Raw genomic sequence first — 115,343 nt, 5'->3', positions numbered from 1 at the left:
TTTCTATAAAGCAAAAAAGGTGTAATTTTATGGAATTTGTAATCATTACGGGAATGTCGGGTGCAGGCAAAACAGGCGCTCTTCATGTGCTTGAAGACATCGGTTATTATTGTGTTGACAATCTTCCGTCAAGTCTGTTGTCAACACTCTATCGGCTTTGCCTCAAATCTGAAGATGATTCAATGAAGAGGGTTGCGGTTGTTGTCGATGTAAGAGGTAACGAAAAATTTGAGGAAATGTGTTCTCAGATTGAACACTTCAAAATGCATTACGAAAATGTAAAGGTATTGTTCTTTGACGCAATGACGGACAGGCTCGTTGTTCGTTATAAGGAAACAAGAAGAAGACATCCTCTTTCGGAAAAACTCAAGGACGGTTCGGTACTGTCTGCCGTTGAGCTTGAAAGGGAGCTTCTTTTGCCTATTAAAAGAACAGCCGATTATAACATTGACACTACATATATGTCAAACAAACAGCTCCGAGAGCGAATTATGTCAATGTTCATGGAGGACACTTCACAAAGCATTACGCTGACATTTATGTCGTTCGGTTTCAAATACGGAATTCCGCTTGAGGCAGATCTCATTATGGATGTGCGTTGTCTGCCTAATCCTTTTTACATTCCCGAACTCAAACATCTTACAGGACTTGACAAAGATGTGCGTGACTATGTTCTTGAAAGTGAAGAAACAACCGAATTTTTAAAGCGACTTTTGAGTATGCTCGATTTTTCCGTACCGCTCTATCTCAAAGAGGGCAAAAGCGAGCTTGTTGTCGGCATAGGTTGTACGGGCGGCAAGCACAGAAGTGTTACAATCGCAATGCAGCTAAACGACCACTTTCGTGAAAAAGGCTATAGGTGTGTTATTCAGCACAGAGATATTGACAGGTAAGGTGCAGAGATGTCATTTTCCTCGGATGTAAAAAAAGAAATTTGTTCGGTTGAACAGTTTGACCGTGAGGCTCTCAAAGCGGAGCTTTACGGAATGCTTTTATTCAGCAGAAATTTTTCTCCGAACAAAATAACCTTCACAACAGAAAGCAATTATGCGGGAAATCGTCTTATATTTCTTTTGCAGAATTTATATATGCCGATAATTGAAAAACAATCGGCTTTGCGAACAAAATCAAGCGACAGCCATCTTTACAAAATAATTGTGGTTGACGGAAACGATTGCAAGCGTATTTTTGAAGATTTCGGTCATACGGACGGTCAGATTACTTTGCGTGTCAACAGGGCAAATCTTTCAAGCGAAGAACTTTCGCAATCGTTTTTGCGCGGAGTTTTTCTTAGCTGCGGTTCGGTATCCGATCCCATGAAAAGCTATCACCTTGAATTCTGTGTTCCGCACAAAAATCTTTCTCAGGATTTGTGCAAGATTCTTTCCGAAATAACCGAATGTACCCTTATTCCAAAAACGGTTGTCCGCAGCGGCAGTTACATTGTCTATTTTAAGGAGAGCGAGCAGATTTGTGACTTGCTTACCTACATAGGCTCACCGATAAGATCAATGGAAATTATGGGTACAAAGGCAATAAAGCAGGTTCGCAACAATGTGAACCGCAGAATTAACGGCGAGGTTGCGAATATCGGAAAAATCGCAACGGCGTCTGCAAAACAGCTCAGTGCAATCGAACATATAAAAAAGACAGTCGGAATCGATTCTTTGCCCGAGGACTTGCGTGAAATCGCATATTTAAGGCTTGAAAATCCCGATATGTCACTTCGTGATTTGGGACAGAATCTTTCAACCCCAATCAGCCGAAGCGGTGCAAATCACCGTATGCAAAGACTGCTTGAATATGCAGGTACAGAGGTAAAAACCAATGGAAAATAAAAATTTGACTTTTGAGCAGGCAAACGAACTGCTTGAAAAAACGGTTTCAAAAATGGAGAGCGGTGAACTTACTCTCGAACAGACAATGGAGGAGTACGCAAAAGCGTGTGAACTCCTTGCTTATTGTATGAAACAGCTTGAACAATGCAAGGGTAAAATTATTGATATAAACGAGAGAATTTCAAAGCTTTCAAAGGGTGATGATAATGACTAAAGATTATGCAAAAAATATTGAAAACGCTTTAAAGAGCTGTCTGCCGAGTACGGATTGCCGTGAAAAAAAGCTGATTGACGCAATGGCTTACAGCCTTGAGGCAGGCGGAAAGCGTGTCCGCCCGTATCTTGTGTTCTCGTTTAACAGCCTTTGCGGCGGAAGTGAAGAGTCTGCAACGGCATTTGCCTGTGCAGTTGAAATGATTCACACATATTCTCTCATTCACGATGATTTGCCGTGTATGGACAACGATGACCTCAGAAGAGGCAAGCCGTCAAACCACAAGGTATTCGGCGAAGATATCGCCTTGCTTGCAGGCGACGCCCTTCTGACGCTTGCCTTTGAAATCCTTACAAACGAAAAGACAGTAAAAATCTGCGGAACTTCTGCTTGTTGCAGAGGTGTTTCCGTACTTTCAAAATACGCAGGTGCGACAGGAATGATAGGCGGTCAGGTGATTGACCTTATGAGCGAAAACACAAACGCTCCGATTGAAGTCCTTCGTGAAATGGACTACAAAAAAACAGCCTGTCTTATCAAAGCAGCTTGTGAACTTGGCTGTATAAGCGCAGGTGCAAACGATAAGCAAATTAAAGCCGCCTCTGAATTTGGCGAATGCATCGGCATTGCGTTCCAAATTCAGGACGATATTCTCGATGTAACCTCCTCCGATGAGGAACTCGGCAAGCCCGTTGGCAGTGACGCAGAAAACAGTAAATCAACATATGTTTCACTTCTCGGAATTGAAAAGTGCCGTGAGCTTGTTGATGAACTTACCGAAAAAGCTGTTAACGCACTTCTTGGCTTTGACGGTGATACAAAAGAGCTTGAAGAATTTGCTTACAAGCTTGCAAAGAGAAATAAATAATTCTTTGCAAATATTAATTATACGGATAGGAAATAAATTATGGGTGAGTATGAACTGCTTTCTAAAATTAAATCACCGCATGATGTCAAAAAGCTTAATGACGAACAGCTTGAAAAGCTGTGTACCGAAATAAGGGAAAAGCTCGTTGAAACCGTGTCTGTAAACGGAGGACATCTTTCACCGAACCTCGGTGTTGTTGAACTTACCGTTGCTCTTGAGCGTAGCTTTAATCTGCCTAAAGACAGCATTGTATGGGATGTCGGACATCAGGCATATACCCACAAGCTGTTGACGGGACGCTACGAGCAGTTTGACACAATCCGCAAAAAAGGCGGAATTTCAGGTTTTCCGAAGCGTGCCGAGAGCAAATACGACGATTTTAACACAGGTCACAGCAGTACATCAATATCAGCCGCATACGGAATTGCAAGAGCAAAACACCTTATGGGCGACCAAAGCTACACCGTTGCCGTGATTGGTGACGGTTCATTTACGGGTGGACTTGCTTTTGAGGGAATGAACAACTCAGGCAGATTCAACAAGAACTTTATTGTTGTTCTCAATGATAACAAAATGTCCATTTCACCGAATGTAGGCGCATTGTCACGCTACCTTACAACGGTAAGAATTCAGCCGTGGTATATGCGAGTCAAGAAAATTACGGAAAAAATTCTTTTACACATTCCGCTTATCGGAAAACCTCTGAAAAGATTTCTTCAGGGAGGAAAGTCTAAACTTAAAAATCTTGTGTACAAAAACACTCTTTTTGACTGCTTCGGTTTTACCTATCTCGGACCTATTGACGGACACAACATTGATGAGCTTGAAAATGCGTTTGAGTGTGCAAAAAAGGTGAATTCTCCCGTTCTTGTTCATGTTGTTACCAAAAAAGGCAAAGGCTATCAGCCTGCCGAGGACAATCCGGGCGGATTTCACGGAATAGGCAGGTTCGATATTGATTCGGGCGAACCGCTTTCAAGTCACAAGGGATTTTCGGCTGAGTTCGGAAAGACTATGTGCGAATTAGCCGAGGACGATAAAAAGATTTGCGCAATTACAGCCGCAATGTCGGGAGGAACGGGACTTACCGAATTTTCAAGGCTTTTTAAGGAAAGATTTTTTGATGTCGGTATTGCTGAAGAACACGCAGTAACTTTTGGATGCGGACTTGCCGCAAAGGGCATGCGACCTGTTTTTGCCGTGTATTCAACATTTCTCCAGAGAGCCTATGACCAGCTTTTGCATGATGCGGCGCTCGGAAAGTTTCACCTCGTAATCGGGGTTGACCGTGCGGGAATTGTTGGTGATGACGGTGAAACTCATCAGGGTGTGTTTGATGTTTCGATACTCAACACCATTCCGAACACAACAATTTTTTCTCCGGCATATTTTGACGGTATGAGAAAATCTCTTTCAACCTCAATTTACATTTGCGACAGCCTCGCTGTTGTGCGTTATCCCCGTGGCGGAGAGCTTTACAGACCCGATGATTTCGGTGAAGAAAATCTTTCATACGATGTTTACGGAAATCCGAATTGTAAAAATCTTCTCATAACCTACGGCAGACTTTTCTCTTATGCCTGCAAAGCCAAGGAAACCCTTGCAAAACAGGGCGTTGAGATTTGCATATTAAAACTTTGCAGAATTAAACCGATTGACGAAAATGCCGTTGATTTTGCGGCAGATTTCGATAATGTATGGTTTTTTGAAGAGGGCATCAAAAACGGCGGTATTGCGAGAAATTTCTCCGATTTACTCTGTTGCACACAGTTCTGCGGAGATTATCATATAAAGGCTATTAATGACAAATTTGTCAAGCAGATGTCTGTCAGTGAGGCTCTTCATGAGCTTAAACTCGATGATGACGGAATGGTGAACACAATTACCAAAAATTTAAAGGAAAAGAATTAGGATGAAAAAAAGACTTGATATTCTTGTATATGAAAAGGGCTTTACCGACAGCCGTGAAAAGGCTAAGGCGATTATAATGTCGGGACAGGTTTATGTTGACAATCAGAAAGCCGACAAGTGCGGAACTTCTTATGATGAAAATGTTAAAATTGAAGTAAGGGGCAACACACAGAAATATGTCAGCCGTGGCGGTTTAAAGCTTGAAAAGGCCATAGACAATTTTGACTTTGATTTAAAAGATAAGATAACAATGGATATCGGTGCGTCAACGGGCGGCTTTACCGACTGTATGCTCCAAAACGGTGCAAAAAAGGTGTATTCAATTGATGTCGGTTACGGTCAGCTTGCTTGGAAGCTTCGCAACGACCCCCGTGTTGTCAACCTTGAACGCACCAATATGAGAAAGGTTACAAGGGAGCAGGTCCCCGATGAAATTGATTTTTTCTCGGTTGATGTTTCGTTCATTTCATTAAAGCTGATTTTGCCTGTTGCAAGACAGCTTATGAGCGAAAACGCGCAGGCGGTCTGCCTAATCAAACCGCAGTTTGAGGCAGGCAGGGAAAAGGTGGGCAAAAAGGGCGTAGTTCGTGATCCTGCCGTTCATGTTGAGGTTGTCAGAAAAATATTTGATTTTTGCCTTGAAAACGGCTTTGATGTACTTAATCTCGACTATTCGCCAATCAAAGGTCCCGAGGGCAATATAGAATACCTTATCCATCTTCGCAAAAGTGATGATCCTAAGTCATACACAGATGTAACACCCGAGCAGCTTGTTGAAAATTCACATGCCGCTCTTGACAAAAAATGAGCAGGTGCTTTTATGAAATTTGCATTAGTGGTCAATCTTTCAAAAGAACGGGCAATTAAATATGCAAAAAAGATTTCTCTTTTTCTTCTTGATAAAAATGCAGAAATTGCTATGATTGAGGAATGCAGTCAGTATTTTAAGGGAATCCACATTCATTATTCAAAAAATATTACGGAGCTTTTTGAATACTGCGATATGGCAATTACAGTGGGCGGTGACGGAACGATTATCCATGCCGCAAAATATGCCGCAAAAGCAGATAAACAGCTTATCGGTGTGAATGTCGGCAGACTCGGTTTTGCCGCAGATGTTGAACCGCACGAATATGAACAGCTTGAACGGCTTATTACGGGTGATTACGCAACAGAGGAGAGAATTTTGCTTGATGTTGAGGTCATAAAAGAGGACGGCTCAAAGCACTATCTTGCAGTGAACGATGCCGTTGTCGCAAGAGGTCAGCTCTCAAAAACAATTGATTTGCACCTGACGCTTGACGGTGACGAAATTTCAAAATACAGAGCGGACGGTCTGCTTTTTGCAACTCCGACAGGCTCAACCGCTTATTCATTGTCGGCAGGCGGACCAATCCTCGCACCTAAAATGGAATGCATTCTTATGACTCCAGTTTGTCCCCATTCATTATTTTCCCGTTCCGTACTTTTCAGCGGAGAATCGGAGCTTTCGGTTCATGTGAAAATCCCCGAAGAATGCTGTTGCGTGCTGACAATTGACGGTGAAAAAAATGTTCCTGTTCTTGCAACCGACAGGGTTGTAATCCGCAAATCCGATTTAAAGCTTAAACTTGCGTTACTTCATAACCGCAATTTTTATAAACTGCTCAATGAAAAACTGAAAGAGAGGGATTTTTGATGAAAACAGGGCGACACGCACGAATTCTTGATATTATAGCCGAACATCCCATTGAAACACAGGATGAGTTGCTTACCCGACTTCGTGAAGAGGGCTTTAAGGCAACACAGGCTACAATTTCAAGAGATATCAAGGATTTACGCCTTGTTAAAACTCTCGGAAGTGACGGAAAATATCGCTATGTTTCTGCATCTCGCAGTTCAACCGATATCCGTACCAATTTTTCAAATCTTTTCAGCACTTCGGTAAATTCAATAGATGTAGCACAGAATCTTGTTGTAATAAAAACCCTCAGCGGTATGGCACAGGCAGTTTGTGCCGCACTCGATTCTGCCGACTATCCGTCTGTTGTCGGAACAATTGCAGGCGATGATACAATCTTCATTGCCTGCCGAACAGCCGACCTTGCGGTGTCACTTACCGAAGAACTCAAAAAGCTTATTTGACAGGACTGATTGAAATGCTCAGAACTTTATATATAGAAAACATTGCCGTGATTGAAAAAACTTCAATAGATTTTGAAAACGGTCTTAATGTCCTCACAGGTGAAACAGGTGCAGGTAAAAGTATAATAATTGACGCAATCAATGCAATTATGGGACAGCGGACATCAAAGGAAATTATTCGCACCGAGGCTGATTCAGCCTTTGTAAGTGCCCAATTTGACGATATTAACCAAAGTATTGTTGAAAAGCTTGATGAACTCGGCTTTTCCGATGACGAGGGAACACTCATTTTGCAGAGAACTCTCAACAGAAACGGCAAGAGCAGTTGTAAAATCAACGGCAAGCCTGCAACGGTTTCAATGCTCAAAGAACTTTCAAAGCACCTCATAAACATTCACGGTCAGCACGAAAGCTACGAACTTTTCTCTCCCGAAACTCATATTGATTATATTGACCGTTTCGGCGGTTGCGAAAAGCTTTTGTCTGATTATAAAAAATGTTATGATGAATATAAAATTCTCAAAAAGAAATTAAATTCAGCCGATTCGGACGAAAGTGAAAGATTGAAAGAAATTGATTTACTTTCATATCAGGTAAATGAACTCACAGAATCCGATGTTAAGCAGGGCGAAGAACAGGAGCTTGAGAGCGAAAGAACAGCGCTTATGAGCTTTGAGAAAATCTTTTCTCTGCTCAATGATGCTAAAATGGCTCTTGACGGTGACGAAAACTATGGCGGCGGTCTTGAATCGGTCGATTCTGCATCAACTGCCCTTCAAAAAGCGTCATCATATAATGCTGAATATGAAGAAATTGCAAATACGCTTACAGATGCATATTACAATTTAAAGGATTGTTGCGACAGCATTTCCGACGCTATTGATTCGCTTGAATCCGATCCGCAAAGGCTTGAAGAAGTTGAAGAAAGGCTTGACCTTATCAATCGTCTTACAAGGAAATATAATTGTCCGTCAGACGAGCTTTCGGATCTTGCCGAAAAATATCAGGCAAGACTTGACGAACTTATGAACTATGACCGCAACCGTGACGAGCTTGCGGAAAAATGCAGAGAAAGCGAAGAAAAAATGCTTGCGGCTGCCGAAAAACTCGGTACTCTCCGCAGAAAAACCGCAAAAACCTTTGCAACAAAAGTAAAATCCGAAATGGCATTTTTGAATATGCCGAATGTTGAGCTTGTTCCGTACTTTGAAAAGTGCGAACCAAATTCAAAGGGTACGGATAAAATGGAACTGCTCATCTCCGCAAACCCGGGTGAAACACCTCGCCCTGTTGCAAAAATCGCATCGGGCGGTGAGCTTTCAAGAATGATGCTTGCAATCAAAACAGTTCTTGCAAGCACGGATACGGTTGATACCCTCATTTTTGATGAGGTTGACACAGGTATTTCGGGTTCGGCGGCAGAAAAGGTCGGCTTAAAACTGCGTGAAGTCAGCAAAAGCAGTCAGGTTCTCTGCGTGACACACCAAGCACAAATCGCTGCTCTTGCGGATTATCACTATCTTATCCGCAAACAGGTTGAAAAAGGAAGAACATTTACAAATGTAACCCTCCTTGACCATAACGGCAGAGCATGCGAACTTGCACGAATAATCGGCGGTGTTGATATAACCGATGTCGCACTTAAACACGCAGAATCAATGCTTGAAAAGTATAATAACTAATATAAATCAACTATATAAACGAAAGGGAGCGGCATTTTGAAGCTGTGGTCGGTTGCAAAACTTGATAAAACTAAGGCGGGGGAGATTCAGTCCCGCTATGAGCTGCCTGCAATTGTTGCAATGCTGCTTCAGATACGGAATATTACAACGAAAGATGAAATTGAAGGCTTTCTTTACAACGATTCTTTCATTGCCGATCCGTTTGAAATAAAAGATATGGATAAGGCTGTTGAACGCATTAACAAGGCGCTTGATTGCGGTGAACCGATTTGTGTTTACGGTGATTATGATGCCGACGGTGTCACCTCAACAGCACTTTTATATTCTTACCTTGAAACAATTGACGCAAACGCAATGTACTATATTCCGTCCCGTGAAACCGAGGGCTACGGAATGAACAAAAACGCTGTTGACAAACTCAATGAGCGTGGAATAAAACTCATAATTACTGTTGATAACGGAATTGCGGCAGCACAGGAGGTTGCATACGCAAGCTCACTCGGAATTGATACCGTGGTCACAGACCACCATATGCCGTCAGGCGAGTTGCCAAAGGCTTGTGCCGTAGTTGACTTGCACAGAGAGGACTGTAAAAGCAGATTCAAAAATCTTTCGGGGGTGGGCGTTGCATTCAAGCTGATTATGGCGCTTGAGGGAGAATACTGCGACACAACCACCTTGCTTGACAACTATTCCGACCTTTTGAGCATCGGCACAATCGGTGATGTTGTTGAGTTGAAGGATGAAAACCGAGTATTTGTCAAACACGGACTTGAAAGTATTACAAATACCGACCGTCCCGGACTGCAGGCGCTTATCAAAAATTCCGGTCTTACGGGAAAAACCGTATCTTCAACAAATGTGTCATTTACAATTGTTCCGAGAATAAATGCAGTAGGACGACTCGGTTTGTCCGAAAAATCGGTGTCGCTTCTTCTTACGGAAGATTATGATGAGGCGGCTGAAATTTCATCGCAGCTCTGCGTTGACAACTCCGAAAGGCAGGAGATTGAGCGTGATATTCTTGAAAAAATTGATGGAATAATCCGCAGAAAACCGTCGCTTGTCAATGATAAAATCATAGTAATTGACGGTGAAAACTGGCATCAGGGTGTAATCGGACTTATTGCCGCCAAAGTCAAAGAGACTTACGGCAAGCCGGCAATCGTCATTTCAAAGCTCGGTGATATTGCAAAGGGCTCGGGCAGAAGTGTTGAGGGATTTCCTCTTTGCGACGCTGTTTTTGCCTGTTCGGATCTTCTCACACACAGAGGCGGTCATCCTATGGCGGTCGGGCTTTCTCTTGATCCTGAGAATATCCCTGCTTTTCGCAGGAAAATAAACGAATTTGCCGACAATTTCGGCAAGATGCCGTATGATAAAATCAACATTGAGTGTAAGCTCAATCCGGCATACATAAACCTTGATTTGATTGATTCTCTGTCGCTTATGCAGCCCTACGGTGCCGGCAATCCGACACCTGTTTTCGGTTTGTACAATATGACATTGAAGAACATTACTCCGCTTTCGGCGAACAGGCATTTAAGACTCACTCTGTCCCGCAATAACATACAGATTACTGCGATGAAATTCTTTACATCAACCGAAGAATTTCCGTATAAAATCGGTGAAACACTTGATCTTGCAGTAAATCTTGACCGCAATGAGTTCAACGGAAATGTGTCTGTTTCCGTAATTGTCAAAGATATAAAATCATCGGACTGCGATACCGAAAAGCTCCTTGACAGCCGTACAAACTACGAGGATTTTTGCAGAGGAAAACAGCTTGACCGTTCACAGCTTTCGGATTTAATGCCAGACAGAAACGATTTTGCACTGCTTTACAGATATCTGAAAAGCAACGGTGGTTACGCTTTTGAAACCGCAACTTTGGTTCACATGCTTGACAACAGGCTGTCTTTTGGTAAAATTAAAGTGATACTTGAGGCCATGAGAGAGCTCAGGCTTATCGAAATTTCAGAGGGAATGAAAACCTCAATAATTTCAGTCCTGCCCGTAAACGGCAGGGTTGACCTCGAATCAGCCCCGATTATCAAGAAATTAAGGGAGGTATTCTGATGGGTAAATTTTCAAATGTTGCACACTATCAGGATTTTACGGAACTGAAAAAGATTCTTTCCGCATCTGCTGCCAACACTTATGATATGGATAAAATCGAAAAGGCATATAAATTTGCCGAAAAAGCTCACGGTGACCAGCGCAGAGTATCGGGAATTCCGTACATTCTTCATCCCGTTTCAGTAGCCTGTATTGTTGCAGAGCTCGGTATGGATACCGATTCCGTCTGCGGTGCATTGCTTCATGACACAGTAGAGGACACAGGAGTCACACTTGAAGAGGTTACAAAGCTTTTCGGTGCGGATGTTGCCAAGCTGATTGACGGTGTTACAAAAATTTCAAAAATTCCGTACTCAACCCGTGAACAGCAACAGGCTGAAAATATAAGAAAAATGCTTATCGCAATGGCTGATGATATCCGTGTAATTATCATCAAGCTTGCCGACAGGCTTCATAATATGCGTACAATGAACTGTATGCCGGAACAAAAAAGGAGAGATAAATCACTTGAAAATATGCAGGTGTTTGCTCCGATTGCTCATCGGCTCGGTATTAAAACCATAAAAGACGAGCTTGAGGATCGTTCTCTTCAGTACCTCGATCCAATCGGCTATAAGGAAATCGAAGACGATCTTCTTATGACCGAAGAGGGTCGTGACAAGTTTATTGAATCCATTAAGAATCAGATTCTCGCAAAAACCGAGGGCACAATCCCCGGTGTGTATATCAGCGGTCGGGTAAAGAGTATTAACAGTATTTACCGCAAAACATATATGCAGGGCAAAACAATGGATCAGATTTTTGACATTTTTGCCGTGCGTGTAATCGTTGATACAGTATCCGATTGCTACAATGTTCTCGGTGTAGTGCATGATATATTTAAGCCTATTCCTAACCGTTTCAAGGACTATATATCAATGCCTAAGCCGAATATGTACCAGTCGCTCCATACAACCGTACTCGACAAAAACGCAATTCCTTTTGAAATTCAGATAAGAACATGGGAAATGCATTACACCGCCGAATACGGAATCGCCGCCCATTGGAAGTATAAGCTTGGAATGGGCGCAGGCGGTAAAAATAATGACAAAATGGAGGAGAACATCAAAAAGGTCAAGGATATGATTCTTGATCAGCTTGAGGCAGAAGATGTTACCGACATCGCAAAGAATATCAGAAACGATTTTACGGAAAACGATGTTTATGTGTTCAGCCCGAGAGGCGATGTGTTCAATCTTCCGCAGGGTTCAACTCCGATTGATATGGCTTATCTTATTCATACACAGGTAGGTCACAGAATGGTCGGCGCAAAAATCAACGGAAAGATCGTTCCGATTGACTATAAGCTTAAAACAGGCGATATCTGCGAAATTATCACCCAGAAAGAGGAACACCCAAACAGGGGATGGGTTGATATCTGTAAAACCGCATCGGCAAAATCAAAAATCCGCTCATGGTATAAGCATGAAAAGCGTGATGAAAATATTGCCGAAGGCAGGCAGATGCTTGACAAGGAGTTCAAGCGCCACGGCATCAATCTTTCCGAAGAAGAATATCCCGAGTTTCTCCAGAAGCTGATGATTAAAAAGCAGTATAATTCCATGGATGATTTCTATGCCGCAGTAGGCTACGGCGGTATTCAGCTTTGGAAGATAATGCCAAGGCTCAAAGAAGAATATCAGAAAGCATATGCGTCAGATATTGAAGAAATTGATGTTCCGCAAGCACCCGTAAAGCGACCGAAGGCATCCGCAGGCGTTGTAATTGAGGGTGCAGACGATGTTCTTGTAAAATTCTCAAAGTGCTGCAATCCTCTGCCGGGTGACGATATTATAGGCTATATTACAAGGGGCTACGGCGTTTCAATTCATAAAAGGCATTGCACGAATGTGCCGAAAGATATCAGTAAAAGTGAAGAACCCGAAAGATGGGTAAGCTGTTACTGGGAGGACGAGGTAGGAGAGGCGTTCAGAAGTACGCTCCAGATCACCGCAACCGACAGAACAGGACTTCTTGCAGATGTTACAATCAAGCTTTCGGATATGCACATTTTTATACATTCGCTTAATTCAAGAGAGGCTGGCAACGGCACTGCCGTTGTTACCGCAACAATTGATGTAATGGGCAGAAATCACCTCCGTGGTGTAATTTCAAAGCTTTCCGACATCAACGGAACAATCGAAGTAAAAAGACTGTAATTGAGGTTATAATTTATGAAAGCAATTTTACAAAGAGTTACCAAGGCCAAGGTTGAAGTGGATTCAAAAACCGTGGGCGAAATCGGTACGGGTTTTCTTATTCTTCTCGGAGTTGAAAACGGTGACACCGAAAAAGAGGCGGACGCACTTGCCGCAAAAATTGCAGGTCTGAGAATCTTTACGGATGAAAATGATAAAATGAATCTTGCTCTTGCCGATGTAAACGGTTCGGTGCTTGTAATTTCAAACTTTACCCTCTGCGCCGACTGCTCACACGGCAGACGCCCTAATTTTATGGCTGCCGCAAGACCTGACACAGCCGATCCGCTCTACGAATATTTCTGCAAAAAAATGCACGATAACGGAATTGAGCGTGTTGAAAAGGGAATTTTCGGTGCCGATATGAAGGTTTCGCTTGTTAATGACGGTCCCGTTACTATTGAAATCAACACAAAGGATTTGAAAATATGATAGATGTAAAAATTTTTAATGTTACGGTTCTTATGACAAACTGTTGTTTGCTTACAGACAGAAAAACAGGCAAAATGGCTGTAACCGATCCGGGCGCACCGAATGAAGAACTCAATTCTGAAATTGAGAAAAACGGCGGAAAGCTTGAATATGTAATTCTTACACACGGTCACTACGATCACATAAGCTATGCAAAACAGCTTGCGGAAAAGTTTGACGCAAAAATTGTTACGGGCGAGAAGAATAACGAATTTCTCAGCAATCCTGCACTCAATCTTACCGAAAAGCACAGACTTTCACTCAAACCGTTCTCAGCCGATATTCTGCTTAAAGACGGTGACAATTTCATGCTCGGCAACACTGAAATCAAATATATCACCACACCGGGACATACAAGCGGTTGCGGTTCATATATTTTTGATGACACAATTATTTCGGGAGATACTCTTTTCTGCGAATCATACGGCAGAACAGACCTTCCCACAGGTGACGATGCCGAAATGGCAAAGTCAATCAGAAAGCTTAAAAATCTTGAGGGTGATTACCGTGTAATTCCGGGACACGGACCGACAACAACCCTTGACCACGAGAGAAAATACAATCCGCTGATGAGGATTCTTTAATATGAATTTATATGTAAAAAATCACAATTTTCATTTTGAACTTGAAAATCTTACAAGGCTTTTCTTTCCAAATGAAAAAATAACGGTAATAAGAGATTTTTCTGAACCACAGCCTCCGTATATCTATACGGAGGTTTCGGATAAAATCACAATTTCGGTGAATATCGGCTCTTTTAATAAGTCCGAAACAGCTGTAAAAAAGCTTACGGATGATGACAACGAGCTTGTTTCGGCACAGCTTTTGTACAAACTTCTATGTGATTTTACGGGACTTACACAGCCGTGGGGAATACTTACGGGAGTTCGCCCCGTAAAGCTTTTAAGACGACTTGCCGAAGAATTAAGTGAAGAACAGGCTGTAAAAAAGTTTGAGAAAGATTTTTTTGTCAGCAACGAAAAAATAGCATTGTCAAGGAAAACCGAGCATAACGAACGAAAAATTCTTGAACTTTCAAAACCCGAATCGTTCAGTCTTTATGTCGGAATCCCTTTTTGTCCGTCAAGGTGCAGTTATTGCTCATTTGTAATGGCGTCAATCGAAAGGTCTGAAAAGCTGATTGAACCGTACACAAAGCTATTATGCGAAGAAATTAAACAGACAGCCGAAATTGCAAACAAGCTTGGTTTAAGGCTTGAAACCGTATATTTCGGCGGCGGCACTCCCACTACTCTGAGTGCCGAACAGCTTGATACGGTGCTTAGAACAGTAAACAAAAGCTTTGATATGTCAACCTGTCGTGAATTTACGGTCGAGGCAGGTCGCCCCGATACAATTGACATTGCAAAACTTTTTGCTTTAAAAGAAAATAAAGTTGATCGAATCAGCATAAATCCGCAGACTGTAAACGATGAGGTGCTGAAAACTATCGGAAGAAAGCATACTGCTCAGCAGTTTTTTGACGCTTTTGAACTTGCAAGAAAATGCGGCTTTGATAATATCAACACAGACCTCATTGCGGGCTTGCCGACAGATACCCCCGAAAGCTTTAAAAATTCACTTGATTCAATCGTCAGGCTGAATGCGGAATGTATCACGGTTCACACGCTTTGCATGAAAAGAGCGTCCCGCCTTACAACCGAGGGAGTAACGCTTGATTTGCAACAGGCGAGAGATGCAAGAGAAATGCTTGCATACACGCAGAATATTCTCGGACAAAACGAGTACATTCCGTACTATATGTATCGTCAGAGCAGAATGGTCGGTAATCTTGAAAATGTCGGCTGGTCAAAAAAAGGCTTTGAAAGCCTATACAATGTTTATGTTATGGACGAAACCCACACAATCCTTGCCTGCGGTTCGGGCGGTGTTACAAAACTGAAACGCAACAATCCCGATTATCTTGAAAGAATATTCAATTTTAAATATCCGTACGAATACATTGACCGTTTTGATGAACTTATTCAAAGAAAGTCCGGGATAATGCAGTTTTATGGTCAATAACACAGTTGATTAATGCTGTCAACGGTGTTATAATACGACATATGTGATTGCATACGGAAGTGAAATTGTCATATATTGAACAAAACATAATTTTTGTTCATAATTTGTTTTTCTGATGAGATAATTTTAAGAAAGGTCGGATTAATATGGGAAAATTTGATGAAATTTTTGACGATGTAGTGGTCAATGCAAAAGCCTGTGCGTCTGCTGTTTCGCAGAAAGCGTCAACAGTTTATGATGTTTCAAAGCACAAGATTACTGCCGCTGAAATCAGAGGCGATATCAACAAAAAGCTTCGTGAACTCGGTGCTCTTACATACAAATCTGAGGTTCACGGAACGGACAATTCACAGCAGATTAAGCTTATCGTTTCGGAAATTTCCGATTTGAAAGATAATCTTGATGTTGTAAACGAACATATTGCCGTGGCAAAAGATCAGAGAAGATGTCCCGGATGCAATGCTGTTATTCCTAAAAATTCTGTATTCTGCAACATCTGCGGTATCAAGATCGACGATACTGATGAGGATTTTGAACTTTGATTTTTTATTAATGGGTGATTATTTTTGTCTAAATTAAAAACTAAAAAATACAATGCCGTTGCAAACGCTGAGAAGGACGCTTCTCAAACCTTTGTCAAAGGTGCGGCAATTCTTACTTTAAGTATGGTAATTGTCAAGGTTTTCGGACTTCTTGACAAGGTTATTCTTACAGGTATTTTCTCCGGTGTTTCTTTTGAACAGGCTGTTGCAGGCGGAACGGAAACCGTCAATTTTGCATCTTTCGGTTTGGGCCTTTACAGTAATGCCTATGAAATTTTTGTCGTAATTTTCACGGTTGCAACGGGCGGTCTGCCGATAGCAATTTCAAGACTTGTATCTGAAAGTACGGCACAAAAACGATTTAACGATGTAAAACAAATTCATAGGGTTTCAATTCCTTTCTTCGTTATTGTCGGCATTCTTTCATTTGCAATTCTTGTCGGTGCAAGCTTTATCTATGTTCAGATTATTGAGTCACCGTATTCATTGCTCGGTATGCTCTGCCTTTCTCCGACGGTATTATTCGGTTGCCTCGTTTCAATTTACAGAGGATACTACGAAGGTCAGCGCAACATGTTCCCGACTGCCGTTTCGGAAATTATCGAGGCAACAATCAAGCTCTTTATCGGTGCATTCCTCGCTTACATCATTGCACACCTCGGTATGAATTCTTATGCTGAGTCAGGCACGGTTTTCGGACTTTACATTGCAAATCAAACCGAGGCTTATCAGACAATTGTTTCATTCTCGGTTGCCGGTGCAATTATTGGTATCACCCTCGGAAGCGCCGCATCATTTGTGTTCTATATTCTCAAATTTAAAATTCAGGGTGACGGAATTCCGGAAGAATACTACCGTAATTCCGTAGAGGCTCGTTCAAAAAGAGAAACTTTTAACAAGATTCTCAAAACAGCCATTCCTGTTGCAATGGGTTCACTCATTATGAGCGTAGGTTCGCTTATTGACCAGGTAATTGTTCAGCGTGTACTCCTCAATATGATTGAAACTAATCCGCAGGCTCTTCAGGCACAGTACAGTAAGTATTTTACAGCCGATATGTTCTATGCCGACACAAAGACAATCCACACCAGCCTTTGGGGCTGCTACTCAGCCGCTCTCACTTTTCTTCAGCTTGTAACAGCCGTAACACAGGTGTTCGGTTCAAGTGCTATGCCGAATGTAACAAGTGCATGGACAAAGGGCAACAAGGACGAACTCAAAAAGTCAATCGAAACTGTTATCCGCCTTACAATGCTTTTTACATTCCCGATGGCTCTCGGTATGATGGCACTTTCGTTCCCGATTATGGGACTTGTGTATAACGATCCGCTTATTACGGATGTCGGCGGAAGAATTCTCCTCATCATGGGTGTTACAACAATATTCGGTGCGGCGTCAACTCCTGTATGCAGTATGCTCCAGGGTATCGGCAGGGTTGACCTCCCGATGAAACTATACACAGTTTGTATGGCTGTCAAGATCGGCATTACATGGATGTTTGTAAGCGTTCCGGAAATCAATGTTCAGGGTGCAACTGTCGGTTCAATGATTACCTATGCAATTATGACAATCGTAGGTATGTATCTGCTTATCAAGTATTCAAAAATCAAGCCTGATTTATTCGGTACAACAGTAAAACCGCTTATCGGTGCGATTGCAAGTGCCGCTTCGGCATTCGGCGCATATCACCTTATGGAAAGCATTATCGGCTCTGCAAGAATGTCAATCGCAGTTTCGCTTGCAGTTGCAATCTTTGTTGCGGTTATCGTTTATATTGCTGTGTTGTTGATATTGCGTGCTTTTACGGCAACAGAACTGAAATTTTTGCCGAAAGGTGAGAAAATTGCAAAAACACTTGAAAAATTAGGATTAATTAGGTAAAATATATATCTGTTGCGGTTGTTTCCGCTTCTCAGATAAAATTTGCATTGTCTAATAAGATTATCGGAGATGTCACGAATGAACTTTACAGAAAAAGAAAATTATAATTTTAATGACCTTGTTGAGATAGTAAAAATCCTTCGTGCACCCGACGGTTGTCCGTGGGACAGAGAACAGACTCACAAGTCAATCCGCTCAAATTTTATTGAGGAAACCTATGAGGCTGTTGAGGCAATTGATACCGACGACCTCGATTTGCTTAAAGAAGAACTCGGTGATGTTCTTCTGCAGGTTGCTCTGCATGCGGAAATCGAAAGTGAACAGGGAACATTTGATATAAATGATGTTTGTGACGGAATCTGCAAAAAGCTCATTATCCGTCATCCCCATGTTTTCGGCGATGTCAACGCTGACACTACCGAAAAGGTTCTCAAAAACTGGGATGCCATTAAGATGAAAACAAAATCCCAGAAAACTCAGACACAGGCAATTCTCAGCGTGTCAAAGGCACTTCCGTCGCTCATGCGCAGTACAAAAATCCAGCAGAAGGCCGCAAAGGTCGGTTTTGACTGGGAAAATGTAAACGGTGCGCTTGATAAGCTTTTTGAAGAATGTGAAGAGCTTAAAGCCGCTGTTAAAAACAATGATGCTGAAAATCAGCGTGAAGAACTCGGTGATGTGCTTTTCTCAGCAGTTAATGTTGCAAGATTTTTGAACATTGACAGCGAACACGCACTCTACGATGCCTGTGACAAATTCACCGACCGTTTTTCGTCTGTTGAAAAGCTCGCAAACGAGCGTGGAATAGATATGAAAACGGCACCGTTATCTGTACTCGATTCCCTTTGGGATGAAGTTAAATTATCTAAGAATTATTAATTGGAGGTTTATTATTATGAACAAAACAGAACTTATTGCTGCAGTTGCCGAGCAGAGCGGACTTTCAAAGAAGGATGCAGAAAAGGCAGTTTCTTCAACAATTGACACAATCATCAATACAGTAGCTGAAGGCGAAAAGATTCAGATCGCAGGTTTCGGCACATTTGAACAGCGTCAGAGAAATGCAAGAACAGGTTGTGACCCAAGAACAGGTAAATCAATCGAAATTTCTGCTTCAAAGGTTCCTGCATTCAAGGCAGGCAAGGGCTTTAAGGATGTAGTAAACAAGTAATCTTGTTTTATATTTCGGGTAATGGTACGCTGTATCATTACCCTTTTTTGTTAAAAATTTTTTATTAAAAATCGGAAGGGTTTATAATATGCGACTTGATAAATATTTAAAAGTATCCCGACTCATCAAACGCAGAACAGTTGCAAATGAGGCGTGTGACGCAGGCAAAATCACAGTTAATGACAAGGTTGCCCGTGCGTCCTATGATGTAAAAGTCGGTGATGTAATCGAAATCACACTCGGTTCAAAAAGTGTAAAGGTTAAGGTTACAGAGGTAAAAGAAGTTGTTCGCAAGGAAGATGCGGCAACAATGTATGAGGCGGCAGTCTGATTTTTTACCAAAATTAAAACACAAAATATTACTTTGGATGAAATTAGGTGAGTAGATTATGAATAAGACAATTAATTTAATATTGGCAATATTATCTGTAATTACTTACATTGGGATTATTGTAATGAAGTTTTACACACAGATAAATATACCCAATGGCTCTTTCGTAATAATGACTTTATTGTTCATTATTTCGGTATGCCAATTTTTAAATTCGTTAAAATAATCTACACACGAGGAGAATATGTGTATACCACGACATTCATCAGGTTTACTAGTAGGAATAATTATCAACTTAATAAATATAAATAAATCGTAAGTTGAGGTATTAAACTATGAAATATTGTTGTGTTAAACAATGTGATATAACTGATTGTGGTGCTTGGTTTTACGGCAAAGGGTGTAAAAGGCAATCAGGAGGCGTTCTTCTCTGAATTCCCTCTTCTTGCTATTGCTCATGTTATTGTTGATGGCAATCTGATGCACTATGTTGTTATACATAAAATCTCAAAAAAAGAAGAATAATTTTATTTTTTTCTCCGTATAAATTACTGACAAATAATTTATACGGAGGTTTTTTTATGCAGGAAATGCCAAAGGCTAAGAATCATACGGTTATGCTTGATAACAGGGGGAAGCTTGTTATGACAGGCACGGAGGATGTGTCGGGCTTCAACGAGGAAACGGTGTCGGTAAAAACCTCCTGCGGGTGCCTTGTAATCAAAGGGGAAAATCTGCACATTGATAAGTTAAACCTTGAAACGGGAGATGTTTCAATTGACGGAAAAATTAACGCAATGCAATACCTCGGCAACGGTGCGTCAAAATCCAAACTTTCAAAACTCTTTAAGTAGGTGTAATCTTGGAGCTGACTTTTGCACAGCAGTCAACCGCATTTCTCTGTTCACTTGTATTCGGAGCGGCGGCAGGATTGCTGTATGATATATTTAAAATAATCAGAATGACGCTTTGCAAAGGAAAAGCGTCGGTTTTTGTTACAGACTTTCTTTATGTTTTTATTGTATCACTTAATCTGTTCATTTTTTCCGTTGCATATATGCTGGGATTTTTCAGAGTGTTTGTAACGGTCGGTTCATTTCTCGGTTTTGTTATTTGTCGATTAACCCTCGGCAGACTTTTATCGCTTGTATATTGTCCGATGATTCGTTTTACGGAGAGTGTCTGTGTGAAAATTTCGCAAAAAATTAAAAAAAATCTGAAAAAGCTATTGAAAAACAGCAACAACATATTGTATAATGAGGGTAAGAATAAAGGTATATTTAGAAACGATAATAATAATTCAGCAGAGAAAGCAGATAGTTTTGAAGATGAAAAAAAGCACAAAGAAAGTAAAAGAAAGCACTGCGGCTTCTCGGCAGACAGAAGACGGCGCAATAAAGGAGATAACTCCGAAAAAGCGTAAAAAAGGAAGATATATTCTGATTTATCTCGCAATTATCGGTTTTGTTTTTTATGCCGTAATTACAATTATCAATCAGAATGTTCAGATTGCCGAGAAAAAGGCAGAGCTTACGGATTTGCAACAGCAAATCAGCGTGGTTGAGATTCAGTCGCAGTATCTGAAAAAGGTTCAGAATTACAAGGGTGACGATCTTAAAAAATATATTGAAAAAATAGCTAAGGATGAATTAGGCTATGTCGGTGACGGTGAAAGAATTTTCATTAATGTTGCCGGAGAATAAAAGGGTAGAAATAATTTTAAGGGGTAATAAATTTTTATGGCTATTGAAGTCGGAATGATTCTGGAAGGCAAAGTATCAGGTATTACAAAATTCGGCGCATTTGTTGATTTGCCGGATTCAAAAACCGGTATGGTACATATCTCGGAGGTTGCACCTACCTTCATCAATGAAATCAGTGATTATGTAAAAGTCGGACAAGAAGTAAAGGTTAAGGTGCTTGCTCTTAATGACGGAAAAATCAGTCTGTCAATGAAACAGGCTCTCCCGAAGGAACAGCAACAGCAGAGAAAACGCTCTGACAGACCTCAAAGACAGAATCACAGAAGCAGAGAGCCATACAAGCCTGCTCCGCCCGTAACTTCACCGGGTGATTACGAGTGGCAGAGTTCACGCAGAAATGCTCCCTCTTCGTTTGAGGATATGATGTCAAAGTTCAAGCAGACAAGCGAGGATAAGATGTCCGATCTTAAGCGTGGCGGAGAAAGCCGTGGCTACAGTCGCAGAGGCAACGGCAACGGCAGAAAATAAAAAATTATATAAGGGAGGCAGATTTTATGAAAATCACCTACACAGCAAGAAAAGTCAACCTCAGAGATAACTTTAAGGAAAGATGCGAGAAAAAGCTTTCAAAGTTTAATCGTATTTTCTCGGAGGATGCTTCTGTCAATGTAGTTGTCACCCTCGAAAAGAACCGTCAGACTGTTGAAATTACAATCCGTGACAACGGTATGATTTATCGTGCCGAAAGCACAATGCCCGAAATGAATGACGCTCTTGACAAGGTTTGCGACATTCTTATGCGTCAGATTCGTAAGAATAAAACGAGGCTTGAAAAGAAAATTAAATCCGCCGGTATTGAAGATTTAATCACGGACGCTGTTCAGACTGATGAACCGGAGGACGATGAATACAGCGTAGTTCGTAAAAAACATGTTCTTGTAAAACCGATTTCGGTTGATGAAGCTATTCTTGAAATGAATATGGTAAACCATAACTTCTTTATGTTTATCAATTCCGAGACAGATGAAATCAATGTTGTTTACAAGCGTGCAGACGGCAACTATGGTGTGCTCGAGCCGACAACCGATTAATTTTTTAAAAGCAAGGGGTATCGGTTATTCCGATACCCTGTTTTTTTGTCTTTCAGTCTTAATAGAATTTGTGTATCAATAAAACAGGAGATAAATATGAATATGAAATTTTCCGCTCCATGCATTTTCGGTCTTGAAGGTCTTTGTGCAAATGAGCTGAGATATCTCGGTGTTGAAAATGTCAATGCCGAAAACGGCAGAGTTACCTTTACAGGCGATTGGTCAACACTTGCACTTGCAAATATAAATTCCCGTTATGCGGAGCGAATACTCATTCTTCTTGCGGAATTTGAGGTTCACACCTTTGACAATTTGTTCGAGGGCGTAAAGGCAATCCCGTGGGAGGATTATATCGGAATTTCCGAGGCTTTTCCCGTAAAGGGAAGATGTCTTGATTCCGACCTTATGAGCATTCCCGATTGTCAGAAAATCGTTAAAAAGGCAGTTGCAGACCGCCTTTCACAAAAATATATGCTCCCGTGGTTTGATGAAACAGGTGCTCCGCATCAGATTCAGTTTCTCATTCTTCGCAACAAGGTAAGTATTATGCTTGACACTTCGGGCGCAGGACTTCACAAGCGTGGATATCGTGCCGATTCAAATGATGCTCCTATAAAAGAAACACTTGCCGCCGCTATGGTTGACCTTTCAAGAGTAAGGGCAAACCACTTTGTAACCGATCCTATGTGCGGCAGCGGCACAATTCTCATTGAGGCGGCTATGAAAGCACTTAACATTGCTCCGGGACTTAACCGTTATTTTGCCTGTGAACATTGGAATTGTGTTCCGAAAGATGTTTTTGAAACAGCAAGAGAAAATGCAAGACAGAAAATAAGACACGACGCAACGTTCAGGGCAACAGGTTACGATATAGATGATTCAGCCCTTGCAATCGCAAAGAAAAACGCAGAAATTGCAGGAGTTGCCGACAGAATAACATTTGCAAACCGTGATATTAAAGATTTTGAACTTGAGGACGGTTTTCAGACAATCATCACAAATCCGCCATACGGTGAACGATTACTTGATGTAAAATCAGCTGAAAAGCTGTATGCAGTTATGGGTGAACATTTTAAAAGAATGAAGGGTAAAAGCTACACCGTTATAAGCCCCGATGACGATTTTGAAAAAATCTTCGGCAGAAAGGCTGACAAACGCCGCAAACTTTATAACGGAACGCTTAAATGCGAACTTTATATGTATTTTAAATAATTTTCATTACATTTTAACGGCATAAAAAACAGTTGATTTTCTTTCATATTTATAGTATGATAGAAAGCGATGACAAAATTTAAGGAGGTATCACAGTTGGACGAGAATAAAGAAATTCTTACTTCTGAAAATGAGGCAGAGAATACCAACACAGATACAACAGCAGAAATAACAGAAAATACAACATTCGTTGCAGATGAGCCCACAGAAAGCGAAGAAATGTCTTTTGCTGAAACAGAACCTGCAAACGAAAACGGCGTGATTGCTCAGCAGCCAAAGAAAAAGAGTATTATTCAGCTTCCTATCATTATAGGTATCGTAATTGTTGCGGTTGCGGCAGCTACTCTTTTCGTAATCAAAGGATTTTTTGATACAAGCATTGTAGGAACATGGATTGAATCTGTTGATGTAACAGGCAATTCAGCATCATCCGACGAGGCGTCAAAAGTTGATGTTTACTACACATTTAACGGTGACAATACTCTCAGTTACAGAATCGGTTCAATGGTTTGGAACGGTACATACACGGTTTCAACAGATGATTCGGGTAAACAGACACTTGCCATGACGCTTAACGGCAATGAAACAAGCTGTAACTACGCTGTTTCGGGTAATATGTTCTCCGGCAGAACTCTTGAGCTTTCAACTTCAACTGCTGCCAACAAGGTGAAACTCAAGTCAGGTTCAGAGGTTAAGCCTGAATTGAAGGTTGATAAGGACTTCAAGGCTGACAAGAAAATCACAGGTTCATGGACTTATGATAACGGTTACGCTAAGATGACATACAAGTTCAATGATGACGGTACTGTTGAAATCAACCAGTCAGACGCACTCAACGTTGACGGTACTTACTTAATCAAAAACGGCACAATCATCATCAAGTACTATTACACAGATGAAGTTGAAATGGATGTTGCTTATTCCGTAGAAAGCAACGGACTCAAGCTCAATGACATTCTCTATACAAAGGATGACGGTTCTGCAAAGGCTACTACAGCAGCAGTAACCGAGGCGGCTACGGAAACAGCTACAACTTCAGCAAAGTAAATCTTTTGAACTTTTAATGCAGGGCAACGGCAGATTATCTGCTGTTGCCTTTTTAAAAATACAATAATATGAGGAGGATTAATATGACACCGCAGGAAGAATTTATTGAAATCTACAACAAATATATCACAAGACAGGGTGCTGACGAGCTTCTTGAATGGCTCAAAAGAACCGATTTTTTTACCGCCCCTGCAAGTTCAAAATATCATTGTGCCTGTGAAAACGGTCTTGTAATGCACTCCGTCAGCGTGTTCAATACAATGATGGAAAAGCACTATGATGAAGAAACCGACAATATTGAAAGTTTTGCAATCTGCGGACTTCTTCACGATTTGTGCAAGGCTCAGTTCTATAAGGTTTCAAGCAGAAATGTTAAGAATGAAAAAACAGGTCAGTGGGAAAAAGTGCCGTATTATGCAATTGAAGATCAGTTTCCCTACGGTCACGGTGAAAAGTCTGTTTTTCTCATTGAACGCAAAATGCACCTTAAAATTGATGAGGCTATGGCAATTCGTTGGCATATGGGTGAATTTGGTGACAAAAACAGCAACACAATCAGTCAGGCTTATGACAAGTATCCGCTTGCCGTAAAGCTTCACCTTGCAGACCTTGAATCAACCTTCCTCCGTGAAAAAGGAACTTCACAGGTTAATAACAGGTAATATTTTAAACACAGGTGCAGATACTTATTTTACCGATAAATTTATGATATGGGGAAACCAAAATGGATTTTATAACAGCTCAGAATCGTGCCCAAGAGCTTACAAAACAGCTTGAATACCACAACAACCTTTACTACAATCAGGATGATCCGGAAATCTCCGACTACGATTACGATATGCTCATGCGTGAACTTGAGAATATTGAAAAGGAGTTTCCGTCACTCAAATCTCCTATGTCACCGACAAACCGTGTCGGCGGTAATGCAGGAGAAAAGTTTTCTCCTGTTACTCATGAGGTTGTAATGGAAAGCCTTCACGATAGTTTTTCACACGAAGAGCTTCGTGAATTTGACGCAAGAGTGCGAGAAACCGTGCCGAATGTACGCTATGTTGTTGAACCTAAATTTGACGGTCTTTCCGTATCGTGCGAATATGAAAACGGTGTTTTTGTAAGAGGTTCAACCCGTGGCGACGGCACTGTAGGTGAAGATGTAACCGAAAATCTTATGACAATTAAAAGTCTGCCAAAGCGTATTCCGAATGCACCCGAATATTTTGAGGTTCGTGGTGAGGTGTATATGTCGTTCAATTCATTTGACGCACTTACTCGCAGACAGGAAGAAAACGAGGAAAAAACCTTTAAAAATCCACGAAATGCCGCCGCAGGCTCACTTCGTCAGAAAAATGCAAAAATAACCGCTCAGAGAAGTCTTGATATATTCGTGTTCAATATCCAGCAAATCAGAGGGATGACGATTGAAAGCCATATTCAGGGGCTTGACTATCTTACGGAACTCGGCTTTCCGACTGCATTTTACAGCGTTTACGATAATGTTGACGAGGTGATTGAGGAAATTGAGCGCATAGGAAATATGCGTGGAGAGCTTGATTATGCAATTGACGGCGCTGTTGTCAAGGTTGATAGCTTTGCAAGCCGCCGACTTCTCGGCAGTACCGCAAAATATCCCAAATGGGCGGAGGCATATAAGTATCCGCCCGAGGAGAAGCCTACTAAACTTCTCAATATCGAAATCAATGTCGGCAGAACAGGTGTGCTTACTCCTGTAGGCAACTTTGAACCCGTACTTCTTGCCGGAACAACAGTAAGCCGTGCCACACTCCACAATAAAGATTTTATAGATGAAAAAGGCATTTGCGTAGGCGATACGGTTATAATCAGAAAAGCAGGCGAGATTATTCCCGAAGTTCTGTCAGTTAAGGAACACGCTGAAAATGCCGTGCCGTTTGAATTTCCGTCCGTATGCCCGTCTTGCGGTAACCCTGTTACACACGATGAGAGCGAGGCGGCAATCCGTTGCACAAACACAGATTGTCCGGCACAGCTGACAAGACATCTTATTCACTTTGTAAGCCGTGACGCAATGGATATTGACGGACTCGGTCCTGCAATTCTTGAACAGCTTTCAGACGAAGGACTTGTAAAATCTCCTGCCGACCTCTACAGACTTAAAGCAGAAGATATTTCAAGCCTTGAACGCAAGGCTGAAAAATCTGCTCAGAATCTTATTTCTTCAATAGAAAAATCAAAAGAAAACGAACTTTTCAGGCTTGTTTTTGCTCTCGGAATCCGTAACATAGGTCTTAAAGCCGCAAAGATAATCTGCGAAAACTTTGCAACAATTGACGATATTATGAGCGCAAAGGCTGAGGACTTTGAAAAAATAGACGGTTTCGGTGCTGTTATGGCGGAAAGCCTTGAAAATTATTTTTCACTTGACGGTACAAAGGAGCTTATTGCAGACCTTAAATCACTCGGTCTGAAAATGAAACCCTCTCAGCCGAAAAACACTGGAGGTCTTTTTGAAGGCAAAACCTTTGTCCTCACAGGCACACTTCCCACAATGACAAGAAGTGAAGCCTCAAAACTCATTGAACAGAACGGCGGCAAAACAAGTTCATCCGTTTCAAAAAAGACTTCATATGTCTTGGCAGGCGAAGATGCCGGCAGTAAACTAACCAAAGCCCAAACCTTAGGCGTTACAATAATTTCCGAAGAAGAATTAAAAGAAATGCTGTCAATGAAATAGTTACAATAAATACTTGACACTGTTTATGTTGTTATATAATTATAACGAAAGGGGTACTTAAATTGAAAAAATATTTGATTTTAGCTGTCGTAGCTTTACTTGCTGTTGCATTATCTGCTTGCAGCGGAAATGTAAAAAGTAATGATACTTCTGCTGAAAATACAACTGTTCAGGTTTCAACCTCGGTTAATGAAACAGCTCAGACATCAAATGCTGAATTGCCGAAAATTTATAATCCGACCAATGTAGAAATCCGTGATAATGAAGATGAAAATAAAGTTATTATTGAGTCCTCTCAAATCGAGTATGTGTGTTTGCTTGATGATATTAACGGTATGGTGTTAAATATGAAGCTTACAGCTGACGGAACTGATAAGTTTGCAGCCTACACTAAAAATAATATCGGTTCTGCTGTTCGGTTTGTTATTAACGGAAAGACGGTTTCAAACCCGTATATAAATGTTGAAATTACTGACGGCAATATGAATTTTACAGGTGATTACACCGATGAAGAATATAAGGCTATCTTTAGTGAAATTAAAAACAAATAAAACAATTTTCAATCCTCCGATTTATGTCGGGGGATTTTTTTGCCCTTTTGACATATGACTGTGCTTGTCTGCATAGTATTTATTGTACAAACTCTTTTGGGAGGAATTTAAAATATGCTTGCTGAACAAAACGAAAAGAGATTTACGGCGGCCCTCAACTGCCTTTGCAAGAATATTTCACGCAGACTTTTACCGCTTGCACCTAAATTAGCCGATTCGGTTCAGGAAATCAGATTGCGGCTTTCACGACCGCTTGCACTTGTTTGTCCCGACAATACATACTACTTAACGCAAAACGGTGGACTTAGCAATACAATCCTTGACGGTGCAATGCTTGTTGTGTCAAAGGCCGATATTGTCGATACTTTCAACAACATTTGCAACTACTCCGTGTATAACAGACAGAACGAAATTGTAAACGGCTTTGTCACAATGTACGGCGGTCACAGGGCAGGAATCTGCGGAACAGCGGTCGTAAACAACGGAAAAATTGTGAATATCCGTGACATAACCTCAATCAATGTCCGCATAGCAAGGGAGCATAAGGGTTGTGCGGATTCTCTTTATAATAAGATAATTGCCGTTTCGGGAGGTGTTCTCATATGCGGAGCACCTTGCAGCGGAAAAACAACCGTACTTCGTGACCTTGCAAGACTTCTGTCAACCAAGGGCAAGAAGAATGTTGCCCTGATTGATGAAAGAGGAGAGCTTGCAGGCACGGCATCGGGTAAATTTCAGAATGATATCGGAATGTGCGATGTCTATGATTCATACAACAAGAGCGAGGCAATGCTTCACGCAATCCGCAGTATGGCACCCGAAATTGTTATCTGCGATGAAATAGGCTCAAAAGAAGATATCTATGCCGTAGAAAAGTCGGTCAACTGCGGAGTTCGGATAATTTCATCAACGCATTGTGCAAATGAATACGAACTGAAACAGAAAGCAAACATGGTTTCTCTCATGAAAACAGGAGCATTTCAAACGCTTGTGTTTCTGTCAAATCGAACCCACGCAGGTGAAATTGTGAAAATATCGCAGGTAGGTGACAACTTTGCCGTTTAAACTCATAGGATGTTTGCTTGTTGTCTGTACGGGTACAATGATAGGTTTTGTTTTGTCGGGTAGGTTATACAAACGCAGAGATTTTCTGAAATCATTCACGGAATTTATATCATTGCTTGCAACAAATCTTCGCTACAGCGGTGATGATATCTTCACTCTGGTTAATTCCTGTGCAGAAAATTCAAACCTTGATTTATTGCTTTTTTCAGAATGTGACAGACCTTTTGACGAATTGTGGCTTGAAAGGGTAAAACAATTATCTTCTGAAATACCGCTTTCAAAATCTGATATTTCAATGCTGAACGATTTCGGAGGTCAGCTCGGAAAAACCGATACAGAGGGGCAGTTAAAACATCTTGAACTCTACGAGGTGTCATTTTCAAAGCAGCTTTCATCAGCCCTTGATGCCATAACAAAAAAATCAAAGCTATATAAAACAATGGGATTTTTTGCAGGAAGTGCAATCGCCCTTATGATGATTTAGAGGTAGTAATGGATGTTGAGCTTATTTTCAAAATTGCCGCTGTCGGCATAATTGTTGCGGTTCTTACCCAACTTCTCATACGAAGCGGTAGAGAGGAGCAGGCAATGCTGACCTCGCTTGCCGGACTTATAGTTGTGTTGACGCTGATAATAACGCAAATCAGCACTCTGTTCAACACAATAAAACAGCTTTTCGGTTTTTGATATGAATATTCTGTCAATTTCCGTGCTTGCCGTTGTGACCGTAATAATCTGCGTAATGCTCAAACCCAAAAATGCGGAAATCTCCGTAATGCTCGGTATAAGCTGTTCCGTTATTATTTTAATCGGCGTGCTTACTCAGGTTTCGGCTATCGTTACAACAATCAATCAAATCATAGCGTCATCGGGAATAAGCATTGACTACATAGTAATTCTGCTGAAATCAATCGGAATATGCCTTGTCACCGAGTTCGCCGTGAATACCTGCAAGGATTCGGGCAGTCAGTCGCTTGCGTCAAATGTTTCGCTTGCGGGAAAAATTATGGTCACTGTAACGGCACTTCCGCTTTATTCGGATATTTTAAAAACCGTGTTGTCACTTGCAGGCAATTGAGGTGAAGAAGTGAAAAAAAGTGTTGTAATAATTACTGTCGTGTTTGTGCTTATCGCCCTTTCATGTGTCTGTGCAAACGCTGAAGAAGGTGAAATGATTTATGATATGTCAAATGTTTTTGATTCGCTGTCCGACGATATAAAGCAAAGTCTTCAGAATATGGGCGTTGATTTGGGGGATTTTTCAAAGCTTGCCAACCTGTCTTTTGAAAATGTAATGGGCGAAATTCTCTCGCTTGCACTCGGCAACATTTCTTCACCGCTCAAAGGTCTTGTCAATATAACCGCCTTGCTTTTGCTCTGTTCCGTAATCAGCGCCTACAACGGTTCGCTCTCCTGTGATATTTCAAACTCGCTGAATATAACCGCAACGCTCTGTGTAACCTGTGCCGCAGTAGTCCCCGCTGTCGGAGTAATCGCATCAACGGGTTCGGTAATCTGCACCGCATCAAATATAATGCTTGCCTATGTTCCTGTTATGGCTGTAATTATGGCAAGCTCGGGTTCTGTGGCAGGTTCGGCATCATACTATGCCGTAATGATAGGGGCAGGGGAGGGTGTGTCACAGCTTTCATCAAAAATAATCGTTCCTCTGCTCAATATGTTTCTCGGTCTGTCAATAACATCATCAGTATCGCCGTCCGTAAATCTCAGCGGTTTTATGTCAATGATTTCAAAGAGCGTAAAGTGGCTTTTGGGTTTTGCTATGACAATCTTCACAGCCGTGCTGACATTCAGACAGCTTATAAGCGTTTCGGTTGACAATGTTTCAACCCGTGCTGTAAGGTTTACTCTCAATTCATTTATTCCGATAGTCGGTTCGGCACTTTCGGATGCCTACAAGGTAGTTCAGGGAAGTATCGGACTTTTGAAATCGGGAATAGGAATAATAGTGATTCTGTCCGTTACAATTGTGTTTATGCCAGTGATTTTGCAGGGAGTAATGTGGATGTTCACCCTTTGGATCGGCAAATCAACGGCAGAGGTTCTCAATCTAAACGGTCCGGCAAAACTGCTTGAAAACATATCGTCTGTGTTTTCAACTCTCATAGCCGTTTTGCTGTGCATTATGTCAATTTACATTCTTTCAACGGCGGCGGTAATTATGCTTGGCGGAGGTTCATCATGAGCGGACTTTTTACGGTTGTTGTTGTAATGTGTGCGTCTGCGTTAATATGCTCGCTTGTTCAGACCTTTGTTACAGACGGCAGTACAAAGAAAATCATCAGCCTTGTTTTAGGCGCTTTTATTATCTGCTGTATGGTTGTTCCCATAAAAAATGCCGTGTCATCATTTAATACTAATGTTGAAGAAAATCAAAATTCTGCAAAAGAAATATCAACTGATGATGAGGCATACAGCAATGCCGTTATAAAGCAGACGGAGATAAATCTTGAAACTGCATTAAAAAATCTTCTTTTACAGAATAATATAACAATCAAATCGTGTGACATAATTTTGAGCAGAGTTGAAAACAACGGCATAATCATAGCGTCAATCAGCATATATATAGACAAAGAATTTGTTCGGTACACAAATCTTGTATCGTCAATTGTTTATGACAATTTCGGAATTACACCAAACATTATGACGGAGTGAATTATGGAAGACAAAACAAGTTCAAAGCTGAAATCAATGCTCGACAGTAAAAAAATAAGAAATATCATAATCGTTGTCGGTCTTATCGGCATAGGTTTAATATTTCTTTCAAATTGGGTTGATTTCGGTTCTTGGACATCAGGAAAAGGAGATGAAGCATTTTCCGTAAAAACATACAGCACAAAAATAGAAAATGATTTGCAGACGGTGATTTCAAAAATTGAGGGAGCAGGCAAGACGGAAGTTTTGCTTACAATGGAAAATTCCGTTGAATATGTTTATCTTGACAACAGCACCACCAAAACAAAGGAAATTGAACCTTTGATAAGAGGAGTGCTTGTAGTGTGTGAAGGCGGTGATGATCCTGTTGTGGTTGAGCGTGTCACCGATGCAGTCACAAAAGCGCTTGATATTTCAACAGCAAAAGTATGTATTACAAAATTATCAGAATAAAGGTCGGGAGTAATATGAAATCTAAGAAAAAATATATCGTTTTTGCATCACTTGTGCTTGCACTTTCGGCAGCAGTGTACATAAACTGGCAGCTTTCGGGAGCTAAAACTCCTCAAAGTTCCAAAGAACTCGGTGCGGCGTCATATGTCAGTGCAACCGCTTCGGCGTCGGATGATGAGGTACAGCAGACGGCGGCACTTTCAAACGAGAGCAAAAGCTATTTTTCAGCCGAAAGGACAAAGCGGCAGGCAACTCAGGATAAAATAATTGACGATGCAAAAGAAATTTTCAATCTTGAAAGCTCGTCTGATGCCGACAAAAGCGAGGCTGAAAAGAATGTTGAAGAGCTTCTCAAAACCTTTACAATTCAGGACAGCATTGAAAGTATTGTCAAAGCAAAAGGATTTTCAGAATGCCTTTGCTATATAAGCGATCAAGGTGTGTCGGTAATTGTTCCGAAATCTCAGCTTGACGATACATCTGTTCTGATTATTGACGATGCCGTGGTTACTCATTATGAGGTTGATTATGACGATATATCTGTAATAGGGGCATAAAATTAGCAGAGGGCATAGTGTCCTCTGCTTTTTTGTGCATAAAATCAACCTCATTCGGTTGCGAGAAAAGTTAAAAAAGCAAATGATTTTTAACGGACATCTTTGTTAATTGTTGTTTACATTCATTTTCAGTTATGGTATAATCTTGTAAGTAAATTAGGGAGTTACTCTGATTTAAATCTTAATGATATGATTTTAGTGATATTGTAATTTAACGAAAAGTTGGGTTTATTATGAATAACGAAATTAACAATGAATTAAATGAAATTGAAGTAAATGACGCTGAAACAAGTGACATCTTTGAAGAAGAGGTTAATCTCACAAGAAGTGAGTCAAGAGAGCAGGCTTTTATGCTTTTGTTTTCAAAGTCTTTTGACGATGAGCCTCTTGAAGAAACAATAGATGATAATTCGGAAATGTTTGTAGGCGGTGTTTGCGCATATGCTCAGGCTGTAGTTTCCGGCATTGAGGACAAGCGTGAGGAGATTGATGAAATCATTGCAAGCCACCTGAAAAAGGGCTGGACTCTTTCAAGAATATCAAAGCCGTCGCTTGCTATTCTTCGCCTTGCAATCTATGAGATGAAGTATCTCGACAATGTTCCGCAGAGCGTTTCAATCAACGAGGCTGTTGAACTTTCAAAGAAATATACAATCGACGAGAGCAAATTTGTAAACGGTATTCTCGGCACATGTTCCCGTGAATTTTCGGGAAAGTCGGAGAAGTGATATGAGCCTTTTTCTCGGAATTGACACTTCAAATTACACAACATCAACCGCCCTTTACGACAGCAAAACGGGCGAAATGGTTCAGCAGAAAAAACTTCTTCCCGTAAAAGAAGGTCAGCTCGGACTTCGTCAGAGTGACGCTGTGTTTCACCACACAGCACAGTTGCACACGCTTATTGAAGAACTTTTGAAAGATGTTGATACAAGCAAAATAGCCGCAATTGCGGCGTCAAGCCGTCCAAGACCTGTTGACGGATCATATATGCCGTGTTTCACCGTTGGAGAGAACACGGCAAAAATTTTATCTTCCGCAATGAAAATCCCTCTTTACACATTTTCGCATCAGGAGGGACATATCTCGGCGGCATTGTTCGGCTCGCAGAGAACAGATTTGTTTGATAAGCAGTTTATCGCTTTCCATGTCAGCGGAGGTACAACCGAGGCAGTATTTGCAAAAGGATTCGGCACGGGCTTTTCCGTTGAACTTGTGGCACACACACTCGATCTCAATGCAGGACAGGCGATTGACCGCACAGGGCTTATGCTCGGTTTAAAATTTCCGTGCGGTCCTCAGCTTGAACAGCTTGCCCTTAAAAATACAGAAAAAATCAAGGTAAAACCAACTCTCAAAGGCTGTGATTGTTGCCTGAGCGGAGTTGAAAATCTTTCTAAAAAGCTGATTGACGAAGGTAAATCTCCCGAATATGTTTCGGCATTCTGTCTTAAATATATTGAACAGACCTTGTCCGAAATGACCAAGCGACTGCTTGAAAAATACGGAGAAATTCCATTGCTCTTTGCAGGCGGAGTAATGTCAAATCAAATAATAAAAAATTCTTTTGAAGAAAAATATAATGCAATATTCGCACCGCCGCAGTTTTCGGCAGATAACTCGGCAGGAATTGCATATTTAGGATACAGGAAGTATAACGATGTACACACCCGAGTTTAGCAAACCACGAGTTTTAAGTGTTTCACAACTGAATTTCTATATAAAGTCAATTATTGAAAATGACGCAAGGCTGAATTTTGTCTTTGTTACGGGTGAAATTTCAAACCTGACCGACCACTACAGAAGCGGACACATCTACCTTTCAATCAAGGACGAAAAATCCGTTATAAGAGCCGTAATGTTTGCCGGCAATGCCCGTAATTTAAAGTTCAGACCGACCGACGGAATGAAAGTAATCTGCCGTGGCAGAGTTGCAGTCTATGAACCCACAGGTCAGTATCAGCTTTATATTGAAGATATGCAGCCCGACGGCATAGGTGCGCTATCGCTTGCTTATGAACAACTTAAAAAGTCACTTGCCGAAAAAGGACTTTTTGCTCCCGAACATAAGAAGAAAATTCCGCCGTTTCCGAATTCAATCGGTGTAATTACTTCTCCCACAGGTGCGGCAGTACAGGATATCCGCAACATTCTTTCAAGAAGATTTCCGTCTGCCGACATAATTATGTGTCCCGTACTTGTTCAGGGCGAGAATGCTCCCGCTCAACTTATTGACGCCGTACAGAAACTTGATAAATACAACGCCTGTGATGTTATCATAATCGGCAGGGGCGGCGGTTCAATTGAAGATTTGTGGGCGTTCAATGATGAAAATCTTGCCTATGCAATCTACAACTGTAAAATTCCCGTAATTTCCGCTGTCGGTCATGAAACTGATTTTACAATCTGTGACTTTGTATCCGATCTCAGAGCGCCGACTCCGTCTGCGGCGGCAGAGCTTGCAGTTCCCGATACTGCGGAGCTTATTGATTACTATAAATCGCAAAAGCAGTATGTTTCATCAATGGCAACATTGAAATTAAGGCAGGAATATAATGCTCTTACAGAATTAAAAACAAGACTGTCAGTTGTATCACCACAACAGAGAATTTTTGAATATGAAAAATCTCTTGAACTTTGCAAAACGAAAATACAGCATTTTGTTCAGGAAACAATAAATAAAAAGGCTGCCGACATAACAAAGACAGCCGCAAAACTTGAAGGACTCAACCCCGTTAAAATTCTTTCAAGAGGTTATTCGATTGCCGAAAAAGACGGTAAGACGGTAAATTCCGCCAAAATGCTGAAAAGTGGAGATGAATTTACACTCCGTTTTTCAGACGGTGAAATAAAGGCAAAAGCAACAGGTGAGTAAAATGGCATTTACACATTTACATCTTCATACAGAATACAGTCTGCTTGACGGTGCCTGCCGTCTGAGCAGACTTGCAAAAGCCGCAAAAGAAAAAGGAATGACTGCACTCGCAATCACCGACCACGGTGTAATGTACGGTGCAGTCGATTTTTATAAGGAATGCAAAAAGCAGGGTATAAAGCCGATAATCGGCTGTGAAGTGTATGTTGCACCGCAAAGCCGTTTTGACAAGACCTCATCCTACGGAAAATACTATCATATGGTTCTGCTCTGCAAAAATCATACAGGCTATCAGAATCTTATCAAGCTTGTGTCAAAGGGTTTTACGGAGGGATTCTATACAAAGCCGAGGATTGATGATGAACTCCTTGCCGAGTATCATGAGGGCTTAGTCTGCCTCTCTGCCTGTCTGGCGGGTGAAATTCCTCAAAAGATCCTTGACGGCGATTATGCCGGTGCAAAGTCAAAGGCAGAATTTTACCGTGATATATTCGGAAGTGAGAACTTTTTTATAGAGCTTCAAGACCACGGAATTGAGGAACAGAAAAGGATAATTCCAAGCCTTATAAAGCTTGCCCGTGAAATCGGTGTTGACATTGTTGCAACAAACGATTGTCACTATATCGAAAAACAGGACAGCACGGTTCACAATATTCTTCTCTGTATTCAGACCAACCGAACAGTCAATGACAGCGACAGAATGGAGTTCAAAACTTCGGAATTTTATCTTAAAACAGAAAATGAAATGCGTGAGGTGTTTGCAAGTTACCCCGAAGCAATCGACAATACACAGAAAATTGCCGATATGTGCAATGTGGATTTTGAATTCGGTGTACGCAAGCTTCCGAGATTTGATGTTCCTAATAACGAAGATCATCTGCATTATTTCAGAAGAAAATGCTATGAGGGGCTTTATAAACACTATGGCGAGAATCCCGACAAAGCTCTGATTGACCGACTTGAATATGAAATCAACACGGTGTCGCAAATGGGTTTTGTAGATTACTACCTCATTGTAAATGATTTTGTAAGCTACGCAAAATCATGCCAAATTCCTGTCGGACCCGGCAGAGGCTCGGGTGCAGGCTCACTTTGTGCCTACTGCATAGGCATAACCGCAATTGATCCGATAAAGTACAATCTTCTTTTTGAAAGATTTCTCAATCCCGAAAGAGTCAGTATGCCCGATTTTGATGTCGATTTTTGTAAGGAACGCAGGGGAGAGGTTATCGACTATGTTGTGCGTAAATACGGCGAAGATCATGTTGCACAGATAATTTCGTTCGGTACAATGGCGGCAAGAGGTGCAATCCGAGATGTCGGAAGGGTGCTTGAAATTCCGTATGCGACAGTAGATTCTGTTGCAAAGCTTGTTCCTATGGAACATGATATGACAATCGAGGAAGCGCTGAAACTGAGTCCCGATCTGAGAAGTCGCTGCAATAACGATCCGCAGATAAAAAAACTGCTTGATGTTGCAATGAGCATTGAGGGAATGCCCCGTCACGCTACAATGCACGCCGCAGGTGTTGTAATCACCGACAAGCCGGTTAGCGACTATGTTCCGCTGTCAAAAAATGACGATAATGTTGTAACACAGTTCACCATGACGGCACTTGAAGAACTCGGCCTTTTAAAAATGGACTTCCTCGGACTCAGAAACTTAACCGTAATCAATGATGCAGAAAAGCAGATAAAACATAAAAATCCCGACTATAATCCCGATATGGTTGATGAAAACGATAAAAAAGTTTTTGAAATGTTTTCAAAAGGATACACGGAGGGTGTGTTTCAGTTTGAAAGCCAAGGAATGAAAAATGTTCTCACTCAGCTAAAACCGGAGCGAATTGAGGATCTTATAGCCGTTACGGCACTCTATCGTCCCGGACCTATGGACAGCATTCCCGTTTATATTGACTGTCGTCACAATCCGTCGCATATTCGTTACAAACATCCGCTTTTAAAGGAAATTCTCGGAGTTACAAGCGGTTGTATAATTTATCAGGAACAGGTTATGCAGATTTTCAGAACGCTTGCAGGCTACAGTCTCGGCAGAGCAGACATAGTGCGCCGTGCAATGAGCAAGAAAAAACTTGCCGTAATGGAGTCGGAGCGTGAAATATTCATTCACGGTCTTACTGATGATGACGGAAATATCATAGTTGAAGGATGCATTCGCCGTGGGGTTGATGAAAAAACGGCAATTTCCGTTTATGATGAAATGGAAAGCTTTGCACACTACGCTTTCAACAAATCCCATGCTGCGGCATATGCCAACATTTCCTACAAAACTGCATGGCTCAAATGCCACTATCCCCGCGAATATATGGCGGCTCTGCTTTCAAGTGTTCTTGATAATCAAAATAAACTTGCGTCATATATCACTGAGTGCAAACGGCTCGGAATCCGTGTATTACCGCCTAATGTCAACGAAAGCAATCTTCATTTTACAGTCAGCGGAAACGATATCCGTTACGGACTTCTTGCCGTTAAAAATCTCGGCAGAAATTTCATAGATGAAATCATCTCGGAGCGCATAAACAATCCTTATGAAGATTTCTTCGATTTCTGCAAAAGGCTCTACGGCAGAAATATGAACAGCAGAGCAATTGAAAGTTTGATAAAATGCGGTGCATTTGACGGACTCGGTGCAAATCGCAGACAATTGCTCGCAATCAGTAAAACCGTTCTTGACGATGTTGAGTACGAAAGCAGAAGAAATGCGGGCGGTCAGATGTCGTTTTTTGATGACGCAGAGGTTGACGCTCAATCATCAAAGCCCAAAATTCCCGATTTGCCCGAATTTCCCGTTTCTGAACTTTTGCATATGGAAAACGAAATTGCGGGAATGTATCTCAGCGGTCATCCGCTCGACGAATACACAACTTTTTCAAAAGCAATCCATTCCGACAAAACAGGCGATATAATCAATAATGACAGCGGTATGTATTTTGACGGAAAAAAAGTCAACCTTGTTTGCATAGTTGCAAAGCTGAAAACCCAGCTCACAAAAAATAACAGGATTATGGCTTTTGTCAATGCTGAGGACAGATACGGAATGCTTGAAATCGTGATTTTCCCGAATGTATATGAAAAATATTCCGCCCTCCTCGGTGCAGGCGGAGCGTTGCTGTTCCGTGGAACCGTAAATTTAAAAGAAAACGAAGAGCCGAAAATCATCTGCGATTCCATAGCGTCTGCCCGTACAAACGAGGATTGCAAAAATAACCCTGTTGCAATAAAAAACACAGAACATTTTTCGCAAAATTATCATATGCAAGCCGTGAAAAATGATACACAAAAGCCTTCTGCGTTGTATTTGCGTATTGATGACCTCAATACCGACAAATACAACCGTGCAAAGCGTGTTCTTGACATTTTTGACGGCAGAACGCCTGTTATTTTCTATCTTACCGACACTAAAAGAAAGGTGAAAGCCCCCTCGTCAATGTGGGTTGATATCAATCCTGTAATGATAAAAGAACTCAAATATCAGCTTGGTGACGAAAATGTGGTGGCAAAATAACCAAAAACAAACTTTTATTTCAGTTATTTGCAATAAAAATTGGTGAAAGCTATTGAAAATTTCGTTTTTTTGTATTATAATTTATGTTGTTAAAACACTTTATTGCATAAAAGTGCAGAAGTATATGATGCTTTACAGCGTGAAAGTGCTGAAAGCTTAGGAGGAAATTAAAATGAAAAAAGCTAAAAAAATTGTCGCAGTTGCTCTTGCGGCGGCTTCTATGTCACTCGCATTTGCAGGATGCGGCGGTTCTGCAGAAAGCTCAAAGGCAGATAATTCAGCCACGGACGGTAAGGTTTACAATATCGGTATCTGTCAGCTTGTTCAGCACGAGGCTCTTGATGCCGCAACAAAAGGCTTTAAAGATTATCTTACTGAGAAACTCGGTGCAGACAATGTAAAGTTTGACGAGCAGAATGCTCAGGGCGATTCCGCAACCTGCGCTACAATCTGTAACCAGTTTGTTTCTTCAAACTATGACCTTATTCTCGGCAACGGTACTGCCGCACTTCAGGCAGCATACACAGCAACACCGAATATTCCGATTCTCGGTACTTCAATCACAGACTACGGCACAGCGCTTGACAATTCTGATTGGAACGGCGTTTCGGGTATGAATGTTTCGGGTACAACAGACCTTGCTCCGCTTGATCAGCAGGCGGCAATGCTCAAGGAGCTTTTCCCCGATGCAAAGAATGTCGGAATTCTCTACTGCTCGGCTGAGGCTAACTCAAAGTATCAGAGCGATACAATCACTCCTTATTTCAAGGATGCAGGCTATACTGTAAAATCATATTCATTTGCAGATTCAAACGATGTTGCCGCAGTTGCAAAGACTGCCTGTGACGAGAGCGATGTTCTTTACATCCCGACAGATAACACAGCGGCATCTAACACAGGTATCATCGACAATGTTGCCACAGCCGCAAAAACTCCTATTGTTGCCGGCGAAGAAGGCATCTGCAAGGGCTGCGGTGTTGCAACACTTTCAATCAGCTATGACGAACTCGGCAGAAAAACAGGCGAAATGGCTTACAACATTCTTGTAAATGGCGAGGACATCACAAAGATGAAGGTTGAGGCTGCTCCGAATGTAACAAAAGAATATATCAAAGATCGTTGTGACACATACGGAATCAAAGTTCCCGACGGTTACACAGAAATCAAAGCAGAATAATTCATATTCAGAAAAATAATATTGGCAGGGGTGCCGTGCAAGCGACACCCCGATATTTTATGTATCGGTGGTTTTTATGGATTTTTTAGCAAACTACTTCGGTTCTCTTAATCCAATGAGCTTTTTATCCGCACTTCCGGGTAATATTGCTCAGGGTATAATCTGGGGACTTATGGGACTCGGTGTATTTCTCACCTTTAAGCTTTTGAACTTTGCCGACCTCAGCGTTGACGGTTCATTTGCAACAGGCGGCGCAGTAACCGCAGTTATGCTCATCAACGGCTGTCCCGTTTGGGCAACAATCATCGTAGCAATCCTTGCAGGTCTTGCGGCAGGTCTTGTAACGGGACTTCTTCACACGCTTCTCGGAATCCCCGACATTCTCGCAGGTATCCTCACACAGATTGCTCTTTATTCAATTAACCTGAATATTATGGGAAAATCAAACCTCCCAATCAGCTACAGAAACTATACGCTTGTTGTTTCTGCAAGCAATATAAATATGGCAATTCTAGTAGGTCTTGGAATTTGTGCCATTGTAATTGCCGCAATGTATTGGTATTTCGGCACGGAACAGGGTTCAACAATCCGTTCAACAGGTTCAAACCCCGCAATGAGCAAGGCACAGGGCATTAACATCAATTTTACAAAGGTAATTGCTCTTGCACTTTCAAACGGACTCGTTGCACTTTCGGGTTCACTTTTTGCTCAGTATCAGGGCTTTGCCGACATCAATATGGGTCGTGGTGCAATCGTAATCGGTCTTGCCGCTGTAATCATCGGTGAAGTTCTCGGTGAGGCAATTTTCCGCAAGCACATGAATTTTATCATCAGAATGGTCTTTGTAATTGTCGGCGGTATTCTTTATTATATCGCAATGGGCATCGTACTCTGGCTCAAGATGCCGACAGACGATACAAAGCTCTTTACGGCAATTATCGTTGCAATCTTCCTTGCAGTTCCGTATCTCCAGAAAAAGAGAAAGACTTCATTCAAGAAAGTTGCAAAAATGAATGCTAAAAATGCACAGAAGGAGGGTTAAGAATGCTTGAAATCAAGAATGTATGGAAAACCTTTAATAAAGGCACAGTAAACGAAAAGCAGGCACTCTGCGGAGTTAATCTCACCCTCAATGACGGCGATTTTTGTACGGTAATCGGCGGCAACGGTGCAGGTAAGTCAACAACTCTCAACGCAATTGCGGGCGTGTGGCCTGTTGACTGCGGTCAGATTCTCATTGACGGCAAGGATATTTCCGCATTGCCCGAGCATAAAAGAGCGCCGTACCTCGGCAGAGTATTTCAGGACCCGATGACAGGCACGGTAGCCGATATGGAAATTATAGAAAACCTCGCAATTGCCGCAAGACGAGGCAAAAAAAGAGGACTTTCGTGGGGCGTAAAGGCTGACGAAAGACTCCGTTACCGTCAGATGCTTGCAGAGTTCGACCTCGGACTTGAGGACAGAATGTCATCAAAAGTAGGACTTCTCTCTGGCGGTCAGCGTCAGGCAATAACACTCCTTATGGCAACAATCAAAAAGCCAAAGCTTCTCCTGCTTGACGAGCATACAGCCGCCCTTGACCCGAAAACAGCCGCAAAGGTGCTTGAGCTTTCCGACAAAATTATTGCCGAAAACAACCTTACGGCACTTATGGTAACTCATAATATGCATGACGCAATTACTCACGGCAACCGTCTTATTATGATGAGTGACGGCAAAATTATCCTCGATATCTCAGGTGAAGAAAAGAAAAATCTTACGGTTGAACACCTCCTCGAGATGTTTGAAAAAGCAAGCGGTTCAAAGCTTGAAAATGACCGTATGCTTTTAAGTAAGGATAAATAATCAAAAATCATATAATCTCAAACAAAATGTCCGACACCGTAGTCGGGCATTTTTATTTGTATATTAAACTATGCACGGTTATCCGTAGCGGTGTCCGTCGGACTGCCGTCACGCAAAGGCGGAAAATTTTCCGTCAAACAGATTTTATAATGTTACTGTACAACATTCAAATATTGAACTTTCAGCAAAATAACATTATCAAATTTGTAACACACGGCATAACAATTTCTTAATCGGAATAATTAAAAACACCGATATATAGACGAATTCTACAAAAAACGCACCATAACTTGTGCATAACATAAAATTATCTTGTCAAAACGGCAAAACTGAATGTAAAAACAAACACAAAACTATCACATTAAACAAACACAATAAAATTATTGCAACCTAATTGAAAAAATCAATCTAAAATGGTATAATCTACTATAAAGAATATGGGTTAGTGTTCACATTTTGACTGAAACAGGTTAAGAATACAATTTTCGGCTGAATTCTCGTTGTTTTTTGTAAATTAACTTCAAAATTCCGTGGCTTTGCCGATTATGTTTCACCGTTGGTCAGGCGGTAAAGGTCGAACCCGAACCTAACCAAAACCAAAATATTCGGTTATGGAGGTAATAATTATGAAAACAAAAATTTCTCATTTAGGCAGAAGCACTGTTTCCGTCATCCTTGCGGTAATGATGCTCCTGTCAACAATGCTTATCGGTACTATAAGTGTCAATGCGGCTGATTATTTTACAGTTGGAGATACTTTATATTTGGATATTTCAGATGCAAATTATGATGCTACTGCGGATAATGCTGAGTTTTACATAAAATTTTATGAAAAAGGTACTGATAGTTTTAGTTGGTCGAAACTTAGCCAAATTGAAAACAGCAAAGTATATTCTGGTACAGTTCCGAATGGAGAATGGAATCAAGCTGTATTTACAAGGGTTAATGGTAAGGCTTTTAACTCTGAGCAAAATTGGGACAGCAGTAATATTTACTCAAGTGCTGATACAACAATAGCTGATAAGGGCGATAAGAACTGTTGGTCACTTAATAATGGAGATATGAAAGGAACTTGGACAATCTATTCAGGCGGTTCAGGCGGTGGTTCGACATCTACCGACTACTACATTGCAGGTAGATTTAAAACCAAATGGAATGCGGATACCACTGAATATAAGTTTACCGAGTCATCTGAACAGAAAGGTCTTTATTATTATGATACAGAAGAAACGGTTGCTTCACTTTCCGGACAGATACCTGAAGGCATATATGGTAATTATGACAGGTACTTCTATATCCGTTCTAGTAAAGGTAAATATTTGACTTCTGACGATAAAGCAGGTCACAGTTTTCAAAATAATAAGAATAGTCAAAATTATTTAACGCTTGTTACTAATGATGACACGCCGGAAAAAAGACTTATAAAATTTAGTGATCCTTCTGATCCATCTAATGACAAAGTAACTATTTGGCTTGATACTACTAATAACGATATGCGGTTGTATTATACAGCTGGCTCTGAATCTTCGCTGACCCCTGTAGCACAAAGCGTATCACTTACAGCAAGTTCCTCACCGGTTCAAGTAGGTACAGAAGTTACACTTACTGCTTCTTTAAATGATAGAGCAACCGGTTTAAATGATACCGATGTAACTTATAAATTTGAGCAAACAAGCGGTGCAACAGTAACAGGTACTCCTAATGGAAACACCTATAAATTCACCCCTGCTACAGCAGATGATTATACATTTAAAGTTACCGCTTCTGCTGCGAATTATAGTTCAGTTACGAATACAGTAAAGGTTACTGCTACTTCTGATTCGTCTGATAAGTATGCTATCCATGTTAAGCTTGCGGACAATGTTAGTTCATATAGCTTTTCACTTTGGGCATATGGAGCTCCAAATAATACTAATGCATATGGCTATAATAACTGGGATTCTAAGGAAACTTTTACTATTAATGACCATGAATGGCATGATTATCCATTCATAAACACTATTAGTAACTGGAACCTTATTATTTTTAATAATGGTACTGAAAAAAAATATGATGGTCAATACAATAGTGATCTTTGGGTTACTGTTAAGGGCGGTAATAATTATGATGTTTCTACAATAGCCCCAACAAAATACACTGTAACTTATGGTGTGAATGGTGTCAATGGTACTCTTAGTGCCACAGGCGTATCTAGCTCAGGTTCTACTGTAAATAGTGGCACAAAGGTAACCTTTACAGCAAACCCAAACAAAGGCTACGCAGTAGAGGGTTGGTACAACGATGCTGAATGTACTAAAAAAATTGAATCTGCAGGAACTAATAAGACTTATACGGTAACAGTAAATGCAGATACCAATGTATATGTAAAATTCCATACCGCAGAAACATACACAGTAACATTCAGTTCAAGCGACGAAACATACGGTACTATTTCTGCAACGAACGGAACAACTCCACTCACTTCCCCTGCAACAGTAACCGAGGGCGATACAGTAACATTCACTGCAAAACCAAAGGATGGCTACGCTCTTTCCGGTTGGATTGTAAACGGTGTATCAGCTTCTTCAACAGCTAATCCGTATACAATTACAGTCAACAGCAACACAACCGTAGTCGCTAACTTTAAAGTAGAAGATTCAGGTACAATCGTGAATGATATGTACTTTTTGTATGGTAGCAAGAACGACCCAAGAAATTGGGAAGGACAGCAGGGATATAATAATCCGGAATACGGAAAGTACAATGTTTATGAAAAAGACGGAAAATATATAGTAACTCTTAATGAAAAACATTATAAAGAACTGTATTTTGCTTTTTCAAAGGATGATTCCTATGTTAATATGGAGCCAAATACAGGTCTCGAAGCTGTAAATTCAGATAATCCTGAAGGCTTAGGACTTGTCGACGCTAAAAAACCGGACTATTATGTGGGATCGGTTAAATATTTATTCGGTAAAATGAGCATTGTAGGTGAAAATTCTGAATATATCGGAGATATAAAAATCATCTACGACCCGACTGCTAAAACATATACGGTAAAAGCTACCAAAGATAGTGCTTCTGATACAACCGTAAATATTACAGGTAAAGACGGTACAATTCGTGCGGGCTTTACTAATACTGGTGATAAAAAAACTACCGCTGTTTTAGGTGATACAACTCTTTCAATAACAACTCCTGATGATAAAATAATTACTGCATCTGATTCATACAAGATTGATGGTAAAAATCGTGCTGTTACTGCTAAGAAAGTTCCTTATGGCTCAACAGTAACCGTTACAACCACAATTAACCCTGACGCAACCTTTGCAGGTCACAATGGCAGTGATTACTATGTTAAGGGATTCAGCGTAAACGGTATCTTTGGTGGAGTTCTTTCACAGACTGAAGGTAAAAATCATAGTAGTGATGTATATACTTATACTTTTGAAGTAAATCAAGAGATTTATGGTTCAAAGCTTGAAATCACTCCTGTGTATTTCCTCAAAAATGATGATAACTGCGTATATTTCTACATCGAGAACTACGATTCTGCAAAACAAATTTGGGGCAATACTCCTTCATGTTATGTATATTATGGTAGTGGTACTACAACATTAGAAGCATTAGGCTATTACCCCGGACAACCAATGGTTGACTACAACGGTTCTATCTTTACTCAGATTCCTAAATTTATAGTCAATGGTGATACCACAGAAAAAATTACAGGTATGACGCTTAATAACTATGTTTGGGACGATGTTCATAGAGATTATAACGGTAAAAATCAAAAAAGTGATAATGCACAGACATACGACTACGATGATTTTGTTAAGATAGCTGAGAGCGGTGCTGCTGCTGATAACATTATTTATCGTTTTAAGTATAATGAATTCGATAATGAACCGGCTGATACATTTGCTGCTTCTAAAGCTGATGCTGCCGGTTGGGAAGTATTCCTTGACTACCAGAATTATCCGACAGATATTTTTGGCAATAAAATTGGTACAGAGAAGCTTGACTATAAGGACACTCAGAGTGTAACCAGTAAGGATAATTACCTGTCAATTATTTCGGACGGTTACCAGAATAACTACATCGGTAAATATGCAACTGCTTGGAGCATTTATAACAAGGCTGGCGATAGAGTGGCTACTATTCCTTCATCAGCTCTCTTGTATGCCCTTGGCAAGTCCGATGAGCAAATGGAAACTGCCATTGGTTCTGAATCAACTCCTACTGACTTCCTCCCCGGCAAGACAGATAGAGATTCTTATTGGGCAACATTTAAAACCTTATATAATGATTATAAAGGTGTTTATGCTCAGATTAACTTTGAGGCAGCTATCAAAGGCGGTGACGATTATGGCAATCGTCTTGACGGTCGTTGGTACTATTCTCAGAGTAAACAGAAAATCACCGGTGAAATCAAGATTCAGTATGCAAATACTCTTGATGACTACAAAGTAGGCGGTTTCCATGAAGATACATTTGCTGATGAAGATGCTTCATCAATTGTCGGTACGACAACAGGAGCAAGTGCATACTTTACCGATCCAGCGGATAGAGTAAGAAAACTTGAAACTTTTGCTGATAATACTCAGGATTATAAGTTTGAAGTTAATGCAACTTCAACTGCAGTATACACATTTGTTGGTTGGTACCGTCTTATTGATGGTGATTACAAGGCAATCAATCCTTCAGATATGAGTAGTTTGACAGGTGCAGTTACACGAAATTCAGATGTAACGCTTGTTGCTCGTTATATCAAAACCCCGGGCGGTTCAATGACCTTCCACCATTCATTGTACAACGGAACAAATGCAGGCGGAGGTAAAGCCACTCCCGAAATTCAGGTTGTTGTTAAAAACAACGAGGGTAAATCTCTTTATGATTCAGGCAGGATTGCCGGCACAGCTTCAATCGATAAGACTAAGATTGCTGAATTAGCAGCGCAAACAGGTCTTACTGTAACTGTTACTCTTTACACAACAACAAAGAACCTTTATAATTTCAATGGTTACTATTCTGCTGAAAACACAACAGATATAACTGCTTTTAATCCTACTACTGGTTTTACAACAAATGTTAGCGGAGACAGAACAGAAGGTCTTGTAACTACATCAGAATATACGTTCTCGTTTAATGAATACTATAATAAGTATGCAAGCACTCTTACTGCTGCTGATGCGGGAACAGTATATTATAATTTCTATTCTGACATTACTTCTATTAAAGTACCGTATAAGGTTCAGTTCTCTTATACTGACAGAATGGGTAATCAAAAGTATTACAACAAGGCAGGTTATGTTGATCCCGAAAACACTTCATCATACACATTTGATGAGAATGCTACTAATGTTGAAGGTGTGGAATCACATTCTGTAAAGGTAACTCTTACAAATAGCTTTATCCTTTCTCTTGCACCGTATGAGTCAAACTTTACAAAGAATCTTACTTGGAATGAGACTCCTGATAGCAATACCGCTTTCGATTCATCAGATAGTAAGTCAATAGCATCAGCTGTTGTTAATTCAACTCAGTCAGACAGAACAATCCACCTTAATGTTTTCCGTGATAAGGATACTAATGAACCTACTTCTTCTAATAACGAAAACGGTAATTTTGAACTTTTCACAAAAAATGGTTCATCTGAATTACCTTATAATTCATTGTTCTATACAAAAAATTCTGACGGAACTTATACTTATGATATCACTGCTCCGAAAACATATACAGATAAAGGTAAAACACTTCAGTTTATGTATTGGGCAATCTACTCCGATCCGGGATGTAATAATCTTGTCATTAAAGCATACAACATCGACGGTGGATTCAGCTATGTATCATATGACAACTATTGGATAGTTCCTGTTTATGGAGAAAGCTCAACTCCAGTTGCATCTGTTAAGGAAGTTTCTACTTCAACTCAGTTTATGGAAGTAACAAGAAATCAGTGGACAGCTGGTAATGCTGACAGCTTCAACGGATTTGACGCTGATAGTATGACTACACTTGATAAAACTGAAGATTTCATTAAGGGTAACGGTGAAGACAAGCTTTACGCTGACTTTGTACTTAACTTCTTCTATAATGGCAAACAGCTCAATGTATTTGATCCTAACAGCAGTAAGGTTCAGACTGGTATTGTGATGCAGAAGTTAGAGTTAGAAAAAGATTCCATTGGTGTAGGTTACAATACTGATATGAAGTACTACGCTGATAAGTACACTGCTGACCTTTCCATGGCAGCTGAAGATGCTAAAAGTAAAATTTTGACTGGTGAATCAAGTATTGAGTCGCTCACAAAACAAATCAATAATAACAGACTTAATAATAAGAACAGACTTCAGTATTTTGCTCGTTTCAATAATACCGAAGCTAATGCAAATTGTGTTTATAGAGTTTACACTTATATTAAGTATGTTAATGAATCAAATGAAACTGTTGTTGAACTTGGTGATCCTATCTACTTTACACTCTATGATATTGCGAACGCAACAGTTTAATTTTAAATTTATTGTGTGCAACAGACAATACTGTTGCACACATAAAATTTAGGAAGGAGTTATTTATGAAAAAAGAGTATTCTTCTCCTGAATTTGAATTAGTAAAATTTAAATTCGAGGATATAATTTTGACCGGTAGTCTTGATGATACTCCTGAGGCTACTAAGAGTGATGGTGACGATTGGGGGTAATGATATGAAAAATACATATTGTTTAAAATCCCTAAAACGCTTTTCCGGATTGTTATTATCTGTATTTTTTATTATTATTTCTACATTTCAAATTTCTGCGGCTTCATATGAAACCGACGGCTTTGTATATTCTGTTTCTGACGGTAATGCGAACGTAACCGGATATAAAGGTGATAAGACCGATATTGTTCTTCCGCTTAAGCTTCAAAGCTGGTCTGTATCGGAAATTTCTGATTTTGCCTTTGTGGGAAAGACCGCAATAACATCGATCAGTCTTAACGAAGCAAGATATCTTAGAAGAATCGGTACTGATTCTTTTTACGGTTGTACTTCGCTTGAATCAATTTCAATTCCTATCTGGGTGAGAGATTTTGGTGCTGCCGTGTTTCAGAATTGCACAAGTTTGAAATCTGTTACCTTTAACTGTGTGCCGAGTAAAATTACCGATCAGATGTTCTACAATTGTACTTCTTTAGACAAGGTATATTTACCTGCCGGTACAAGTGCGATTGGTAAGAGTGCTTTTGCTGAATGTGCATCACTGTCAGAGGTGTTTATTCCTACATCCGTGACTTCTATTGCTTCTAACGCTTTCAGAACCTCTCCGAATGTAACAATCAAGGGCAGTTACGGTTCTTATGCCGAGGAATATGCAAAGGCTAACAATATTCCGTTTGAGGGCATTTCTGCTTATGATGTCGGTGATGTTAATATGGATGGCAGGATTGATATTTTAGATGCAACTCTTATCCAGAAGTATGTTGTCGGTATTGTTGAACTTTCGGCAGAACAAAAACATCTTGCCGATTATAACAACGACGGTGACATCACAGTAATTGACGCAACGGAAATTCAGAAGTTTATCGTTCATTTAAACTAACCAATAAAAAAACAGGCTCACTTTTTGTGAGTCTGTTTTATTTCGGAGGACGCTTTGCCAAAATATTTAATTGCTGATTTTATCGTTGAAATTGAACCAAAATTTGATTACTTAAAAAAATTGTGCGAACCGTTTTTGTATGAAGGGGAGAGAAGTGCAGATTTTTCCGCAATACCGTCAGACTCATACTTAAATTCCCTGTTGAGCCGTATGGTTGAAGGTTCAACCATTGATGAAGCCGAAGAATTTGCAACGGCGTCAATTTTTAACCGCAAAATAATTCACCGTGGCGCTATGCTTGTGCATTCCTCGGCACTCGTTTTTGACGGAAAAGCGTATTTGTTTTCCGCCGATTCAGGTGTCGGCAAATCCACTCATACAAAGATGTGGTTGAAAAGATTCGGCTCAAAAGCTCATATTCTCAATGACGATAAGCCTGTTGTAAAAATTAAAAACGAAGTCCCGCTATGCTGCGGAACTCCGTTTGACGGCGGAAGCGGAATTGCTAACAACGAAACCGTTCCCATAGGTGCTATAATATTCATAGAACGCTCAGTCGATAATTTTGTTACAATTCCCGACACAAATGAGATTGTACAAAGGCTTTACAAATCAACAGTCAAATTTGTGAATAAGTCAGACGGAATGTCTTTGCTCTCAAATCTCGATAATCTTATTCGGCATACAAAATTTTATGTACTGCATTGCAATACAGATGATTCTGCCGTGGATGTTGCCTACAACAATATAATTAAAAACTGCAAATAAAAGACGGTCTGTTCTCGCAGACCGTCTTGTTATATGTATAAAATTGATTACTTGATTTCCTTAATCCAGCCTTCGGGAGCTTCGATTCTGCCCATCTGAATACCTGTAAGTGTATCGTAAAGCTTCTTTGTAATCGGACCCATTTCATCCATACCGCTCGGGAAACAAATTTCCTTGCCGTGGTCGTTAATTTTGCCGACAGGTGAGATTACGGCAGCTGTACCGCAAAGACCGCATTCTGCAAAGTCCTTAACTTCATCAAAGTAAACTTCTCTTTCTTCAACCTCAAGACCAAGATAATGCTCAGCAACATACATAAGTGAGCGGCGGGTAATTGAGGGGAGAATGCTGTTAGACTTTGGAGTAACAACCTTGTTGTCCTTTGTTACAAAAATAAAGTTAGCACCGCCTGTTTCTTCAACCTTAGTTCTTGTAGCGGCGTCAAGATACATATTTTCGTCAAAACCTTCTGCATGAGCAGTAACAATAGCGTGAAGGCTCATTGCATAGTTAAGTCCTGCCTTGATGTGACCTGTGCCGTGAGGAGCAGCTCTGTCAAAGTCTGAAACCTTAATTGTAATAGGCTTTGCACCGCCCTTGAAGTAAGGACCTACAGGAGTGGTAAATACTCTGAACTGATATTCTGCCGACGGCTTAACACCGATTACAGGACCGCTGCCGAACATATACGGACGAATATAAAGTGTTGCGCCTGTGCCGTACGGAGGAACATAATCTGCATTTGCCTTAACAACATTGCAAACAGCCTCAACAAACTTTTCTTTTGGAAATACAGGCATCTCAAGACGCTTACAGCTGTCCTCCATTCTCTGTCCGTTAAGATCAGGTCTGAACACAACAATTCTGCCGTCACAGGTAGTGTACGCTTTCATACCCTCAAAGCAAGTCTGAGCATACTGCAAAACGCCTGCACATTCGCTGATAGTAATTGTGGTGTCGGCTGTCATACTGCCGTTGTCCCACTTACCGTCTTTATAATTAGCTACAAATCTTTCACCGATGGGCATATAACCGAAGCCAATGTTTGCCCAGTCAATATTCTGCTTTTCCATCATAAATACTTCCTTTCAATATAAGAAAAAACCTCATTGGTTATACACATATTTTAGCACTTTAATACGCAACTTGTCAATGTTATAACAGCATATTTCACCGTTTTTATGATAATTTATACGCTTTTTAATGTATAATATGAATTTTACTGCATAAGAAACTTTCATTTTGCCGATATTATCTTTTAAAGGGGAAAAACAAACAACAATGTTCTTCTACAGAATAAAAAAATTACTGTTGGGATATATACTTAATTTAATAAGTTACATGGGTGATTTTATGGCTGAAGTTGTAAAAATAGTATTGACGGGAGGACCCTGCGGCGGCAAGACTTCCGCATTAAAATATATCAGCGAAGAGCTTAAAAAGCTTAATATTCCTACAATTACAATCGGTGAGGTTGCAAGCAGATTGTTTAGTGAGGGTAAAACCCCCGAAAATGTCGGCTCTTATGAATTTCACAGAGAACTGTTTGAAATTCAGCTTGCTGAGGAGAATGAAAAAACGCAAATTGCCAAAAATATGGATTGTGAAAAGGCGGTTTTACTTTTTGACAGAGGATTGCTTGACAGCAGAGCATATGTTACGGAAGATGAGTTTGCAAAGTATGCAGGTATTCATAATTTGAATGAAGATGTAATACGAAATTCTTATGACGCAGTATTTCATCTTGTGACTTCCGCAGACGGTGTAGAAGAGTATTACGGAAAAGAAACCAATATTTTCCGCAGGGAAGAAAGTCTTGAAAAAGCAAGAGAAGTTGACACAGATGTTATGGCTGTGTGGACAGGCACACCGCATCTCAGAATTATTGATAATTCGACCGACTTTGATACTAAGCTGAAAAGACTTCTCAAGGAGGTTGTCGCATTTCTCGGAATTCCGAAACCACTTGAAATTGAAAGAAAATTTTTGATTGAATATCCTGATATTGAATTTTTGAACAGCATAAAAACCTGTCGCAGAATTCCTATTACACAGGCATACCTCACTACTCCCGAGGAAGGATATTTCAGAATCCGCAAAAGGGGAGAGGGTGACAAGGCTGTATATATCAAAACTGTAAAAATCAAAATATCGGATATTAAGCGGATTGAAATTGAAAATTATATTTCAAAAGAACAATATGACTCGTACCTTGTTCAAAGGCAGTATGTTACAGGCGTCATCAGTAAAGACAGATATTGCATTGTTGACAACAGCACCTACTGCGAACTTGATGTTTATCCGTTCTGGAATGACAGGGCAACAATAGAAATTGAATTGCTTAGTGAAGATCAGCGGTATCAACTTCCTAAGTTTGTAAAGCTTATAAGAGAGGTTTCGTCTGAACCCGATTACAGGAATCTTGCACTTGCTCAGAAATACGGAAAGCCGTAATTTGGCGGATTTTGTCCGAAAAAAACTTTTTAAAAATTAAATATGAAAAAAATTCAAAAAAGTGTTGACAAATATGCCGTATATGGGTATAATATAAAGGCTGACTGAGGTCAGCAACTGATGCGCCAATAGCTCAGCTGGATAGAGCAACTGCCTTCTAAGCAGTAGGTCAGGGGTTCGAGTCCCTTTTGGCGCGCCACTTATGGTGGGATTAGCGTAGTTGGTTAACGCGCCAGTTTGTGGCACTGGAGACCGCCGGTTCGAATCCGGCATTCCACCCCATTTGACTCATTAGCTCAGTTGGCAGAGCACTTGACTTTTAATCAAGGTGTCCGGAGTTCGAATCTCCGATGGGTCACCAACAGCCGCTGAAGAAATTCTTTGGCGGCTTGTTTTTTTAATAATCAATAAAAGTAGAATATATACTGAGCCGTCGCCAAGCGGTAAGGCAACGGACTTTGACTCCGTCACCCGTGGGTTCGAATCCCGCCGGCTCAGCCATGAAACAGGCACTTGCAATTATGTAAGTGCCTGTTTCAATTATAGTTATCTGTCGAGGGTTATGCTATTGCGTTGTAACGATATACATAAAAAAAGAATGCAAAAGATAAATTTTTTAAAAATACTCTTGACCTAAAGTTAGCTTGAGGTTATATAATATAGCTAAAGAGAGATATCTCTGATTTATATTTAAAATTTATATGATAAGGAGCTCTGATTACGATGTATATTGAAAAAATAAACGGACCGCAGGATGTTAAGAAACTCAGTATTGATGAACTTAACGCTCTTGCATCGGAGATGCGTGACGCTTTACTTCACCGTGCAAGTGTTCACGGCGGTCATTTCGGCCCGAATTTCGGTATTGTAGAGGCAACAATTGCCCTTCATTATGTTTTTGATTCACCACAGGACAAGTTTGTATTTGATGTTTCACACCAGTCATATCCGCATAAAATCCTTACAGGCAGAAAAGAGGCATATATTGCGCAGGATCATTACGATGATGTAACAGGCTATACAAGCCCCATAGAGAGCGAACACGATATGTTTACTGTCGGTCATACATCAACCTCTGTCAGCCTTGCCTGCGGACTTGCAAGGGGCAGAGATGTAACAAACGGCAAGGGTAATGTTATTGCACTCATCGGTGATGGCTCAATCAGCGGCGGTGAGGCTCTTGAAGGTTTTAATGTTGCCGGTGAAATGGATTCTAACCTGATTATTATAGCAAATGATAACCAAATGTCGATTGCAGAAAATCACGGTGGACTTTATAAAAATCTCAAACTTCTTCGTGACACAGACGGCAAGGCTGAATGTAATCTTTTCAAGTCAATGGGGCTTGATTATGTATATGTCAAGGACGGCAACAATATTGAAGAGCTTATCAAGACTTTTAAGTCTGTAAAAGACATTGATCATCCTGTTGTTGTTCATATTAACACTCTTAAAGGTAAAGGTTATAAGCCTGCTGAAACTGACAAAGAAAGCTGGCATTGGTGTATGCCGTTTGATATTGAAACAGGCAAAACTACTGTTAATTTCCCTGATGAGGAGGACTACAGCTCAATTACAACAGATTATCTTAAAAATAAGATGAAGTCTGACAAGTCAGTTGTGGCGATTACAGCCGGTACTCCGGCACTTTACGGCTTTACTCCTGATGAGAGAAAAGCATTCGGCAGACAGTTTCTTGATGTAGGCATCGCAGAACAGACAGCCGTTGCAATGGCATCTGCTATCGCAAAGAACGGCGGCAAGCCCGTATTCAATGTTTACAGCTCATTCATTCAGAGAACCTACGATCAGCTTTCACAGGACTTGTGCATTGATTCAAACCCTGCAACAATCCTTGTTCAGACTGCATCGGTAAACGGTATGACAGATGTTACACATCTCGGAATTTTTGATATTCCCATGATTTCAAACATTCCTAACCTTGTTTATATCGCTCCTACGACCAAAGAAGATTACCTTGCTGTCCTCGACTGGAGCATTGAGCAGACAGATTACCCTGTTGCAATTCGTGTTCCCGTTGCAGAACTTGTTTCAACAGGCAAGCCTTGCACAAAGAATTTTGCAGAACTTAATAAATATGAAGTTGCTCAGCAGGGCGGTAAGATTGCCGTAATCGCACTCGGATCATTCTATGGAATGGGCGAACAGGCTGCAAAGCTTATTGAAGAAAAAACAGGCACAGCGCCTACTCTTATCAATCCTTACTACATTACAGGCGTTGACACAGAGCTTCTTGAAAGCCTCAAGAAAGACCATGATGTTGTTGTAACACTTGAAGACGGAGTGCTTGACGGTGGTTTTGGTGAGAAGATTGCCCGTTTCTACGGTCCGTCAGATGTTAAGGTTATCAATTTCGGTCTTAAAAAGGAATTCCTTGACAGATATAATCCTGCCGATGTCCTCAAAGAAAACCGCCTCACACCCGAACAGATTGCAGAAGATGCAGTCGCTTTGATTTAAATAATTTTAAAATAACTATTATAAACAAATTTTAGGAGTTGATATCAATGGTAAAACAGACAGCAGGAAGAGATAAACTCGGTGAGTTTGCACCGAAATTTGCAGAAATTAATGACGATGTGCTTTTCGGTGAAGTGTGGAGTAGGGAAGACAAACTTTCACTTCGTGACCGTTCACTTGTTACAGTTGTTGCACTTATGTCACAGGGACTTGTAGATTCTTCTTTTAAGTATCATCTTATGTCAGCCAAAAACAACGGCATTACAAAGGAAGAAATTGCAGAAATCATCACTCATTCCGCATTCTATGTAGGATGGTCAAAAGCTTGGGCAGCTTTCAATATGGCAAAAGAGGTTTGGACAGAAGAATAAAGAGCAGTTGCATATATATTTCTCTTGTGATACAATTAACTGTAGTTATTTTAAATCTTAATTTTTCAAAGGGAAATATTATGAGAAAGACTAAATTTATAATCACCTTGTTAATGGCTGTTCTGATGACTTTTTCATCAGCCTTTTGTGTAAGTGTATCTGCGGCGTCTTCGCCCGATGAGGCGGTGATTTCTGGCAATTATGACGGCATTGAGCCTATTCCCACAGAAAAGCCCGAGGACAAGCCCGTAAAGCACGGCAAGGGCTTTTCAAACGGAGATTACGCCTTGTTCTATACTCAGACAACATTCCTTGCACTTCTTGCAGGATACCTGATTATCTTCAAAGTAAAGGGTACAAAGACAAAAGAGAAAATGCACAGAAGAAAACTTGACCGAAAGTGAAGTGGAATATGAAAATAAGTGAAATATTTTTAACTGTTCTTTTTATTTTTTCGGCACTTTCGTCTTTACTGACCCAAATACCTGTTATAAGAAATTCGATTGTATTTTTTATTCTCTTGTTAGCACAGCTTTTGTTTGTATTTATATTTCATCACAACATAAAGAAAATGAAAATATACGGTACTGTTATTACTGCGCTTGCTGTATCCAACATTATCAACGGTATTATCGCATGGTGTTGGGCGTATCAATCAATTAACAGCATAAGCGTACCAATAAAACAGGGAACGGACATACTTGGAATTGTTATGGCAAAGGCATCATTTGGTATGTTTGCCTACCTTATTTCAGGGATTGCAATAGTTGTTTTTGCAGAATGTATTGTTTCGGTATTTATAAAATACCGAACAAAAAAGAAACAACAGCTTATTCACAACATCTAAAACAAAACGGATTGGCTCAATAAAAATGCCAATCCGTTTTATTATGTTGACACATTAAAACAGCCCGACCAAATTACGGTCGGGCTGATAATTTATGCGCTTTCAGCACTTAATTCTTTAGCTTTTTTCAAAGCAGCATCTTTTTGCTTTTTCTTCTTGATTACCTTGAGTCGGCTGAATTCCTCACGATCCTTTTCGTCAAGTGCGTCGGAAATGAACTTAACTGTTTCCTCAAAACGGGGAATCATAATGTTCTTGAGAGCGTTTGCTCTCTTCTGAGTTTTCTTGATTGAATCGGCAAGGCGGTAAACGCTGTTCTCAATCTCGGCAAGCTCAACTGTAAGATTTTTAACTTCGGTAAATTTCGTATAAACCTTATCAATTGCCGAATTTGTTGTGCGCAGACCGTAGTGTAGGTAGTTATGGTCCTCTCGTTCCTCAATAGTGAGAATCGGAATTTCAACACCCATAACACTTCTTGAATCAAGCTTCAAGCCGTTCTCATAGGGAATAGCGTTAGAAATATCTTCACAAAAGCCGTTGGTAACATTTGCCGTTTGAAGTGCTGTGTAAGCCTCTGCATAAGCGTCATCAATTTTCTGCTGGATTGCGTTTGCATGGTCGATAAGCGTCATCATTTCTCTGATGAGAATGTTACGCTTTCTGTCCAACAGTTCATAGCCGTTTTTGGCGAGTGCAAGGGATTTCTTAGTATTCATAAGATTACCCTTGGTAGGTACTGTCTGTACTGCCATAAATGCTCACACTCCTTTCTTCAAACGATTATTTGTCACCCTTATAGTACTGATCAAGTAAAGCATCGTCAACACGGTCAAGTTCTGCTCTCGGCAATGTTGAAAGCAATTCCCAACCAAGGTCAAGACTCTGTTCAATGCTTCTGTTTTCATTAAAGCCCTGATTAACGAACTTTGATTCAAACAATCTGCCAAACTCAATGTACTTCTTATCAGTAGGAGAAAGCTCCTCTTCACCGATAACAGATGCAAGCGATCTTGCGTCAATTACCTTTGCATAAGAAGCGAAAAGCTGGTTTGCAAGAGGCTGGTGATCGGCTCTTGTATAACCCTCACCGATACCGTCCTTCATAAGACGGGAAAGGGAAGGAAGAACATTAACAGGCGGATACAGTCCCTGTCCCTGAAGTGAACGGTCAAGAACAATCTGTCCCTCTGTAATGTAACCTGTAAGGTCGGGGATAGGATGAGTAATATCGTCGTTAGGCATTGTCAAAATCGGAATCTGTGTAACAGAACCGTTGTGACCTTTAATCATACCTGCACGCTCATAAAGTGATGCAAGGTCAGAATAAAGATAGCCGGGGTAACCCTTTCTGCCCGGAATTTCACCTTTTGATGACGAGAACTCACGAAGAGCCTCGGCATAAGATGTCATATCGGTCATAATAACGAGAATGTGCATATCAAGCTCAAATGCAAGATATTCAGCAATTGTAAGAGCACATCTCGGCGTAAGAGTTCTTTCAATGATAGGATCGTTTGAAAGGTTCAAAAGCATTACAACTCTTGAAAGTACGCCGCTTTCTTCAAAGCTCTTCTTAAAGTATTCTGCAACATCTTTTTGAACACCCATTGCGGCAAATACAACACCAAAGTTAGAGCTGTTTGCACCGCTGATTTTAGCCTGTCTTACAATCTGAACGGCAAGGTCATTATGTTTCATACCTGAGCCGGAGAAGATAGGCAGCTTCTGACCTCTGATAAGAGTCATAAGCGTATCAATGGTTGAAATACCAGTGTTGATGTAGTTTTTAGGATAAACACGGGAAACAGGGTTGATAGGAGTACCGTTGATATTAGCCTTTTTAACAGGAAAAATATCACCGAGTCCGTCAATAGGTTTGCCCGCACCGTCAAGTACACGGCCGATAATTTCAGGGGAAAGAGGCATCTCCATAGGATGACCTGTAAGTCTTGTTCTTGTGTTTTTAAGGCTGATTCTTCTTGTACCCTCAAAAACCTGAACAACTATTCTTTCGCCCTCAATCTGAACGACACGACCCTGACGCATTGTACCGTTATCAAGACGAATGTCAACAATTTCCTCGTTGGAAACGCCCTTAACACCGTCCATAACTATAAGAGAGCCGTTAATTTCTTTAACGCCTACATAATCTATAATCATTATTGCGTTCCCTCCTTATTAAGAAATTGCAGCAAGCTTTTCGTCAATTTCCTTAATGTAATCGTCAAACATTTCAGGCTTGCTGTTAGGAATATCATACTTCATCTTTGTAAGCTTATCAAACAGACCAAGGTTAAGAATCTTGGAAAGCGGAATATTCTGAGCGACTATATCCTTAGCTTTGGCATGAAGATGAAGAATGGTTTTCATCATAAGCTTTTGCTTTTCAAGCGGAACATAAGTATCATCGGCATGGAAAGCGTTCTGTTGTAAGAAACCGACACGAATTACTCTTGCTGTTTCAATTACAAGCTTCTGGTCATCGGGGAGTACATCCGAACCGATGAGCTTTACGATTTCCATAAGTGAACTTTCTTCCTGTAAAAGTGCGCTTATTCTGTTTCTGTATTCAATAAAATCCTCACCGAGATTTTCTCTGAACCACGGATCAAGGTCGTTAAAATACTCGCTGTAGCTGTCCATCCAGTTAATAGCGGGATAATGTCTTGAATAAGCAAGAGCCTTATCAAGAGCCCAGAAACATCTTGTAAAACGCTTTGTGTTCTGTGTTACAGGCTCAGAGAAGTCTGAACCCTGCGGAGAAACCGCACCGATAAGCGTTACAGAGCCTTCGCCGCCGCTGAGAACCTCGGCACGACCGCCACGCTCATAGAACTCGGCAAGTCTTGAAGGAAGGTACGCAGGGAAACCTTCTTCGGCAGGCATTTCTTCAAGTCGGCCTGAAATCTCACGGAGAGCCTCAGCCCAACGGGATGTTGAGTCAGCCATCATGGCAACATGATAACCCATATCTCTGTAATATTCGCCAAGAGTAATACCTGTGTAAATTGAAGCCTCACGAGCCGCAACAGGCATATTTGATGTGTTGGCGATAAGTACGGTTCTGTCGGTCATAGGACGCTGTGACTTTGGGTCAATAAGCTCTGAGAATTCCTCAAGAACCTGGCTCATCTCGTTACCACGCTCACCGCAACCGACATAGATGATGATATCGGCGTCGCACCATTTTGCAAGCTGGTGCTGAGTCATTGTTTTACCTGTACCGAAACCGCCCGGAATAGCTGCTGTACCGCCCTTTGCAATAGGGAAGAGAGTATCAATAACTCTCTGACCCGTGATAAGCGGAACAGATGATGTAAGTCTTTCCTTAACAGGACGGGAAGTTCTGATTGGCCACTGCTGACAAAGGGTAAGGTTGTGCTCAACGCCTTCGTCATCCTTGATTACAACAACTGTATCAAAGAGCTTGTAGTCGCCGTTGGGATTAACCTTTACTACTTCACCCGAAAGCTCAGGCGGAACCATAAGTCTGTGTTCAATGATAGGAGTTTCGGGGAGAGTAGCGTAAATTTGACCGCCCTCAAGCTTGTCACCGACTTTAACCTTCATTGTAACATTCCACAGCTTCTTGTCATCAAGAGCAGAAACCGAAGAACCACGGTTAATAAACGCACCTGCTTCTTCTTCAATAGCCTTCAGCGGTCTTTCGATACCGTCAAAGATGTTATCAATAATACCGGGGCCGAGAAGAACATTCATAGGAGCACCGGTACCCTCAACGGGATCCCCCGGTTTAAGTCCTGTTGTTTCCTCATAAACCTGAATAGTTGTGATGTCGTCTGTAATACCGATGATTTCACCGACAAGCTTTTGCTTGCCTACATGAACCATTTCCATCATCTCAAAGCTGTCGGTATTTTTTACGGTAACAACAGGTCCGTTTATTCCATATATAACATTGTTGTTTTCCATATTATTACCATCTCTTTCAAAAGAAATTAACAGTCAGCAAGATTAAAGCACACTCAGTCCGGAATTTTCAATAAACCATTCTTTCTGTGCATAGAGCTTGCTGTCAAGAGTTTCATCGGCAACAATATTCATTGCCTTGCAAAAGCCTTTGATTCCGCCGATTTTAATTGATTTGTCGACAACAACCTCGGTGCTTCCTGCAAAAACTGCCTTGATTTTGTCTGAGTTCTTCATATCTCTTTCGTTGACATAAACAACACAGTCGTTGTCTGCAAAAAGCTTAGCAACTTCCTTTGCACTTTTTACAAGGCTGTTTGAGTAATCTGATGTTTTTGTGTATTCAACAAGCTTTTCTTCAGCCTTTTTAAATACGCTTTCAGTCATTTCAGCTCTCTCGAGAAACAGTTTTTTCTGACCTTCCTGAATTTTCTTTGCAAGAATACCCGTCTGTCTGTTTCTTGATTCTTCAAGTTTGTCCTTGATATATTTTTCGCTGTCATGTCTGCCTTTTTCGGTTGCCTCTTTCAGCTTTTCTTCTTTAAGCTGAGCAACCTCTGTTTGCATGGCACTTCTTTGTTCATCAGCATATTTTTTAATGGCTTTCAGAAAGTTATCTGTTTTGTTTTTGGAGTTTTCCATTAAAAATAACCTCCCTGAATAAATTCAGATATGTGATAATTACAGCTTTACGCCGATTGCGTCCTGAACATATTTTGTAATACTGTCCTTGGTTCTTCCGTTACCGTGACGGTCGGGAATTTCAACAATAAGCGGCTGTTTGCGGTTAAGCTTGAGGTCATAAATAAGGTCGGGACAGAGCGAAACAAGTGTTTCCGTAATAAGAATAACTGCAATATCATCCCTGTTCACAGCCTTTTCAAGCTCACTGCGTACCTCATCCTCCTGATGAACAACTACGCCTTCAATACCTGCAAATCTCATACCCATTTTGGTATCGACATTATCACTTATAAGAAAAAATTTCATAATAATCAATCCTTAACGAAACTTAAATCGCTTAAATTATCTTGCAAAGATAAGAAGAATTGAAACGAGCATACCGTAAATAGCGATACCTTCACCAAGTACAACGAAGATGATTGCTTTACCGAATGCCTTAGGATCTTCACTTGTAGCACCGATAGCGGCAGGAGCAGCGTTACCAACGGCAATACCACCGCCGATACATGAAAGACCTGTTGCAAGAGCGGCACCGATATATGCAAGACCGTCAGCCATACCTGATGTAGCTGCAGCGGCATCACCTGTAGCAGCACTTGCTACGATAGGGCATACCATGCAGAATGCAAATACAGCAGCGAATGAGCAAATCTGAGTAAGAACTGTTTTCTTTCTGTTCTTTCCATGCTCAAAAGCCTTTACTGCAAGAATTGCAGACGCACAAAGGAATACTACCGGAACAGCTAACATAATTAAATTGAATAACATAATAATACCTCCAAAAAATTATCAATCAATATTTAATTTAACAGGTTCGTAAGGTCTGCCTTCACCGGAATAGAAACGGCTGAACATCTCGTAATATTCAAGTCTTAACACCTGAATTGCAACAAGAAGCGCCTCAAGAACCATTACAAAAACATTACCAAAAACAACTACGGGCCAGTATGCTACTGCGGGAGCTGTTTGGGCAAGTACGAAAACAACCGTCATCATACCTGCGTGTACAAGAACGAATGCACCGACTCTTAAAAAGCTTACCGTGTTTGTAACATACTCAAGCAAAAATTCGATTGACTCGATAGCATGCTCAAGAATATATCCGCCCCAGCTTTCGGGCTGCCAGTCTTTTTCACCGGTAATAAGAAGTCCGAGAGGCTCACCAAAGAAGATGAGCAGATAGGGGAGAACGATAAGGCAAAGAATGTATGCAAGGGAAAATACCTGCAGACCCAATACGAGCTGTCCTGCAACACCGAAAATAATTGAACAGTAGAATACAAGACCTGCACAACCGCTTGATCCGAACAAGGCTCTTCCCACTTCTCCCTGCTTGAAGGAACTGTAAATATTAAGTCCCATAGCAACCACAACAAGCGAAATACCTATTGCAACAGCCGCAAGAAGAATCATTACAATTGAGCCTGATGACATTACTTCAATCGGTTTTTCATCAAGTCCGAAGAGTGCCTTGTAAAGAGGATCGAGCACATGCTCAAATCCGAACACACTTCCGAACACACAGCCGAATATCGCAGAAGAAATTCCGCACGGCACAAGAATCTTACCGATTTTCATTTTCCTGAGTTTCCACATAAGCGCACCGACAATTGATACACAAATGCCCTGACCGAGGTCAGCAAACATTATGCCGAATATAATGACATAAGTGATAGCGATAAAGAGTGACGGATCAATTTCGTTATATTTCGGAACACCGTACATCTCTGTGTAAAATTCAAACGGTTTTGCAAGGAAACAGTTTTTGAGTTTGACAGGCGGCGATTTTGCAATCTCCGTCTTGCCGTCTGAAAAATCTACATTGACGCTGGCAATTTTTTTGAGTCTGCGTCTGAGAGGCTTAGCATCCTCTGTAGGAACCCAACCTACAATGATAAAGCTTTTGCTGTATTGCAATGCTTTTGTGCGGATTTTGGCATAAAGATTAAGCTCTTCAAGTTTAGAAAGATATTTACAGATTCTAACCTCATACTTGTCAACATAATCGTCAACTCGCTTCTGAGCTTCTTTAAGCTTCTCCTCAAGATGGGGAATAAGGCTCTCAAGTTTTTTCAGATGAATTCTCGGTGTGTCATTAACTCCGAGAACATCACATTTTTCAAAGTACAATCCTGAAAAGATTCTGTCAATTTCCTCGGTTTTGTCAATCGGAGCAAAATAAACGCCCCAATAATGTGATTTATCCTCGGAACAGACAATAAAATCCACATAAGGATTATCTTTATAGGCTGAAAGCTTTTCAAAGCTTTCCTTAGGCAATCTGCCAAAGCGTGAACTGATATACTTTAAGGTTAAAACCTTTTCGATTTCAACCCCAAGTCCGACAAAGTGTGTTGTTTCAACAAGATTTTCCTTTGCCTGCATCAACTGCTCTTCAACAAACAGCCTGTCATCTGCAAGAACTTCAATGTCGCTGTTTATCTGATTTGTAAACAGCTCAATTTCTTTAAAGGTCGGATTAAAGTCACTTACATCAACAAGATTAAACTTGCGTTTTGTAAGGCTTAATGTTGCTTTAAGAGTGTTAAGAGGTTCAGCATAGATGTTTTTTGATTGCAGATGTGTAAAATCCTTTGTGTTGCTGTAGAAAGATGAAACATCATCGGGATGGAACACACCTGATTCACCAAGTACCGATATTACATTATCAATATCCCTTGTAAGTCCGATAATGCTTACGGCCTGCATGGTTGAAACAGCCAAATTATAATCACCTCTTCTTGACAGTCAAATAATCATTTAATGAGCAATGACTGTGTAATTTTATTGTCAAGTTCATATCTTGTGCCCTCAATCAGAGTGACAATATTCATCAGCTCTGTTTCGGCAACAAAAACATATGAAATCATTACAACCGAAGGGTTGTTGGAAAAGTGCATATTTTTCCTTGCAAGCCTGTATTTTACTCTCGGTGAAATATCGCTTGCATAAACATATCCGATTTTATCAATCAATCTTCCGTTATGCGTATTCTGCATAATTGAGAATATCTCACCCGAAGATTCCGCCTTACACATCATGTCAACGGTCTTTTCGCTGAGATTTGTGTAATTAAGCAAGAGGTTTGCTTTGATATCATCGGGAGAAAGCTTATAATACTTTTTCAATCTCAGAATTCTCGAGAAAATATTATAATCGTTAATCGTAAAGAAAAAGTTGATAAGCTCGTGCTTTTCCTGTCCTTTTGTTGTAGCTTTAATCAGTTTTGTCAGTTTTCCGAACACCAAGTTATACAGCTTGTTCTCAATGTCCGATATTGGAAGTCGATTTTTCTCATCAGGAGAAAATTGCTTGAGAATATCGTAGAATTGGGAGGACTGTGTGGCGTTCAGAAACTCTTCATAATTTTTTGCGTTGGCAAGCTTGTTAACATCTATTTCCGTATGCTTTGAAATATACCCCGGGAATTGATAGATGAACTTGTCAGTCGAGTTTGAACTGAGCAGGATAAGGAATCTTATAATCTGCTCAACCTCTAATGTCGAGATAATGTACGATGACAAACCCGAGCTTACGCTCGAATCGTATCTGCACAAAGAGTCAAATTCATAGAAAAGGTTTTGCCTCAAAAGAGCCTCAAGCCGTCCTCTGTGAATTTCACGCTCACTGACATCCGTCAGAGCCTTGGAGTAATGCGTATTATTTTTAAGATACGACATAATCTCTCCGACACTCTGGCATGCAAGCAAACTCTGGTAATCCTTTTCGGTAAGTCTGTTGCCGAACTTTGACCTTGCTTTTGTCAGAACTGCAAACGAAGTTTTTGACATTATCCGCATACACCTCCTTGTAAACAGTAAATGGAATGTTACTGTGCAACCGTTCTTTTGACGATTTCGTCAACCCACTTGTCACAGTTGAGTTTAAAATCAGAGTCAAGCTTGATATGCACTGAATTGTGCTTGCCCTGAATTTCCTCCCATTGCTGTTCGGCTTTCTTTGTTTCCTGAATGTCGTTGCGTTTCACAACCTCTTCAGCTTTTGCCATGAAGTCGTCATAAATCTTCTTCGTTTCGGCTTCAATAGTTTTGGAAAGTTCCTCTTTTTCTTCAAGAGTATCCTTTTCCATGGCTTTGGCTTCGTTGTCGGCATCAACGATTTTTTTAATCATATTCTCCACAATACCACCCCCGTGAAAAATCAGTTTTTAAGCGCCTGAAGCGGAGCCGGAATTCTTCCGCCACGCTTAATAAATGCCTCCGGTGAACCTTTCCTTACAGGCATAACGGGACCTCTGCCGAGCAGTCCGCCGAAATTAAGTTCTTCGCCTGCACTTTTTCCGATAGCCGGAATAAGTCTTACCGCAGTTGTTTTGGTATTTACCATACCAATTGCAGCCTCATCTGCAATAATTGCAGAGATAACCTCGGGAGTTATGTCACCCGGTACTACAATCATGTCAAGACCAACCGAACATACGGCTGTCATTGATTCAAGTTTTGTAATATCAAGGTAACCTTCAGTAGCGGCATGAATCATACCTGCATCCTCGGAAACGGGGATGAAAGCACCGCTCAGACCGCCGACATGGGAAGAAGCCATAACGCCGCCCTTTTTAACAGCGTCATTAAGAAGTGCAAGTGCAGCGGTTGTACCGTGGCATCCGCACACTTCAAGTCCCATCTCCTCAAGAATATATGCAACACTGTCACCGACAGCAGGTGTCGGGGCAAGTGAAAGGTCAACAATACCAAAGGGAACACAAAGTCGCTTGCTTGCTTCTCTTGCAACAAGCTGTCCCATACGGGTGATTTTGAATGCAGTTTTCTTAACCATATCTGCAATTTCCGTGATGTCTTTTCCTGCACCGTCTTTTGCAAGAGCGGCTCTTACAACGCCGGGACCCGATACACCGACATTGATAACAGTATCGGCTTCACCGACACCGTGGAAAGCACCAGCCATAAATGGGTTGTCTTCGGGAGCGTTACAGAATACAACGAGCTTTGCGGCACCGATGCAGTTTCTGTCGGCTGTAACTTCTGCAGCCTGCTTAACGACCTTACCCATCATCTTAACAGCATCCATATTGATGCCGGCTTTTGTAGAACCGATATTTACGGATGAACAAACGAAATCGGTTTCGCTCAAGGCCTGTGGAATACTCTCAATAAGAGCGTAGTCACCGCTTGCAAAACCCTTCTGAACAAGAGCGGAATAACCGCCGATGAAGTTTACGCCGAGTTCCTTTGCGGCTTTGTCAAGAGTGTGGGCAAACTTGACAACATTCTTGCTCTGGCACGGAGCGGCTACCATACCGATAGGGGTAACTGAAATTCTTTTATGTATAATCGGAATACCAAATTCCTTCTGGATGTCTTCACCTGTTTTAACAAGGTCTTTTGCATTTCGACAAATTTTGTCATAAACCTTTGTGCAAGCCTTATCAATGTCCTCGTCAATGCAGTCAAGCAATGAAATACCCATTGTAATTGTTCTTACATCAAGGTTTTCATTGTCTATCATATTTATGGTTTCAAGTATATCTCTTGTTTCTAACATATTATGTATATCCTTTCAATTCGGTAGCACTGATCAAATTCTGTGCATGCTGTTAAAGATGTCCTCGTGCATAACATGAACCTTTGTATTTGTTGATTCTCCGACTGCTTTGAGGTTTGTACGGAGCTGCTCAAATCCGATGTTGGATTTGTCAATTTCAACAAGCATAATCATAGCAAACATATCCTGAAGAACACTCTGTGTTACTTCCACGATATTAACATCAGCCTTTGAACAGGCCTCTGAAACTTTTGCAAGGATTCCAACGCTGTCTTTACCGATTACTGTGATAACTGCCTTCATTTTTTACCTCCTGTTTATGCAGATTTTCGTTGGAATTCTGCATAAAACTGCTTTTCTTTATTTGTGCATATTATATAACTAATTTTTAATAAAGTAAAGTGCAATATTGAAAAAAATTTTTTCATATGTTATCATCTTTTTTGTGAGGTGTTTTACTAATGAAAATATGTGATATTCATACCCATTCAAGCAACTCTTTCGATGCTGCAAATACAGTTGAAGAAATGTGCAACAGTGCCTGTAACAAGGGACTTTTTGCACTTGCAATCACCGACCACTGCGAAGCTCCCGAGATTTTGCTCGGCTCTGAAAGTGAGTACGGAGATTTCAGCAAATTAATTCCAAAATCGAATTATGAAACTTCGATTTTGCAAGATAGATACAAGGGTAAAATCAAAATACTGAGAGGTATTGAACTCGGTGAGCCGATGCACAATGACGAATGTACAAAAAAAGCACTTTGTTTTGGAGATTTTGACATAATAATCGCATCCGTGCATAACCTGAGAAACAGACCGGATTTTTATTATATGGACTTCAAAAAAGAAGATGCACATATAATTCTCGATATGTACTTTGATGAACTTCTCGAAACCGCCTCTTTTGACAGCTTTTGTACTCTTGCACACCTTACATATCCGTTGAGATATATTAAGCGTGACACGGGCGTTATTCCGAGTCTTTCACCGTACAGAGATAAGATTGACCTTATCTACGAAAAACTTATTAAAAAGGATAAGGCTCTTGAAATTAATGTTTCGGGACTGTTCAAGGGACTCGGTGAAACTCTCCCTGCATTTGATGAAATTAAACGCTATCACGACCTTGGAGGCAAGTACATAACCCTCGGAAGTGACGCACACAATATAAATGATGTCGGCAGAGATATTGAAAAGGGAATAGAGCTTGCTTTTAAAGCCGGGTTCAAATCATACTATATATATGAAAACTGTTGCCCTTATGAAATAACAATTGAATAACAAAGAATTAAAATAGTTCTTAAAAGCAAAAAGAGGATTTCGCACTGATATGATGTGAAATCCTCCTTGTTTTTTTGAATCCAATATTTAACTGTAGCACAGTATACTGCACTTTTCTGAAAATTGCAATACCTTTTTACAAAGTTTTTGCAAGATTTTTTATGTAATCCTTCAATAAATCTTTTGTTTCAGGGTGTTCAAGCCCAATTTCTATCTGAGCCTGCAAGATTCCGAATTTATTGCCCATATCGTATCTCTTGCCCTCAAACTCAACGGCTGTCATTCCTTTTGTTATTGCAATCTCTCTCATTGCGTCTGTAAGCTGAATTTCTCCGCCGATTCCGGGTTTTGTATTTTCGAGAATTTCGAAAATTTCAGCCGGGAGCACGCATCTGTCAAGAATCGAATAAAGTGAAAGAACTTCTTCGGGAGTCTGCGGCTTTTCCTTCATGTCCGTACAGGCAAAAACATTGTCGTGCATATGTTCAACTTTGAGTGAACCGTACTTGTGAATGTCTTTGGCGTCAACCTTTTTAACGCCTACAACTCCTTCACCGTATTCACCGTAATGATCAATGAGCTGTTTGATTGCAGGAACCTTGCCTGTAATAACGCCGTCACCGTACATAACGGCAAAAGGTTCATTGCCTACAAAAGATTTTGCTTTGAGAACGGCATGTCCAAGGCCTTTCATTTCTTTCTGTCTGATAAAAGAAATGTTTGCAAGGTTTGAAATATTTCTGACTGTTTCAAGAAATTCTGTTTTGCCGCTCTTTTCAAGCAGACTTTCAAGTTCGGGAGAAGCGTCAAAATGATCCTCCATAAGTCCTTTGCCACGGTTTGTGATGATGAGAATATCTGTAATTCCTGCCGCAACAGCCTCCTCAACTATGAACTGAATAGTTGGTTTGTCAACGATAGGATACATTTCTTTCGGCATATTTTTTGTTGCGGGAAGAACTCTTGTACCGAGTCCCGCTGCCGGGATAACCGCCTTTGTTATACGCATAATATTCCTTCTTTCTCATTAAACTTTTTACTTATTATGTTTCTATACATTTATTACGGTGTTTCTGCCATTTACATTAAGAACATCGGCAGATAATTGACAACAAGGAAAGCAAAAGCTACAGAAATAGCAATCGGGAGATTTACCCCGCCTTTTGTTTCAAGTGCCTCATTCAAAAGCTCTTTATTTGTTGTACTTTTTATCTTTTTAATTTTCTTAACAGAGTGATTGTAGTAACATTTATTTGCAATTAAACCGCTGATAACCATTACTATAAGTGAAACCGCATTTGCAAGCAGAGGAGAGAGAAACAGTAAAAACTCAGTCGGTGAAAGTCCGAAAGAATTACCAAGCGAAAGCACCTGTCCGGATTGCTGAGCCTGTACTATGCCCGTGTAGATAGATTTCCATGCCGGAAGCGATGAAATATAAGCAGAACCTACCATTGAACCGAGTACGAGAGCTGAGAACAATACGCCTAAGCCATACATTTTTCGGTACAGAAAATATATTCCCGATAAAATAAATGCGGAAAAATTGAATCTGCTCTTTTTAAACCTATTGATAAAGTTGAAAACCCTCAGATAATAAGGGGTGTTCTTACCAATGAATTTTGCGGCTTCACCTGCAGTGATATCGTCAACAAGCGGTTCGTCGCTCTTCATTCCTGCCATAGGATCAAAAGCGGCAGCCATTTGCGGATTTGCCTGACCAAAAGGAACACCAAACGGCGGCATACCCTGATTCTGATTGAAATTCGGGTTTGGCTGACCGTTATTCTGATTTTGCTGAAAGTTCGGATTGTTTTTGTCATCACCGTAAAGTGGTGCGCCGCAGTTGCAGCAATAGAACATTTCTTTCGGATTTTCCGCTCCGCAGCGCTTGCAAAGAACTACACCGTCTTTAGCGTCCTGCTCTGCCTGTTGTTCGGCCTCTTCAAGCTGTTCCTTTTCAAAAGAAAAATCAGCACCGTGTTTGTCTGCAAAATGACAATGACCTTCTTTTTCATAACATTCTCTGTGATGCGGTGCTCCGCATTCAGGGCAGACTACAACATCGTCACCCTTTTTGAACTGTTTGTCACATACCGGACATTTGTATTCTGTAAATTCCATTATAAACCTCCAAAGGATACACGATACAGTGTACCTTTACACTTTAATTATAACAAATAGTATTGACAAATGCAACTTGTTTTTGTGTATAAGTTTACTTATGAATAAAATAGCTGTTTTTCTTTACTTTTGTGGATGTTTTTGCTATAATATTAAATTGTGAAAGGATAAACTATATTCAGAAAGGTACATGTTTATGGTACAGTTTGAGGAATTACTTTTAAAGCTTCAGGCTCTCAAGCCTGAAATAGACGATTTGTCCGATGCACTCGGTATGAAGGGCATGCTCTCGGAGATTCAACAGCTTGAACTCAAGGCAACCGAGCCGGGATTTTGGGACGATGTGGAAAAATCACAAAAGGTTTTACAGCGTACGGGCTCTTTAAAGGGCAAGGTTGAGGCTTACGAAGGTCTTGTTGCCAAATACGAGGATACTCACGCCTTGATTGAACTTGCAAATGAGGAAGAGGACGAATCTCTTCTTGAAGAGGCAGAAAGCGAAGTTGAGGCTGTCAAAGAAAATCTTGAAAAACAGCGTTTGCAGACTTTGCTCACAGGCGAATATGATAAAAATAACGCAATTCTTACATTTCACGCAGGTTCTGGCGGAACAGAGGCTCAGGACTGGGCAGAAATGCTTTACAGGATGTACACCCGTTGGGCAGAGGCTCACGGCTTTAAGGTTAAAGAAGTTGACTACCTTGACGGCGATGAGGCAGGACTTAAAAGTGCCGTGCTTCTTGTTGAAGGTGAAAATGCTTACGGCTACTTAAAGAGCGAGGCAGGCGTTCACCGTCTTGTTCGTGTATCTCCGTTTGACTCGGCAGGCAGAAGACACACAAGCTTCTCATCTCTTGAGGTTATGCCGGAAATTGCAAAAGATACAGAGGTTCACATTCCGCCCGAAGATATCAAAATGGATGTTTACCGTGCCAGCGGTGCAGGCGGTCAGAAGGTCAACAAGACTTCATCTGCTGTTCGTCTTACTCATATTCCTACTGGTATTGTTGTTGCCAGTCAGGTTGAGCGCAGTCAGTATCAGAACCGTGATGTTGCTATGAATATGCTTATCTCAAAACTCGTTGAAATCAAAGAGCGTGAGCATCTTGAAAAGATTGAGGACATCAAGGGCGTTCAAAAGGAAATTACCTGGGGTTCACAGATCCGAAGCTATGTATTCATGCCGTATACAATGGTAAAAGACCACAGAACAGGCTTTGAAACAGGTAACATTCAGGCTGTTATGGACGGCGATCTTGACGGCTTTATCAACGCATATTTAAAGTGTGCAAGTCTTGGCACACTTCAGAAATAAATTTCATATTATACGGAAAGGCTATGAATTAGTATGAAGTATTTAGTAATGCTCTGTGACGGTATGGCTGATGAGCCAAACGCACAGCTTGATAATTCAACTCCTATGGCAAAGGCTGTTAAGCCTTGTATGGATTACCTTGCCTCAAAGGGTGAGGTCGGAATGGTTAAAACCGTTGCCGAAGGACTCAAACCCGGCAGCGATGTTGCAAACCTTTCGGTTCTCGGTTATGAGCCTGCTGTTTATTACAGCGGTCGTTCTCCGCTTGAGGCGGCAAGTATCGGTATTGACCTTAAAGACACCGATGTAACATTAAGATGTAACCTTGTAACTCTGTCCGATGAAGAAAACTACGAGGACAAGTCTATGGTTGACTATTGTGCAGGCGACATTTCAACAGAAGAAGCAAGAGAACTTATCAATTATGTTGAGGAAAAGCTCGGCAACGATATTTTTAAGTTCTATTCGGGTGTTGCATACCGTCATTGTCTTGTGTGGAAAAACGGCAATCCTCATCCGGGCGAACTCACACCTCCTCACGATATCTCAGGTCGTGTAATTAAAGAATACATTCCAAAGGGTGACGATACTGCCGCTCTCTATGATTTGATGAAGAAAAGCTATGATTTGCTCAAAGATCATCCTGTAAACAAGGCAAGAGTTGAAAAAGGACTTCGTCCCGCTAACTCAATTTGGCTCTGGGGCGAGGGTACAAAACCCGCTCTTGACAGCTTCTTCGGCAAGTTCGGCAAAAAGGGCAGTATGATTTCTGCTGTTGACCTTCTCAAAGGTATCGCAATTTGTGCCGGCATGAAAAGCGTTGATGTTGAAGGTGCAACAGGCTATATTGACACAAACTTTGACGGAAAGTGCAAAGCCGCCATTGATGAATTCAAAAACGGTGCGGACTTTGTATATATCCATGTTGAAGCTCCCGATGAATGCGGTCACAGAGGAGAGATTGAAAATAAAGTAAAGGCTATTGAACTCATTGATGAGCATATTCTCAAGCCCGTAACCGATTTTCTCAGAACTTTTGATGATTTTGCCGTACTCGTATGTCCCGATCATCCCACACCTCTTTCTATTCGCACACACACTTCAAATCCTGTTCCTTATCTTATCTATGACAGCAAAAACGAAGTTGACAGCGGCGTAAGCAAATTCTGTGAAGAAGAGGCTAAAAAGACAGGCAACTATATTGAAAAAGGTTTCACAATGATGGATTACTTCCTTTCTAAATAATTTTTTGCTCTGTACTACATAATAAACCAAAAAAATAACATCCTTGCAGATATAATGAAATTAAAAATCTGTAAGGATGTTTTTATGTTGTGTTTGTTCATTATCATAACAATAATGAGTGTGATTACCTTGTTTGTAATTGCGTTTTCTTATGCAGTAAAATTCCTTATTGGAATAATAATTAAACTTATACGCAAAAACGATTTAGATAAGTTTTAATGCTTCAACAAGAGCCTTTGAAAGCTGATCGGGGCAAGATGTGCCTCTGCCACGGCAGTCAATGCCTTTTAATCTGTCAACAGCGTCTTTTGCGTCCATACCTTTAACAAGCATACAAATGCCCTGAGTGTTGCCTGAACAGCCGCCCACAAACTCACAGCTTGTGATTTTGCCGTTGTCATCAAGTTCAAGATTAATCTGTCTGGAACAAACTCCCGTAGGGAAATATGAATATTTCATTGTAATACCTCTTTTCATAATTTGAAATCATATTATCACAGAAACAGAAAAAAATCCAGATAATTTTATTTTTTTGTTTTTAAAATTGAAAATCTATGTTATAATTTAAATACAGATTGCACTTTGTTACAAACCTTGCTCCCTGTTATGAAAGCAGAGCGTTGTTTTAATTGAAATCCAAGTGCAGATGTTTCATTACTTTAAGAGAATGAAACTATTATAAATATTGTAACAGACATTTACAAGAAGCAAATCACAGAAAGTAGGATATAATGTCAATTAATATAGATTTGGGAGCATGGAACTCAATTTTTGCAGTTCCCTCCAAAGTAGTCGATGAAGGATTAAAATTTTCTGACGGCGTAAAGCTTAAAGTCCTTTTGTTTGTCCTTCGTAATGCCGGTCGTTCCGTTGACGACACTGAAATTTCAAAGGCAACAGGTGTCAATGTAACCGATATTCCCGAGGCGCTTGACTATTGGGTAAGTATGGGTGTGTTTAATCGAATTGAAAATACCTTTACTCCCGTAAAAAATAACGAGGAATTTGTTTCTGCACCGCAGACTTCTGTTCAAACGGAACAGACACCGCAACCTGTTCAGACTGTTTTACAGCCACAACAGACAGTACCACAGCCTGTTCAAGCGGTTCAAGAGCCTGTAAAACAGGAAACAGAACAGTCGCCGAAGGAAAACGCAGAAGAACCGCAAAAACATTTTACGGCTACAAGACCGCAAAAGCCTGATTTTGTATTTACGGCACAAAGGCTTGCGGTTGATGAAGAATTAAAAATGCTTGTTGAAGAAACGCAGACAACACTCGGAAAGGTTCTTTCAAATTCCGATATTGCAACTCTGCTTATGCTCAAGGACACCTGCGGACTTCCGCTTGATGTTATCTTTATGCTTATACATTATTGTGCAAGCATTGATAAGGGCAATATAAGAACGATTGAAAATATCGGTATTCAATGGGCAAATGACGGTGTTTATTCGCTTGAGGCGGCTGATAACAAGATTAAGCAGATTCAAAAAACAACGGCAAACTTTTCAATTGTTTCAAAAGCATTCGGACTTAAAAATGTCGGTTCTCCTACAAAGAAACAGCTTGAATACGGTGACAAGTGGGTAAGCGAGTGGAAGTTTTCGCCAGAAATGCTCAGAGAGGCGTATGAAAGATGCGTTGATACAAAGGGAACAATGAATCTTCGCTACATTGACGGAATCTTAAAGCGTTGGAATGCAAGCAATCTGCACACGCTTGACGAACTTCATAAGTATGAAAAATCAGCGTCAAAGCCGTCGCAGAAACAGTCGTCATCTTATGATATTAATGAACTCGACAAATTTAATTCACTTGATAATTTTTAATTAAGAGGTTGGTATGGGATACAGCAATAGTGTTTATAAGGCTGCTTCGGACACATTACATGAACGCAGACTTAACGCCGAAAAGGCGGCGGAAAGAAGAAAAGAAGAGGTTTATAAAAAATTCCCCCGTGTGAAAGAACTTGAAAAACAGATTTCCGTAGGCGGAATCAAAACAGCCCGAGCAGTTCTTGCAGGCGGAGATGTAAAGGACGCCGTTTCAAAGCTTCGTGATCAGAATCTTGCAATGCAGGCAGAGGTCAGGAAAATCCTTACAGATAACGGCTATCCCGAAAATTATTTTGAACCCGATTATTTTTGTAAGAAATGTAATGACAAGGGTTATTGTGACATAAACGGCAAAACTGTCAGATGTTCATGCATGAAGTCTGCACTCATAGCCTGTGCATGTGCCGAGCTTAACAGAAACGCTCCGCTGTCACTTTCTACATTTGAAAGCTTTAATCTTGAATATTATGACAAGACTGTTGATCCAAAGCTTAAGGTATCTCCTTACGACCATATGAGCAGAGTTTTAAGATATTGTCAGAATTATGCCGACAACTTTAACTCACATTCGGAAAGTATACTTATGAAAGGTGCAACCGGACTCGGCAAAACTCATTTGTCGCTTGCAATTGCAAACGAGGCAATAAAGAGGGGATACGGTGTAATTTATGCGTCTGCTCCGCAACTTGTTTCAAAGCTTGAAAAAATATATTTTTCAAACAAGGAAGATGATTCAACATTTGATATGCTTGTTGAATGCGACCTTCTTATTATAGATGACCTCGGAACGGAATTTCATTCTCAATTTTCCGTATCACAGCTTTACAACATTTTTAACTCAAGGATGTTGTCAAACAAGCCCGTAATTATAAATACAAATCTGACAATAAGAGATTTGCAGGAGAATTATACTGACAGATTTGTTTCAAGGATCTGCGGAAATGCCCGTCAGCTTGATTTTTTGGGCAGAGATATAAGGATCAGACGAAAATAATTTTAAAATATTTTCGTCAAAAATCCTGTTGCTGTCGGCTGTTTTGAAGGTCTGAAAACTTTTTTGAAAAAATTTTAAAAAAAGTATTGACTTTTTGAACGATATGTCTTATAATTCATATCGTTGCAAGTTCGGTAGCAATTACATCTTGTGGAATAGTGTAACGGTAGCACGACAGACTCTGACTCTGTTTGTTGGGGTTCGAATCCCTATTCCACAGCCACAGCCCCGAAGTAATTCGGGGCTCTTTTATTTCGAGGTGTAGCGCAGTTTGGTAGCGCACATCGTTCGGGACGATGGGGTCGCAAGTTCGAATCTTGTCACCTCGACCAGTTTGGCGCCGTACTTTTTTAAGTTCGGCGCGTTTTCTTTTTTAAAAATTTGGAGGTAATTTTATGAAAAAAGTGATTTCGCTCGCAGTTGCTCTTGTTCTTTGCCTTTCGATATTTGCAGGTTGCGGTGCAAAGGAAGTTAATCTTGCTGATCTTATGGATAAGATGAATTCCGAGTACAGTGTAGATGCAACAAAGTATGAAACAAAGGATGATATGTACAAATATTACAATATCAATGCCGATGATATCAAGCAGTTTGCCGCTGAGGTCGGTAAGTCTGATACAGACAGCAAAAATACAGAGGTAGTTCTTGTTGAGGCAACTGATTCAGATGCCGCTTCAAGAGTTGAAACTGCTCTTACAAACCGCTATAATTCAATCTTTCAGCAGAACGCTTCCTATTCAGCTGAAGAGCTTGATATGGTGAAAAATTGTAAGGTTACAAAGGACGGTAACTTTGTTACAATGATTATCGGCGAAAAGGCATCAGATATGCTTACAATGTTTAATGACAGCATTAAATAATTCATTTAAAATTTACTGAGGGCGAACATCGTTCGCCCCTTTCTTTTGCAATATTTTAAGGCAGGTTAAAAATGGTACAGACTGAGATTCAAAAAAACTTTTCACATATGAATGATATGCAGAAACAGGCTGTTTTCTGCACAGAAGGACCTTTGCTCATACTTGCAGGTGCCGGTTCGGGCAAAACAACTGTTCTTGTTAACAGAATAGCCTACATTTTGCAGTGTGAGCTTTGTAAACCATGGCAGATACTTGCCATTACTTTTACAAATAAAGCCGCAGGAGAGCTTAAAGAACGAATCTGTGCGGCAGTTCCCGAGGGCGGTGCCGACATCTGGGCGGCTACCTTTCATTCAACCTGTGCAAGAATCCTTCGCAGATATGGCGACAGAATCGGTTATACAAGTCATTTTACGGTTTACGGGACTGACGATCAGAAAAAACTCGTCAAGGATATTTTAAAGCAACTCAATATTGCCGAAAAAACTTTGCCTGTAAAATCAATTCTCTCCGAAATTTCAAAGGCTAAGGATAAAATGCTTACTCCCGAAGAAATGCGTAAAGAGGCTGAATTTGACAGCAGAAAAGCACAGATTGCAAAGGTTTACGAAATCTATCAGACAAAGCTTAAAACAGCCGACGCAATGGATTTTGACGATATGCTTTGCAATACCGTAAAGCTTTTTGAAACAGCACCCGATATACTTGATTATTACAGAAATCAGTTCAAGTACATCATGGTCGATGAGTATCAGGATACTAACAAGGTGCAGTATAAGTTTGTAAGTCTGCTTGCAAGCAAATACGGAAACATCTGCGTTGTCGGTGATGATGACCAGAGTATCTACAAATTCCGTGGTGCTACAATCGAAAATATTCTTTCTTTTGAAAATACATTTAAGAACGCAAAGATGATTCGCCTTGAACAGAATTACAGAAGTACACAGAATATCCTCAATGCCGCTAACGAGGTCATCTCAAATAACACAATGCGTAAGGGTAAAACTTTGTGGACCGAAAACGGTCAGGGCGAAAAAATTAAGGTACATACAGCCGAGAATGAGCGTGACGAGGCTAATTTCATTGCTCAGACTATTCTTGACGGTGTTGCCGACGGAAGAAAATATTCCGACTATGCAATTCTTTACAGAATGAATGCCCAATCAAACGCAATTGAGCAGGCTTTGTCACGAAGCGGTGTTCCGCACCGTGTAATCGGCGGTCACAGATTCTATGACCGTGAAGAAATTCGTGATATGGTTGCATATCTTCAGGTTATAAATAATCCTCATGATGATGTCAGACTTTCAAGAATTATCAATGTTCCTAAAAGGGGAATAGGTGCGACAACCGTTTCCCATGCCGCAGACATTGCCGCAGGACTCGGCGAAAGCATTTACGATGTAATCAAGGAGGCGGAAAACTATCCGCAGCTTTCTCGTGCCTCTGCAAAGCTCAAAGCTTTTGTTGCACTTATTGACGGACTTATTGAAGCCGAACAGAGCGGCGAATATTCCCTTGCAGAATTATATAACCTTGTGATTGAACACACATCATACGAACAGTATCTTAAAACCGAAAAGGACAACCCTGAAGTTCGTATTGAAAACATTGAAGAACTTTCTTCAAATATCGTCAAGTTTGAAGAGGACTACGGCGATGAGGCAGACCTCTCTGCATTTCTTGAAGAAATTTCTCTCCAGACCGATATTGATAACTACGATGCAGATGCAGATACCTGCGTAATGATGACATTACATTCGGCAAAGGGACTTGAATTTCCTGTTGTATTCATCGCAGGCATGGAAGAAGGAATGTTTCCGTCCGTTGCAACAATGATGAATCCCGATGAACTCAACGAGGAAAGGCGACTTGCTTATGTCGGAATTACAAGAGCAAAGGAAATTCTCTATTTCACAAAAACAAATTCGAGAATGCTGTTCGGATCAACAAGCTATAATAAGGGCTCAAGATTCTTAAACGAAATTCCAGATAATCTTCTTGAATACAGCGGCGGAAGAAAGCAGATGTTCACACAGGCGACTTCCGGGTTTGCATCGGGAACAGGTGAAAAAGTTTCCGTCGGTAAATCATCGGGAAGCTCGTATTCACCGAATAAATCATTTGGATTTACAAAACCTCCTGTTAAGAGCGGTGCTGTATTCAATGTAGGAGATTGTGTTCAGCACAAGGTGTTCGGCAAGGGTATGGTAATGAAAGCCGAGAAAATGGGCAATGATACTATGCTTGAAATCGCCTTTGATAAAGCCGGCACAAAAACTCTTATGGCGAACTATTGCAGTAATATGAAAAAAATCTGAGGTGATTAAAGTGCTTATATCATCAAAAAAGGTTCTGTGTCTTGCAATTTCTGCGTTGACAGCTTTTTCTGTGTGCCTTACAGGTTGCGGAAAAGACACGCAGTCTTCTGTATCTGCTACCGAGAAAACAACTGCCGTGGCTGCCTCACAGCCTGTAACAAAGGCGGCAACCTCCGATGAGCAGACACAAGAACCTACATGGAACTATTCCGAACTCAAAAGAAAATCTTCCGATATTTCCGAAAATCTTGACGCAATAATAACCGATAACAAATTCAGGGGAACGGTTTATGTCAAAATCGGAAATGCTCTTGAGTATATCGGTACTAACGGATTTTCCGACAAGGACAGGCACACAAAGAATTCTACGGACACATGCTTTAGAATTGCTTCGCTCACAAAACAGTTTACTGCTGTTGCTGTTATGCAGCTTGTTGAGGAGGGAAAGCTTTCACTTGATGATACAATCGACAAATATTTTCCGTCATATAAATACGGCAAAAAAATCACCGTTAAAAACCTGCTTACAATGACAGCGGGCATAAAGGATTACATCAACAAAGACGGTGATACCAATACTTATGCATACAACGAATCTCAGCTTGAATATAAGGTTTCAGCCGAAAAATCCGCAAAGAAAAATAAAAAAGCCGTAATGGACTGGATACTTGATCAGGAACTTAATTTTGAACCCGATGAGAAGTATATGTACTCAAACAGTGCTTATTTTCTTCTCGGTGATATCATCGAACAGGTCAGCAAAACCTCGTACGAAAAATATATTAAAGAGAATATTCTTAAACCGTCGGGAATGATGAACACGGGCTTTGAGGGCACAGATAAGCTCGCTGTCGGATATCAGGATATTTACGATAATGCGTGGACATTGTATCCCGGAGTAGGATATTCTGCAACTGGTTTAATTTCCAATGTTCCCGATTTACTCAAATGGGTTGACGCTCTTTGTACAAACAAGCTCATTTCGGAAAAATCTTTTAAAGAAATGACAACACCGTACAAGGGTAACTACGGTTACGGCTTTGTTGTGTCAAAAGACAGCAATATGATTTCTCACACAGGAAAAATTGACAAGTATAATGCCGCTCTCGCTTTTACAAAAGACGAAAATCAAATTTATATAGCACTTTCAAATTATTCAAACAGCAGTCCGATTAATCTGTTTAATAACATTCAGAAAACACTTGCCCCGTTTTACGGTTAATTTTCGGCTGTTAATCACCAAAAATCAAAACCTCCATAAAATGTATTGTTACAGTGCATTAATTGAACTGTCAATACTTTTACGGAGGTTATTTTTATGTCAGATGTACCTTTCTGTTCCTCGGAAAATGCATGCACCGAAGGCGGCGAGCAAACTAACGGTTGTGAACCTGTTTGTATCAATGTTTCACGAATCTATGACAGTTGCGGAGCAAAAGATTGCCTTTCAAATCTTCCTGTTATGTTTACCGAAGCAAACCAGAAAATTATTGATGGGGCTTGTTCCGTAAAGATAAGTAATGTGCGCATAATTACATCTACGGTAGAGGTTGAGCCTGTTGCATTCCATCGTGGCTTTTATTCGGTTGATATGATGTACTATTTTGCCGTCACCGTTGAAGCCTATACAGCCGCAGGTGCGATTCCCGAAACTGTCACAGGTCTTGCAATGTACGGCAAAAGGGTTGTGCTTTACGGCGGTGAAGGCTGCGTAAAGTCATTCTCCAGCGACAAAGATGTTGTTTGCGATACATCAGATTCGGATTGTCCGTGCAAATATCCCTATTGCCTGCCGAGAGCAACGGTTCAAATTTCAAATCCAATGGCATTGTCTGCAAATCTACAGGATTACAATAATGCGAATCCGATAACTGTTTGCAGAACATTTCCGAATTGCGTTATTGATTACCTTGACGGAGAACCTGCACAGCCTGAAACACAGCGAGTGCTTGTTACAATCGGTATTTTTACGATTACAAGGCTTGAAAGAGATGTACAGATTATGATTCCGTCCTATGATTTTTGTGTTCCCCGCAAGGAATGTCCGTCAGCGCCCGATGATCCGTGCGAAGTTTTCAGTAAAATTGATTTTCCAACAGACTCATTCTTTCCGCCGAACGCAATACACCGTGGCGACCGTGACTCTTCTCATACATCTTCTTTTAAATGCGGTTGTGAAAACTGATTATACAGAAAAACGGGGCTGATTTCAGTCCCGTTTTGTTATGCTATTTTGAAATTGTTTCATAAAGTAATTTTATTCCGCTTTCAATTTTTACATCTTTTATTCCCGAAAAGCTTAACACAATCATATTTTCGGCTTTGTTGAACTGCATAGTTTTAATTAATGCGTCGTCAATTTTCTTTATAACAGAATCGTCAATCGTTTTATTCTTAAAAATCAGCGAAACATAAAGCGAAGTTTCGTTAAACACAATTTTAACGGAGGTTCCGAAATATTTCTTTATGTTTGAAAGCATAAGGTTGCTTTTTTCAAGATAAATTCTTCTTGCTTTTCTCAGATGAACATCAAGCTTACCGTTATTAATATACTTTGCAAGGGCAATTTGTTCTGTTTTTGACGCTGTCTGATTTGTGTATTTTTTAATTTTGTTGTATTCATCTGTGAGTTTTTGCGGAAGAACCATATAACTGATTCTGACAGAGGGAAGAAGTATCTTTGAAAAAGAGCCGAGATAAACCGTGTTTTCGGTATCATAATTCTGTACGCACGGCATAGGGTGCGTACTGTATCGAAGTTCACCGTTGTAATCGTCCTCAATAATCAAAACATTATTTTCTTTTGCCCATTTGATTATCTCAAGTCTGCGTGTAACAGGCATTGTAATGTTGCTGTTTACGGTAAAATTAGGATTTATAAGAATTATATCGGGCTTGATTTCTTCAAGTGAATCAATACAGGCTCCGTATTTATCACATCGGAAATATTTGATGTCATAACCGTGACTGTTGAACACATATTCACTCTGAATGTAGCTGTAATCCGCAAGTGCGATTTTCTTATTATTGCCGAGAAGTGAACAGAGTATGTGCAAAAGCGTCTGAGTACCTGCTCCGACGATAATATTTTCGTATGAGGTGTTTACACTCCGTGTGCCGAGGCTGTATTTTTGCAGAGCATTTCTCAGAATTTCTTCACCCTGTTCTTCACCGTAGGAAGTGAGCAGATAGTTTTGATTTAAAACCTCTTTAACATATTTTTTCCATTCGTTTATGTTGATTATACCGTCATCAATGCTTTTACTGCTGAAATCATATTCATAGTATCTTTTTGTTTTGTTGGTATTTGAAGACATTTTATCGCTTTTTGACGGTGTACCGCTGAACTGTGCCTCAACATAATATCCGCTTCGTGGCCTGTTTGATATATATCCCTCTGCACACAACTGTTCATACGCTCCGTTGACAGTAGTTTTTGAAACATCAAGGTCGGTACTCAATCGCCTTATTGACGGAAGCTTTGTTCCTTTTTTCAGACTTCCCGTTTCAATTGATTTTCTGACCGACATATAAATCTGCCTGTAAAGCGGAGTTTTATCTTTTTTATTGATAATTATAAAATCGTACAGCATAACATCACCTACCGTATTTTAACATTTTGAAAATATTATTGCAATATCAGTGTATTACGGTTGAAATTATTTCCGTTAAAATGTATAATTGTATGGTATGGCATAAAGTCACTGAAATGGCATAAAATACTAATTGCAGAGGGGATTTTACAATGAATGCTATGGCTGATAAATTTTTTGACAGTATAAAAGGGAAAAAAGTTACTTTTATCGGAATCGGTACAAGCAATCTTCCGCTTATAAAACTTTTTGTTGAAAAGGGTGCAAAAGTTACTGCTTGCGATAAGAAGAATTTTGAAGATTTGGGACAGAACGGTATTAAGGCTAAAGAGTACGGTGCAGAACTTTTACTCGGTGAAAATTATCTTTCCGAGATTGATGCCGATATCGTTTTCAGAAGTCCCGGCACACCTTTTTACAAGGATGAGCTTGTTGCGCTTCGTAACAAGGGCGTTGTTCTTACATCCGAAATGGAAGTTTTCTTCGATCTTTGCCCGTGCAGGATTATTGCTGTGACAGGTTCTGACGGCAAAACAACCACAACAACGATTATTTCTGAATTTTTAAAGGCGGCAGGTCTTAATGTACACCTCGGAGGTAATATCGGCAAGCCGCTTCTTCCTGAGATTGAAAGCGTGAATGATGATGACTGTGCAGTAGTTGAGCTTTCAAGTTTTCAGCTTATCTCTATGAGAAAGAGTCCGGATATTGCCGTGGTAACAAACCTTGCTCCCAACCATCTTGATATACACAAGGATATGCAGGAGTACATTGATTCAAAGAAAAATATCATTCTTCATCAGAATGCTTTTTCAAAGGCTGTTCTCAACCTTGATAATGAGATTACAAACGGCTTTTCCGACAGCGTAAGAGGTCAGCTCGCAAAGTTCTCCGTAAAAGAAAATGTTTCAAACGGTGCTTTTCTTGACGGCGATACAATCTGCTATAATGACTACGGAAAAATTACCCGTATTATGAACATTCATGACATCAAAATTCCCGGTATGCATAATGTAGAAAATTATCTTGCCGCTATTTCAGCCGTATGGGGACTTGTTGATGCAGAAACAATGGTAGCTGTTGCAAAGACTTTTGGCGGTGTTGCTCATCGTGCAGAGTTTGTAAGAGAGGTTGACGGTGTTAAGTATTACAACGATTCAATTGCGTCAAGTCCTACAAGAACCGCACTCGGCACACTTTCGCTTTACAGCCGAAAAATCTGCATTATTGCAGGCGGATATGATAAGCATATTCCTTATGAGCCGCTCGGACCCGTAATCAACGATAAAGTAAAACTCCTTATTCTTCTCGGTGATACTGCCCCGAAAATTGAAAAAGCCGTTAAAGAGGCTTCAAACTATGATGCAGATGAAATTGAAATCGTCAATGTAACAAATATGGAAGAGGCTGTAGCTGTTGCCCGTGAGCGTTCAACAAAGGGAGATATTGTTTCGCTTTCACCCGCAAGTGCAAGCTTCGGACTTTACAAGAATTTTGAAGAAAGAGGTAATCACTTCAAGTCAATTGTCAACGCTTTGAAGTAAGATATACAATGAACACAAAAGAACTTATTTTTGAACTCTGTTGTGCAATGGGTGTGTCGGGCAGGGAAGAACCCGCTTTGTCTGTTGCCGAAAAGTTTTTATCGGACTACACGGATGACATAATGATATCAAACGGCAGTCTTATGGCTGTTTGCGGTAACAAAAATTCAGATAGAACCATATTGCTTGACGCTCACATTGACCGCATAGGATTTATGGTTACCGAAATAAATGAAAACGGATTTGTAAAAGTTTCTCCGTGCGGAGGAATTGATGCAAGAACTCTTGCCGATACTCTGCTTTGTCTGCAGAACAATCCTGATGTAACAGGTGTTGTATGCTGTATGCCTCCTCATCTTTCCGACGGAAAAGAGGACAAGGCTATGCCAACCGACAAAATCTGGGTTGATTTCGGTCTGCCGTATGATGAAGTTAATAAACTCATTTCATTCGGAGATATGCTGACATTTGCCTCAAAGCCAACAAATCTTTTGAACGGCAGAATTGTTGCTCCTTGCCTTGATAACAGATGCGGTGTTGTATCACTTGTTAAGTGTGCAGAGTTATTGAAAGACAATGAAACAGATTATAAAGTAATTATCCTTTTAAGCTCTCAGGAAGAAACATTTGGCACAGGCGCTAAAACAGGTGCTTTTACAGTTGAAGCAGACGAGTCAATTGTTGTTGATGTAAGCTTTGCATCTCAGCCGGATGTTTCAGGGTTCTATTCTACGGTTGAACTCGACAAAGGACCTATGATTTGCATTTCTTCAATTCTCAACAAAGAAATGAGCAAATCGCTTGAAAGCGTTGCAAAGAATAAAAATATACCGTATCAGCTTGAACCGATAGCAGGCAGAACAGGTACAAATGCCGACCATATTTCAATCAGCGGAAAAGGTGTAAAAACTGCTGTTGTATCAATCCCACAGCGATATATGCATACACAGAATGAAGTTATTTCTGTAGCTGATGTTGACAATACGGCAAAGCTTATTGCCGAATACATTAAATGCGGAGGTGCTTTCAATGATTGACATAAAATTGCTTGAACAGCTTTGCCTTTGCAACGGTATTTCGGGTGATGAGGGGAATGTTCGCAATCTTATAATTAACGAGATTAAAGACTGTGCCGATGATATTAAAACAGATAATCTCGGCAACCTTATTGTGTTTAAAAAGGGAAAAAAGTCTGCAAAAAGCAAACTTATGGTGTCGGCACATATGGATGAAGTAGGTCTTATGGTAACGGATATAACATCTGACGGTTACCTTAAATTTGACGAGGTCGGAGGAATTGACAGAAGAGTTCTTCCCGGTAAGCGTGTATGTGTTGGCAGAAACGGTCTTAACGGTGTAATCGGTGTGAAACCGATTCATCTTACAAACGGTGATGAAAAAACTGCTGTTCCGAAAATGAGTGATATGTACATTGATATCGGTGCCGAAAGCAGGGAAGATGCGCTTAAATATGTAAACTACGGTGACGGCATTAATTTTGAGGGTGACTTTAAGATTAACGGCAAAACTGTTGTTACAAAGGCACTTGACGACCGTTTTGGTTGCTATGTGCTTATTAATCTCATAAAATCCGAACCCGAATATGATATGTATTTCACATTTGTTGTTCAGGAAGAAGTGGGATTGCGTGGTGCAAGACCTGCGGCTTTTACGGTTAATCCTGATTTTGCTCTTGTTATCGAAAGCACAACTGCCGCTGATGTTGCAGAGGTTGATGCATCTCATCAGGTGTGCAATTTGTCAAAAGGCGCAACGGTTACCGTTATGGATAGGGCGACAGTTTATGATAAAGAAATGATAAGTGCTGCTTTTGAACTTGCCGAAAAGAATAACATAGCTGTTCAGTATAAGAGAGCAGTTGCAGGCGGTAATGATTCGGGTGCAATTCATCAGAGCAGAGGCGGAGTGAGAACTCTTGCGGTATCACTTCCGTCAAGGTATATTCATGCTCCTTCAACTGCGGCAAACCTTGATGATTGCGAAAGCGTTTTAAAACTTGCAAAAGCATTGTCCGATTATATTGCGGGCGGAAATTTAGCGAAAGGAAAGACGGTCTGAATGATAGTAACCGCCAATGAAAATTATATAAATGTAATTATGAACCTGTCGGCGGAAGATCCGTTTGCGTGCAGAATAATTTCTCAGTACAACAGTTACGATTCATCGCTTGCTTTCGTTGACTACTGGACGATAATTGACGATAAAACAGATGAGTGTACAGGTGCAATTTCCCGATGCGGAACAAACTTCATTTTATTTCTCACAGATAAAACAAATCTTGAAGAAGTTTCGTCATTTATGCGTGTTGCGGGTGCGTCAAGTGCAATATGCAGCGGAGATTTTAAACTTAATTTATACGGCAGTAAATCTGTTTCGGGTGTTATTCTGAAAAAATCAGAACCGTTTGAAAATGTTGACGAAAGTATAAATTTTGATGTTCCCGATATTAAAGAGGTTTATAATCTCATCGTAAGCTGTGCCGATGAAAATTTCGTTCCGCCGCCGTTTGATGATTTTTATGTTGATGTGAATCACAAGCTTCGTCATAATGCAACGAGAATGTACGGTGTTTATGACGGCACAAAACTTGTTGCAATGGCTATGACCGTTGCCGAAAGCAGTAACGGTGCCGTGTTGGGTGCGGTATCGTGTCATCCCGACTACAGAAAGCACGGCTACGGTTCAACTGTTGTAAAGTACATATCCAACAGACTGATTGCCGAGAACAAGACCGTGTATCTTCACAGAGCCAAGAATGCAAATCAGTCGTTTTATAATAATCTCGGTTTTGAACAGTGCGGATCATGGCAGGAATATTATTTTGAAAGGTGATATATTTGAGTTTTTTTGATATAGATGAAAGAGTTATAAAAGCATCCGAAAAGGCAATGGAGCTTTGCAAGGACAAGCTTGCGGAGATTGACAATATTCAGGAATACAACCAGCAGAAGATGATAAAGGCTTTTCAGCTTGCAGATGTTCGTGAAAGTCACCTTTGGGGTTCTACAGGCTACGGATATGATGATGCAGGCAGAGAGGCTCTTGACAAGGTCTATGCCTATGTTTTTGATGCAGAAGACGCACTTGTCCGTCATAATTTCGTAAGCGGTACTCATGCCCTTACAGTTGCACTTTTCGGCGTTTTAAGACCAGGGGACACAATGCTTTCCGTAACAGGAATGCCGTATGATACAATCCGTTCTGCTATAGGCATTGAGGGTGACTATCCCGGTTCACTCAAGGACTTTTCAATCAATTTTGAAATGACCGAGCTTAATCCTGACGGCACACTTGACTATGACAAAATCGCAAGCGATATTGCAGAAAAAAAGCCTAAAATGGTTTACATACAGCGTTCAAGAGGCTACAGCACAAGACCTACGCTCACATGGAGAGAAATCAAAAAGCTTTGTGAAATTTCAAAAGCCAATTCGCCCGAAAGTATTATTATGCTTGATAACTGTTACGGTGAATTCATTGACAAGGTTGAACCTTTGTCGGTTGGTGTTGATATGATGGCAGGCTCTCTTATCAAGAATCCGGGTGGCGGTATTGCTCCTACAGGCGGATATATTGCAGGTAAGAAAGAACTTGTAGAGATGTGTGCCTACAGACTTACCACTCCCGGTACAGGCAAAGAAATCGGTGCTACTCTTAACGCAAACAGAGAACTTTTTATGGGTGCGTACCATGCTCCTCATGTTACGGGGGAAGCACTTAAAACTGCAGTATTTGCATCGGCACTTTTTGAAATTCTCGGTTATGAAACAAGTCCAAAGTACAATGATGCAAGAGGAGATATCATTCAGCTTATCATGCTCGGTAATGCAGAAAAGGTATGCCGCTTTTGCGAGGGAGTTCAGAGCGGTTCGGCTGTTGACAGCTTTGTATCTCCGATTCCGTCGGATATGCCTGGTTACGAAAGTCAGGTAGTTATGGCGGCAGGCGCATTTACTCTCGGTTCATCTATTGAACTTTCTGCAGACGCACCGTTGCGTGAACCGTATGCAGTATGGATGCAGGGAAGTCTTAATTTCCACAGCGGTAAGCTCGGTGTAATGCTTGCGGCAAGTAAGATTTTAAGAGATGAAAAATAATATAATCCTGTTTCTTTGATTATAACAGCAAATAAAAAATCCCGCTTACAAAAGCGGGATTTTTTCTATGATTTTTTATTGCGTAAGTTTTTAAAAAAGTCGGAGAGAAGTTTTGAACACTCCTCCTGCATAATACCGCCGACTGATTCAGGCTTGAAATTGAACGGCATCTGGAACAGATTCGTAATTGTACCGCAAGCGCCGTTTTTTAAGTCGTATGCGCCGAAATATACCTTTGGAATATGAGCGTTGATTATTGCACCGGCACACATAGGGCAAGGCTCAAGTGTTACATAAATTTCACAGTTCCACAATCTCCAACCGCCAAGCTTTTGACAGGCATTGTAGATTGCATCTGTTTCGGCATGAAGAAGAGCGTTCTTGCTCTGTTCACGGCGATTTCTTCCTGTGGCAACAATTTCATCATTTCTGACAATTACCGCACCGACGGGAACTTCGTTTTCCGCAGCGGCAATCTCAGCCTGTTCAATAGCCTTTTGCATATAGTATAAAGTTTTATCCATTGTTAATTAATCCTAAATTTGTGATTGTAGTTATCAGAAAAAGTACAAGTGAAAGTATGATGCCGGGATTCACAAGAAATGCAGTCATTTTCTCTTTTAAGCTAAGTTCACTTACAATTCCGTCTTTCTTATCAGACATTTTAAAAAAGTTCTTATCTTTTTTGGCGAGTACGATATATGAAACAAAGCCTGCAATACAGAAGAAAATAATCAGGCTGTAACTGATTATTGTTGCCGCATAATCGGAAACAATGTTTGCATCTCTTAAAATGCTCATGGAAACAGCATATAGGTTATTAAGAAAATGGATTGCAATTGACGGAAGAATGGAGTTGAATTTGCAATCGACATACGCAAAAATAAGTCCGAGAATAAACGCAAACGGAATTTGTGATATATTCTGATGCATTGCACCGAACAAAATTGCAGAGCCTATAACTGCTGTTGTATCACCGAACTTTCTCAGAGAACCCATAACTATTCCTCTGAAAGCAAATTCTTCGGCAAAAGCGGGGACGATTGCTGTTGAAATTATGTTCAGAACAATACTCAAAACACTTGAATCTCCGATTGTCAATCCCGAAGATGTGTTTTCAATTCCGAAAAGCGAGAAGTTGTCTGCGATAACGCTCGTGGCAACATTTGCAATCATCGCACCCCCCATTCCGAGGAACAGAATGGGTATCATACTTTTTTGTTTTACATATTTTGTGCTGATAACATCATTTAAACTGTTTCTTGAAAGCTTTATATAAAAAAATGCAGGAACAACAACGGCAAATACGGAAATAAATATATCCATAAAGTAAGTCAGTATTGAATAATTGTCAGAATAAATATATTTTGCCGAACCAAAAGCCTTGAAAACTTCTATAACTATCATTGCGCTTACTGTCATTGTAAGCGAATACGCAAATACAAAAAAGCCTAAACCGCTTGATCTTTGCTTGAGATTATCATACTGGAACTCTTTTTTGAAATTGCGGTTATAATTAAGGTTATTGCCGTAAAACGGCATATTATTACCCGAAAACTGGTTATTTATCAAATTATCACATCCTCAAAGCTATTCTAACATAGAGGCATATTATTTTCAAGGATTAAAACATCCGTATAAAGTATTTGCATGATTAAAATGATGTAATCCGACAAAAAGTAACTTTAAAATACAGTATAATAAATTCACCCAAAATCAACGCCAAAGAAGAAAAACCGTTTGTATTTTCACACAAATTGATTCACCTCTATTTACAGCGTAGTAATTAAGGCAAAAAATTTAAAAATATAACTTGATTTTTCCTGATTTGTATTGTATAATATGTTTTGCATTTGCCGGTGTGATGGAATTGGCAGACGTAGCGGACTCAAAATCCGCCGGTAGCGATACCGTACCGGTTCAAGTCCGGTCACCGGCACCAAAAGGACATTAACTCATAGAGTTAGTGTCCTTTTTTAGTATATTTTGGAGGGCGATAATTATGGGCGGAATAAGTGTTATGCTTTTAATGGGAATGCTTTCGGCTATGTATGTGTTCTTTATAGCAGTAATTGCCGTGCTGATTATTTATTTTGCAGTAAGCTATGTTTTTGAGAGCATTGCGGCAATGGGTATGTGCAAGAACTTGTACTGCAAGCACAGCGGTACAGCGTGGATTCCGTTTTATAATAAATATCTCCTCGGTAAAATTGCAGGGAATAAGGCTTTAGGCATAATTGAAGGTGTGCTGAACCTTTCAATCGCAACCGTTGCTGTTCTGTTTTTTTGTTTTGAACTGGAAATCGGTATCATCGGCTTGATTGCCCTGTTAGCTTGTGTCATTGCCTCATTTGTGATAGATGTAATTATTTCGGATAAAATATTCAAAAATCTTAACATCAGATATTCGGATGTTCTCACAGTAGTAAATGTTCTTACCTTCGGACTTTTTAGACCGATAATACTTTTCGTATTCAGAAATAAACAGAATACGGTCAGATTTTAATTTCAAAGGAGCAATACACGCCGTATTGTTCCTTTTCCTTTTGCAAAAATGCCCTGTTTAAGATTATTTTTGTTTCACAATTTTTCGATACAGGCAATTTTTTAAAAAATTCGTCAATTTTTTTATTTTTAATTCTCATACGGTTGCTTATTTTTGATTTATATATTATAATGTATCTTGTATTGTTTTTTAATTACGGCGCAAAGCCGCATCTTTATGGAGGATTTGATTATGGAAAAGAAAGAATTACTTTACGAAGGAAAAGCTAAAAAGGTATTTTCTACAGAAGATCCCGATCTCTGCATCGTTTCCTACAAGGATGACGCAACTGCATTCAACGGCGAGAAAAAGGGTACAATCGTTGGCAAGGGTGTTGTAAACAACCGTATGTCAAACTTTATGTTCAAGCTTCTCGAAAAGCACGGCATTGCAACAGACTTTGTTGAAGAGCTTAACGACAGAGATACAGTCCTCAAGAAGGTTGAAATTGTTCCTCTCGAGGTAATTTTAAGAAATAAAGCTGCCGGCAGTCTTTCAAAGCGTCTCGGTCTTCCCGAAGGCACTCCGATGAAGACTCCTGTTCTTGAATTCTGCTATAAGAACGATGAACTCGGCGATCCTATGGTAAATGAATATCACATCCTCGCAGCAGGCTTTGCTACAAAGGAAGAAATCGACACAATCACAGAAATGGCTTTCAAGATTAATGAGATTATGATTGAATTCTTCAAGCAGTGCAAGGTTGATCTTATCGACTTCAAGATTGAGTTCGGCAGATACAAGGGCAAGATTCTCCTTGCTGACGAAATCTCTCCCGATACATGCCGTTTCTGGGATATGGATACTCAGGAAAAACTCGACAAAGACCGTTTCCGTCGTGACATGGGCGGTGTTGAAGAGGCTTATGCCGAAATGATGAAGCGTGTAGGTCTTGCATAATAACTACATTGTGAATTTTTGAATTAAGATATGTGAATTAAACTTTGGATAGTTATTTTGATTAATCGGATGGTGGCACCTTGGAATTTTCTTTCGATAATTTTGCAAAAGAAGGTCTGCACGAAGAGTGCGGAGTATTCGGCATATTCAGCGACGGCACAATTAACCCTGCATACGCTTGTTATAACGGCTTGCTTGCTCTCCAGCATAGAGGACAGGAAAGCTGCGGCATCGCTGTATCTGACGAAGGTGTAATTGATTATCACAAAGATATGGGCCTTGTTACCGAGGTCTTTAACAACAAAATTCTTGATTCTCTCAACGGACAAATGGCGGTTTCGCATGTCCGTTACTCGACTGCAGGCGGTTCTGTGCTGGAAAATGCACAACCGCTTGTTATGCGTTATGTAAAGGGTACGCTTTCAATCGCCCATAACGGCAACCTTACCAATGCGCTTGAAATCCGCAGAAGTCTTGAACAGCGTGGCGCAATCTTTCAGACAACAATCGACAGCGAGGTTATCTGCTATGTAATTGCCCGTGAAAGACTTAAATGTCATTCTGTTGAAGATGCCGTTGCAAGAACGATGCAGGTAATTGAGGGAGCTTATTCGCTCCTTGTTATGAGCCCGAGAAAGCTTATTGCGGCTCGTGATCCTCACGGATTCAGACCGCTTTGTATGGGCAAGTACAACGATTCCTATGTTTTTGCAAGTGAAAGTGCGGCTCTTGATGCCTGCGGTGCAGAATTTGTCCGTGATATTGAACCGGGCGAAATCGTAATTGTAGACCAAAACGGTGTCCGCAGTATGAAACCCGACTTTGGTGACAAGAAAAAGGCACTTTGCATTTTTGAGTATATTTATTTTGCCCGTTCAGACTCCTTTATTGACGGAGTAAGCGTTTATGAGGCAAGAAAGCAGGCAGGACGAATTCTTGCAAGGAAATACCCTGTTGAGGCTGATATGGTTGTCGGTGTTCCCGAATCGGGAATTGATGCCGCAATCGGTTACAGCGAAGAATCCGGAATTCCTTATGAAAAGGCTATTGTGAAGAACAGCTACATCGGCAGAACCTTCATAAAGCCAAGTCAGAAGGAACGAATGAAAAGCGTAAAAATTAAACTCAACCCGATTGCCGACAAAATCAAAGGCAAGAGAGTTGTTATTATTGATGACAGCATTGTGCGTGGTACAACTGTTGACCGAATTGTTACAATGCTCAAAGAGGCAGGCGCAAAAGAGGTACATATGCGTATCAGTTCACCTCCGTTTATGTGGCCGTGTTATTACGGTACAGACATTCCGTCAAGAGGAGAACTTATTGCCTGCAACCATACAATCGAAGAAATTACAAAGCTCAGCAAGGCTGATTCCCTCGGATATCTCCCTGTTGAGTCACTTCGTGAGATGATTCACAACGCTCCCGTAGGCTTTTGTGACGGTTGCTTTACGGGTAATTACCCCGCTCCTATAACAAAAGAAACCTTTAAGGGCAAGGAGCGTGGCGGAATGAACTTCGATGAAAACAATAAAAAGGACAACTAATTGAAAGGATGTAAATAATGGTAAAAGATACTTATGAATCACCCTTGTCAGCCCGTTATGCAAGCAAGGAAATGAAATACATTTTCTCGCCGGATAAAAAATTCAGAACATGGAGAAAGCTCTGGATTGCTCTTGCAGAATCGGAAAAAGAACTCGGACTCCCAATTACACAGGAGCAGATTGACGAACTCAAGGCTCATGCTGATGACATCAACTATGAAGTTGCACAGGAAAGAGAGAAAATTGTTCGTCATGATGTAATGTCACATGTATATGCTTACGGTGTTCAGTGTCCGAACGCAAAGGGCATTATTCATCTCGGAGCAACCTCCTGTTATGTCGGTGATAACACAGATATCATCATTATGACAGAAGGACTCAAGCTTATCAGAAATAAGCTTATCACCGTTATCCGCAACCTTTCAAAGTTTGCCGATGAATACAAGGCTCTTCCAACCCTTGCATTCACTCATTTTCAGCCTGCACAGCCTACAACAGTAGGTAAGAGAGCGACTCTCTGGCTTCAGGAACTCCTTATGGATCTTGAAGATGTTGAGTATCAGCTTTCAAAGGCTAAGCTTCTCGGTTCAAAGGGTACAACAGGTACACAGGCAAGCTTCCTTGAACTCTTTGACGGAGATCACGAAAAGTGCAAAATGCTTGACCGTAAGATTGCAGAAAAAATGGGCTACAAGGCTTGTTTCCCTGTATCAGGTCAGACATATTCAAGAAAGCTTGATTCACAGTTCCTCAATGTTCTTGCGGGAATTGCTCAGTCAGCCGCTAAATTCTCAAATGATATCAGACTTCTTCAGCACCTCAAAGAGGTTGAAGAGCCGTTTGAAAAGAATCAGATCGGTTCATCGGCTATGGCTTACAAGCGTAACCCAATGAGAAGTGAGCGTATTGGTTCACTTTCAAGATATGTTATGGTTGATGTTCTCAACGGTTACTTTACAACTGCCACACAGTGGTTTGAAAGAACACTTGATGACTCCGCCAACAAGCGTCTCAGCGTTCCGGAGGCATTCCTCGCAGTTGACGGCATCCTTTCACTTTATGCAAATGTTGCAGACGGTCTTGTCGTTTATCCAAAGGTAATTGAACAAAGACTCAGAAAAGAACTTCCGTTCATGGCAACAGAGAATATTATGATGGATGCAGTTAAAAAGCGTGGTGCTGACAGACAGCAGCTTCACGAGAAAATCCGTGAGCATTCAATGGCTGCGTCGAGAGTAGTCAAGGTTGAAGGCGGCGAAAATGATCTTCTCGAGAGAATTGCCGCAGATGAGGCATTCGGCGTTACTCTTGAAGAGCTTGAAAAAATTCTCAAGCCTGAAAACTACACAGGCAGAGCAAAAGAGCAGACAGAGGACTTCCTCAACGAGTGCATCAAGCCTGTTCTTGAAAAGTACGCAGATGTTGAGCCTGACAAGCCTGAAATCAATGTTTAATTAGACTGATTTAATCGAACCTTTGGTTCAAGTATATATTTTATTTATAGCAGACTATGCGTCTGTAAAAAGGAGTTTTGTAAAATGGTAAAAGCAATTGTAGGTGCCAACTGGGGCGACGAGGGCAAGGGTAAAATTACCGATGTTCTCGCAAACGACAGCGACATCGTAATTCGTTTTCAAGGCGGTGCAAACGCAGGACATACAATTGTCAACGATTACGGAAAATTTGCTCTTCACCAGCTTCCTTCGGGTGTTTTCCATCAGAATATCACCAATATAATCGGCAACGGTGTTGCTTTCAGCGTTGAAAACTTCGTTAAGGAAATGGCTCACCTCAAAGATCGCGGAGTTCCCGAGCCAAACATTATTATTTCTGACAGAGCACAAATTGTTATGCCTTACCATGTAGCATTTGACTGCTACGAGGAAGAGCGTCTCGGCAAAAATTCTTTCGGTTCAACAAAGAGCGGTATCGCTCCGTTCTATTCTGACAAGTATTCAAAAATCGGTTTTCAGATCAATGAGCTTTATGATGATCCCGATTCACTCAGAGAGAAAATCAGACACGCTCTTGAAATCAAGAATGCAACTCTGAAAAACCTCTACAACAAGCCCGAAATCACAGAACAGGAAGTTTTTGACAAGCTAATGGAATATAAGGAACTTCTTGCTCCTTATGTCGGTGACGCATTCACTTTTGTTCATAATGCGCTCAAAGACGGAAAGAATATTCTTCTTGAAGGACAGCTCGGTTCACTCAAGGATACTGACTTCGGTATTTATCCTATGGTTACTTCATCCAATACAATCGCAGGTTACGGTGCAGTAGGCGCAGGTATTCCTCCGTATGAAATCAAAGAAATCATCACAGTTGTCAAGGCTTATTCAAGTGCGGTAGGCGCAGGTGAATTTGTTTCTGAAATCTTCGGCGATGAGGCTGACGAACTCCGCAGAAGAGGCGGTGACGGCGGAGAATTTGGTGCAACAACAGGCAGACCGAGAAGAATGGGTTGGCTTGACCTCGTTGCAACACGCTACGGTTGTATGGTTCAGGGTGCAACACAGGTTGCTTTCACGGTTCTTGATGTTCTCGGATATCTTGATGAAATCCCTGTTTGTGTAGGTTATGAGCTTGACGGCAAGGAAATTGACTACTTCCCGTCAACAACAAAGCTTAAAAGATGCAAACCTATCCTCAAAAAGCTCAAGGGCTGGAAGTGTTCAATTTCAGGTATTACAGAATATGACAAGCTTCCTAAGGAATGCCGTGAATACATTGAATTTGCCGAAAAGGCTATCGGTGTGCCGATTACAATGGTTTCAAACGGTCCTTCCAGAAACGATATTATTTACAGATAATTAAAATATTAATTGAATACCGCACAAATTCTGTGCGGTATTCTTTAAATTTGAAAGGAATTTTACTATGAGCAATGCTACAAAAGAAACTGTCATTGTTCTTGATTTCGGCGGTCAGTACAATCAGCTGATTGCAAGAAGAGTTCGTGAGTGCAATGTGTATTGCGAAATTCTTCCTTATACCGTTGATATTCAGAAAATCAAAGACATTAGCCCAAAAGGTATTATCTTCACAGGCGGTCCTAACAGCGCTTATGACGAGTCATCACCGCATTATACTCCTGAAATTTTTGAACTTGGAATCCCGATTCTCGGCATTTGCTACGGTTGTCAGCTTATGGCATACACGCTCGGCGGCAATGTTGTTTCGGCTACAGACAATTCATCAAGTGAGTACGGCAAGACAGTTACAAAATATAATAACAATGATATACTCTTTAAATCCGTAAAGAGTGAAGGAATTTCATGGATGAGTCACCGTGACTATATCAATGAAGTTCCCGAAGGATTCAGCATTACAGCTACAACGGATGTATGTCCCGTAGCCGCAATGTCCTGCCCTGAAAAGAAATTCTACGGTGTTCAGTTTCATCCCGAAGTTAACCATACAGATAACGGTAAAGATATGCTCCGTTCATTCCTTTATGATGTTTGCGAATGTAAGGGTGAGTGGAAAATGGAAAGCTTCATCGACACAACTGTTGCACAGCTTAAAGAGCAGATTGGTGACAAGGGTGTAGTTCTCGGACTTTCGGGCGGTGTAGATTCATCTGTTGCTGCAGCACTTCTCAGTAAGGCAGTCGGTAAACAACTTACCTGCGTTTTCGTGGATCAGGGACTTATGAGAAAAGACGAGGGCGACTTTGTAGAGCAGACCTTTACAAAGCTTTTTGATATGAACTTTGTCCGCATTAATTGTCAGGAAGAGTTCCTTGCAAAGCTTAAAGGTGTTGAAGAACCCGAAGAAAAGCGCCACATTATAGGTACAGAATTTTATAAGGTGTTCTGGAACAAAATCCGTGAAAGCTACGGCGAGGGTTACTTTGCACAGGGTACAATTTATCCCGACCGTATCGAAAGCGGTAAAGGCGATGCCGCAAAAATCAAAACACATCACAATCAGGTTGGTATCCCGGAAGATATTGACTTTGCAGGTGTAATTGAACCGCTTAAAGACCTTTTTAAGGATGAGGTAAGAGTAGTAGGTGAGAAGCTTGGACTTCCGCACGACCTCGTATGGCGTCAGCCGTTCCCGGGTCCGGGACTCGGTGTGCGAGTAATCGGTGAAGTTACAGCCGAAAAGGTTCGTATTCTTCAGGAAGCCGATGCAATTCTTCGTGATGAAATGGATAAGTGCGGTTACGCAGATAAAATGAGCCAGTTCTTCGCAGTTCTCCCGGGTGTGAAAACTGTTGGCGTTATGGGTGACGCAAGAACATATGACGAACTCATCGCTCTCCGTGCCGTTACAACCGATGATTTTATGACAGCCGACTGGGCAAAAATCCCCTACGAAATCCTAGGCAGAGTCTCCAACCGCATCATCAACGAAGTTGAACATGTCAACAGAGTAGTCTATGATATAACAAGTAAACCCCCCGGAACAGTAGAGTGGGAATAATATCAAGTGTTATTGTGCAACACCCATTATCCTGTAATGTGTAAAATTTAAGCAGTTGCAGGAGGCTTTGCTATACAAATATTTATATTTTGATACCTAAACCGTAGGTGACTTAAAAAACGCCGCTAATTTCTGCGCCGTTTTTATCATATACTGAACCTCCAATATGTACAGCGTCTTTTGCAAGACCTGCATATCCACGCATAATGACAGATACGCTGTTAAAGAAAAAAATCTGTGAATAAATTTTGTCTGTTAATGCTGACAGATTTATGATACAATAGTGCTGTTAGTTTGAATTGAAAAGTGGGTAGAAATATAAAAAATGAGGAAACTGAATTTGACAAAAGCATTTAAAAACGCATTACCGTATGTATTAACGCTTATACTTGTCGGTATAATGACTTTTGTTGCGGAAATATTGGGTGAGGGGGAGATAATCTTTCCTGAAATAACGGCACTTGCAATTGGTTATATGGTTACACAAAAGCAAGGTTGGAAAGTCAATGACAGCCGAATGATTGCGTTAATTGCGATTTGCGCTGTTGCGGGTGTGCTGACAGTCCGATACATAAAAGTCGGGCTTTATCTTGAAATATTGATTGCATTTATATTTGCACAAATTCTCTTTATGTTTTCGGGAACAACATTTGCACCGATGATTTCGGCAATTGTGTTGCCCGTTATGATGCAGACCGAGAGCTTTATATACCCGATTGCCGCATTTTTGCTGACAATTGCGGTTGTATTATTCCGCAGATTTCTTTTGAAAGTTAAAATAAGGGATAAAGAGGATTTTCAGTCGGTAAACCTGCATGCAAAGAGCGATGTGATTGACACAGCCGTAAGAACAATCTGTGTTGCCGTTGTGGGATTCTTCGCAATTTGGTCGGGCTTTAAATTTGCAATTGCACCGCCGTTGCTTGTGGCGTTTACGGAATTTTCCCGTCCGAAAAATAAGGCTCGCAACAAGCCGGTAAAGACGGTTTTGCTGATAACAGTCTGTGCATTTGTCGGAGCGGTTTCAAGATATGTGCTGAATATGACTCTCGGATTGCCGTTGACAGTTGCCGCATTGACAGCCACGGCGATAATGCTTGTAATTGTTTACTGCACAAAAATGTATATTCCGCCTGCCGGAGCATTGACAATTTTGAGTATGATTATTCCGAGTGAAAGCGTACTTTTGTACCCGTTGCAGATACTTGTCGGAACTGCGGTAATAATGCTGATTTCACGGCTTTTGTTTATGAAACGGCAAAATTAAAATAATCTTAATTTAGTTATATTATTCTATAGAGGAAATTAAATGGATATATTTATTACAATTTTAGTTACATTTTTTGCAGGAATGGGCGCAGGTCTCGGAACAGGTTTTGCAGGAATGAGTGCGGCGGCTGTAATAAGTCCTATGCTCATAACTTTTCTTAATATGGATCCGTATATGGCAGTCGGAATCGCACTTTCGTCCGATGTTTTGGCGAGTGCAGTTTCGGCTTATACATACCATAAAAATAAAAATCTCGATGTCAGAAACGGTTTGATTATGATGGCGAGTGTGCTTGCGTTTACGATTGTCGGCAGTTATGTTGCAAGCATTGTTCCATCAGCTACAATGGGCGGATTTTCCGTGTTTATGACATTTTTGCTCGGCATAAAATTTATCATCCGTCCCGTTATGACAACTAAAGAAGCTATGCTCGGTGTGTCGGCAAAAAAAAGGGCAATCCAGTCTGTAATCTGCGGAATGTTAATCGGCTTTATCTGCGGATTTATAGGTGCGGGCGGAGGAATGATGATGCTTTTGATTTTGACGACCGTGCTGAACTATGAATTGAAAACCGCTGTCGGCACAAGCTTATTCATTATGACATTCACCGCCCTGACAGGCGCAGTTTCGCACTTTATGATTGGTGGCACACCCGATTGGTTTGTGTTCATTCTCTGCATAGCGTTCACCCTTATATGGGCGAGAATTGCCGCCGTCTTTGCAAACAAAGCTAAGCCCAAAACCCTGAACCGTGCAACAGGCATTGTCCTCGTGGTGTTAGGTGTTGTTATTATGGGCTTTAAGCTTTTAGCAAAATAAAAATTGACAGTTTAAAATTTAAAATTCAGGTCGGACAATAGATTTGTAAAATGCAAAAATTTCTATTGTCCGATTTTCAACGGTTATGTTGGGGCTAATCGAGTAGGGCGAAACAAGTGCTTGCTTTGAACAATATTCAGGGAAGTATGCTTTTTTACAATTGCATTATTATTTCGCAAAAAACAAAGGAGCTGGGAAGAACGAAGTCTTAAACTTCATTTCTTCACAGCTCCTTAAATTTTCGTGTCAGATGTGCTGTGCTCAGTTTATTCCCATAAGCTCCAAATCCATCACGCAGGTTGCGTAACTCAGTTAGGGGGGAGACTACTTTTAAAACTATAGCTTTTGAGTAGGGGTGCAAAATGAATTTTTAGTTATTATAATTCATTAACGAAATTATAATCTTCCGGCTTAATCTATCATTTGTGGAGTTATAATTATAATTTATTATAGCATACAATCGTTTGATGACGATAATAATTATAAGCTTTTAGGTTTTGCACATGAGTTGCGAACTTTTATTGGACACGGCAGATAGACACGCATAGGAGAAAAATAATCGGTGCTTTTAGATTTCATCATATTCAAAATAAATCTAATGCCGTAAATACCCATTGCATATACAGGTGCGTTTACCGTAGTAAGCGGAGGGTTTGTATATCCCGAAAGCTCCGTGTTATCAAATCCCATAACAGAAATATCCTCAGGAATTTTGTAACCGTTTTCTTGCAGAGCTCTCATTGCACCGATTGCAATATGATCACTTGCCGCAAAAATAGCTGTGGGGAGATTTCCTTTGCTGATCATTTCTGACATCATTTTATAACCGGATGATGTTGAAAATTTGTCCTGTATAATAAACCCATCATATTTAATGTTTAGTTCATCGCAAATGTCTGTGAAAGTGTTGAGTCGTTTATCAGGAAATATCGTTCCGTCCTCAAGCTGTTCAATGCCTCCGATAAAGCCAACTGTTCTATGACCTAAATCATATAGATATTTAATTGCATCGGACACTGCCTGACGAAAGTCGAGTGATACGGATGTGATTTCAATATTCTCAACGGTCATATCAAGAAAAACAATTTTATTATTCAAAGAATGCAGTGATTTTATTTCTTGTTTACTAAACTTTCCGAGGCAGATTATGCCATCAACATCACAAAGTACATTCTGATAGTCATTGTCTGTTTTAAATGTTCGTACAATACTTATATTATTTTTTGAACAGTAGTCCTCGATACCCTGTCTCATCAAAAAGTAATAATTATCTTCAATTTCCTGTTTGGAAGAGAACCATTGTAGAATCCCAATGCGACATGAAGGTGCTGATGTAACCCTTTTTTTCTTTACATAATTAAGTTCTTTAGCTGCTGCAAATATTTTTTGCTTTGTTTCAAGCGAGGTGCTGAGGGTAGTGTCGTTATTAAGCACTCTTGAAACAGTAGCTACTGATACATTTGCCTTTTTGGCAACATCTCTGATTGTAGCCAATTTAATCACCTCACTACCATTATAGTGAAATATTACTAAAAAATCAAGTCGTGTTTAGTGAAAAACAGAGAAAGCAAAAATGTTTACCAAAAACTATTGACAGTTTACGAAACAAAACATATAATTTAGTTAACACAAAAACAAAAGAGACATTATTATTAAATAATAACGAAATCTTTTGTGCAGGTTGTCACGGCGTTTCATTTAAAATTAAAAGGAGGAAAAATTATGAAACAGACATCATCACAACCAAGACTTGATGGCAAAATCCCGGGTAGAATCAAATACACCTTTGCTTTAGGTGCCCTCGGCAAAGATATGATTTATGGTATGATTGCCACATTTTCAATGATTTATTTCACAGACATCATCAAGGTTAACCCGGTATTTATCGGCGTAATGTTCTTTGTTGCAAAGTTATGGGATGCCTTTAATGATTTGTTTATGGGTATGATTGTTGATAACACACGCAGCAGATGGGGTAAATTTATTCCATGGCTTGTAATAGGTACTCTGGTTAATTCAATTGTATTTGTTGTTTTATTCACAGACTTCCACCTCGATGGCGTTGGACTTTGCGTATTTGCAACAGCAGCTTACATACTCTGGGGTATGACTTACACAATTATGGATATTCCTTATTGGTCAATTATTCCTAACCTCACTTCAAATCCTGAGGAGAGAGAAAAAGTTTCGGTACTTCCGAGAATCTTTGCAAGTATCGGTCAGTCACTTGTTATTGCAGGCTTTGGTGTTCAAATTATTGAGGCTCTCAGCGGCGGCACAACAAATCAGGCAGGTTATCACAGATTTGCAATCATAATTGCAATTGTATTTATTCTTACAATCGGTATTACAGTAATCAATCTTCCGAAAAAGAGAGATGATTCTGTTCCGGAAAAGAAAGTTAAGTTTAAAGATATTTTCTCAATCATCGGCAAGAACGATCAACTTCGTTGGGCGGTAACTCTTATCTTCCTTTACAACATCGGCATTCAGTGCATTATGGGTGTTGCTACATATTATTTCAAATATGTTTGCGGCAACGCAGGAATGATGTCATCATTTATGATCAGCGCATCAATCGCAGAGGTTGTAGGTCTTATCGTATTCCCTAAGGTTACAAAATTTCTTTCAAGAAAAACTTCGTTCCTTCTTGCGTGTCTTTTACCTGCATTTGGTCTTGTAATGCTTTTGCTCGTAGGTATTTTTGCTCCGCACAATGTTGTGCTCACATCAATCTCAGGCGTTATTGTAAAACTTGGTACAGGTCTTGAACTTGGTTGTGCAACAGTATTCCTTGCAGATGTTGTTGATTACGGTGAATTTAAGCTTGGAACAAGAAATGAAGGCGTTGTATTCTCACTCCAGACGCTTATCGTAAAATTCACAGCGGCTCTTACAGCACTCGGTATTGGTGCGGCACTTGGAAGCACACAGTATATTCCGGGTCAGGAACAGTCATTTGCAACAGTAGCATCAATCAGTACACTTATGTGCATTGTTCCTGCAGTTTGTATGCTTATTGCTTATGTTGTTTACAGAAAGAAATATAAACTCAATGACGGTATGATGAAGAAGGTTATAAACACAATCGGTGCAAGAAGAGAAGGCAAGATTGATATGACACAACAGCTTGATGAAATCGGTAACACAGAGCCTTCTATGTTCCTTCCTACAGTTACGGAAAAGGCAGGTAAATAAAATGATTGATACTAAAACAGCAATTGAAAAAATTACAAACGGCGAATTTGATAATCTTTTCACTGATATATATATAGATTCATCAATGATTGATTATCAGAAAAAAAGATATGTTCATGCAATTGAGCAGTATGAAACAATTTTTTGCCCTGATAAAGTAGCAATATTCAGTGCTCCCGGCAGAAGTGAGGTTTGCGGTAATCATACAGATCACCAGCACGGAATGGTGCTTGCAACATCAATTAATCTTGATACTATTGCTGTGTCGGCCAAGAATAACAATGATGTTGTAAGATTTGTTTCTGACGGTTATGATATGATTACTCTCAATATAAATGACCTCGAAGTTAATGATGATGAGGCAGGCACAACGGTCAGCCTCATCAGAGGTGTTCTTCGTGGACTTAAGGATCATGGATATAAAATTGGTGGATTCAATGCTTATGCAACAAGTGATGTACTTGTTGGTGCAGGACTTTCATCGTCAGCAGCTTTTGAGGTAGTTGTCGGAACTATTATTTCCGGTTTATATAATGATATGAAAATAAATTCAGTTGAGATTGCTCAGATTTCTCAGTATGCTGAAAATGTATTTTTCAAAAAGCCGTGCGGACTTATGGATCAAATGGCTTGTTCAGTCGGAGGAATGGTTAACATTGACTTTAAAGATCCGACAAAGCCAATTGTTAAGAAAGTACCTACCGAATTTGAAAAATACGATTACAGTCTTTGTATTGTTGACACAAAGGGCGATCATGTTGATCTTACAGATGATTATGCTATGATTCCCTCGGAAATGAAAAAGGTTGCAAATTTTCTCGGAGAAGATTATCTGAGAGATTGTGATTCAAACGAATTTTATATTCGCCTTGACGAAATTCGTGAGGCTGTTGGCGACAGACCGGTACTTCGTGCAATTCATTTCTTTAATGAGGAGCATAACGTTAAAAATGCCGTTTCGTCACTTGAAAACGGTAAGTTTGTTGAATTCCTTGACGCAATCAGAAAATCAGGTAATTCATCATTTAAGTATCTTCAGAATGTATATACAACAAGAGATATTCAACATCAGAACATCTCGGTAGCCCTTGCACTCAGCGAAAGCCTTCTTCGCAATTACGGCGTGTGCCGTGTTCACGGCGGTGGATTTGCAGGTACAATTCAGGCGTTTGTCAAAAATGATTTTGTAAGTAATTACAAAGAATTTATAAATAAAATTTTCGGAGAAAACTCATGCCATGTTCTCAAAGTGAGAAAATACGGCGGAATAAAAGTAATGTAATTATGTAGGTTTTGTTTTTATTAAGGAGGACAAAATGAAAATTCTTGTTTTAGGCGGTGCCGGATATATCGGTTCGCATACAGTTTACAGACTTATTGAAAGCGGTAATGAGGTTGTTGTATTCGATAACCTTGAAACAGGTCATATCGAGGCGGTTCATCCCAAAGCAAAATTTTATAAAGGTGATCTCAGAAACAGAAGTGAAATTGACAGCGTTTTTAATAAAGAAAAAGGTATTGATGCTGTAATTCATTTTGCAGCCAATTCACTTGTCGGTGAAAGTATGACTAACCCTCTCAAATATTATGATAATAACCTCAACGGCACAAAGGTTTTGCTTCAGTCAATGGTTGCTCACGGAATTGATAAGATTGTATTTTCATCAACAGCGGCAACATACGGTGAGCCTGAGAGAACTCCTATTCTTGAAACCGATCCGACAAATCCGACAAACTGCTACGGAGAAACAAAAAAATCCATGGAGAGAATGTTCTATTGGGTTGAAAAAGCACATGGTTTAAGATATGTTTCTCTCAGATATTTCAATGCATGCGGAGCACATATCAGCGGAAAAATCGGTGAGGCACATAATCCTGAAACCCACCTTATTCCGATTATTCTTCAGGCGGCACAGGGTACCCGTGACCACATAAGTATTTTTGGTACTGATTATCCCACATCTGACGGAACTTGTATTCGTGATTATATCCATGTCACTGACCTTGCACAGGCTCATATTCTTGCAGTTGAATATCTTATGAAGGGCAGTAAAAGTGATATATTCAATCTTGGCAACGGTGTAGGTTTTTCTGTTCGTGAGGTAATTGAAAAAGCAAAAGAGGTTACACAGAAAGATATTAAGGTTGTTGAAGAAAGCAGAAGAAGCGGCGATCCTGCTGTATTGATTGCATCAAGCGATAAGGCGAAAACTGTACTTGGCTGGAAACCTGAGTATGATGATCTGGGAACAATTATTAAAACAGCGTGGAAATGGCATTCAACACATCCCAACGGCTATAATAAGTGAGGCGGTATTTATGAAGAACAGCGTTTACGGCTTAATATTAAGACTTGTTTCATACGGAATCAATACAGGGCTTATTGAAAAAGAGGATATAATCTACACGCAAAATAGGCTTTTGTCGTTGTTCCATATGGATGAACCCGATGACAGTTGTACTTGCCTTACAGCAGATAACGAGGATACTCTTGAAGAAATTTTGTCGGGACTTCTTGATTATGCAAACGAAAAAGGAATCATTCCCGAAAATACAGTAACATATCGCGACTTATTTGATGTGAAACTTATGGCTTCACTTGTTAAGCGACCGTCAGAAGTAATAAGAGAATTTTGGCAGAATTATAGCTGTTCTCCTAAACTTGCAACCGATAGCTACTATAAATTCAGCTGCGATACCGATTATATAAGAAGATATCGTATTAAGAAAGACTTAAAGTGGAAAACATCAACCGAATACGGTGATATTGATATCACGGTAAATCTTTCAAAGCCTGAAAAAGATCCGAAAGCTATTGCAGCGGCAAAACTTCAAAAACAGTCGGGCTATCCGAAATGTTTGCTTTGTAAGGAAAATGAAGGATATGCCGGAAGAGTAAATCATCCTGCAAGAGATAATCACAGAATTATTCCGCTCACCATTGATGGAGATAACTGGTTTATGCAATATTCTCCGTATGTTTATTACAATGAACATTGTATTGTATTTAACGGTGAGCATACACCAATGGTAATCAATGATTCCACATTCAGAAAACTGTTTGATTTTATTTCACAGTTTCCGCATTATATAATCGGTTCAAATGCTGATTTGCCGATTGTAGGCGGTTCAATACTTACACATGAACATTTTCAGGGTGGCAGATACAGCTTTGCACTTAATAGGGCAGAGGTTGAAAGAAAGTTTATTGTTAACGGCTTTGATGATGTGGAGTGCGGAATTGTAAAGTGGCCTATGTCAGTTGTAAGATTGACAGGTAAAAACAAGGATAGCATTATTTCATTATCTTCTCATATTCTAAAGAGTTGGAGAGCGTACACGGACGCAGATGTTGGCATTTTTGCCGAAACAGACGGTGAAATTCACAACACTATCACTCCGATTGCTTTTACAAAGGATGGAAAATTTGTTATTGACCTCGTTCTCAGAAATAATATTACAAGTGAAGAGCATCCTTTGGGAGTATTTCATCCTCATGCGAATTTGCATCATATTAAAAAAGAAAATATCGGCCTTATTGAAGTTATGGGACTTGCAGTATTGCCCTCAAGGCTTAAAGATGAAATGGCTATTTTAAAGGATGCAATTCTTAATCACAAGGATGTAAGTGAAATTCCGAAAATCAGCAAACATTCCGAGTGGGTAAATGAATTTGTTTCGCAGTATGATGAAATCAATGAAAATAATATTGATTCAATAATTCAAAATGAGATAGGAAAGGTGTTTCTTAATGTTCTTTTGGATGCAGGTGTATTCAAAAGAACTCCTGAAGGACAAAAGGCTTTTGATAAATTTATAAAGACGCTGTAGTAAAGGAAGTGCTAAAATGTCAAAGGTAAGGGTAGTAAATTTTGAACCTACATCCAAAGGTGAAAACACTCATCTTTATACAATAGAAAATAACAGCGGAGCAAGCGTGACATTATGTGATTTAGGCGCAAGTGTCGTTTCGATAAAAGTTCCCGACAAAAACGGTAGTATTAGAGATGTAGTTCTCGGCTATGAGCACATTGACGGTTATGAATTTGACGGAACATACTTCGGTGCTACTGTCGGAAGATGTTGCGGAAGAATTGCATACGGCAAGTTTACTCTTAACGGAGAAGATTATCAGCTCCCTGTAAACAATGGGAGTAACCATCTACACGGCGGATTTAACAGCTTTAGCCGCAAAGTGTGGCTTGCGGTAGTTGATGATAAAGTTCCAAATACAGTCCTATTTATGCTTGATAGTCCCGACGGTGATGAGGGCTATCCCGGAAATATGAAGGTCTTTGTACGCTACACCTTTGATGATGAAGATGTACTTACGATAAAATGGTCGGCAGTTTCCGACAAAGACACAATATGTAATCTGACCAATCATTCATATTTTAATCTTAACGGACATAAAAGCGGTAAAGTTACAGAAAATCACAAGCTGAAAATAAATGCAAATTTCTTCATACCGATAAATTCAAACCTCAATCCCACAGGAGAGATAACTCCCGTTAAGAATACATCGTTTGATTTTACCGAACCCAAGTTAATTGGAAATGGTATTGACAGAAAAAACGAGCAGATTGGTTTTGCAAACGGTATTGATCATATGTTTGTGCTGAATCATTCTGATGAAGAATTTGTGCTTGCGGCCGAAGCTGAGGGTATTGACAGCGGAATCACATTAAAATGCTATACTTCTCAGAAAGGTGTTCATGTATATACAGCAAATTATGTCGATGTTTTGTCCAATATGGGAAAGGATTCAGCAACATACGGAGAAAATCCAGCGTTTTGTCTTGAAACCCAGGGCTTTCCAGATGCTGTAAATCACAAGAATTTTCCTACGACAATATTAAAAGCAAACGAAAACTATACACAAACTACAAAATATATTTTTGGTATAAACAAATAAAATAAGCTAATTTCTAACTCCTTTTAAAAATAAAATCTCTCTAAAATCAAGGACCGCCTATTTTCTTGGGTGGTCCTTGATTTTTAATCTATGAGGATGTTTCATGTTTTACAGTATTACACCGTCTTAAAAATATTCTGTTTTAGCGGTTATGTGCAATTCTGCCTGAAAATCACCCTGTTCTGTTTGCGCCGTAAAACCGGAATATTCCTCTTGTACGGCTGTTCTTACAAACTGCATTTTTCATTGCCCGTGTATTTTTTAGCGCTGTTTTTGCTTTTATATTAAAATACGCTTAGGATAGATTTCTTTACCCTCCGCATCAAATTCAAAATTTTCATTACCCCAACTTTTTAAAAAATAATCACTTTTCCCTAGCAAATGTACAGAGATAACGGCGGTAATAACTTGCTGACTTATAAAATTGATAGTAACTTCTTAAATGATTGACTGTTTAAGAGTGTATTGAAAAACATTTTAATATTTGTTAGAATTAAAATGGTGATGAGCATATGTTAAAGATTGCGGTAGTAGATGATGAAATTGTATTTGTTGAAAGTCTGATTAACAAAATAACAGCGGTGTGTGAAAAGCTTAATTTGGAATTTAAAATTGACAAATACTCAAACGGATTTGATATACTTGAAAATTACAGCAAGTATCATCTGATTTTTCTTGATATTGAAATGCCGTCAATTGACGGTATTGCTACAGCCAAGCGGATAAATGAATTGAAAAGTTCAGCTGAAATACCTTTTATTGTTTATGTCACAAGTCACGATGAGCTTGTGTTTGATGCTTTAAAAAGTTTTCCTTATTCATTTATAAGAAAAAGTAAAATTGAATCTGATTTGTACGAATGTATTAATCGTATAAATAACTCTTTTGAAGAATTACATAAAACTATAGTATTGCATACCGAAAGAAAAGATATTCCGATTGTTATTGGTGATATTATTTATCTTGAAAAAATTAAAAATTATGTTGTGTATCATACTCGAAATCAAGAATATAAGGTCAGAAGTGATATGAATACAGAATTTAAAAATATCGCAGAATATGGCTTTATAAGACCGCATATTGGTTATGCTGTAAACAATAAGTATGTTGAATATATTTCTACGGATTGTGTTTTATTGCAAAATGATATTAACATTCCTCTCAATAAAAAATACAGAGATGATGTAAAGAAAAAATATTTCAAATGGTTGGGGGATATAAATGTTTAATTATGGTTTTGAATTAGCTGTTAATTTTGTGCAATCAGTTTATCTGATAGGTTTTTTATTGGCATTCTTAGGTGGCAAATATTCTCGCAAACGCAATATAGCAATGTGTTCATTGTTTATTGCTTTAAATTTTACTGTTCTTACATATTTTACATTTAACAATCCTTATGTTGTAATGATTGATATGTTGACAGTTGTTATATTACATGAAGTATATTGCTTAACTTGTTTAAAAGGAGAATTGGCAATTAAAATTATTCTTCCGTTTGTAGCTTCACTGATTAATACAATTATATCTTACGGAGTTTTATATCTTACATCTTTTGTTACGGGTTTATCGTTGGAAGAATTGGGTTTACAGTCAAGCTTTTTCAGATATTTATGTGTTGTGCTTGTAAACCTGACAATATTGGTAACCTTACTGCTTATGTGGCGTACGAAAGCAAAAGTGTATAGTTTAAAAAAAGTTTCAAATATAATAGCTTTTATTGCAATTCCTGTTTTAGCAATGGCAATATTATACATCACTTTTTACATAATGATTCTTACGAATTATCAATCAAATTTAATCGTACTGCTTCTGATAATTTGTGCCGCTATGATTTTGGTTGCCGGAATGGTTTGGTTTATGATTGCAAGAATTAACAGGGATAACCAGATAAGTACAAAGTTATTATTGAGCGAACAAAGAGCTGATTTGTACGAAAAAAACATTATAACTTCTAACAAACAGATTGAGAATACTGCAAAGATAAGACATGATATGAAAAACAACATTGCTTGTATTGATAATCTAATTGTTGAGAGCAAATATGATGAAGCACATAAAATATGTCAGGAACTTACCGATAAATATTCTTCAATCGGTTCTGTGGTAAATACTGAAAATTACTTATTAAATGCCGTTTTGAATGTTGAAATTGAAAAAGCAAGGAGCAATGAAATATCGGTCAAATTAAACATTGCAAATGATATGAAAATGTTTAGCAACGGTTCAGATATGATTTCGGTAATAGGAAATATTTTTGATAACGCTATTTCGTATTTGTCTGAAAATAAAATTGAGAATAAAGAAATTATTTTCAGTACAGAGCATAAAGGAGATTATTCTGTTATTAAATGTAAGAATAAAATTATTGATTCTGTATTGTCTAAAAATCCTTTGTTGCAGACTGATAAGGCAGATAAGAAAAATCACGGCAAGGGAATTTCAATAGTAAAAAGTATTGCCCAAAAGTATGGGGGAGATGTAGTTATTTCGGAGAAGAATAATGAATTTATAGTTTCAGTAATATTAGATAATAGAATTTTACCAGAAAACCAATGATTTTTACCAGAACACTACATTTTAAATAAAAATATGCTATTCTTTTTTCAGGAGATGTAACAAATGCTACGTAGTCTGTCAAAGAGAATAGCTTTTTTAGTTTGCGAAAAAACTGATTTATTACCATTGGAAATATATGTATATGGATTTGAATTGATAATATCATCAATCATTGAAACAGGTGCATTGTTACTTGTTGGATTTTTGATCGGTAAATTTGTTGAAACAATATTGTTCTTAGTTTCCTTTTCCAGTATAAGGTTTTTTAGTGGTGGATATCATGCAAATTCTTATTTTAAATGTTTTGCAGTAACGCTTGTTAATTATTTTTTAGTTTTATTACTTTACAACAATTTAAGAAACTTTTCAGCAAATATGATTACTGTATTTACTTTAGTCGTGTTTATATTATCACTTGTTATATTTATAAAGTTTTGTCCTGTGAAAAACAACGGTAGAACAATTATTAATTCTCAAAAGCAAAAAGGTCTTGCTATTATTGCTCTATGTACCAATATTGTTTTGGCTGGTGTGCTATTTTATATATTTAAGAGTAATATATTAATCATTGTATTGCCTACTATTTTTATGGTAGATACATTGATTGTTATAGAAAAAATAAAACAAGGAGTTGTTAAAAATGGAAAAGAAAATGAAGAAAACAACTGCAATGATGGCATTACTTTTAACAATTTATGCTGCTGTATTTTTTTATGGCTGTACGAATAAATCTTCATACTCAAATTCCGATGATGCATATATAAATTATGCAACAGATATGCAGCTAATGTACCATATCGGCGGAAATGCACCTATGACAAAATCAGATAAAGGTTATTATTATATCGGTGAGGACGGAATCGTGATTTTTATTGATAAAGAAACAAAAAAGGCTACTCCTCTTTGTTCAAAACCAAATTGTACTCACGATGACCCTGAAGCTTGCGATGCCTATTTAAACTTAACGCAGAAGCCCGATACGCTTGTTGGTGCCCATGATTCTGCAATACAATATAATGACGGATATTTGTATGCTTTATGCGGAGAGTATGACAAGAGCTATATAAATTACAATACATATCTTATGCGTATGAAGCCTGATGGAAGCCAAAGGGAAAATCTTACGGGAAGCTTTAATTTTTATGCTTTTGAATGGTTCATACACAGGGGATATTTTTATTGCTCTACTGATTCATCAGTAATTAGAATACCTCTTGATTCACCTAAATCAGAACCGCAGATTCTATACAAAACGGATTACTATATTAAGTCCAGCTTGAGAGCTGTTTCTCAAATATGTGCGTATAAGAATTATTTTTACTTTACTGCCGACGAGAGAAATGAAAAAGAGGAAGGACCCGGTTTAAGTATCAAATGTATCAATTTAGATACATTAGAGATTAATGACATTCCTAAAGCTAAAGGCTATCAAGTGTTTTATAATTTCTTTTTAGACAACACAATGATTGCGTCCTATTACGATAAAAATTCGGATGAAAATGTTTATCTTAAATGCGATTTGGATGGAAATGTAAAGGAAAGCTTTTTCACAATAGCTCATAAAGATAATTTGCGATATTCAACCGATGGAAAATACATATATGGTGATAATTGTGTGCAGGTCACCAGAAAAGATGCAGAAAAACAGATTATTACGGTTTACGATTTAAATATGAATGAGATAGATTCGTATGTTCCGCCTGAATTTGAAAATATAGTATGCAATTATATTAATCCACAGGATAATGAATATTTTATTTTTGAATCTGTAGATGATAACGGAGAACGAATTTTAGCTATGGCGGATAAAAGTCAACTTGGCTCAATCGGCGGAGAAACTATAAAATTCACCAAGCTTTGCAAGCTGAAATGGGCTGAAAAGAAGGACAGCAATTATTATGTAGAGGGACAGGCGAGAGTTGAATGAGAATTGCAGGTAGCGAATATTTAAAGCTGTTTTCAAACAAAATATTTCTTATTTGCATCATTGCCTTTTTCTGCGCCGATTCTCTGTTTTTCGTAATGCTTCAATCCTCTGATTATGAAAATTCGGCAATTTCAAGTGATGTTGGGGCATATGAACAGCTTATTCGGGAATGTAACGACGCAGAGGATAAAAATGCGTTCTTTGAAAGCAAGAACACGGAGATACAGATTGCACAAATTCTTTTGCACAACGGAAATGCAGATGAATACAAGAAAAAATATCCAAAGCTGTATGACAATGCGGCAGGCTTGGACTTGAACGATGATGAGCTGTTCAACCGCTCGGTTATGCTAAGCAACATACAGGCTCAGCTCTCTCACATAGACAGCTATGAAGAGTTTATTTCCAATATGAAGTCGAGAGCCGAGCAACAGAGCAGCTTTTCCATTTTTGCAGAGCCGGACAGCTTTTCGTTCAGAAATATTGAAAAAACTCCCGTGGATTTTGCCGAGGTTAAAGGTGTTAAGCCCATTCTCGGCAACAACAAGGCGGTTGAAGCCGCAACCTCATATGAGGTTTCAAGCTATATTTTGCTGATTATCGTATTACTTGTCAATATTTTGATGTTCTCCGTTGAAAGAGAAAAGGGACTTTATATTCTTGTGCGGTCAACGGCAAAGGGCAGACTGTCAACAATAGCCTGCAAGCTCTTGGTTGTTTTGAGCGTTACGGCGGTTGTTAGTCTGCTGTTCTATGCGAGCAACATTATGACGGCAGGCACAGTCTACGGCTTTGGAGATTTGAGCCGCCCCGTGCAGTCGAGCGAGCTGTTTTTAAACTGCGCATTAAATGTTACAATGCTTGAATACCTGATTTTGTGGGTACTCGGCAAAACGCTTTTGCTCTGCTCTCTGTCAATGCTCACGGCATTTTTATTCGTGGTTATCAAGTCCTCCGCAAAGACCTATTTAATCTTGGCGGCGGCACTGATTTTTGAATTTTCCTGCTTCATTTTCATTGACGGTAGCTCTGTGTTGGCTTCGCTAAAATTTATAAATATTTTCTACCTTATCAGCGGCAACAATATTTTCGGCTGTTATCAGAATGTCAATATTTTTTCACAGCCGATTAACATAATCACCGTTTTCATCGGCTTAGCTATAGCTCTCTCCGTTGTCGGAGTTTTGGGAGCGGCATTGGCGTTTTCAAGGCTGTCACAGCATAACGGAAAGCTCGTTTTGCTCGACAGGCTTATGTCACGGCTCGGACGGTTTAAGAAAATCAACGGAAGTGTGAGAATATACAGCGGCGAGGCTTACAAGCACTACAAAATCTCCTTCGCCCTCGTCGCAGTAATTATCCTCGTGGCTCTCGGCTTTGTCAGCTACAATGATGATTTGAGTATTATATTCAGAAGTCCTCAGGAAAGCGCCTATGACACCTATATGCAAACGCTTGAGGGTGAGCTTGACGAGGAAAAGTATGATTTTATCGAGAGTGAAAGGGCTTATTTTGACGAGCTTACAAGAGAAGCCGAGGAGCTTTCAGCCGACAACACGATTTCGGCTGAGGAAAAAACGAACAGGCTCAATACCATTGATGGTATTTTAAGCATAAGAGGAATGGCATTTGAGGACATTTGCGCTCAGCTTGAATATGTTAATGGAAAGGCTGAGCTGACGGGCGAAAAGCCTGCACTTGTCAATGAAGTGGTGAACAAGCGGCTGACTATGGACACCTTTAGGGAGTGGGAGTATTTTGCTCTGCTCTTAGCCGTGGTTATCTTCTGTACCTCCAACATTTTGGCGATTGAATACAAGACCTCTATGGTTAACTTGATTTCGGCAAATAAGTACGGCAAAGCGAGGCTGTTGATTATAAAACTCTTGACTGTCCTGATTACCACGGTGATTTCCTATATCTTAATCTATCTGCCGCATATGCTCAACTTTATCAAGACCTTCGGCACGGCATCATTTGATTTACCGCTTGCATATTCAAGAGATTTTTCGGCTCTGACAAGCGGCATAACCGTGGGCGGATATATTCTTGCTCTCGGCTTTGTTCATCTGCTTGCGGCAGTCGGCGCAACGGCTTTGGTCTATCTGCTCTCCTACATATTTAAAAATCAGTTTGTGACAATGATAATTTCAAGCGGCTTGCTCCTTATACCCTGCGTGGTGTTCATTGATAACAGCAAAATCCGTATGGTATCGGCATTTTCAAATAATGCTCAGACAGCCGTTATCGGCATAATCACCGCCGTTTGTCTGCTGATAATCGCAGTATCGGCTCTGATTATCTTTGTCCCCAAGCGCAAAAGTACGAAATTTATAATTTAAGTTTCAAGGCAAAAGAGGTTGTAAATATGGAATTAGCTTTAAATTGTATCAGCAAAACCTATAAAAAGGGCTCGGTAAAGGCGCTTGATAATTTCAGCGTTACCTTAACTCCGGGAGTATACGGCTTGCTCGGACCGAACGGAGCAGGCAAGTCCACGCTGATGAACATTATCACCGACAACCTCAATGCCGACGGCGGAGAGGTGGTTTACGGCGGTGAAAATATCAAAAAGCTCGGCAAGGATTACCGAGCCGTACTCGGCTATATGCCCCAACAGCAGGGCTTGTATGATGATTTCACCCTCAACCGCTTTTTGTGGTATATGGCGGCTTTAAAGGGCTTAAAAAAGAAAGAAGCCAAGGAAAAGATCACTCAGCTTCTTGAAACGGTTAATCTGACAGATGCCGCACATAAAAAGTTAGGCTCGTTTTCGGGCGGTATGAAGCAGAGAGCCTTGATTGCTCAAGCGCTTCTGAACAATCCCGAAATTCTCATACTTGATGAACCGACGGCAGGACTTGACCCGAAGGAGAGAATACGCATACGCAACTTCATCAGCGAGATTGCCGAGGATAAAATCGTATTGATTTCAACGCACGTTGTGTCTGATATTGAGTTCATTGCAAAGGAGATTATTTTGCTTAAAAAAGGTCAGCTCATCTCCCACGATTCCCCGAATAAGCTGACAAAGGAGCTTGAAAATAAAGTCTTTGAGGTCGAAATTCAAAGGGAAGATTTAAAATATTTTCAAGATAATTACCGTGTGTCAAATCTCTATCATAACGACGAAAAAATCATAGTAAGATTAGTCACAGATAATCCCCCTGAAAATCATAAAATAACAATTGCAAACCCAACCCTTGAAGATTTGTACCTCTATATTTTTGAACAAGGAATGTGATATTAAAATTATTACCGACAAGTAATGGTGTTCTATGCTAATACTTGTCGGTATTTTTATGCCCTTTTTACATGAAATTGTAAGGATAAAGCGGAATACAGATACAAAATAATCAGTTAACGCATAAAATAGCAATATATAATATTGTGTTAAAATTATGCGAAAAGGGGGGTGACAGCCCTATGGAGCAGTATATGCCGATAGTGTGGATAGGCTTTGCAATATTTATGTTGCTTTGCGAAGGCTTTACAACACAGCTTGTATCAAT

106 protein-coding genes, 7 tRNA genes and 1 pseudogene (1 of these 114 running past the window's edge) are annotated in these 115,343 nt (G+C 40.0%); 95 read left to right on the top strand and 19 right to left on the bottom strand.

From position 1 onward, the window contains the following. The 50 genes and pseudogenes from murB to WMO31_RS08815 form a co-directional block, all read left to right on the top strand. A protein-coding gene (gene murB / locus WMO31_RS09055) for a UDP-N-acetylmuramate dehydrogenase (RefSeq protein ID WP_303675719.1) crosses the window boundary here: on the top strand, positions 1-9 show its 3' end. 897 nt of this gene lie to the left of the window's left edge; the window shows 9 of its 906 coding nt (coding positions 898-906); its start codon lies beyond the left edge, outside the window; it ends in the stop codon at positions 7-9. A 20-nt stretch (positions 10-29) separates the two neighbouring features. Next, complete coding sequence (gene rapZ / locus WMO31_RS09050; RefSeq protein WP_015524052.1) at positions 30-893, top strand: RNase adapter RapZ; 864 nt, start codon at positions 30-32, stop codon at positions 891-893. A 9-nt stretch (positions 894-902) separates the two neighbouring features. Beyond that, entirely contained in the window at positions 903-1,838 is a 936-nt protein-coding gene (gene whiA / locus WMO31_RS09045) for a DNA-binding protein WhiA (RefSeq protein ID WP_015524051.1), read from the top strand. Beyond that, on the top strand, positions 1,828-2,052 hold the full coding sequence (xseB, locus tag WMO31_RS09040; protein WP_015524050.1) for an exodeoxyribonuclease VII small subunit: 225 nt from the start codon (positions 1,828-1,830) through the stop codon (positions 2,050-2,052). The genes whiA and xseB overlap by 11 nt, the downstream gene beginning before the upstream one ends. Then, positions 2,045-2,920: a polyprenyl synthetase family protein gene (locus tag WMO31_RS09035; RefSeq protein WP_367999563.1), complete on the top strand. Its 876-nt coding sequence runs from the start codon at positions 2,045-2,047 to the stop codon at positions 2,918-2,920. The genes xseB and WMO31_RS09035 overlap by 8 nt, the downstream gene beginning before the upstream one ends. A 39-nt stretch (positions 2,921-2,959) precedes the next feature. After that, positions 2,960-4,831, top strand: a complete 1,872-nt coding sequence (dxs, locus tag WMO31_RS09030; RefSeq protein WP_367999562.1) for a 1-deoxy-D-xylulose-5-phosphate synthase — start codon at positions 2,960-2,962, stop codon at positions 4,829-4,831. A 1-nt stretch (position 4,832) separates the two neighbouring features. Then, positions 4,833-5,639 carry a TlyA family RNA methyltransferase gene (locus tag WMO31_RS09025; RefSeq protein WP_015524048.1) on the top strand — a complete coding sequence of 269 codons (807 nt, stop codon included), beginning with the start codon at positions 4,833-4,835 and terminating at the stop codon, positions 5,637-5,639. Positions 5,640-5,651: 12 nt separating this feature from the next. Beyond that, entirely contained in the window at positions 5,652-6,509 is an 858-nt protein-coding gene (locus WMO31_RS09020; protein WP_015524047.1) for an NAD(+)/NADH kinase, read from the top strand. Continuing rightward, a complete protein-coding gene (gene argR / locus WMO31_RS09015; protein ID WP_015524046.1) occupies positions 6,509-6,955 on the top strand; it encodes an arginine repressor in 447 nt (148 codons plus the stop codon). Before WMO31_RS09020 ends, argR begins: the two co-directional genes overlap by 1 nt. 14 nt (positions 6,956-6,969) lie before the next feature. Further along, positions 6,970-8,637: a DNA repair protein RecN gene (recN, locus tag WMO31_RS09010; protein ID WP_367999561.1), complete on the top strand. Its 1,668-nt coding sequence runs from the start codon at positions 6,970-6,972 to the stop codon at positions 8,635-8,637. A gap of 36 nt (positions 8,638-8,673) precedes the next feature. Continuing rightward, positions 8,674-10,716 carry a single-stranded-DNA-specific exonuclease RecJ gene (gene recJ / locus WMO31_RS09005; RefSeq protein ID WP_367999560.1) on the top strand — a complete coding sequence of 681 codons (2,043 nt, stop codon included), beginning with the start codon at positions 8,674-8,676 and terminating at the stop codon, positions 10,714-10,716. Further along, on the top strand, positions 10,716-12,914 hold the full coding sequence (locus WMO31_RS09000) for a RelA/SpoT family protein (protein ID WP_173018959.1): 2,199 nt from the start codon (positions 10,716-10,718) through the stop codon (positions 12,912-12,914). Before recJ ends, WMO31_RS09000 begins: the two co-directional genes overlap by 1 nt. A gap of 15 nt (positions 12,915-12,929) precedes the next feature. Continuing rightward, entirely contained in the window at positions 12,930-13,385 is a 456-nt protein-coding gene (gene dtd / locus WMO31_RS08995) for a D-aminoacyl-tRNA deacylase (RefSeq protein WP_021884176.1), read from the top strand. After that, on the top strand, positions 13,382-14,008 hold the full coding sequence (locus WMO31_RS08990; RefSeq protein WP_046432235.1) for an MBL fold metallo-hydrolase: 627 nt from the start codon (positions 13,382-13,384) through the stop codon (positions 14,006-14,008). The genes dtd and WMO31_RS08990 overlap by 4 nt, the downstream gene beginning before the upstream one ends. A 1-nt stretch (position 14,009) precedes the next feature. Next, positions 14,010-15,449 carry a coproporphyrinogen dehydrogenase HemZ gene (hemZ, locus tag WMO31_RS08985; protein WP_367999559.1) on the top strand — a complete coding sequence of 480 codons (1,440 nt, stop codon included), beginning with the start codon at positions 14,010-14,012 and terminating at the stop codon, positions 15,447-15,449. A 146-nt stretch (positions 15,450-15,595) separates the two neighbouring features. Beyond that, positions 15,596-15,991 (top strand): zinc ribbon domain-containing protein, encoded by a 396-nt coding sequence (locus WMO31_RS08980; protein ID WP_015524041.1) that lies wholly within the window; start codon positions 15,596-15,598, stop codon positions 15,989-15,991. A gap of 24 nt (positions 15,992-16,015) precedes the next feature. Then, the gene (locus WMO31_RS08975; protein WP_367999558.1) at positions 16,016-17,872 is read left to right on the top strand and encodes a putative polysaccharide biosynthesis protein; all 1,857 of its coding nucleotides are present in this window, start codon (positions 16,016-16,018) and stop codon (positions 17,870-17,872) included. A gap of 78 nt (positions 17,873-17,950) precedes the next feature. Beyond that, positions 17,951-18,751 (top strand): nucleoside triphosphate pyrophosphohydrolase, encoded by an 801-nt coding sequence (gene mazG, locus WMO31_RS08970; protein ID WP_021884180.1) that lies wholly within the window; start codon positions 17,951-17,953, stop codon positions 18,749-18,751. A 16-nt stretch (positions 18,752-18,767) separates the two neighbouring features. Continuing rightward, positions 18,768-19,043, top strand: coding sequence for an HU family DNA-binding protein (locus WMO31_RS08965; RefSeq protein ID WP_367999557.1), 276 nt, complete (start codon positions 18,768-18,770; stop codon positions 19,041-19,043). A gap of 88 nt (positions 19,044-19,131) precedes the next feature. Continuing rightward, positions 19,132-19,374: an RNA-binding S4 domain-containing protein gene (locus tag WMO31_RS08960; protein ID WP_015524038.1), complete on the top strand. Its 243-nt coding sequence runs from the start codon at positions 19,132-19,134 to the stop codon at positions 19,372-19,374. A gap of 381 nt (positions 19,375-19,755) precedes the next feature. Continuing rightward, positions 19,756-19,893 (top strand): annotated as a pseudogene (locus tag WMO31_RS08955) (cysteine peptidase family C39 domain-containing protein); the annotation flags it as partial. 62 nt (positions 19,894-19,955) lie between these two features. Next, on the top strand, positions 19,956-20,228 hold the full coding sequence (gene yabP / locus WMO31_RS08950) for a sporulation protein YabP (protein ID WP_015524037.1): 273 nt from the start codon (positions 19,956-19,958) through the stop codon (positions 20,226-20,228). A gap of 8 nt (positions 20,229-20,236) precedes the next feature. Next, entirely contained in the window at positions 20,237-20,797 is a 561-nt protein-coding gene (yabQ, locus tag WMO31_RS11235; protein WP_046432227.1) for a spore cortex biosynthesis protein YabQ, read from the top strand. Next, positions 20,703-21,077, top strand: a complete 375-nt coding sequence (locus tag WMO31_RS08945) for an FtsB family cell division protein (RefSeq protein WP_015524036.1) — start codon at positions 20,703-20,705, stop codon at positions 21,075-21,077. Before yabQ ends, WMO31_RS08945 begins: the two co-directional genes overlap by 95 nt. 36 nt (positions 21,078-21,113) lie before the next feature. Then, positions 21,114-21,605 carry a S1 RNA-binding domain-containing protein gene (locus tag WMO31_RS08940; protein WP_015524035.1) on the top strand — a complete coding sequence of 164 codons (492 nt, stop codon included), beginning with the start codon at positions 21,114-21,116 and terminating at the stop codon, positions 21,603-21,605. Positions 21,606-21,631: 26 nt separating this feature from the next. Next, entirely contained in the window at positions 21,632-22,168 is a 537-nt protein-coding gene (hpf, locus tag WMO31_RS08935) for a ribosome hibernation-promoting factor, HPF/YfiA family (protein ID WP_367999556.1), read from the top strand. A 96-nt stretch (positions 22,169-22,264) separates the two neighbouring features. Continuing rightward, a complete protein-coding gene (locus WMO31_RS08930; RefSeq protein WP_367999555.1) occupies positions 22,265-23,380 on the top strand; it encodes a THUMP domain-containing class I SAM-dependent RNA methyltransferase in 1,116 nt (371 codons plus the stop codon). 96 nt (positions 23,381-23,476) lie between these two features. Next, positions 23,477-24,427, top strand: a complete 951-nt coding sequence (locus WMO31_RS08925; protein ID WP_367999554.1) for a DUF5640 domain-containing protein — start codon at positions 23,477-23,479, stop codon at positions 24,425-24,427. A gap of 83 nt (positions 24,428-24,510) precedes the next feature. Beyond that, positions 24,511-25,089: a hypothetical protein gene (locus WMO31_RS08920; RefSeq protein WP_015524032.1), complete on the top strand. Its 579-nt coding sequence runs from the start codon at positions 24,511-24,513 to the stop codon at positions 25,087-25,089. A 62-nt stretch (positions 25,090-25,151) separates the two neighbouring features. Further along, positions 25,152-27,137 carry an NAD-dependent DNA ligase LigA gene (gene ligA, locus WMO31_RS08915; RefSeq protein WP_367999553.1) on the top strand — a complete coding sequence of 662 codons (1,986 nt, stop codon included), beginning with the start codon at positions 25,152-25,154 and terminating at the stop codon, positions 27,135-27,137. A 62-nt stretch (positions 27,138-27,199) separates the two neighbouring features. Next, positions 27,200-27,688: a SecDF P1 head subdomain-containing protein gene (locus WMO31_RS08910; protein WP_367999552.1), complete on the top strand. Its 489-nt coding sequence runs from the start codon at positions 27,200-27,202 to the stop codon at positions 27,686-27,688. A gap of 114 nt (positions 27,689-27,802) precedes the next feature. Then, the gene (locus tag WMO31_RS08905) at positions 27,803-28,753 is read left to right on the top strand and encodes an AAA ATPase domain-containing protein (RefSeq protein ID WP_117847451.1); all 951 of its coding nucleotides are present in this window, start codon (positions 27,803-27,805) and stop codon (positions 28,751-28,753) included. Continuing rightward, entirely contained in the window at positions 28,743-29,237 is a 495-nt protein-coding gene (locus WMO31_RS08900; protein WP_046432216.1) for a stage III sporulation protein AB, read from the top strand. The genes WMO31_RS08905 and WMO31_RS08900 overlap by 11 nt, the downstream gene beginning before the upstream one ends. An 8-nt stretch (positions 29,238-29,245) precedes the next feature. Then, positions 29,246-29,440, top strand: a complete 195-nt coding sequence (spoIIIAC, locus tag WMO31_RS08895) for a stage III sporulation protein AC (protein ID WP_015524029.1) — start codon at positions 29,246-29,248, stop codon at positions 29,438-29,440. A gap of 1 nt (position 29,441) precedes the next feature. After that, complete coding sequence (locus WMO31_RS08890; protein ID WP_015524028.1) at positions 29,442-29,831, top strand: SpoIIIAC/SpoIIIAD family protein; 390 nt, start codon at positions 29,442-29,444, stop codon at positions 29,829-29,831. A gap of 9 nt (positions 29,832-29,840) precedes the next feature. After that, entirely contained in the window at positions 29,841-30,959 is a 1,119-nt protein-coding gene (locus WMO31_RS08885; RefSeq protein ID WP_367999551.1) for a stage III sporulation protein AE, read from the top strand. Continuing rightward, a complete protein-coding gene (locus tag WMO31_RS08880; protein WP_367999550.1) occupies positions 30,956-31,429 on the top strand; it encodes a stage III sporulation protein AF in 474 nt (157 codons plus the stop codon). Before WMO31_RS08885 ends, WMO31_RS08880 begins: the two co-directional genes overlap by 4 nt. A 3-nt stretch (positions 31,430-31,432) precedes the next feature. Then, the gene (locus tag WMO31_RS08875) at positions 31,433-31,882 is read left to right on the top strand and encodes a SpoIIIAG-related protein (RefSeq protein WP_367999549.1); all 450 of its coding nucleotides are present in this window, start codon (positions 31,433-31,435) and stop codon (positions 31,880-31,882) included. A 14-nt stretch (positions 31,883-31,896) separates the two neighbouring features. Next, positions 31,897-32,439: a SpoIIIAH-like family protein gene (locus tag WMO31_RS08870; RefSeq protein ID WP_367999548.1), complete on the top strand. Its 543-nt coding sequence runs from the start codon at positions 31,897-31,899 to the stop codon at positions 32,437-32,439. A gap of 233 nt (positions 32,440-32,672) precedes the next feature. Beyond that, the gene (gene nusB, locus WMO31_RS08865) at positions 32,673-33,167 is read left to right on the top strand and encodes a transcription antitermination factor NusB (protein ID WP_367999547.1); all 495 of its coding nucleotides are present in this window, start codon (positions 32,673-32,675) and stop codon (positions 33,165-33,167) included. Position 33,168: 1 nt separating this feature from the next. Continuing rightward, complete coding sequence (locus WMO31_RS08860) at positions 33,169-34,119, top strand: tRNA (adenosine(37)-N6)-threonylcarbamoyltransferase complex transferase subunit TsaD (RefSeq protein WP_367999546.1); 951 nt, start codon at positions 33,169-33,171, stop codon at positions 34,117-34,119. Next, on the top strand, positions 34,100-35,314 hold the full coding sequence (gene xseA, locus WMO31_RS08855) for an exodeoxyribonuclease VII large subunit (RefSeq protein ID WP_367999545.1): 1,215 nt from the start codon (positions 34,100-34,102) through the stop codon (positions 35,312-35,314). Before WMO31_RS08860 ends, xseA begins: the two co-directional genes overlap by 20 nt. A 1-nt stretch (position 35,315) precedes the next feature. Continuing rightward, positions 35,316-38,840, top strand: a complete 3,525-nt coding sequence (locus WMO31_RS08850) for a DNA polymerase III subunit alpha (RefSeq protein ID WP_367999544.1) — start codon at positions 35,316-35,318, stop codon at positions 38,838-38,840. A gap of 172 nt (positions 38,841-39,012) precedes the next feature. Further along, a complete protein-coding gene (locus WMO31_RS08845; protein WP_303829786.1) occupies positions 39,013-40,017 on the top strand; it encodes an ABC transporter substrate-binding protein in 1,005 nt (334 codons plus the stop codon). A gap of 76 nt (positions 40,018-40,093) precedes the next feature. After that, positions 40,094-41,059, top strand: a complete 966-nt coding sequence (locus WMO31_RS08840) for an ABC transporter permease (RefSeq protein ID WP_046433775.1) — start codon at positions 40,094-40,096, stop codon at positions 41,057-41,059. A 2-nt stretch (positions 41,060-41,061) separates the two neighbouring features. Next, positions 41,062-41,865 (top strand): ABC transporter ATP-binding protein, encoded by an 804-nt coding sequence (locus WMO31_RS08835; RefSeq protein WP_117979311.1) that lies wholly within the window; start codon positions 41,062-41,064, stop codon positions 41,863-41,865. 626 nt (positions 41,866-42,491) lie between these two features. Then, complete coding sequence (locus WMO31_RS08830; RefSeq protein WP_367999543.1) at positions 42,492-48,353, top strand: InlB B-repeat-containing protein; 5,862 nt, start codon at positions 42,492-42,494, stop codon at positions 48,351-48,353. A 65-nt stretch (positions 48,354-48,418) separates the two neighbouring features. Further along, the gene (locus WMO31_RS08825) at positions 48,419-48,544 is read left to right on the top strand and encodes a hypothetical protein (protein WP_270204139.1); all 126 of its coding nucleotides are present in this window, start codon (positions 48,419-48,421) and stop codon (positions 48,542-48,544) included. A 4-nt stretch (positions 48,545-48,548) separates the two neighbouring features. Then, positions 48,549-49,424 carry a leucine-rich repeat protein gene (locus tag WMO31_RS08820; protein ID WP_367999542.1) on the top strand — a complete coding sequence of 292 codons (876 nt, stop codon included), beginning with the start codon at positions 48,549-48,551 and terminating at the stop codon, positions 49,422-49,424. A 54-nt stretch (positions 49,425-49,478) separates the two neighbouring features. Further along, a complete protein-coding gene (locus WMO31_RS08815; protein WP_367999541.1) occupies positions 49,479-50,192 on the top strand; it encodes a hypothetical protein in 714 nt (237 codons plus the stop codon). 47 nt (positions 50,193-50,239) lie between these two features. Here WMO31_RS08815 and WMO31_RS08810 read toward each other — a convergent pair whose 3' ends face one another. After that, positions 50,240-51,265 (bottom strand): branched-chain amino acid aminotransferase, encoded by a 1,026-nt coding sequence (locus tag WMO31_RS08810; protein ID WP_015524014.1) that lies wholly within the window; start codon positions 51,263-51,265, stop codon positions 50,240-50,242. Positions 51,266-51,545: 280 nt separating this feature from the next. Here WMO31_RS08810 and WMO31_RS08805 point away from each other — a divergent pair, with 280 nt between their 5' ends. From WMO31_RS08805 to WMO31_RS08765, 9 genes are all read left to right on the top strand, one after another. Continuing rightward, the gene (locus tag WMO31_RS08805) at positions 51,546-52,646 is read left to right on the top strand and encodes an AAA family ATPase (RefSeq protein ID WP_367999540.1); all 1,101 of its coding nucleotides are present in this window, start codon (positions 51,546-51,548) and stop codon (positions 52,644-52,646) included. Between the two features lie 122 nt (positions 52,647-52,768). Next, positions 52,769-52,845: transfer RNA gene (locus WMO31_RS08800), tRNA-Arg, on the top strand. A gap of 6 nt (positions 52,846-52,851) precedes the next feature. Continuing rightward, positions 52,852-52,928: transfer RNA gene (locus tag WMO31_RS08795), tRNA-His, on the top strand. Positions 52,929-52,931: 3 nt separating this feature from the next. Beyond that, positions 52,932-53,007: transfer RNA gene (locus WMO31_RS08790), tRNA-Lys, on the top strand. A 65-nt stretch (positions 53,008-53,072) separates the two neighbouring features. After that, positions 53,073-53,147: transfer RNA gene (locus WMO31_RS08785), tRNA-Gln, on the top strand. 222 nt (positions 53,148-53,369) lie between these two features. After that, on the top strand, positions 53,370-55,127 hold the full coding sequence (locus tag WMO31_RS08780; RefSeq protein ID WP_367999539.1) for a 1-deoxy-D-xylulose-5-phosphate synthase: 1,758 nt from the start codon (positions 53,370-53,372) through the stop codon (positions 55,125-55,127). 47 nt (positions 55,128-55,174) lie between these two features. After that, positions 55,175-55,498: a carboxymuconolactone decarboxylase family protein gene (locus WMO31_RS08775; RefSeq protein WP_155130021.1), complete on the top strand. Its 324-nt coding sequence runs from the start codon at positions 55,175-55,177 to the stop codon at positions 55,496-55,498. A gap of 80 nt (positions 55,499-55,578) precedes the next feature. After that, on the top strand, positions 55,579-55,902 hold the full coding sequence (locus WMO31_RS08770; RefSeq protein ID WP_367999538.1) for a hypothetical protein: 324 nt from the start codon (positions 55,579-55,581) through the stop codon (positions 55,900-55,902). 8 nt (positions 55,903-55,910) lie between these two features. Next, the gene (locus WMO31_RS08765; protein ID WP_046432878.1) at positions 55,911-56,345 is read left to right on the top strand and encodes a hypothetical protein; all 435 of its coding nucleotides are present in this window, start codon (positions 55,911-55,913) and stop codon (positions 56,343-56,345) included. A 92-nt stretch (positions 56,346-56,437) separates the two neighbouring features. Here WMO31_RS08765 and WMO31_RS08760 read toward each other — a convergent pair whose 3' ends face one another. The 11 genes from WMO31_RS08760 to WMO31_RS08710 are packed head-to-tail and all read right to left on the bottom strand — an operon-like array spanning position 56,438 to position 66,788. Next, the gene (locus WMO31_RS08760) at positions 56,438-57,100 is read right to left on the bottom strand and encodes a V-type ATP synthase subunit D (protein WP_101029317.1); all 663 of its coding nucleotides are present in this window, start codon (positions 57,098-57,100) and stop codon (positions 56,438-56,440) included. 28 nt (positions 57,101-57,128) lie between these two features. Further along, the gene (locus WMO31_RS08755) at positions 57,129-58,508 is read right to left on the bottom strand and encodes a V-type ATP synthase subunit B (RefSeq protein ID WP_021882860.1); all 1,380 of its coding nucleotides are present in this window, start codon (positions 58,506-58,508) and stop codon (positions 57,129-57,131) included. Between the two features lie 18 nt (positions 58,509-58,526). Next, a complete protein-coding gene (locus WMO31_RS08750; protein WP_046432888.1) occupies positions 58,527-60,281 on the bottom strand; it encodes a V-type ATP synthase subunit A in 1,755 nt (584 codons plus the stop codon). A 42-nt stretch (positions 60,282-60,323) separates the two neighbouring features. Beyond that, positions 60,324-60,920, bottom strand: a complete 597-nt coding sequence (locus tag WMO31_RS08745; RefSeq protein ID WP_367999537.1) for a V-type ATP synthase subunit E — start codon at positions 60,918-60,920, stop codon at positions 60,324-60,326. 39 nt (positions 60,921-60,959) lie between these two features. Then, positions 60,960-61,268 (bottom strand): V-type ATP synthase subunit F, encoded by a 309-nt coding sequence (locus tag WMO31_RS08740; protein WP_015524005.1) that lies wholly within the window; start codon positions 61,266-61,268, stop codon positions 60,960-60,962. 36 nt (positions 61,269-61,304) lie between these two features. After that, positions 61,305-61,730 (bottom strand): ATP synthase subunit C, encoded by a 426-nt coding sequence (locus WMO31_RS08735; protein WP_015524004.1) that lies wholly within the window; start codon positions 61,728-61,730, stop codon positions 61,305-61,307. A gap of 21 nt (positions 61,731-61,751) precedes the next feature. Continuing rightward, complete coding sequence (locus tag WMO31_RS08730) at positions 61,752-63,686, bottom strand: V-type ATP synthase subunit I (protein ID WP_117847636.1); 1,935 nt, start codon at positions 63,684-63,686, stop codon at positions 61,752-61,754. Positions 63,687-63,718: 32 nt separating this feature from the next. Beyond that, entirely contained in the window at positions 63,719-64,753 is a 1,035-nt protein-coding gene (locus WMO31_RS08725) for a V0D/AC39 family V-type ATPase subunit (protein WP_015524003.1), read from the bottom strand. A gap of 38 nt (positions 64,754-64,791) precedes the next feature. After that, positions 64,792-65,103: a hypothetical protein gene (locus tag WMO31_RS08720; protein ID WP_015524002.1), complete on the bottom strand. Its 312-nt coding sequence runs from the start codon at positions 65,101-65,103 to the stop codon at positions 64,792-64,794. 20 nt (positions 65,104-65,123) lie between these two features. Continuing rightward, the gene (locus WMO31_RS08715; protein WP_015524001.1) at positions 65,124-66,485 is read right to left on the bottom strand and encodes a PFL family protein; all 1,362 of its coding nucleotides are present in this window, start codon (positions 66,483-66,485) and stop codon (positions 65,124-65,126) included. A gap of 33 nt (positions 66,486-66,518) precedes the next feature. After that, positions 66,519-66,788 (bottom strand): ACT domain-containing protein, encoded by a 270-nt coding sequence (locus WMO31_RS08710; protein ID WP_015524000.1) that lies wholly within the window; start codon positions 66,786-66,788, stop codon positions 66,519-66,521. A 158-nt stretch (positions 66,789-66,946) separates the two neighbouring features. Between WMO31_RS08710 and WMO31_RS08705 the strand changes: the two genes are divergently transcribed. Then, positions 66,947-67,768: a histidinol-phosphatase HisJ family protein gene (locus tag WMO31_RS08705; RefSeq protein WP_117847632.1), complete on the top strand. Its 822-nt coding sequence runs from the start codon at positions 66,947-66,949 to the stop codon at positions 67,766-67,768. A gap of 136 nt (positions 67,769-67,904) precedes the next feature. Here WMO31_RS08705 and galU read toward each other — a convergent pair whose 3' ends face one another. Beyond that, positions 67,905-68,777, bottom strand: coding sequence for a UTP--glucose-1-phosphate uridylyltransferase GalU (gene galU / locus WMO31_RS08700; RefSeq protein WP_021882853.1), 873 nt, complete (start codon positions 68,775-68,777; stop codon positions 67,905-67,907). Between the two features lie 71 nt (positions 68,778-68,848). Then, positions 68,849-69,892 (bottom strand): RING finger protein, encoded by a 1,044-nt coding sequence (locus WMO31_RS08695; protein ID WP_317426736.1) that lies wholly within the window; start codon positions 69,890-69,892, stop codon positions 68,849-68,851. 196 nt (positions 69,893-70,088) lie between these two features. Between WMO31_RS08695 and prfB the strand changes: the two genes are divergently transcribed. Further along, positions 70,089-71,207, top strand: coding sequence for a peptide chain release factor 2 (gene prfB, locus WMO31_RS08690; protein WP_015523996.1), 1,119 nt, complete (start codon positions 70,089-70,091; stop codon positions 71,205-71,207). 33 nt (positions 71,208-71,240) lie between these two features. After that, positions 71,241-72,452, top strand: coding sequence for a cofactor-independent phosphoglycerate mutase (locus WMO31_RS08685; protein ID WP_117520445.1), 1,212 nt, complete (start codon positions 71,241-71,243; stop codon positions 72,450-72,452). Positions 72,453-72,656: 204 nt separating this feature from the next. Here the strand turns inward: WMO31_RS08685 and WMO31_RS08680 are convergent, their stop codons facing one another. Further along, on the bottom strand, positions 72,657-72,911 hold the full coding sequence (locus tag WMO31_RS08680) for a TIGR03905 family TSCPD domain-containing protein (protein ID WP_015523993.1): 255 nt from the start codon (positions 72,909-72,911) through the stop codon (positions 72,657-72,659). A gap of 272 nt (positions 72,912-73,183) precedes the next feature. Here WMO31_RS08680 and WMO31_RS08675 point away from each other — a divergent pair, with 272 nt between their 5' ends. The 8 genes from WMO31_RS08675 (at position 73,184) to WMO31_RS08640 (ending at position 80,647) form a co-directional block, all read left to right on the top strand. Beyond that, complete coding sequence (locus WMO31_RS08675; RefSeq protein ID WP_117967492.1) at positions 73,184-74,281, top strand: DnaD domain protein; 1,098 nt, start codon at positions 73,184-73,186, stop codon at positions 74,279-74,281. A 13-nt stretch (positions 74,282-74,294) separates the two neighbouring features. Continuing rightward, positions 74,295-75,281: an ATP-binding protein gene (locus tag WMO31_RS08670; protein WP_015523991.1), complete on the top strand. Its 987-nt coding sequence runs from the start codon at positions 74,295-74,297 to the stop codon at positions 75,279-75,281. Positions 75,282-75,430: 149 nt separating this feature from the next. Further along, positions 75,431-75,504, top strand: a tRNA-Gln gene (locus WMO31_RS08665). Between the two features lie 32 nt (positions 75,505-75,536). Further along, a tRNA-Pro gene (locus tag WMO31_RS08660) sits at positions 75,537-75,613 on the top strand. A gap of 63 nt (positions 75,614-75,676) precedes the next feature. After that, entirely contained in the window at positions 75,677-76,141 is a 465-nt protein-coding gene (locus WMO31_RS08655; RefSeq protein ID WP_101070031.1) for a DUF4358 domain-containing protein, read from the top strand. 71 nt (positions 76,142-76,212) lie between these two features. Continuing rightward, on the top strand, positions 76,213-78,462 hold the full coding sequence (locus WMO31_RS08650) for an ATP-dependent helicase (RefSeq protein WP_117847622.1): 2,250 nt from the start codon (positions 76,213-76,215) through the stop codon (positions 78,460-78,462). A gap of 10 nt (positions 78,463-78,472) precedes the next feature. Further along, positions 78,473-79,684: a serine hydrolase domain-containing protein gene (locus tag WMO31_RS08645; RefSeq protein ID WP_367999536.1), complete on the top strand. Its 1,212-nt coding sequence runs from the start codon at positions 78,473-78,475 to the stop codon at positions 79,682-79,684. Between the two features lie 96 nt (positions 79,685-79,780). Beyond that, positions 79,781-80,647, top strand: a complete 867-nt coding sequence (locus WMO31_RS08640; RefSeq protein WP_021882844.1) for a hypothetical protein — start codon at positions 79,781-79,783, stop codon at positions 80,645-80,647. Positions 80,648-80,690: 43 nt separating this feature from the next. Here the strand turns inward: WMO31_RS08640 and pdxR are convergent, their stop codons facing one another. Beyond that, positions 80,691-82,055, bottom strand: a complete 1,365-nt coding sequence (pdxR, locus tag WMO31_RS08635) for a MocR-like pyridoxine biosynthesis transcription factor PdxR (protein ID WP_306527395.1) — start codon at positions 82,053-82,055, stop codon at positions 80,691-80,693. A 152-nt stretch (positions 82,056-82,207) separates the two neighbouring features. Between pdxR and murD the strand changes: the two genes are divergently transcribed. From murD to WMO31_RS08610, 5 genes are read left to right on the top strand one after another with little or no spacing between them, the layout of a single operon-like run. Beyond that, positions 82,208-83,599 carry a UDP-N-acetylmuramoyl-L-alanine--D-glutamate ligase gene (gene murD, locus WMO31_RS08630; protein ID WP_367999535.1) on the top strand — a complete coding sequence of 464 codons (1,392 nt, stop codon included), beginning with the start codon at positions 82,208-82,210 and terminating at the stop codon, positions 83,597-83,599. Positions 83,600-83,607: 8 nt separating this feature from the next. Beyond that, positions 83,608-84,636: a M20/M25/M40 family metallo-hydrolase gene (locus WMO31_RS08625; RefSeq protein ID WP_367999534.1), complete on the top strand. Its 1,029-nt coding sequence runs from the start codon at positions 83,608-83,610 to the stop codon at positions 84,634-84,636. After that, positions 84,629-85,678: a M42 family metallopeptidase gene (locus WMO31_RS08620; protein WP_367999533.1), complete on the top strand. Its 1,050-nt coding sequence runs from the start codon at positions 84,629-84,631 to the stop codon at positions 85,676-85,678. The genes WMO31_RS08625 and WMO31_RS08620 overlap by 8 nt, the downstream gene beginning before the upstream one ends. After that, positions 85,679-86,452 (top strand): GNAT family N-acetyltransferase, encoded by a 774-nt coding sequence (locus WMO31_RS08615; RefSeq protein ID WP_367999532.1) that lies wholly within the window; start codon positions 85,679-85,681, stop codon positions 86,450-86,452. It abuts the gene before it with no gap. 5 nt (positions 86,453-86,457) lie between these two features. Further along, positions 86,458-87,717: a methionine gamma-lyase family protein gene (locus WMO31_RS08610; protein WP_118101968.1), complete on the top strand. Its 1,260-nt coding sequence runs from the start codon at positions 86,458-86,460 to the stop codon at positions 87,715-87,717. Positions 87,718-87,782: 65 nt separating this feature from the next. Here the strand turns inward: WMO31_RS08610 and WMO31_RS08605 are convergent, their stop codons facing one another. Together WMO31_RS08605 and WMO31_RS08600 are read right to left on the bottom strand one after the other, a co-directional pair. Then, entirely contained in the window at positions 87,783-88,241 is a 459-nt protein-coding gene (locus WMO31_RS08605) for a nucleoside deaminase (protein ID WP_367999531.1), read from the bottom strand. Continuing rightward, positions 88,234-89,289, bottom strand: a complete 1,056-nt coding sequence (locus WMO31_RS08600) for a CPBP family intramembrane glutamic endopeptidase (RefSeq protein ID WP_367999530.1) — start codon at positions 89,287-89,289, stop codon at positions 88,234-88,236. Before WMO31_RS08600 ends, WMO31_RS08605 begins: the two co-directional genes overlap by 8 nt. 283 nt (positions 89,290-89,572) lie before the next feature. Between WMO31_RS08600 and WMO31_RS08595 the strand changes: the two genes are divergently transcribed. From WMO31_RS08595 to WMO31_RS08555, 9 genes are all read left to right on the top strand, one after another. After that, positions 89,573-89,659: transfer RNA gene (locus tag WMO31_RS08595), tRNA-Leu, on the top strand. 60 nt (positions 89,660-89,719) lie between these two features. Then, the gene (locus WMO31_RS08590; protein WP_304018718.1) at positions 89,720-90,223 is read left to right on the top strand and encodes a hypothetical protein; all 504 of its coding nucleotides are present in this window, start codon (positions 89,720-89,722) and stop codon (positions 90,221-90,223) included. Between the two features lie 231 nt (positions 90,224-90,454). Then, positions 90,455-91,162 (top strand): phosphoribosylaminoimidazolesuccinocarboxamide synthase, encoded by a 708-nt coding sequence (gene purC, locus WMO31_RS08585; RefSeq protein ID WP_015523937.1) that lies wholly within the window; start codon positions 90,455-90,457, stop codon positions 91,160-91,162. Positions 91,163-91,242: 80 nt separating this feature from the next. After that, positions 91,243-92,709 carry an amidophosphoribosyltransferase gene (gene purF / locus WMO31_RS08580; RefSeq protein WP_117967508.1) on the top strand — a complete coding sequence of 489 codons (1,467 nt, stop codon included), beginning with the start codon at positions 91,243-91,245 and terminating at the stop codon, positions 92,707-92,709. A gap of 17 nt (positions 92,710-92,726) precedes the next feature. Further along, complete coding sequence (gene purB, locus WMO31_RS08575; RefSeq protein WP_367999529.1) at positions 92,727-94,163, top strand: adenylosuccinate lyase; 1,437 nt, start codon at positions 92,727-92,729, stop codon at positions 94,161-94,163. 84 nt (positions 94,164-94,247) lie between these two features. Continuing rightward, positions 94,248-95,525 carry an adenylosuccinate synthase gene (locus tag WMO31_RS08570; protein WP_015523935.1) on the top strand — a complete coding sequence of 426 codons (1,278 nt, stop codon included), beginning with the start codon at positions 94,248-94,250 and terminating at the stop codon, positions 95,523-95,525. Between the two features lie 67 nt (positions 95,526-95,592). Further along, entirely contained in the window at positions 95,593-97,146 is a 1,554-nt protein-coding gene (gene guaA, locus WMO31_RS08565; protein WP_367999528.1) for a glutamine-hydrolyzing GMP synthase, read from the top strand. A gap of 340 nt (positions 97,147-97,486) precedes the next feature. Next, complete coding sequence (locus tag WMO31_RS08560) at positions 97,487-98,413, top strand: hypothetical protein (RefSeq protein WP_367999527.1); 927 nt, start codon at positions 97,487-97,489, stop codon at positions 98,411-98,413. A 42-nt stretch (positions 98,414-98,455) separates the two neighbouring features. After that, positions 98,456-99,235, top strand: coding sequence for a sulfite exporter TauE/SafE family protein (locus tag WMO31_RS08555; protein WP_367999526.1), 780 nt, complete (start codon positions 98,456-98,458; stop codon positions 99,233-99,235). Between the two features lie 480 nt (positions 99,236-99,715). Here the strand turns inward: WMO31_RS08555 and WMO31_RS08550 are convergent, their stop codons facing one another. After that, the gene (locus WMO31_RS08550; RefSeq protein ID WP_438871055.1) at positions 99,716-100,738 is read right to left on the bottom strand and encodes a LacI family DNA-binding transcriptional regulator; all 1,023 of its coding nucleotides are present in this window, start codon (positions 100,736-100,738) and stop codon (positions 99,716-99,718) included. 219 nt (positions 100,739-100,957) lie between these two features. Between WMO31_RS08550 and melB the strand changes: the two genes are divergently transcribed. The 11 genes from melB (at position 100,958) to WMO31_RS08495 (ending at position 115,075) form a co-directional block, all read left to right on the top strand. Beyond that, positions 100,958-102,433: a melibiose:sodium transporter MelB gene (melB, locus tag WMO31_RS08545; RefSeq protein ID WP_367999525.1), complete on the top strand. Its 1,476-nt coding sequence runs from the start codon at positions 100,958-100,960 to the stop codon at positions 102,431-102,433. Between the two features lies 1 nt (position 102,434). Further along, positions 102,435-103,715, top strand: coding sequence for a galactokinase (locus WMO31_RS08540; RefSeq protein ID WP_021883123.1), 1,281 nt, complete (start codon positions 102,435-102,437; stop codon positions 103,713-103,715). A 34-nt stretch (positions 103,716-103,749) separates the two neighbouring features. Next, positions 103,750-104,742, top strand: a complete 993-nt coding sequence (galE, locus tag WMO31_RS08535) for a UDP-glucose 4-epimerase GalE (protein WP_367999524.1) — start codon at positions 103,750-103,752, stop codon at positions 104,740-104,742. A 10-nt stretch (positions 104,743-104,752) separates the two neighbouring features. Continuing rightward, positions 104,753-106,264, top strand: coding sequence for a UDP-glucose--hexose-1-phosphate uridylyltransferase (gene galT / locus WMO31_RS08530; RefSeq protein ID WP_367999523.1), 1,512 nt, complete (start codon positions 104,753-104,755; stop codon positions 106,262-106,264). A 16-nt stretch (positions 106,265-106,280) separates the two neighbouring features. Then, positions 106,281-107,348 carry an aldose epimerase family protein gene (locus WMO31_RS08525; RefSeq protein ID WP_367999522.1) on the top strand — a complete coding sequence of 356 codons (1,068 nt, stop codon included), beginning with the start codon at positions 106,281-106,283 and terminating at the stop codon, positions 107,346-107,348. A gap of 512 nt (positions 107,349-107,860) precedes the next feature. Continuing rightward, entirely contained in the window at positions 107,861-108,577 is a 717-nt protein-coding gene (locus WMO31_RS08520; RefSeq protein ID WP_367999521.1) for a LytR/AlgR family response regulator transcription factor, read from the top strand. Continuing rightward, the gene (locus tag WMO31_RS08515; protein ID WP_367999520.1) at positions 108,570-109,904 is read left to right on the top strand and encodes a sensor histidine kinase; all 1,335 of its coding nucleotides are present in this window, start codon (positions 108,570-108,572) and stop codon (positions 109,902-109,904) included. The genes WMO31_RS08520 and WMO31_RS08515 overlap by 8 nt, the downstream gene beginning before the upstream one ends. 63 nt (positions 109,905-109,967) lie before the next feature. Further along, entirely contained in the window at positions 109,968-110,633 is a 666-nt protein-coding gene (locus WMO31_RS08510) for an accessory gene regulator ArgB-like protein (RefSeq protein WP_367999519.1), read from the top strand. Beyond that, positions 110,545-111,831, top strand: a complete 1,287-nt coding sequence (locus WMO31_RS08505) for a hypothetical protein (protein ID WP_367999518.1) — start codon at positions 110,545-110,547, stop codon at positions 111,829-111,831. The genes WMO31_RS08510 and WMO31_RS08505 overlap by 89 nt, the downstream gene beginning before the upstream one ends. Next, entirely contained in the window at positions 111,828-114,173 is a 2,346-nt protein-coding gene (locus tag WMO31_RS08500; protein ID WP_367999517.1) for a hypothetical protein, read from the top strand. The genes WMO31_RS08505 and WMO31_RS08500 overlap by 4 nt, the downstream gene beginning before the upstream one ends. Positions 114,174-114,199: 26 nt before the next feature. After that, positions 114,200-115,075, top strand: a complete 876-nt coding sequence (locus WMO31_RS08495; protein WP_367999516.1) for an ABC transporter ATP-binding protein — start codon at positions 114,200-114,202, stop codon at positions 115,073-115,075. Positions 115,076-115,343 lie beyond the last annotated feature (268 nt).

This window comes from Ruminococcoides intestinale, assembly GCF_040095935.1.
GTDB lineage: Bacteria > Bacillota > Clostridia > Oscillospirales > Acutalibacteraceae > Ruminococcoides > Ruminococcoides intestinale.
The sequence above is the reverse complement of the archived record's forward strand: the minus strand, read 5'-3'. Positions and strand labels throughout refer to the sequence as shown.

What these genes read in the sequence shown, in the direction of transcription:
- rapZ (WP_015524052.1), top strand. Translation starts at nt 30, where the DNA reads ATGGAATTTGTAATCATTACGGGAATGTCGGGTGCAGGCAAAACAGGC.
- whiA (WP_015524051.1), top strand. Translation starts at nt 903, where the DNA reads ATGTCATTTTCCTCGGATGTAAAAAAAGAAATTTGTTCGGTTGAACAG.
- xseB (WP_015524050.1), top strand. Translation starts at nt 1,828, where the DNA reads ATGGAAAATAAAAATTTGACTTTTGAGCAGGCAAACGAACTGCTTGAA.
- WMO31_RS09035 (WP_367999563.1), top strand. Translation starts at nt 2,045, where the DNA reads ATGACTAAAGATTATGCAAAAAATATTGAAAACGCTTTAAAGAGCTGT.
- dxs (WP_367999562.1), top strand. Translation starts at nt 2,960, where the DNA reads ATGGGTGAGTATGAACTGCTTTCTAAAATTAAATCACCGCATGATGTC.
- WMO31_RS09025 (WP_015524048.1), top strand. Translation starts at nt 4,833, where the DNA reads ATGAAAAAAAGACTTGATATTCTTGTATATGAAAAGGGCTTTACCGAC.
- WMO31_RS09020 (WP_015524047.1), top strand. Translation starts at nt 5,652, where the DNA reads ATGAAATTTGCATTAGTGGTCAATCTTTCAAAAGAACGGGCAATTAAA.
- argR (WP_015524046.1), top strand. Translation starts at nt 6,509, where the DNA reads ATGAAAACAGGGCGACACGCACGAATTCTTGATATTATAGCCGAACAT.
- recN (WP_367999561.1), top strand. Translation starts at nt 6,970, where the DNA reads ATGCTCAGAACTTTATATATAGAAAACATTGCCGTGATTGAAAAAACT.
- WMO31_RS09000 (WP_173018959.1), top strand. Translation starts at nt 10,716, where the DNA reads ATGGGTAAATTTTCAAATGTTGCACACTATCAGGATTTTACGGAACTG.
- dtd (WP_021884176.1), top strand. Translation starts at nt 12,930, where the DNA reads ATGAAAGCAATTTTACAAAGAGTTACCAAGGCCAAGGTTGAAGTGGAT.
- WMO31_RS08990 (WP_046432235.1), top strand. Translation starts at nt 13,382, where the DNA reads ATGATAGATGTAAAAATTTTTAATGTTACGGTTCTTATGACAAACTGT.
- hemZ (WP_367999559.1), top strand. Translation starts at nt 14,010, where the DNA reads ATGAATTTATATGTAAAAAATCACAATTTTCATTTTGAACTTGAAAAT.
- WMO31_RS08980 (WP_015524041.1), top strand. Translation starts at nt 15,596, where the DNA reads ATGGGAAAATTTGATGAAATTTTTGACGATGTAGTGGTCAATGCAAAA.
- mazG (WP_021884180.1), top strand. Translation starts at nt 17,951, where the DNA reads ATGAACTTTACAGAAAAAGAAAATTATAATTTTAATGACCTTGTTGAG.
- WMO31_RS08965 (WP_367999557.1), top strand. Translation starts at nt 18,768, where the DNA reads ATGAACAAAACAGAACTTATTGCTGCAGTTGCCGAGCAGAGCGGACTT.
- WMO31_RS08960 (WP_015524038.1), top strand. Translation starts at nt 19,132, where the DNA reads ATGCGACTTGATAAATATTTAAAAGTATCCCGACTCATCAAACGCAGA.
- yabP (WP_015524037.1), top strand. Translation starts at nt 19,956, where the DNA reads ATGCAGGAAATGCCAAAGGCTAAGAATCATACGGTTATGCTTGATAAC.
- WMO31_RS08945 (WP_015524036.1), top strand. Translation starts at nt 20,703, where the DNA reads ATGAAAAAAAGCACAAAGAAAGTAAAAGAAAGCACTGCGGCTTCTCGG.
- WMO31_RS08940 (WP_015524035.1), top strand. Translation starts at nt 21,114, where the DNA reads ATGGCTATTGAAGTCGGAATGATTCTGGAAGGCAAAGTATCAGGTATT.
- hpf (WP_367999556.1), top strand. Translation starts at nt 21,632, where the DNA reads ATGAAAATCACCTACACAGCAAGAAAAGTCAACCTCAGAGATAACTTT.
- WMO31_RS08930 (WP_367999555.1), top strand. Translation starts at nt 22,265, where the DNA reads ATGAATATGAAATTTTCCGCTCCATGCATTTTCGGTCTTGAAGGTCTT.
- WMO31_RS08920 (WP_015524032.1), top strand. Translation starts at nt 24,511, where the DNA reads ATGACACCGCAGGAAGAATTTATTGAAATCTACAACAAATATATCACA.
- ligA (WP_367999553.1), top strand. Translation starts at nt 25,152, where the DNA reads ATGGATTTTATAACAGCTCAGAATCGTGCCCAAGAGCTTACAAAACAG.
- WMO31_RS08905 (WP_117847451.1), top strand. Translation starts at nt 27,803, where the DNA reads ATGCTTGCTGAACAAAACGAAAAGAGATTTACGGCGGCCCTCAACTGC.
- spoIIIAC (WP_015524029.1), top strand. Translation starts at nt 29,246, where the DNA reads ATGGATGTTGAGCTTATTTTCAAAATTGCCGCTGTCGGCATAATTGTT.
- WMO31_RS08890 (WP_015524028.1), top strand. Translation starts at nt 29,442, where the DNA reads ATGAATATTCTGTCAATTTCCGTGCTTGCCGTTGTGACCGTAATAATC.
- WMO31_RS08880 (WP_367999550.1), top strand. Translation starts at nt 30,956, where the DNA reads ATGAGCGGACTTTTTACGGTTGTTGTTGTAATGTGTGCGTCTGCGTTA.
- WMO31_RS08875 (WP_367999549.1), top strand. Translation starts at nt 31,433, where the DNA reads ATGGAAGACAAAACAAGTTCAAAGCTGAAATCAATGCTCGACAGTAAA.
- WMO31_RS08870 (WP_367999548.1), top strand. Translation starts at nt 31,897, where the DNA reads ATGAAATCTAAGAAAAAATATATCGTTTTTGCATCACTTGTGCTTGCA.
- nusB (WP_367999547.1), top strand. Translation starts at nt 32,673, where the DNA reads ATGAATAACGAAATTAACAATGAATTAAATGAAATTGAAGTAAATGAC.
- WMO31_RS08860 (WP_367999546.1), top strand. Translation starts at nt 33,169, where the DNA reads ATGAGCCTTTTTCTCGGAATTGACACTTCAAATTACACAACATCAACC.
- xseA (WP_367999545.1), top strand. Translation starts at nt 34,100, where the DNA reads ATGTACACACCCGAGTTTAGCAAACCACGAGTTTTAAGTGTTTCACAA.
- WMO31_RS08850 (WP_367999544.1), top strand. Translation starts at nt 35,316, where the DNA reads ATGGCATTTACACATTTACATCTTCATACAGAATACAGTCTGCTTGAC.
- WMO31_RS08845 (WP_303829786.1), top strand. Translation starts at nt 39,013, where the DNA reads ATGAAAAAAGCTAAAAAAATTGTCGCAGTTGCTCTTGCGGCGGCTTCT.
- WMO31_RS08840 (WP_046433775.1), top strand. Translation starts at nt 40,094, where the DNA reads ATGGATTTTTTAGCAAACTACTTCGGTTCTCTTAATCCAATGAGCTTT.
- WMO31_RS08835 (WP_117979311.1), top strand. Translation starts at nt 41,062, where the DNA reads ATGCTTGAAATCAAGAATGTATGGAAAACCTTTAATAAAGGCACAGTA.
- WMO31_RS08830 (WP_367999543.1), top strand. Translation starts at nt 42,492, where the DNA reads ATGAAAACAAAAATTTCTCATTTAGGCAGAAGCACTGTTTCCGTCATC.
- WMO31_RS08825 (WP_270204139.1), top strand. Translation starts at nt 48,419, where the DNA reads ATGAAAAAAGAGTATTCTTCTCCTGAATTTGAATTAGTAAAATTTAAA.
- WMO31_RS08820 (WP_367999542.1), top strand. Translation starts at nt 48,549, where the DNA reads ATGAAAAATACATATTGTTTAAAATCCCTAAAACGCTTTTCCGGATTG.
- WMO31_RS08810 (WP_015524014.1), bottom strand. Translation starts at nt 51,265, where the DNA reads ATGGAAAAGCAGAATATTGACTGGGCAAACATTGGCTTCGGTTATATG.
- WMO31_RS08805 (WP_367999540.1), top strand. Translation starts at nt 51,546, where the DNA reads ATGGCTGAAGTTGTAAAAATAGTATTGACGGGAGGACCCTGCGGCGGC.
- WMO31_RS08780 (WP_367999539.1), top strand. Translation starts at nt 53,370, where the DNA reads ATGTATATTGAAAAAATAAACGGACCGCAGGATGTTAAGAAACTCAGT.
- WMO31_RS08775 (WP_155130021.1), top strand. Translation starts at nt 55,175, where the DNA reads ATGGTAAAACAGACAGCAGGAAGAGATAAACTCGGTGAGTTTGCACCG.
- WMO31_RS08770 (WP_367999538.1), top strand. Translation starts at nt 55,579, where the DNA reads ATGAGAAAGACTAAATTTATAATCACCTTGTTAATGGCTGTTCTGATG.
- WMO31_RS08765 (WP_046432878.1), top strand. Translation starts at nt 55,911, where the DNA reads ATGAAAATAAGTGAAATATTTTTAACTGTTCTTTTTATTTTTTCGGCA.
- WMO31_RS08760 (WP_101029317.1), bottom strand. Translation starts at nt 57,100, where the DNA reads ATGGCAGTACAGACAGTACCTACCAAGGGTAATCTTATGAATACTAAG.
- WMO31_RS08755 (WP_021882860.1), bottom strand. Translation starts at nt 58,508, where the DNA reads ATGATTATAGATTATGTAGGCGTTAAAGAAATTAACGGCTCTCTTATA.
- WMO31_RS08750 (WP_046432888.1), bottom strand. Translation starts at nt 60,281, where the DNA reads ATGGAAAACAACAATGTTATATATGGAATAAACGGACCTGTTGTTACC.
- WMO31_RS08745 (WP_367999537.1), bottom strand. Translation starts at nt 60,920, where the DNA reads ATGGAAAACTCCAAAAACAAAACAGATAACTTTCTGAAAGCCATTAAA.
- WMO31_RS08740 (WP_015524005.1), bottom strand. Translation starts at nt 61,268, where the DNA reads ATGAAATTTTTTCTTATAAGTGATAATGTCGATACCAAAATGGGTATG.
- WMO31_RS08735 (WP_015524004.1), bottom strand. Translation starts at nt 61,730, where the DNA reads ATGTTATTCAATTTAATTATGTTAGCTGTTCCGGTAGTATTCCTTTGT.
- WMO31_RS08725 (WP_015524003.1), bottom strand. Translation starts at nt 64,753, where the DNA reads ATGTCAAAAACTTCGTTTGCAGTTCTGACAAAAGCAAGGTCAAAGTTC.
- WMO31_RS08715 (WP_015524001.1), bottom strand. Translation starts at nt 66,485, where the DNA reads ATGTTAGAAACAAGAGATATACTTGAAACCATAAATATGATAGACAAT.
- WMO31_RS08710 (WP_015524000.1), bottom strand. Translation starts at nt 66,788, where the DNA reads ATGAAGGCAGTTATCACAGTAATCGGTAAAGACAGCGTTGGAATCCTT.
- WMO31_RS08705 (WP_117847632.1), top strand. Translation starts at nt 66,947, where the DNA reads ATGAAAATATGTGATATTCATACCCATTCAAGCAACTCTTTCGATGCT.
- galU (WP_021882853.1), bottom strand. Translation starts at nt 68,777, where the DNA reads ATGCGTATAACAAAGGCGGTTATCCCGGCAGCGGGACTCGGTACAAGA.
- WMO31_RS08695 (WP_317426736.1), bottom strand. Translation starts at nt 69,892, where the DNA reads ATGGAATTTACAGAATACAAATGTCCGGTATGTGACAAACAGTTCAAA.
- prfB (WP_015523996.1), top strand. Translation starts at nt 70,089, where the DNA reads ATGGTACAGTTTGAGGAATTACTTTTAAAGCTTCAGGCTCTCAAGCCT.
- WMO31_RS08685 (WP_117520445.1), top strand. Translation starts at nt 71,241, where the DNA reads ATGAAGTATTTAGTAATGCTCTGTGACGGTATGGCTGATGAGCCAAAC.
- WMO31_RS08680 (WP_015523993.1), bottom strand. Translation starts at nt 72,911, where the DNA reads ATGAAATATTCATATTTCCCTACGGGAGTTTGTTCCAGACAGATTAAT.
- WMO31_RS08675 (WP_117967492.1), top strand. Translation starts at nt 73,184, where the DNA reads ATGTCAATTAATATAGATTTGGGAGCATGGAACTCAATTTTTGCAGTT.
- WMO31_RS08670 (WP_015523991.1), top strand. Translation starts at nt 74,295, where the DNA reads ATGGGATACAGCAATAGTGTTTATAAGGCTGCTTCGGACACATTACAT.
- WMO31_RS08655 (WP_101070031.1), top strand. Translation starts at nt 75,677, where the DNA reads ATGAAAAAAGTGATTTCGCTCGCAGTTGCTCTTGTTCTTTGCCTTTCG.
- WMO31_RS08650 (WP_117847622.1), top strand. Translation starts at nt 76,213, where the DNA reads ATGGTACAGACTGAGATTCAAAAAAACTTTTCACATATGAATGATATG.
- WMO31_RS08640 (WP_021882844.1), top strand. Translation starts at nt 79,781, where the DNA reads ATGTCAGATGTACCTTTCTGTTCCTCGGAAAATGCATGCACCGAAGGC.
- pdxR (WP_306527395.1), bottom strand. Translation starts at nt 82,055, where the DNA reads ATGCTGTACGATTTTATAATTATCAATAAAAAAGATAAAACTCCGCTT.
- murD (WP_367999535.1), top strand. Translation starts at nt 82,208, where the DNA reads ATGAATGCTATGGCTGATAAATTTTTTGACAGTATAAAAGGGAAAAAA.
- WMO31_RS08625 (WP_367999534.1), top strand. Translation starts at nt 83,608, where the DNA reads ATGAACACAAAAGAACTTATTTTTGAACTCTGTTGTGCAATGGGTGTG.
- WMO31_RS08620 (WP_367999533.1), top strand. Translation starts at nt 84,629, where the DNA reads ATGATTGACATAAAATTGCTTGAACAGCTTTGCCTTTGCAACGGTATT.
- WMO31_RS08615 (WP_367999532.1), top strand. Translation starts at nt 85,679, where the DNA reads ATGATAGTAACCGCCAATGAAAATTATATAAATGTAATTATGAACCTG.
- WMO31_RS08605 (WP_367999531.1), bottom strand. Translation starts at nt 88,241, where the DNA reads ATGGATAAAACTTTATACTATATGCAAAAGGCTATTGAACAGGCTGAG.
- WMO31_RS08590 (WP_304018718.1), top strand. Translation starts at nt 89,720, where the DNA reads ATGGGCGGAATAAGTGTTATGCTTTTAATGGGAATGCTTTCGGCTATG.
- purC (WP_015523937.1), top strand. Translation starts at nt 90,455, where the DNA reads ATGGAAAAGAAAGAATTACTTTACGAAGGAAAAGCTAAAAAGGTATTT.
- purB (WP_367999529.1), top strand. Translation starts at nt 92,727, where the DNA reads ATGGTAAAAGATACTTATGAATCACCCTTGTCAGCCCGTTATGCAAGC.
- WMO31_RS08570 (WP_015523935.1), top strand. Translation starts at nt 94,248, where the DNA reads ATGGTAAAAGCAATTGTAGGTGCCAACTGGGGCGACGAGGGCAAGGGT.
- guaA (WP_367999528.1), top strand. Translation starts at nt 95,593, where the DNA reads ATGAGCAATGCTACAAAAGAAACTGTCATTGTTCTTGATTTCGGCGGT.
- WMO31_RS08555 (WP_367999526.1), top strand. Translation starts at nt 98,456, where the DNA reads ATGGATATATTTATTACAATTTTAGTTACATTTTTTGCAGGAATGGGC.
- melB (WP_367999525.1), top strand. Translation starts at nt 100,958, where the DNA reads ATGAAACAGACATCATCACAACCAAGACTTGATGGCAAAATCCCGGGT.
- WMO31_RS08540 (WP_021883123.1), top strand. Translation starts at nt 102,435, where the DNA reads ATGATTGATACTAAAACAGCAATTGAAAAAATTACAAACGGCGAATTT.
- galE (WP_367999524.1), top strand. Translation starts at nt 103,750, where the DNA reads ATGAAAATTCTTGTTTTAGGCGGTGCCGGATATATCGGTTCGCATACA.
- galT (WP_367999523.1), top strand. Translation starts at nt 104,753, where the DNA reads ATGAAGAACAGCGTTTACGGCTTAATATTAAGACTTGTTTCATACGGA.
- WMO31_RS08525 (WP_367999522.1), top strand. Translation starts at nt 106,281, where the DNA reads ATGTCAAAGGTAAGGGTAGTAAATTTTGAACCTACATCCAAAGGTGAA.
- WMO31_RS08520 (WP_367999521.1), top strand. Translation starts at nt 107,861, where the DNA reads ATGTTAAAGATTGCGGTAGTAGATGATGAAATTGTATTTGTTGAAAGT.
- WMO31_RS08515 (WP_367999520.1), top strand. Translation starts at nt 108,570, where the DNA reads ATGTTTAATTATGGTTTTGAATTAGCTGTTAATTTTGTGCAATCAGTT.
- WMO31_RS08510 (WP_367999519.1), top strand. Translation starts at nt 109,968, where the DNA reads ATGCTACGTAGTCTGTCAAAGAGAATAGCTTTTTTAGTTTGCGAAAAA.
- WMO31_RS08505 (WP_367999518.1), top strand. Translation starts at nt 110,545, where the DNA reads ATGGAAAAGAAAATGAAGAAAACAACTGCAATGATGGCATTACTTTTA.
- WMO31_RS08500 (WP_367999517.1), top strand. Translation starts at nt 111,828, where the DNA reads ATGAGAATTGCAGGTAGCGAATATTTAAAGCTGTTTTCAAACAAAATA.
- WMO31_RS08495 (WP_367999516.1), top strand. Translation starts at nt 114,200, where the DNA reads ATGGAATTAGCTTTAAATTGTATCAGCAAAACCTATAAAAAGGGCTCG.